The 115,343-nt window shown below is 62.6% G+C and carries 95 protein-coding genes, 1 CRISPR repeat array and 1 riboswitch (1 of these 97 running past the window's edge); of the genes, 52 read left to right on the plus strand and 43 right to left on the minus strand.

Going from position 1 to position 115,343, the window contains the following annotated elements:
• The 6 genes from Q0931_RS10875 to copD all read left to right on the plus strand — a co-directional run.
• Nucleotides 1-591: the 3' portion of a xanthine dehydrogenase family protein subunit M gene (locus Q0931_RS10875; protein WP_299260169.1), read on the plus strand. It extends 414 nt beyond the left edge of the window; the window shows 591 of its 1,005 coding nt (coding positions 415-1,005); its start codon lies beyond the left edge, outside the window; the stop codon is at nt 589-591.
• The gene (locus Q0931_RS10880) at nt 588-2,813 is read left to right on the plus strand and encodes a xanthine dehydrogenase family protein molybdopterin-binding subunit (RefSeq protein WP_299260171.1); all 2,226 of its coding nucleotides are present in this window, start codon (nt 588-590) and stop codon (nt 2,811-2,813) included. The genes Q0931_RS10875 and Q0931_RS10880 overlap by 4 nt, the downstream gene beginning before the upstream one ends.
• 102 nt (nt 2,814-2,915) lie before the next feature.
• Complete coding sequence (locus Q0931_RS10885; protein WP_299260173.1) at nt 2,916-3,812, plus strand: polysaccharide deacetylase family protein; 897 nt, start codon at nt 2,916-2,918, stop codon at nt 3,810-3,812.
• A 16-nt stretch (nt 3,813-3,828) separates the two neighbouring features.
• A complete protein-coding gene (locus Q0931_RS10890) occupies nt 3,829-4,545 on the plus strand; it encodes an SDR family NAD(P)-dependent oxidoreductase (RefSeq protein ID WP_299260175.1) in 717 nt (238 codons plus the stop codon).
• Between the two features lie 122 nt (nt 4,546-4,667).
• Nucleotides 4,668-5,033 carry a copper homeostasis periplasmic binding protein CopC gene (copC, locus tag Q0931_RS10895; RefSeq protein ID WP_299260177.1) on the plus strand — a complete coding sequence of 122 codons (366 nt, stop codon included), beginning with the start codon at nt 4,668-4,670 and terminating at the stop codon, nt 5,031-5,033.
• Nucleotides 5,030-5,920, plus strand: coding sequence for a copper homeostasis membrane protein CopD (gene copD / locus Q0931_RS10900; protein ID WP_299260179.1), 891 nt, complete (start codon nt 5,030-5,032; stop codon nt 5,918-5,920). The genes copC and copD overlap by 4 nt, the downstream gene beginning before the upstream one ends.
• Nucleotides 5,921-5,949: 29 nt before the next feature.
• Here copD and Q0931_RS10905 read toward each other — a convergent pair whose 3' ends face one another.
• Entirely contained in the window at nt 5,950-7,071 is a 1,122-nt protein-coding gene (locus tag Q0931_RS10905) for a GTP-binding protein (protein ID WP_299260181.1), read from the minus strand.
• A gap of 106 nt (nt 7,072-7,177) precedes the next feature.
• Nucleotides 7,178-7,627, minus strand: coding sequence for a PACE efflux transporter (locus Q0931_RS10910; protein ID WP_299260183.1), 450 nt, complete (start codon nt 7,625-7,627; stop codon nt 7,178-7,180).
• Between the two features lie 120 nt (nt 7,628-7,747).
• Between Q0931_RS10910 and Q0931_RS10915 the strand changes: the two genes are divergently transcribed.
• Nucleotides 7,748-8,650 (plus strand): LysR family transcriptional regulator, encoded by a 903-nt coding sequence (locus Q0931_RS10915; RefSeq protein ID WP_299260185.1) that lies wholly within the window; start codon nt 7,748-7,750, stop codon nt 8,648-8,650.
• 5 nt (nt 8,651-8,655) lie between these two features.
• On the opposite strand, the gene Q0931_RS10920 is transcribed toward Q0931_RS10915, so the two are convergent.
• The 7 genes from Q0931_RS10920 to cas1f form a co-directional block, all read right to left on the minus strand.
• The gene (locus Q0931_RS10920; protein ID WP_299260187.1) at nt 8,656-10,380 is read right to left on the minus strand and encodes an HD domain-containing phosphohydrolase; all 1,725 of its coding nucleotides are present in this window, start codon (nt 10,378-10,380) and stop codon (nt 8,656-8,658) included.
• Between the two features lie 119 nt (nt 10,381-10,499).
• Nucleotides 10,500-12,385: direct repeats of the CRISPR family, unit length 28 nt; unit sequence CTTCTGAGCTGCCTGTGCGGCAGCGAAC.
• A gap of 130 nt (nt 12,386-12,515) precedes the next feature.
• Nucleotides 12,516-13,085, minus strand: a complete 570-nt coding sequence (cas6f, locus tag Q0931_RS10925) for a type I-F CRISPR-associated endoribonuclease Cas6/Csy4 (RefSeq protein WP_299260189.1) — start codon at nt 13,083-13,085, stop codon at nt 12,516-12,518.
• 3 nt (nt 13,086-13,088) lie between these two features.
• Entirely contained in the window at nt 13,089-14,123 is a 1,035-nt protein-coding gene (gene csy3 / locus Q0931_RS10930) for a type I-F CRISPR-associated protein Csy3 (protein ID WP_299260191.1), read from the minus strand.
• A 17-nt stretch (nt 14,124-14,140) separates the two neighbouring features.
• Nucleotides 14,141-15,133, minus strand: a complete 993-nt coding sequence (gene csy2, locus Q0931_RS10935) for a type I-F CRISPR-associated protein Csy2 (protein ID WP_299260193.1) — start codon at nt 15,131-15,133, stop codon at nt 14,141-14,143.
• Nucleotides 15,130-16,488: a type I-F CRISPR-associated protein Csy1 gene (gene csy1 / locus Q0931_RS10940; RefSeq protein WP_299260195.1), complete on the minus strand. Its 1,359-nt coding sequence runs from the start codon at nt 16,486-16,488 to the stop codon at nt 15,130-15,132. The genes csy2 and csy1 overlap by 4 nt, the downstream gene beginning before the upstream one ends.
• A gap of 125 nt (nt 16,489-16,613) precedes the next feature.
• Entirely contained in the window at nt 16,614-19,931 is a 3,318-nt protein-coding gene (cas3f, locus tag Q0931_RS10945; RefSeq protein ID WP_299260197.1) for a type I-F CRISPR-associated helicase Cas3f, read from the minus strand.
• Nucleotides 19,928-20,908 (minus strand): type I-F CRISPR-associated endonuclease Cas1f, encoded by a 981-nt coding sequence (gene cas1f / locus Q0931_RS10950; protein WP_299260199.1) that lies wholly within the window; start codon nt 20,906-20,908, stop codon nt 19,928-19,930. The genes cas3f and cas1f overlap by 4 nt, the downstream gene beginning before the upstream one ends.
• A 90-nt stretch (nt 20,909-20,998) precedes the next feature.
• Here cas1f and Q0931_RS10955 point away from each other — a divergent pair, with 90 nt between their 5' ends.
• The gene (locus tag Q0931_RS10955; RefSeq protein ID WP_299260201.1) at nt 20,999-21,223 is read left to right on the plus strand and encodes a hypothetical protein; all 225 of its coding nucleotides are present in this window, start codon (nt 20,999-21,001) and stop codon (nt 21,221-21,223) included.
• An 80-nt stretch (nt 21,224-21,303) separates the two neighbouring features.
• On the opposite strand, the gene sstT is transcribed toward Q0931_RS10955, so the two are convergent.
• From sstT to Q0931_RS10970, 3 genes are all read right to left on the minus strand, one after another.
• On the minus strand, nt 21,304-22,554 hold the full coding sequence (gene sstT, locus Q0931_RS10960) for a serine/threonine transporter SstT (RefSeq protein WP_299260203.1): 1,251 nt from the start codon (nt 22,552-22,554) through the stop codon (nt 21,304-21,306).
• Nucleotides 22,555-22,784: 230 nt separating this feature from the next.
• Nucleotides 22,785-23,213 (minus strand): hypothetical protein, encoded by a 429-nt coding sequence (locus Q0931_RS10965; RefSeq protein WP_299260205.1) that lies wholly within the window; start codon nt 23,211-23,213, stop codon nt 22,785-22,787.
• Between the two features lie 98 nt (nt 23,214-23,311).
• Nucleotides 23,312-23,923 (minus strand): VTT domain-containing protein, encoded by a 612-nt coding sequence (locus tag Q0931_RS10970; RefSeq protein ID WP_299260207.1) that lies wholly within the window; start codon nt 23,921-23,923, stop codon nt 23,312-23,314.
• 152 nt (nt 23,924-24,075) lie between these two features.
• Between Q0931_RS10970 and Q0931_RS10975 the strand changes: the two genes are divergently transcribed.
• From Q0931_RS10975 to Q0931_RS10985, 3 genes are all read left to right on the plus strand, one after another.
• A complete protein-coding gene (locus Q0931_RS10975; RefSeq protein ID WP_299260209.1) occupies nt 24,076-26,274 on the plus strand; it encodes a GNAT family N-acetyltransferase in 2,199 nt (732 codons plus the stop codon).
• 53 nt (nt 26,275-26,327) lie between these two features.
• A complete protein-coding gene (locus Q0931_RS10980) occupies nt 26,328-27,782 on the plus strand; it encodes an aminoacyl-histidine dipeptidase (protein WP_299260211.1) in 1,455 nt (484 codons plus the stop codon).
• A gap of 189 nt (nt 27,783-27,971) precedes the next feature.
• Nucleotides 27,972-29,564 (plus strand): hypothetical protein, encoded by a 1,593-nt coding sequence (locus tag Q0931_RS10985; RefSeq protein ID WP_299260213.1) that lies wholly within the window; start codon nt 27,972-27,974, stop codon nt 29,562-29,564.
• 16 nt (nt 29,565-29,580) lie between these two features.
• Here Q0931_RS10985 and Q0931_RS10990 read toward each other — a convergent pair whose 3' ends face one another.
• Nucleotides 29,581-30,768: an MFS transporter gene (locus Q0931_RS10990; protein WP_299260215.1), complete on the minus strand. Its 1,188-nt coding sequence runs from the start codon at nt 30,766-30,768 to the stop codon at nt 29,581-29,583.
• A gap of 92 nt (nt 30,769-30,860) precedes the next feature.
• Between Q0931_RS10990 and Q0931_RS10995 the strand changes: the two genes are divergently transcribed.
• From Q0931_RS10995 to Q0931_RS11020, 6 genes are all read left to right on the plus strand, one after another.
• Nucleotides 30,861-31,445, plus strand: a complete 585-nt coding sequence (locus Q0931_RS10995) for a TetR/AcrR family transcriptional regulator (RefSeq protein WP_299260217.1) — start codon at nt 30,861-30,863, stop codon at nt 31,443-31,445.
• Between the two features lie 133 nt (nt 31,446-31,578).
• Nucleotides 31,579-33,888 carry a flagellar biosynthesis protein FlhF gene (flhF, locus tag Q0931_RS11000; protein ID WP_299260219.1) on the plus strand — a complete coding sequence of 770 codons (2,310 nt, stop codon included), beginning with the start codon at nt 31,579-31,581 and terminating at the stop codon, nt 33,886-33,888.
• Between the two features lie 45 nt (nt 33,889-33,933).
• Nucleotides 33,934-34,389 carry a hypothetical protein gene (locus Q0931_RS11005; protein ID WP_299260221.1) on the plus strand — a complete coding sequence of 152 codons (456 nt, stop codon included), beginning with the start codon at nt 33,934-33,936 and terminating at the stop codon, nt 34,387-34,389.
• 132 nt (nt 34,390-34,521) lie between these two features.
• On the plus strand, nt 34,522-36,597 hold the full coding sequence (locus Q0931_RS11010; RefSeq protein ID WP_299260223.1) for an FUSC family protein: 2,076 nt from the start codon (nt 34,522-34,524) through the stop codon (nt 36,595-36,597).
• Entirely contained in the window at nt 36,587-36,808 is a 222-nt protein-coding gene (locus tag Q0931_RS11015; protein ID WP_299260225.1) for a DUF1656 domain-containing protein, read from the plus strand. Before Q0931_RS11010 ends, Q0931_RS11015 begins: the two co-directional genes overlap by 11 nt.
• On the plus strand, nt 36,805-37,770 hold the full coding sequence (locus tag Q0931_RS11020; protein ID WP_299260227.1) for an HlyD family secretion protein: 966 nt from the start codon (nt 36,805-36,807) through the stop codon (nt 37,768-37,770). Before Q0931_RS11015 ends, Q0931_RS11020 begins: the two co-directional genes overlap by 4 nt.
• Before the next feature lie 24 nt (nt 37,771-37,794).
• Here the strand turns inward: Q0931_RS11020 and Q0931_RS11025 are convergent, their stop codons facing one another.
• Nucleotides 37,795-38,475, minus strand: a complete 681-nt coding sequence (locus Q0931_RS11025; protein WP_299260229.1) for a hypothetical protein — start codon at nt 38,473-38,475, stop codon at nt 37,795-37,797.
• A 75-nt stretch (nt 38,476-38,550) separates the two neighbouring features.
• Entirely contained in the window at nt 38,551-39,201 is a 651-nt protein-coding gene (locus Q0931_RS11030) for a DNA-3-methyladenine glycosylase (protein ID WP_299260231.1), read from the minus strand.
• A 152-nt stretch (nt 39,202-39,353) separates the two neighbouring features.
• On the opposite strand from Q0931_RS11030, the gene Q0931_RS11035 reads away from it, so the two are divergent.
• The 4 genes from Q0931_RS11035 (at nt 39,354) to cobJ (ending at nt 43,152) form a co-directional block, all read left to right on the plus strand.
• Entirely contained in the window at nt 39,354-40,811 is a 1,458-nt protein-coding gene (locus Q0931_RS11035; RefSeq protein ID WP_299260233.1) for a hypothetical protein, read from the plus strand.
• A gap of 123 nt (nt 40,812-40,934) precedes the next feature.
• Nucleotides 40,935-41,561 (plus strand): precorrin-8X methylmutase, encoded by a 627-nt coding sequence (locus Q0931_RS11040; protein WP_299260503.1) that lies wholly within the window; start codon nt 40,935-40,937, stop codon nt 41,559-41,561.
• The gene (locus Q0931_RS11045; protein WP_299260235.1) at nt 41,561-42,370 is read left to right on the plus strand and encodes a precorrin-2 C(20)-methyltransferase; all 810 of its coding nucleotides are present in this window, start codon (nt 41,561-41,563) and stop codon (nt 42,368-42,370) included. Before Q0931_RS11040 ends, Q0931_RS11045 begins: the two co-directional genes overlap by 1 nt.
• On the plus strand, nt 42,367-43,152 hold the full coding sequence (gene cobJ, locus Q0931_RS11050) for a precorrin-3B C(17)-methyltransferase (protein WP_299260237.1): 786 nt from the start codon (nt 42,367-42,369) through the stop codon (nt 43,150-43,152). The genes Q0931_RS11045 and cobJ overlap by 4 nt, the downstream gene beginning before the upstream one ends.
• Here cobJ and Q0931_RS11055 read toward each other — a convergent pair.
• Nucleotides 43,141-43,914, minus strand: a complete 774-nt coding sequence (locus Q0931_RS11055) for a cobalt-precorrin-6A reductase (RefSeq protein WP_299260239.1) — start codon at nt 43,912-43,914, stop codon at nt 43,141-43,143. The two genes, cobJ and Q0931_RS11055, sit on opposite strands and share 12 nt — an antisense overlap.
• Before the next feature lie 112 nt (nt 43,915-44,026).
• Between Q0931_RS11055 and cbiE the strand changes: the two genes are divergently transcribed.
• Genes cbiE through Q0931_RS11070 form a run of 3 tightly spaced genes read left to right on the plus strand, consistent with a single transcriptional unit; the run spans nt 44,027 to nt 46,654 of the window.
• Nucleotides 44,027-45,316, plus strand: coding sequence for a precorrin-6y C5,15-methyltransferase (decarboxylating) subunit CbiE (gene cbiE, locus Q0931_RS11060; RefSeq protein ID WP_299260241.1), 1,290 nt, complete (start codon nt 44,027-44,029; stop codon nt 45,314-45,316).
• Nucleotides 45,313-46,104, plus strand: a complete 792-nt coding sequence (gene cobM / locus Q0931_RS11065; RefSeq protein WP_299260243.1) for a precorrin-4 C(11)-methyltransferase — start codon at nt 45,313-45,315, stop codon at nt 46,102-46,104. Before cbiE ends, cobM begins: the two co-directional genes overlap by 4 nt.
• Before the next feature lie 10 nt (nt 46,105-46,114).
• Nucleotides 46,115-46,654 (plus strand): hypothetical protein, encoded by a 540-nt coding sequence (locus tag Q0931_RS11070; RefSeq protein ID WP_299260246.1) that lies wholly within the window; start codon nt 46,115-46,117, stop codon nt 46,652-46,654.
• A gap of 23 nt (nt 46,655-46,677) precedes the next feature.
• Here the strand turns inward: Q0931_RS11070 and Q0931_RS11075 are convergent, their stop codons facing one another.
• From Q0931_RS11075 to Q0931_RS11090, 4 genes are all read right to left on the minus strand, one after another.
• The gene (locus Q0931_RS11075) at nt 46,678-47,373 is read right to left on the minus strand and encodes a glutathione S-transferase family protein (protein WP_299260247.1); all 696 of its coding nucleotides are present in this window, start codon (nt 47,371-47,373) and stop codon (nt 46,678-46,680) included.
• A gap of 22 nt (nt 47,374-47,395) precedes the next feature.
• Nucleotides 47,396-48,670 carry an Nramp family divalent metal transporter gene (locus tag Q0931_RS11080; RefSeq protein WP_299260249.1) on the minus strand — a complete coding sequence of 425 codons (1,275 nt, stop codon included), beginning with the start codon at nt 48,668-48,670 and terminating at the stop codon, nt 47,396-47,398.
• 172 nt (nt 48,671-48,842) lie between these two features.
• Nucleotides 48,843-50,510, minus strand: coding sequence for a cation acetate symporter (locus tag Q0931_RS11085; protein WP_299260252.1), 1,668 nt, complete (start codon nt 50,508-50,510; stop codon nt 48,843-48,845).
• Nucleotides 50,507-50,833 (minus strand): DUF485 domain-containing protein, encoded by a 327-nt coding sequence (locus Q0931_RS11090; RefSeq protein WP_299260254.1) that lies wholly within the window; start codon nt 50,831-50,833, stop codon nt 50,507-50,509. Before Q0931_RS11090 ends, Q0931_RS11085 begins: the two co-directional genes overlap by 4 nt.
• Before the next feature lie 233 nt (nt 50,834-51,066).
• Between Q0931_RS11090 and Q0931_RS11095 the strand changes: the two genes are divergently transcribed.
• Both Q0931_RS11095 and Q0931_RS11100 read left to right on the plus strand, forming a co-directional pair.
• Nucleotides 51,067-52,992 carry a putative nucleotidyltransferase substrate binding domain-containing protein gene (locus Q0931_RS11095; RefSeq protein WP_299260256.1) on the plus strand — a complete coding sequence of 642 codons (1,926 nt, stop codon included), beginning with the start codon at nt 51,067-51,069 and terminating at the stop codon, nt 52,990-52,992.
• The gene (locus Q0931_RS11100; RefSeq protein WP_299260258.1) at nt 52,992-53,747 is read left to right on the plus strand and encodes a 3'-5' exonuclease; all 756 of its coding nucleotides are present in this window, start codon (nt 52,992-52,994) and stop codon (nt 53,745-53,747) included. Before Q0931_RS11095 ends, Q0931_RS11100 begins: the two co-directional genes overlap by 1 nt.
• A gap of 100 nt (nt 53,748-53,847) precedes the next feature.
• Here the strand turns inward: Q0931_RS11100 and Q0931_RS11105 are convergent, their stop codons facing one another.
• The 3 genes from Q0931_RS11105 to Q0931_RS11115 form a co-directional block, all read right to left on the minus strand.
• On the minus strand, nt 53,848-55,485 hold the full coding sequence (locus Q0931_RS11105; RefSeq protein ID WP_299260260.1) for a BCCT family transporter: 1,638 nt from the start codon (nt 55,483-55,485) through the stop codon (nt 53,848-53,850).
• A 342-nt stretch (nt 55,486-55,827) separates the two neighbouring features.
• Nucleotides 55,828-57,498: a BCCT family transporter gene (locus tag Q0931_RS11110; protein ID WP_299260262.1), complete on the minus strand. Its 1,671-nt coding sequence runs from the start codon at nt 57,496-57,498 to the stop codon at nt 55,828-55,830.
• A gap of 209 nt (nt 57,499-57,707) precedes the next feature.
• Nucleotides 57,708-58,808 (minus strand): cobalt-precorrin-5B (C(1))-methyltransferase, encoded by a 1,101-nt coding sequence (locus tag Q0931_RS11115; protein WP_299260264.1) that lies wholly within the window; start codon nt 58,806-58,808, stop codon nt 57,708-57,710.
• Nucleotides 58,809-59,068: 260 nt separating this feature from the next.
• Between Q0931_RS11115 and Q0931_RS11120 the strand changes: the two genes are divergently transcribed.
• Nucleotides 59,069-60,112 carry a DUF535 family protein gene (locus tag Q0931_RS11120; protein WP_299260266.1) on the plus strand — a complete coding sequence of 348 codons (1,044 nt, stop codon included), beginning with the start codon at nt 59,069-59,071 and terminating at the stop codon, nt 60,110-60,112.
• On the opposite strand, the gene Q0931_RS11125 is transcribed toward Q0931_RS11120, so the two are convergent.
• Nucleotides 60,098-61,117, minus strand: a complete 1,020-nt coding sequence (locus Q0931_RS11125; RefSeq protein ID WP_299260268.1) for an SMP-30/gluconolactonase/LRE family protein — start codon at nt 61,115-61,117, stop codon at nt 60,098-60,100. The genes Q0931_RS11120 and Q0931_RS11125 overlap by 15 nt on opposite strands.
• Nucleotides 61,118-61,280: 163 nt before the next feature.
• A riboswitch (FMN riboswitch) is annotated at nt 61,281-61,432 on the plus strand.
• Nucleotides 61,433-61,542: 110 nt separating this feature from the next.
• Between Q0931_RS11125 and ribB the strand changes: the two genes are divergently transcribed.
• From ribB to Q0931_RS11180, 11 genes are all read left to right on the plus strand, one after another.
• Nucleotides 61,543-62,232 (plus strand): 3,4-dihydroxy-2-butanone-4-phosphate synthase, encoded by a 690-nt coding sequence (gene ribB / locus Q0931_RS11130; protein WP_299260269.1) that lies wholly within the window; start codon nt 61,543-61,545, stop codon nt 62,230-62,232.
• A gap of 79 nt (nt 62,233-62,311) precedes the next feature.
• Nucleotides 62,312-63,802 (plus strand): carboxypeptidase M32, encoded by a 1,491-nt coding sequence (locus Q0931_RS11135; RefSeq protein WP_299260272.1) that lies wholly within the window; start codon nt 62,312-62,314, stop codon nt 63,800-63,802.
• Nucleotides 63,803-64,097: 295 nt separating this feature from the next.
• Entirely contained in the window at nt 64,098-65,927 is a 1,830-nt protein-coding gene (atzF, locus tag Q0931_RS11140; protein WP_299260274.1) for an allophanate hydrolase, read from the plus strand.
• On the plus strand, nt 65,924-69,595 hold the full coding sequence (gene uca, locus Q0931_RS11145; RefSeq protein WP_299260276.1) for an urea carboxylase: 3,672 nt from the start codon (nt 65,924-65,926) through the stop codon (nt 69,593-69,595). Before atzF ends, uca begins: the two co-directional genes overlap by 4 nt.
• Complete coding sequence (locus tag Q0931_RS11150) at nt 69,592-70,314, plus strand: GntR family transcriptional regulator (protein ID WP_299260278.1); 723 nt, start codon at nt 69,592-69,594, stop codon at nt 70,312-70,314. The genes uca and Q0931_RS11150 overlap by 4 nt, the downstream gene beginning before the upstream one ends.
• Before the next feature lie 121 nt (nt 70,315-70,435).
• Complete coding sequence (gene urtA, locus Q0931_RS11155; protein ID WP_299260505.1) at nt 70,436-71,758, plus strand: urea ABC transporter substrate-binding protein; 1,323 nt, start codon at nt 70,436-70,438, stop codon at nt 71,756-71,758.
• Nucleotides 71,759-71,880: 122 nt separating this feature from the next.
• Nucleotides 71,881-73,494, plus strand: a complete 1,614-nt coding sequence (urtB, locus tag Q0931_RS11160) for an urea ABC transporter permease subunit UrtB (protein ID WP_299260280.1) — start codon at nt 71,881-71,883, stop codon at nt 73,492-73,494.
• Nucleotides 73,495-73,589: 95 nt separating this feature from the next.
• Complete coding sequence (urtC, locus tag Q0931_RS11165; RefSeq protein WP_299260507.1) at nt 73,590-74,573, plus strand: urea ABC transporter permease subunit UrtC; 984 nt, start codon at nt 73,590-73,592, stop codon at nt 74,571-74,573.
• 4 nt (nt 74,574-74,577) lie between these two features.
• A complete protein-coding gene (gene urtD / locus Q0931_RS11170; protein WP_299260509.1) occupies nt 74,578-75,414 on the plus strand; it encodes an urea ABC transporter ATP-binding protein UrtD in 837 nt (278 codons plus the stop codon).
• Nucleotides 75,407-76,102, plus strand: a complete 696-nt coding sequence (gene urtE / locus Q0931_RS11175) for an urea ABC transporter ATP-binding subunit UrtE (protein ID WP_299260282.1) — start codon at nt 75,407-75,409, stop codon at nt 76,100-76,102. The genes urtD and urtE overlap by 8 nt, the downstream gene beginning before the upstream one ends.
• 121 nt (nt 76,103-76,223) lie before the next feature.
• The gene (locus Q0931_RS11180; RefSeq protein ID WP_299260284.1) at nt 76,224-76,979 is read left to right on the plus strand and encodes a Mut7-C RNAse domain-containing protein; all 756 of its coding nucleotides are present in this window, start codon (nt 76,224-76,226) and stop codon (nt 76,977-76,979) included.
• Between the two features lie 43 nt (nt 76,980-77,022).
• On the opposite strand, the gene Q0931_RS11185 is transcribed toward Q0931_RS11180, so the two are convergent.
• Nucleotides 77,023-78,051, minus strand: coding sequence for an alpha/beta hydrolase (locus Q0931_RS11185; protein WP_299260286.1), 1,029 nt, complete (start codon nt 78,049-78,051; stop codon nt 77,023-77,025).
• A gap of 157 nt (nt 78,052-78,208) precedes the next feature.
• Between Q0931_RS11185 and Q0931_RS11190 the strand changes: the two genes are divergently transcribed.
• A complete protein-coding gene (locus Q0931_RS11190; RefSeq protein ID WP_299260288.1) occupies nt 78,209-79,531 on the plus strand; it encodes an Nramp family divalent metal transporter in 1,323 nt (440 codons plus the stop codon).
• A gap of 55 nt (nt 79,532-79,586) precedes the next feature.
• Here the strand turns inward: Q0931_RS11190 and Q0931_RS11195 are convergent, their stop codons facing one another.
• The 3 genes from Q0931_RS11195 to Q0931_RS11205 form a co-directional block, all read right to left on the minus strand.
• Nucleotides 79,587-80,390: a DUF1206 domain-containing protein gene (locus Q0931_RS11195; protein WP_299260290.1), complete on the minus strand. Its 804-nt coding sequence runs from the start codon at nt 80,388-80,390 to the stop codon at nt 79,587-79,589.
• Nucleotides 80,391-80,464: 74 nt separating this feature from the next.
• On the minus strand, nt 80,465-80,944 hold the full coding sequence (locus Q0931_RS11200; RefSeq protein ID WP_299260292.1) for a YchJ family protein: 480 nt from the start codon (nt 80,942-80,944) through the stop codon (nt 80,465-80,467).
• A 151-nt stretch (nt 80,945-81,095) separates the two neighbouring features.
• A complete protein-coding gene (locus tag Q0931_RS11205) occupies nt 81,096-82,694 on the minus strand; it encodes an META domain-containing protein (protein WP_299260294.1) in 1,599 nt (532 codons plus the stop codon).
• Between the two features lie 223 nt (nt 82,695-82,917).
• Between Q0931_RS11205 and Q0931_RS11210 the strand changes: the two genes are divergently transcribed.
• From Q0931_RS11210 to dctP, 3 genes are all read left to right on the plus strand, one after another.
• Nucleotides 82,918-83,226 carry a hypothetical protein gene (locus Q0931_RS11210; protein WP_299260296.1) on the plus strand — a complete coding sequence of 103 codons (309 nt, stop codon included), beginning with the start codon at nt 82,918-82,920 and terminating at the stop codon, nt 83,224-83,226.
• On the plus strand, nt 83,223-84,680 hold the full coding sequence (locus Q0931_RS11215; RefSeq protein ID WP_299260298.1) for a sodium:solute symporter: 1,458 nt from the start codon (nt 83,223-83,225) through the stop codon (nt 84,678-84,680). The genes Q0931_RS11210 and Q0931_RS11215 overlap by 4 nt, the downstream gene beginning before the upstream one ends.
• Before the next feature lie 262 nt (nt 84,681-84,942).
• Complete coding sequence (dctP, locus tag Q0931_RS11220; protein ID WP_299260300.1) at nt 84,943-85,989, plus strand: TRAP transporter substrate-binding protein DctP; 1,047 nt, start codon at nt 84,943-84,945, stop codon at nt 85,987-85,989.
• 165 nt (nt 85,990-86,154) lie between these two features.
• Here dctP and Q0931_RS11225 read toward each other — a convergent pair whose 3' ends face one another.
• The 7 genes from Q0931_RS11225 to Q0931_RS11255 form a co-directional block, all read right to left on the minus strand.
• Nucleotides 86,155-87,438, minus strand: coding sequence for a TRAP transporter large permease (locus tag Q0931_RS11225; protein ID WP_299260302.1), 1,284 nt, complete (start codon nt 87,436-87,438; stop codon nt 86,155-86,157).
• A 58-nt stretch (nt 87,439-87,496) separates the two neighbouring features.
• Nucleotides 87,497-88,120, minus strand: coding sequence for a TRAP transporter small permease (locus Q0931_RS11230; RefSeq protein ID WP_299260304.1), 624 nt, complete (start codon nt 88,118-88,120; stop codon nt 87,497-87,499).
• Between the two features lie 512 nt (nt 88,121-88,632).
• Nucleotides 88,633-90,309: a Na+/H+ antiporter gene (locus Q0931_RS11235; RefSeq protein ID WP_299260306.1), complete on the minus strand. Its 1,677-nt coding sequence runs from the start codon at nt 90,307-90,309 to the stop codon at nt 88,633-88,635.
• 119 nt (nt 90,310-90,428) lie between these two features.
• Nucleotides 90,429-92,090 (minus strand): Na+/H+ antiporter, encoded by a 1,662-nt coding sequence (locus Q0931_RS11240; RefSeq protein ID WP_299260308.1) that lies wholly within the window; start codon nt 92,088-92,090, stop codon nt 90,429-90,431.
• A 243-nt stretch (nt 92,091-92,333) separates the two neighbouring features.
• The gene (locus Q0931_RS11245) at nt 92,334-92,894 is read right to left on the minus strand and encodes a type 1 glutamine amidotransferase domain-containing protein (protein WP_299260310.1); all 561 of its coding nucleotides are present in this window, start codon (nt 92,892-92,894) and stop codon (nt 92,334-92,336) included.
• Nucleotides 92,895-92,944: 50 nt separating this feature from the next.
• Nucleotides 92,945-93,508 (minus strand): type 1 glutamine amidotransferase domain-containing protein, encoded by a 564-nt coding sequence (locus Q0931_RS11250; RefSeq protein WP_299260312.1) that lies wholly within the window; start codon nt 93,506-93,508, stop codon nt 92,945-92,947.
• Between the two features lie 220 nt (nt 93,509-93,728).
• Nucleotides 93,729-94,724: an aldo/keto reductase gene (locus Q0931_RS11255; protein ID WP_299260314.1), complete on the minus strand. Its 996-nt coding sequence runs from the start codon at nt 94,722-94,724 to the stop codon at nt 93,729-93,731.
• A gap of 265 nt (nt 94,725-94,989) precedes the next feature.
• Between Q0931_RS11255 and rmuC the strand changes: the two genes are divergently transcribed.
• Nucleotides 94,990-96,456, plus strand: a complete 1,467-nt coding sequence (gene rmuC, locus Q0931_RS11260; protein ID WP_299260316.1) for a DNA recombination protein RmuC — start codon at nt 94,990-94,992, stop codon at nt 96,454-96,456.
• A gap of 24 nt (nt 96,457-96,480) precedes the next feature.
• Here rmuC and Q0931_RS11265 read toward each other — a convergent pair whose 3' ends face one another.
• Nucleotides 96,481-97,614, minus strand: coding sequence for a glycerate kinase (locus Q0931_RS11265; RefSeq protein WP_299260318.1), 1,134 nt, complete (start codon nt 97,612-97,614; stop codon nt 96,481-96,483).
• 210 nt (nt 97,615-97,824) lie between these two features.
• Here Q0931_RS11265 and Q0931_RS11270 point away from each other — a divergent pair, with 210 nt between their 5' ends.
• Both Q0931_RS11270 and Q0931_RS11275 read left to right on the plus strand, forming a co-directional pair.
• Nucleotides 97,825-98,382: a hypothetical protein gene (locus Q0931_RS11270; protein ID WP_299260320.1), complete on the plus strand. Its 558-nt coding sequence runs from the start codon at nt 97,825-97,827 to the stop codon at nt 98,380-98,382.
• Nucleotides 98,379-98,816: a hypothetical protein gene (locus tag Q0931_RS11275; RefSeq protein ID WP_299260322.1), complete on the plus strand. Its 438-nt coding sequence runs from the start codon at nt 98,379-98,381 to the stop codon at nt 98,814-98,816. Before Q0931_RS11270 ends, Q0931_RS11275 begins: the two co-directional genes overlap by 4 nt.
• An 11-nt stretch (nt 98,817-98,827) precedes the next feature.
• Here the strand turns inward: Q0931_RS11275 and Q0931_RS11280 are convergent, their stop codons facing one another.
• Nucleotides 98,828-99,247: an HIT family protein gene (locus tag Q0931_RS11280; protein WP_299260324.1), complete on the minus strand. Its 420-nt coding sequence runs from the start codon at nt 99,245-99,247 to the stop codon at nt 98,828-98,830.
• Nucleotides 99,248-99,425: 178 nt separating this feature from the next.
• On the opposite strand from Q0931_RS11280, the gene Q0931_RS11285 reads away from it, so the two are divergent.
• Both Q0931_RS11285 and Q0931_RS11290 read left to right on the plus strand, forming a co-directional pair.
• Nucleotides 99,426-99,557 (plus strand): entericidin A/B family lipoprotein, encoded by a 132-nt coding sequence (locus Q0931_RS11285; RefSeq protein ID WP_086621841.1) that lies wholly within the window; start codon nt 99,426-99,428, stop codon nt 99,555-99,557.
• 299 nt (nt 99,558-99,856) lie between these two features.
• Nucleotides 99,857-102,109, plus strand: a complete 2,253-nt coding sequence (locus tag Q0931_RS11290; RefSeq protein WP_299260330.1) for a TonB-dependent siderophore receptor — start codon at nt 99,857-99,859, stop codon at nt 102,107-102,109.
• A gap of 103 nt (nt 102,110-102,212) precedes the next feature.
• On the opposite strand, the gene Q0931_RS11295 is transcribed toward Q0931_RS11290, so the two are convergent.
• From Q0931_RS11295 to Q0931_RS11315, 5 genes are read right to left on the minus strand one after another with little or no spacing between them, the layout of a single operon-like run.
• Nucleotides 102,213-103,001, minus strand: coding sequence for a 2,3-dihydro-2,3-dihydroxybenzoate dehydrogenase (locus Q0931_RS11295; RefSeq protein WP_299260332.1), 789 nt, complete (start codon nt 102,999-103,001; stop codon nt 102,213-102,215).
• Nucleotides 102,998-103,864: a siderophore-interacting protein gene (locus tag Q0931_RS11300; protein WP_299260334.1), complete on the minus strand. Its 867-nt coding sequence runs from the start codon at nt 103,862-103,864 to the stop codon at nt 102,998-103,000. Before Q0931_RS11300 ends, Q0931_RS11295 begins: the two co-directional genes overlap by 4 nt.
• Nucleotides 103,861-104,757, minus strand: coding sequence for an isochorismatase family protein (locus Q0931_RS11305; protein WP_299260336.1), 897 nt, complete (start codon nt 104,755-104,757; stop codon nt 103,861-103,863). The genes Q0931_RS11300 and Q0931_RS11305 overlap by 4 nt, the downstream gene beginning before the upstream one ends.
• 39 nt (nt 104,758-104,796) lie before the next feature.
• The gene (locus Q0931_RS11310; RefSeq protein ID WP_299260338.1) at nt 104,797-106,515 is read right to left on the minus strand and encodes an AMP-binding protein; all 1,719 of its coding nucleotides are present in this window, start codon (nt 106,513-106,515) and stop codon (nt 104,797-104,799) included.
• 2 nt (nt 106,516-106,517) lie between these two features.
• Nucleotides 106,518-107,726, minus strand: a complete 1,209-nt coding sequence (locus Q0931_RS11315; RefSeq protein WP_299260340.1) for an isochorismate synthase — start codon at nt 107,724-107,726, stop codon at nt 106,518-106,520.
• 232 nt (nt 107,727-107,958) lie between these two features.
• On the opposite strand from Q0931_RS11315, the gene Q0931_RS11320 reads away from it, so the two are divergent.
• The 5 genes from Q0931_RS11320 to Q0931_RS11340 all read left to right on the plus strand — a co-directional run bounded on the left by Q0931_RS11320 (nt 107,959) and on the right by Q0931_RS11340 (nt 114,543).
• Nucleotides 107,959-109,737 (plus strand): IucA/IucC family protein, encoded by a 1,779-nt coding sequence (locus Q0931_RS11320; protein WP_299260342.1) that lies wholly within the window; start codon nt 107,959-107,961, stop codon nt 109,735-109,737.
• A 46-nt stretch (nt 109,738-109,783) separates the two neighbouring features.
• A complete protein-coding gene (locus Q0931_RS11325; protein ID WP_299260344.1) occupies nt 109,784-110,638 on the plus strand; it encodes a GNAT family N-acetyltransferase in 855 nt (284 codons plus the stop codon).
• The gene (locus tag Q0931_RS11330; RefSeq protein WP_299260346.1) at nt 110,638-112,560 is read left to right on the plus strand and encodes an IucA/IucC family protein; all 1,923 of its coding nucleotides are present in this window, start codon (nt 110,638-110,640) and stop codon (nt 112,558-112,560) included. Before Q0931_RS11325 ends, Q0931_RS11330 begins: the two co-directional genes overlap by 1 nt.
• Before the next feature lie 21 nt (nt 112,561-112,581).
• On the plus strand, nt 112,582-113,877 hold the full coding sequence (locus Q0931_RS11335; protein ID WP_299260348.1) for a SidA/IucD/PvdA family monooxygenase: 1,296 nt from the start codon (nt 112,582-112,584) through the stop codon (nt 113,875-113,877).
• A gap of 183 nt (nt 113,878-114,060) precedes the next feature.
• Nucleotides 114,061-114,543, plus strand: coding sequence for a hypothetical protein (locus Q0931_RS11340; protein WP_299260350.1), 483 nt, complete (start codon nt 114,061-114,063; stop codon nt 114,541-114,543).
• Here Q0931_RS11340 and fhuF read toward each other — a convergent pair.
• Complete coding sequence (fhuF, locus tag Q0931_RS11345; protein WP_299260352.1) at nt 114,534-115,283, minus strand: siderophore-iron reductase FhuF; 750 nt, start codon at nt 115,281-115,283, stop codon at nt 114,534-114,536. The two genes, Q0931_RS11340 and fhuF, sit on opposite strands and share 10 nt — an antisense overlap.
• Nucleotides 115,284-115,343 lie beyond the last annotated feature (60 nt).

Consider the following 115,343-nt stretch of genomic DNA (forward strand, 5'->3'; position numbering starts at 1 on the left):
GCCGCCATCAAAGGTCACAATCGCAGCGTGCACGCCGTACTCGGCACCAGCGAGCAATGCATTGCTACCCACCCGTCTGACATGTGCGTGGCCATGGCCGCCATCGGCGCGACGGTCACGGTCGAAGGCCCGGACGGCCAGCGCGATATCGGCTTTCTCGACTTTCACCTGCTGCCGGGTGATACCCCCGAGCGCGAGCACGCCCTCAAGCCGGGCGAGCTGATCACCCACGTGACGCTGGACGCGCCGCTTGAAAACAGCCGCTCGGGCTATCTCAAGCTGCGCGACCGCGCCTCCTATCAGTTTGCACTGGCCTCGAGTGCCGTGATCGTCACGCTGGAGGGCGACACCATCACGAACGCTCGCGTGGCGCTGGGCGGGGTGGGGACCAAACCCTGGCGGGCCCTTGAGGCCGAGAAGGCGCTCAAGGGCCAGAAGATCGGTGAGGCGAGCTTTACGCATGCCGCCGGGATCGCGTTCAAGGGCGCCACACCCTACGCCCACAACGCCTTCAAGATTCCGCTGGGTCAGCAGGCCATCGTGCGCAATCTCACCACCCTGACGGCGCAGGAAGACAGGAGAACGTCATGAGTGACAGCATCATTGGCGCAGGTCCGAAACGCATAGACGGCCAGCGCAAGGTCACCGGCGCGGCCCCCTACGCCGCCGATCATCATCCCGACAACATGGCCTATGGCTATGGGGTCTTCAGCACCATTGCTCGCGGCACCGTGACCGGGCTGGATCTGGACGCTGCCCGCCAGTCTCCGGGCGTGATTGATATCTTTCATCACGATCACTTCCCCGAGCTTCACCGTTCGCCGTCCTCGATGGCCCAGGGCAACAAGGTCGAGGAGACCCGCCTGCCGTTCGAGGACAATCAGGTCCACTATGAGGGCCAGTTCGTGGCGCTGGTAGTGGCCGATACGTTTGAAAACGCCCGTGCCGCCGCGCGCAAGGTGGGTGTAAGTTATCAGCGTGATGACAACGCGATTGCCAATCTTGATCAGGGCGTGAAGGCCCACGGCACGCAAAAGGGACAGGGCAACCACGAGCGTGGTGACGCGGCCGGGAATTTCGACGGCGCTGCCCACAGCATCGATGTGACCTACACCACCCCGGTGGAAAACCACAACCCGATGGAGATGCACGCCTCCGTGGCGAGCTGGGAAGGCGATCGTCTGACCATCTTCGAATCCTCCCAGGGGGTGGTGCAGCAGCGCGGGGCGCTGTCAAAAATCTTTGGCATCCCTCAGGAGCATATCCGGGTGGAATCACCGTTTATCGGCTCGGGCTTTGGCTCAAAGCTCTGGATGTGGCCGCATGCGGTGGCGGTTTCCGCTGCCGCGCGCGAGATCGGCCGTCCGGTGCAGCTGGTGGTGCCCCGTCAGCAGATGTTTACCACCACCGGCCATCGCCCCGAGACGCGCCAGCGCATGCGTCTGGCCACCGATGAGCGCGGTCGGCTGGTGTCGCTGCGTCACGAGTCGATCAACACGACGTCGTTTACCGACCAGTATGTCGAGACCTGCGGCAGCGTCACCAAGAGCCTCTATTCGTGCCCCAATCTTTTGGTCAGTCACGAGACCACCCGGGTCAACCGCGGCACGCCCACCTCGATGCGGGCGCCGGGCGCCGCGCCCGGGCTGTTTGCGCTGGAGTCGGCCATCGACGAGATGGCGCTGGCCGCCGGCGTTGATCCGCTCGAGTTTCGCATGAACAACTACGCCACCCGCGACGAGAGTCAGGATCTCGACTTCTCCAGCAACCATATCCGTGAGGCCACCGAAAAGGCGGCCGAGAAGTTCGGCTGGCAGGATCGCAATCCGGAAGTCGGCTCAATGCGCGACGGTCACGAGATCATCGGCTACGGCATGGCCGCCTGTAACTGGGAGGCGATCAAGCGCGAGTGCGAGGCGCGGGTCTCCCTGCGCGCCGATGGTACGGCCTATGTCACCTGCGCCACCCAGGACATCGGTACCGGCACCTACACCATCATTGCCCAGACGGTCAGCGAGCTGACCGGCCTGCCGCTGGAAAAGATCACCGTGCGCCTGGGGGATACCAGCTATCCGAAAGGGCCGATTTCGGGCGGTTCCTGGACCACGGCGACCACACTGCCGGCCATCGCCGCCGCCACTCGCGAGGCGATCAAGGAGCTCAAGGGCTACGCCACCGGTGAGAAGGGCGACTTTGCCGGTGTCGACAGCGATAGCGACAGCCTCACGTTCGAAAATGGACAGCTGACGCATGATGGGCAGAGCGTGGACTACGTTGACGTGCTCAAGGGCCAGAAACTGGCCAGCGCCGACGGCCACGCGCATACCCAAGGTGCCGATGACAAGTACTCCTATCGCTCCTTCGGGGCGCATTTCGTGGAAGTACGCTGGGACCCGGGCATCTCGAATCTGCGCGTTTCCAGAGTCGTCAGCGCCATTGATGTAGGTCGTGTCATCAACTCGATGACCGCGCGCAACCAGGTGGAAGGGGCGATTGTCATGGGGCTGGGCATGGCCCATTTCGAGGCGACCGAGTATGACGCGCGCAATGGCCGGCCGGTGAACAACAACTACGCCGAGTACGTGGTGCCGGTGCATGCCGACCAGCCGCCGGAGGTCGATGTGATTTTGCTCGACTATCCTGATCTGGCGTTCAACGAGTTTGGCGCCCGTGGGATCGGCGAGATCGGGATTACCGGCATGGCCGCGGCGGTGGCCAACGCGGTGTATCACGCCACCGGCAAGCGCATCCGGGATCTGCCGATCTTCAAGGAGAAGCTGATGGAAAACGTCCCCGAAGTGCAGTCGGCGTAAGCCCCTGTTCGGACGATCTTCACGCCGGCGTCCTGTAGAAAGGCGCCGGCGTTTTACATGTCATGACCCTGGTCCACCGGGTCACCTGCACGGAAGCCTGTCATGCCGATCAATCATCTGCGTCACCATGAGCGTTTTGACTACCGCCCGATCACCGACCGGGACGATTTTCGCTGGCCGGGCGATACCCGTCTGGCGGTCTACGTGGGCGTCAATCTGGAACACTTTGCCTTCGGCGAAGGGCGCGGCCCCGGCATTGCACCGCCCGCGCCCGAGGGCGAGCCGGACGTGCTCAACTACGCCTGGCGGGAGTACGGCAACCGCGTGGGCGCCTGGCGCTTTCTGGAAATGCTGGAGGCGCTCTCCCTGCCGGCCGGTGTGATCGCCAACACCTCGATTCTCGATCACTGCCCGGAGCTGCTGGAGGCCTTCGTCGCCCGCGGCCACGAGCTGATCGGCCACGGCCATACCAACGCCGAGCGCCAGGGGCAGATGTCTTCAAGTGATGAGGCCGCGCTGATCGCGCGCAGTCGCGAGCGTCTGGCGGCCCACTTCGGCACGCCTCCCGAGGGCTGGCTCTCGCCGTGGATTTCGGAAAGCGATCGCACCCCGGATCTTTTGCAGGAGGCGGGATTTTCCTACACGCTCAACTGGGCGCACGACGACCGACCCGTTGCCATGCGCACCCGTCACGGCCAGCTGTTGTCGATTCCCTATCCGCAGGAGTTGAACGACATTCCGACCATCTCGACCCACCGGGTCAGCATGAACGAGTTTGCCACCATGATGCGCGATCAGTTCCTCGAGCTGCTCGAGCAGTCCCGTCATCAGCCGCTGGTCATGGGCATTGCCCTGCATCCGTGGCTGACCGGCCAGCCCTTCCGGCTGCGCCTGTTGCGCAAGGTGCTCAGCGACCTGGCCGGGTATCGCGAGGCTGAAGGCGTCTGGTGGACCACACCGGGCGCGATCGCCCGTCATGCGGCCCGACAGATCGTTTAACCGAGGGGAGAGCACCATGAACCATGACCCGCAGATAACGCCTCGTGTGGCGATGATCTCGGGGGCCAGCCGCGGCATTGGTGCCGCGATCGCCCGGCGTCTGAGAGCAGAGGGCTGGCAGCTGAGTCTGGGCGTGCGTCGCCCGGAGGAGATCGACCCGGCACTGATCGGGGAGCACGTGCTGGTGCATCCCTATGACGCCACCACCAATGCCTTTGATCAGGCCTGGGTCGAGGCCACGGTGGCGCGCTTCGGCCGCCTGGATGCCCTGATCAACAACGCCGGCATCATGATTCCCAGGACGGTGATCGAAGCCGAAGATGCCGACATCGACGAGATTTTCGACATCAACGTCAAGGCGCCGCTGCGACTGGCGCGTGCGGCCTGGCCGCATCTGAAAAAAACCGGTGCCGGACGCGTGGTCTCGGTGGTGTCCCTGTCCGGACACCGGGTCAAAAGCCCCGGCTCCGGGCTTTACGCCATGAGCAAGTTTGCAGCACTCGCGCTGTCTCACGCGCTTCGAAAGGAGGGCTGGGAAGACGGCGTACGGGCTACCGCGCTGTGTCCCGGACTGGTCGCCACCGACATGGGCGAGTCGGTCGGCAACATGGCCCCCGAGCAGATGACCCAGCCCGAGGATCTGGCCCGGCTGGTGTCGATGGCATTGAACCTGCCCAATACGGCAAGCCTTGCCGAACTCAACGTTAACGCCTCGCTGGATGACTATTACTGAGGCGCCCGGCTGGGACATCCGGCCGCGGTGTCTTTTCAGCCTGTGTCATCGCGGCGATCATGACACGGCGTGGCCGCTCGCTGGCCTCGCCTTATCGAGACGATCCACCCGTGGAGAACAACATGAACGCCCTGAAACGCTGGATGGCCCCGCTTTTTTTGATCGCTCTGAGCGTCAGCGGTCAGGCACTGGCCCACGCCCATCTGAAAGAGGCCACGCCCGGTGACAAGGCGAGCGTCTCTGCGCCGCACGAGATCAGCCTGACCTTCAGTGAGGCCCTTGAGCTGCCCTTCAGCGGTGTCGATGTTGTCAGCACGCAGGGCGATTCGGTCACCCTGGAGGAGGCCCGACTACAGGATGGCGGCAAGACCCTGGTAACGCCGATCGGTGACGCCCTGAAAAGCGGCAGCTACGACGTGCACTGGCATGTGCTCTCGGTCGACGGTCACAGGACGCAGGGGCAGTACCGCTTCGACGTCGCGCCGTGATCGAGCCGGCCACGGCGCTGCTGGTTGCTCGTATCACCTTCAATCTGGGCGCGCTGCTGCTCTGGGGCGGCAGTGCCTGTCTGCTGCTGATCGTGGACCCATCGCTGCGTGACGTGCTGTGGCAGCGCCTGCGCTTCTGGGGGCTGATCGCGGCCGGGCTTGCCTGGCTTGCCACGCTCACTGCCCTGCCGACACTGACCGCCGCGATCGGCAGCGGCTGGGAAGCGGCATCCTCCCCACGGATGCTGACGCTGGTGGTCACAAAGACAGTGATAGGCCACGCCTGGGGCTGGCAGCTGGGGACCATGCTCGTGCTGACAGCGGTACTTGTCATGCGTGTGCTACGGCGTCCGGCGGGTGTCGGCATTGCTTCGGCGCTGATGCTGGCCACGCTGACCGTTTCAGGCCATACGGCGATGCATGAGGGCATGACCGGCACACTGCATCGGCTCAATGACTGGGGGCACCTGCTGGCCGGTGGCTTCTGGCTGGGCGCGCTGGTGCCGGTCGTGATGCTGCTGGGGCAATTGAGGGAGCCTTCAATGCGCGCCGGCGCCATTCAGGCGCTGATCCGGTTTTCCAGCGTCGGGCATCTGGCGGTGGCGCTGGGGGTACTGACCGGTATGGCCAACACCTGGCTGGTGGTCGGGGGCTGGCCGCTGGAGCCGGGCGCCCTCTATCAGCGGGCGCTATGGCTCAAGGTGGTGCTGGTGGGGCTTTTGATGATCATGGCGCTTTATAATCGCTATCGACTGGTTCCCCGGCTTTCCCGGGAAGCGGAGGCGCTGGAGACGCTGCGCCGAATCTCCATCGCGGAAATCATTGTCCTGATCAGTGTGGTCGCGCTGGTGGGCTGGTTCGGCACGCTCCCGCCGGCTCGGGGCTGATCACTATGGGCCTGTCTGGCCCGGGCGCATCAACCGCCGAGAAAGTCTCCCAGGGTCATTTCAAGTGTCTCCCTCGGGATATCGCGGGTAATAAACACCAGCCGCGAGAAACGCTCGTCGCCCGGCCACGCCTCAAGCTCAACCGGCGGATGAAAAAGATGCTGCACGCCATGAATGACCAGTGGTCTTTCGCGACCCTCGATGTCCAGCATGCCCTTGATGCGCAGCATGTCGTGGCCCATCAGGCTGGTGATCAGCGACAGCCACGCCTCGAGCCGTGCCGCCTTGATCGGGCGTTCAAACACGAAGCAGTGGGCGCGGATATGGTCGTCGTGGCGGTTGGGATCAGGTAGCGGCGCCGCCGGTGACATGCCGGTCTGCACTTCGGCGCTGTCAACGCGGGCGAACAGCGCCCCGGGTGAGAGTGTAGGCGCATGCGGAGTGGCGGTGTGCGTGGCGGCCTCGCCCAGCCAGCGCTGGATATCGGCGCGGCGCGTACTCATGTCATCAATCCCCAGTCCCAGCAGGGCATTGGCCTCGATATGGCCGTAATCCAGCAGCGTTTGCGTGGCGCTCGGGTTGATCGCGGCCAGCCGCTGGCGCAGGGCCTCAAGCTGGTCCGTTGAAGCCACATCCTGCTTGGTGATCAGCAATAGATCCGCCATGGCTGCCTGGCGCAGTGCTTCCTCATGGCGATCAAGGGTGGTACTGCCACTGGCGGCGTCCATGACCGTGACAATGCCATCAAGCGCATAGTGGCGTGCGACCTTCGCCTCGCTCATCAGGGTATGGACGATGGGGGCGGGGTCGGCAAGGCCCGTGGTCTCGATGATCAGGCGATCAAACTGGCGCTGCCCTTCGCGCGAAAAGCGCCACACTGCATCCCTCAGGGTCTGTGCCAGATCGGTGCGAATCGAGCAGCAGATACAGCCGTTGCTGAGCTCGATCTGTTCGCCGTCGGTGCTGGCGGTGAACAGCTGATGATCCAGCCCGATCTCACCGAACTCATTGATGATGACCAGCGCGCGCGACATGCTCGACTGCTGCACCAGTTGGTTGAGCAGGGTGGTCTTGCCGCTGCCCAGAAACCCGGTCAGCAGGGTCACGGGGATGCGTTTCGCATTGGGCGAAGAGGTATCGAAATAGGACATGGCAGTGCCTGCAGGAAAAACGAAGGGCGATCAGCGCCGATGTGCAATAATGTTACTTTATAACACTTCCGTCAATCCTTTGCGGCCGGCCATGGTCGTTGCGCGCTCAGGCCTGCGTGGCCGATGCCTCACCGCGGGCTGCGCTGTCCGGAATCGGAAAGACCACGTCATAGACCCAGTTGAAGACAAAGGCGTAAACCACATAAAACAGCGCCAGCGAGGTGACCAGCGGCGCGGCCTCGGCAAGCGTTTGCCCCAGATACAGGGCAATCAGCGGCAGCAACACGCAGATCAGCCCCAACTCGAAGCAGATGGCATGAAACACGCGCATGATCACGGTCTTGTGGACATGGCCGCGCAGGCGTTTGAGGGCGTGATCCACCCCGAGGTTGTAGACATAGTTCCAGATCGTGGCGACCACGGCGCTGATCACGCCAACCATGCCCATGTGGGTAGTGTCCAGCGAGAAGAGCAGATGGCCCAGTGGAATGACGATCAAAAGGCCAATGATTTCAAACATCAGCGTGTGGCGAATGCGGTCAGGTGTTGTACGCATGGTGTTGAGCTTCCGATAAATGTCGATGCGCACTATCATCCATGAAAGTGCCCAGACAAAGTTGGATACCATCTGTTTTATAGATGGGTCCCTGATTGACTCTTTCGTGCAGAGTTATTGATGACCCCAACTCTTGAACAGCTCAGCGCCCTGGTGGCGACCGCCGACACCGGCTCGTTTTCGGCGGCCGCCCGGCGTCTTGGCAAGGCGCAGTCGCTGATCAGCACTCATGTGGCCAATCTGGAACTGGATCTGGGCCTGACGCTGTTTGATCGCAGCGCCCGCCTGCCGGTGCTGACTGCCAGCGGCGTGCGCATGGTCGAGGAGGCCAGAGGCGTTCTGGCCCGGCGTGAGCGCTTTCTGGGCGTGGCGCGACGCCTTGAAGCGCACATCGAGCCGCGCCTGAGCCTGGCCATCGACGAGTTCTACCCCGAGCATCTGATTGGCGCGCTGATGCAGAATTTCGCCCGCCAATATCCAAGCGTCGAAGTCGAGATGCATTTCCCGCTGCTGGAGGATGTCGGACGCATGCTCGAGTCGGGGCAGGCGGATCTGGGGGTTATCTGCCGACCGCAACCCCTGTTCCCGGCACTTGAGACCCGACCGCTGGGTCGCGTGCCGCTGAGGCTGGTGTGCGGAAAGACCCATCCGCTGGCCGGTGAGGCAAGCGTTACGCCGGAGGATTTGAGACAGCATCGCCAGCTGATCGTGGCCACCCGGGGCCAGCCCGGGTCACGGCTGGCCGAGCGCGTTGGGGCGGACGTGTGGTGGGTCGAGAGTCACTTCGTGATGCTGGAGCTGGTCAAGCACGGGGTCGGCTGGACGCTGATGTCGGATCATGTGATTGCGGCCTCGCCGGCCCGCCCCTCGCTGGTCACGTTGACCGCCCCCGCGCTTGAGCGCTGGGTGGCGCTGGAGCTGGGCTGGCATGCCAGTCGCGGGCTGGGGGTGGCGGGCAGCTGGCTACGGGATCGTTTTCTGGCGCAGCCTCTGACCCCACCGGTGCCGCTCGAGCGTGGCTGAAGGCGTCACCAGGGCGCCAGCCCAAAGCCTTCGGGACGCATCAATCCTTCCAGCTTTCCCAACTGGGCAAAATCGACCCGGCTCAGGATGTCATTCATGGTGCGTCCTTCGCGGTGCAGGTTGCGCACCACGCGCACGCGCCGTGGCTGGCCGCTGTCATCGAGCTCCATGACCCAGGCCAGAAAGCCGCTTGAAAACTTCACCAGACTGCCGATCGGATAGAAGCCGTGGCGCTGAATATAACGGGTCACCCAGTATTTATCGAAGCACCCGGGGCGGTGATAGAGGTAGCGGTAGGCCTCGATGGCCGTTTTGCCTCGCCGGTCACCGCGTGTGCGCATCATGGCGTCCACGGTGTCCACCACGGCCGCCATGCGGGCAATCGGCGAGAGAGCCTCACCCTTGAGCGCTTGCGGATAGCCGCTGCCATCCAGACGCTCATTGATGGACTGGATCACGTCATGATGCATGACCGGTGTCAGCCATTCGGCGCCCTCGAGTGCCTCCAGCAGTACAGGCACGTGGCGACGAAGGTGATCACGCTGACGAGTATCGAGCTGGCCCTCGATCGACGGCAGCGTCTCGTCGACCAGCATCATCTTGCCCATGTCATGCACCAGAGCGGCCACGACCGCATCGCGGGCGTATGAGGCATGCTCGAGTTCGGCCTCGAGCAGATCGCCCAGTCGCACGGCCACATTCAACGAGTGCTGCACCCAGGCAGGTTCCTTGTGCAGACAGTGCAGGGCATAGAAAAGATTCTGGCGCTGCTTTTTCAACAAGGACAACAAGGTGTCCGCGCTATCGAGCAGACAGTTTGCCGGCAGCGGACGCTGATTCTGCAGCGCCAGCAAAAAGATATGCAGCTGGCGGGTTACCTCAAGCAGCGTCGCCACCATGGGTGTCTGACGGGACTTATGAAGGTGGCGCCTGGTGCTGCGTTTGGCGCCGGGCTCACTGGAGGAATAAAGCGGCGATGGAAAGCTCATGCGACCACCTTCACCGCTGCGATAGGCCGTTTCACGCTCGGTTTCGTTGACCAGATATATCAGGCGCTGCTCATGGGCGCGGTCCGTATTGATAAAGATCACACCAATGGCAGCGAAGTGTGACCGTCCGGACGGATGGACGTGACGAATCTGGCCCATGGTGGTGAATTGTTCGCCATTGGGGAAGGACAGTTCGAGCCCGGCGATGAACTCATCTGTTTTCAGGGGGGCGCTGGCCGCCAGAGGAATGTCCAGCAGGGCCCCACCAATGGAGAGATTGCGCAATCGCCCGACAATGGGTGGCTGGTTTTCATACAGGGTGATGCCTGCCCCGACCTTCATGCCCTTTGAAAGAAATACACGCCTGCTGTTGCGCTTGGCGGTGGTATGAAGCGTCTGTGGCAAAGCGCATCGCATTTCGAGCAGATCGTTTTTGCGTACCCCCTCGAGCGCCACCATGGCCTCAAGGCGTAGCGTCTCGCTATCACCTTCGGCCCTGAGTGTCAGCGACTGATTGACAAGCTCGGCGGCATTAAGGCTCTGGGCGTCCAGCAGGGAGAGCGACAGCACCCGGCGCTCGTGATCCAGCTCGCTTAGCGTGACCGGCCAGAACACCGATGACTCGCCCACGCTGACCGACAGTGCGTGGGTATGATAGCTCAGCGCATCGACAACCCCGGCAATATGATCGGCATCGCGAATCTCGATCTGTGGCAGTTCCTCTGCCTCGGTTGTTTCCATCAAGGGCGCCTGCTCAACGAATAAGACGGTCATGTGCCAGCGCGGCACGCGGTAGACACGCTATCGGCAGAATAAGCAGCTTGATTTAGATCAGGGCGGCGATTTTGGTGGGATATTGATGTCTGAGCTGCCTGTGCGGCAGCGAACGCCCTCCTCGCGGTATTGGGTGACACGGTACTCTTCTGAGCTGCCTGTGCGGCAGCGAACGCCGAGCTTCATGGCTTCGGCCTGCAGGTCTGCTTCTGAGCTGCCTGTGCGGCAGCGAACTTCCGATCCCAGACGTACTCATCGATGGAATGCTTCTGAGCTGCCTGTGCGGCAGCGAACGGCGTGCGCTCCCCCGACGAGATGACCGTCGACTTCTGAGCTGCCTGTGCGGCAGCGAACAGAATTAGCAGCCCGACAACTCATGCCAGCAACTTCTGAGCTGCCTGTGCGGCAGCGAACGAAGCCGCCGAGCAAAAGGCCGCCATGCCTGACTTCTGAGCTGCCTGTGCGGCAGCGAACGACGAAACAGAAAGGGCGCTTTCATATCTCATCTTCTGAGCTGCCTGTGCGGCAGCGAACACAGGCTCCCGGCGCTTCTGTTGTTGATTTCACTTCTGAGCTGCCTGTGCGGCAGCGAACCGCTCACCATATGTCTTGCTCATGTAGACGCACTTCTGAGCTGCCTGTGCGGCAGCGAACTGTCCGTGCAGCTGCGTGGCCGCCCGGTCTACCTTCTGAGCTGCCTGTGCGGCAGCGAACATCAACGACCTTGGTGACGCCACCCATTATCACTTCTGAGCTGCCTGTGCGGCAGCGAACGCCAACATGTACAGCCCGCAGAACTATCTGGACTTCTGAGCTGCCTGTGCGGCAGCGAACTGTGCCAGCTTCACCTGACTGGCGTTGGTTGTCTTCTGAGCTGCCTGTGCGGCAGCGAACAATTTGCAGCGCAACCTCTGCACTGGCGTCAACTTCTGAGCTGCCTGTGCGGCAGCGAACTCCATAAACGGGAATGTGCTCCATGTTTTTGTCTTCTGAGCTGCCTGTGCGGCAGCGAACATGGAGTCGCTGCCGCCGAACAATTCCCGAATCTTCTGAGCTGCCTGTGCGGCAGCGAACGGCATGCAAATGTATGAGGCGGGTTAAACAATCTTCTGAGCTGCCTGTGCGGCAGCGAACATCCGAATGCAAAGGGCAACCAGCCGTCTCTTCTTCTGAGCTGCCTGTGCGGCAGCGAACATCCTGCAGGAGGCGTACAAACGCTTCACCGACTTCTGAGCTGCCTGTGCGGCAGCGAACACATCCGCGAAGGCATCGAGAATGCCGGCGTACTTCTGAGCTGCCTGTGCGGCAGCGAACGCGCGCGCGGTACCAACGAGGACTTCCTTGAACTTCTGAGCTGCCTGTGCGGCAGCGAACGCCGAGCAGCTGGCCGCAATCGACGCCGAGCACTTCTGAGCTGCCTGTGCGGCAGCGAACCACCAAAGCGCCGATTATGGTCGAATCGTGGACTTCTGAGCTGCCTGTGCGGCAGCGAACGCTTTCAGAACGGCCATCGGCCTTGGCTCCCTCTTCTGAGCTGCCTGTGCGGCAGCGAACTCGCTTACCTGCTAATCACGCCGAGTTTTTCACTTCTGAGCTGCCTGTGCGGCAGCGAACGACGCTATCCAGATGCCTGATGCCATCACTGACTTCTGAGCTGCCTGTGCGGCAGCGAACACCGATATCTGGCAGCGCTGCACCGAGAGCGACTTCTGAGCTGCCTGTGCGGCAGCGAACATGCCGGAACATCATCGTGCGGCCTTCCTTCTCTTCTGAGCTGCCTGTGCGGCAGCGAACTTTCGACTGCCGTCTCTATCCGTGCTCATACTTCTGAGCTGCCTGTGCGGCAGCGAACAGTTAAGCTGACGCCTCTGGCTGCTCCTTCGTCTTCTGAGCTGCCTGTGCGGCAGCGAACATGCCCGATGCTATCGCCCAGCTTGGCAACATCTTCTGAGCTGCCTGTGCGGCAGCGAACAAGAGTTAAATACGGTTAACGCGTTATTTTTAAAGAGCTTTCGATTTGATCTTGTTGTTAAACCCTTTTTGGGGAAGTCCCTGTAACTCATTGATTTTGCGAGCGCCGCGATGACGCTCGCAAAAAAGGGTCAAAACCAGGGGATGGTGGCGTTCCGGCTCAGCCCATACAGGGTGAAGTGCCCCGAGGCGGGTTGCGACTGCAGTGGACCGTGCTCGATGAACAGCGCAAAGCGTTCGCCCGTGGAGCGGCTGCTGATCTGCACAAACGGCAGTTCGATGCGTCGCTGGGCGGGAGCGTTCATCAGTTGTTGCGCCTCGGTTTCTGACACGTCATGGCGGCGCGCGTAGCGCCGTGCGCGACTGGGGCTACCGGTATTGAACTGGCGTCGCTTTACGATCCGATGGCTCGCGCCTGCAGGCACCGGGGTCACGTCGCTGCACTCGACGAGTTCGCGCAGGCCGGTCAGCCAGGCGCGCGCCATAAGCGCTTTAAGACGACCTTTCTCGCCATGAATCCGAAGCCTGGCGCCGGGCGTGCGCGCCTTCACGCCGGTCCTGTAATCGGGGAAGCTCACGCCGATATCCTCTGCCTCCAGCTCGAACAGCGCGCGATGCAGCCGGGCGTAGAGCGCGCCCATCAGCATGGCCGGAGGAAAGTCCGGATCAGCGCGCAGCCGAATGTCGATATAGTGATCCATGATTTACCCCGCATCGCCGAAGACACCGCCGCGAATCAGGGTCGCCATCACGAAGTGCTGGTTCTCGGTGGAGGGCACCTGATCCTTCAACAGCCAGTTATCCAGCAGGTTGTAGAAATCGACCTTCTGTTTCGGCTGACGATAGGCCGTCCCCTGGGTGGTCACCGAGCCGTAGGGTTCGACCGCGATGGGGCCGAGGTCGCTGCCATCTTCCGGCGCCGGGTACCAGGTGTCGATGGTGCGCAGGGCGTTGCCCAGCTTCTGAGAGTGGATGGCGGCGTTGTGATCGTCACCGATGCTGTAAAGCGTCTTGCTCTTGTCACCGCGTGAGCGATCCAGAATCAGCTCCTGCGAGGGGAAGACTTCCTGACCGGCCCCCACGCGGGCAAAGGCCACTACGTCCAGCAGCAGATACTGCTCGCCTGCCAGCGCTCCGGCGATAAGTTGTCCCAATTCACGCGTTTCATCGGTGCCGGTGAAATCACGTGTCGAGTGATCAAGCGCGTCGAAGGACCATGTCTTCTCTGCCTGTCCGCCTTTCATCTGGCTGACCGTCACCTCGATCTGTTCGGCACCCATGCGGTTGCGCCACAAAAAGCGGGCGTTGGCGAGGTTGCAGGCGTAGCGGTGCGCCAGTTCATCGAAGCCGTGCTCACTGATATAGCTACTGACGGTCTGCTTGAGCTTTTGCTGGTACTCGGCGTTGTTGCAGGCGGAAGGATTGCCGGCGCCTGACAGCACCCGCAGCGTGAAGCGGACTGCCAGCGTGTCGGCCTCATGGGGCAGGGCGGCGACATCGACGGTCTGCAGGTTGGGATTCTCAATTTGAGCATCGAGTTTGGCCGGGTCCTGATCCTTGGCCTTCAGTCGATTGGAGATGGTGCCGCGCACCGACTTTTCGCGAACCGGGATGCCGGGCCACGTCTTGTATTGATTCCGCTCATCCCATGAGCCCGCGCTGAACAGCGCATCGGAAGGGTCGAGCTTGCGCTCGAAAGCGAGGACGGAAGCGGTCTTGAGGGCGTCACTTTTGGCCATGATGGTCTCCTGGAGGATCAATCGTTGTCAGCGTGGGTAAGGGCGTAGTCATTGGTCAGGCGATAGATGCCGCGTTCGAGGTCATTTTCAACAAACCACAGCAGCGCGTCGGGCGAGCGCAGCCGGTGCGGGCTGATCCACTCGCCGATGGAATAAAGGCTCTCGACGAACTGGAACGACACGCTCGGATCGCGGGCATTGGCGACCTCGCCGGGCGCGTATAGATCAGAAATCGCGCCGTAGCCGACCGGAATCGGTACCAGCCAGCCGGGATAAGGGCGGCGGATTGCCCACGTCGCCACCTCCCTTGTCTGGCCGTCCCTGTCCTGCTGCGTCTCGATCCGGCATTCGTGGTTGAGCCGGCAGAGATCAAGCCAGGCCTCCAGCGCCGTGGCGCTGTCGTCTTCGCCCTGCAGCGTCTCGGTGTGCTCGCTCAGATAATCGTCGCGCAACACCAGCGCGAAACCGGGCAGCAGCCGGCGCTTGAGACACCGCCACTGTTTGGCGCGCCGCGCTTCATCGGCATCAAAAGTGATCAGTTCGGGGCGCTGACGTGTCGCGGCACTCAGCGGTGGCATGACGCTGCCGCCGGCAATTCGCATGCCCTGTACCTGTTCAAACAATTGACGGGCGATGGTCTGGCGGCGTTCAAGACTGCCGAGGTCGTCTCCCTCGGATTCGATGCCGATCAGCAGCGTCACGTCCAGATGCGCGCGGCCCTCTTCGACGATGGCTGCCGTATTGCCGGCTTTATCCACCGGATTGCGCGTGAGATGAAACGCGCGAGTGAAGCCACCTTCGGTGACCTGCGGCTCGATGTGGTGGCACACCACGCCGACGCCGTCGAAAACGATCCGGATATCGTCGGGCAGGTGACGCTCCAGTGCCTGGATGGCGCCCACGAAGGCGCTCATGGCGGGAAAGCCCCAGGTCATGGAGCTCGAGATGGCATTGGCGTTCTGAATGCGCAGCCGCGGCAGAACGAGCAGATGGGGAATGGCGTCAATCATGCCGCTGCTCCTTCATCTTCGTCGTCGTCACGCAGCGCGTCCTGCAGGTCGTCGAGCTGGCGGCGGAAACTCTTGAGTACGGCGTCGAAGCGCCCTTTCCAGTGCTCATGCTCGACGTCACCGACATTGAGTGCGCTATCGCGGTTGAGCTCCCGATTGAGCCACTGGGCGGCACGCGCGCTGACCGTCTCATGCCACTCGGATTGGTGCCGCGCCTCGGCAAAATCCGCGTCCTGCTCCGCGCGTCCCGGGTCGAGCCAGTACTGCTCATCAGCCGCCAGCTGACAGTGCTCGTCGGTCGTCCAACCCGAGGAGACCGAGTGAATGTCGAAGGTGAACAGCATCAGCTCGTCGACCAGCATGGCAGTCAGGTCGTCGCGCAGATCGCGCGTATGCCTATTGGCGGAGGGGTCGGATTCGAGAAACCGCTTGAGGTCAGCAAGCGTGCGCCGCACGTCCTGACGCCGGCCGAAGGTTTGAAACGCATCGCGCATGGGCGGATAAACGTCGCGCGACCGCCAGTTCGGCGGCAGCGAGGCGAGCAGGTAGTTCTGGCCGCCGCGTTCGCTGTTGAGTTGAGAGATATTCTGGGGCTTGGTGCCGCCGAACTTCTGAATGGCCAGGTTGGGATAGCTGGTATAGCCGCCCTCGAATGGCGTCTTGTCCTTCAGTGCCTTGCGTGCGGCCTTGTTCTGATCACCGTAAAACCATGTGTTAAGGCTGACATGAGCGTAAACACGGTGCGCCAATGCCGTGGCATAAAGCGGGGCCAGCAGGCGGTAGCTCGCGTCATCGCAAGGGTCATCGCCGACCAGCCAGTACAGCTGCTTGAGTCGGGAATCCGTGGCAGGCTTGGGACTCTTCGCATCTAGGAGGGTGCTATATACGTCTGAAACGTCGTCCGTTTTCGTGCCTGTTGCAAAGGCTGACAGCGCATCCTGATCATTTTTACCGAGCCATTCGCTGAACTTTTTAGCCTCAAACTTTGCTTCGAGAAGCAAGTACAACTCGTAAGCCGCAGAATTGACGGCACCATTGCCTGTAGCGTCTGCAAGGCTTTCTTTAGCTGACAATAAATGCGACCCGACTTCGCTTCGGCGAGGTAATTCCCCGAACTCAACGTTCAGGTTGTTAACCAGTTTCACCTGCAAGTCAGGGTGAGTCGCTTTTGCAATGTGAGTGGCTATAGCCACACCAGAGGCACAACTGGCACCTTTTTTTAAAATGCTATCCAAGCTGTACTTTTCATGAGCCTTCTTGATTTCCGCTTTGGCTTGAGTGTCAGTACGCCCCTCAAACTTGGCAATCCTTTTCTCAAGGCGTTTTTGAACATGAGCATGCATTTCCTGCAGCATTGCTTTACTTCTTGCGGTAAGTACATTTTCTCCACCCACTTAGCCCCCCTTCTTTTCTTCGTATTCAAAAATCATCTTGTTGGTTGATGTCCTGAACGATCGCTTGCAATCTCCGAAGCGGCTTACTATTTCCGCCTCACAAACCCCAGCGCTGGATGGAAGTGCCATCCCTGCGGGGCACGATCGGGTTTCAAACGAATGCGGCCAAAGCGCCTCGCGCAGCGCTCCAGCGTCATCTCCATCGCGTCCGCCTGCTCACTCAGGGCGGCCATGTAGTCCGGTTCGTTCCACGGCGTGACGCGCGGATTCGCCAGCGCCTCATCGGCCAGGCGGTCCAGCTCGGACTCCACCGGCGTGAGCACTTCTTCCCGACCGCTCTGGTCTACCCGCCAGAAGCCGTAATCCTCACCAACCTCATCCGGGTACAGCGCGAATTCAGCCTCCGGTTCGTTGTCCTCGCGAAAGGGCTGCTGCTGAATGGCGACGGCGCTCAGCGACATCGCCGTCGGCCGGTAGAACAGATATGCGCCCAGATGGAGCGGCTTCCGGCGACGGGCTCGCCGCTGCTTTGGCGGTTCGGCGCCTTCCACCATCAACATCCTGAGCCGTGCATGTTCAAGATCGACCAACCGCTGCGTGGGTTCGAGAGCGTCGGCGGCCAGCAGGCGAGGGCGCGAGTCGATGGCGTTGATCTCTTCATCGCGCAGCAGGCTACTCAGCCGATGTTTCGCCAACGGCCAGTTCTGGTCGGTCTCGAACCCCGGCCGGCAGAAAGCCGGAGACTTGCCCGCAAGATGGCGCAGGTTGGTGTCCAACAGGGCGATATTGGGCGCGACCACCGGATCATGACGATGGCGTCGGACGCGCCCGGCGAGCTGAATGATCGAGCGCATCGAGGAAGGCTCGACCACGGCCCAGTCGTAGTCGTGATCGCGTCCCACCTCGGTCACCGGCGAGCCCAGCACGATAAACAGATGGTCGTTATCTTTACCGCTCAGCCGCTGGCGAATATCGGCCAGCTCGAACACCGTATTCGGCTCACGGCGGTCCAGCGTCTGATCCAGCCGGTTTTCCAGTCGCGAGCGCAGCAGCAGCGGAAACTGCGAGTGATAAACGCAGAGGTGAATCCGGGTGCCTTCGGGAATCGCCGTGCGATAGATCGCCTGCGCCACGGCAACCAGCGGCTCGATGTTGGCCATGCGCACCAGCCCGAAGCTGACACGTTGACCGCTGTGCGGGTCGAGTGAGTGATGCTGCTCATGCAGTGCGAAGGCTTGTTTCAGTACGGTCTGCGCCACCGCCTCGTGAATGGCGTCAGGATGTCTGGAAGGCGCCGATACGGGTACGAGAGTGCCGCGCCGTCGCGGCTCAAGCACGGCGAGTCGGGCTGCGCGTTGTCGGGCAAAGGCGTCATGGGTGATATCGAACGCTTCGCCATCGGCGCAGGTCTGATGGGTACAGCCGTGTTCGTCGAACCAGGCGACTACCGGCGCCACCGGAGCGCCGGGCATACCGCGATGGCGCTGGTATTCGGTGCGCCCTTCGCGATAGGCGTCAAAAAGGCCACGTACCAGCGCCGGCGGCAGCGTAGCGGAGGAGAGCAGTACCCGGGCGCCCAGCAGACCGGTCCAGTAGACCAGCCGCGTCAGTCCGGGCAGGTCGTTGATGTCAAAGTCATCGGGTTCGTCGAGTACCAGATCGCCGTTCATGAGCCGCAGCATCGGGGCAATCTGGCTGCCACCGCGCAGGCTCTCGGTCGCCGGCATCAGGTGGTCAATGGTGCAGACCAGCACCGGCGCCTGAATCAGCGCACGCGCATGCGGATCGGCGATGGCCTTGCCCAGCACTCGGTGGGCTTCCAGGTCGCCTTCAAAAACAACGTGGGACTGGTCGTCGAGCAGTTCGGCGCGGGATTCGGAGCCGCCGGCACCCTGCTGATGCTCGAACAGCGCACGGCTGGCACTGCCACCGACGCGGATCGCCAGCTCGTCACTGCCAAGCCCCAGCCGTTCGCGGTAGGCCTGGCCTGTCTGCAGGGTCAATGTGCGAAGGCCCAGCGCAATCGAGAAACGCGCGCCGACATCCGGGTCCGCCAGCGCATACAGGATGCGTCCATTGGCGATGGTCTTGCCGCAGCCGGTCGAGGCCATGTTGATGCCGAAAAAACCGTGCTCGAGACTTTTGTCACGCAGGCCAACTGCGAGGTCGAAGGCCTTGTCCTGCCAGCGAAAGCGGGCATCACGACTTCGTGCCCTGAATCCCTTGTGACGGGCAATGCGCGGCAGCGCTGCTGCCATGTCCGGCAGATGATGGATGATGTCGCCGGTCGCTTGGACGACGCCCAGCAGATGTTCGATCAACGGCTGGCAGAGCTCACGCTTGCCATGGCGTGTGGTGGTATTGGCATACAGCGCTCCATCCCACGACCCGCCCAGCCGCCCGCTATCGACGAGGCTCGAGTAGTGATGGTCTGCCAGCATCAGTGCCAGCCGTGCCAGGTGCATGACATAGGGTGATTCCAGCGGCGGTGTCTCCCGGCGGCACTCGCTCAACTGGCGGGCCAGACGAGCTGCCCGCGCTCGCCAGGCATCATGTGTTACCGGCAGGCCGTGTAGAAACGTCCAGTAGGGGATGTCTTCCCTGTCGCTGATGGGCTGTACGATCTCGTTCCAGCTGGCCGTGATGGCCTGTGGCAGCGTGGGCAGGTTTTCGGCATTGAGGATGGATCGGGCGCCGACGCGTTTTTGCGTACCGTCGTCCTGTTCGGCGGGGAGTGCCGGCAGGCGGTGGTGGCTGACGATCAGCCAGCCGATGGCGGCGGCCAGGGGCGGCAGGTTCTGAAAGGGCGATGGGCCAACCAGGGTATCCAGCCCATCGCGTCGGAGTCGGTCCAACCAGCAGGTGTCGTCATCGATTGAGGGACTTTGCAGTCGGGCCAGCCAGCGGGCATCGTCATCTTCGCCGACAAAGGCTTCCAGAAAACGCAGCGAGACCCATTCATGACGGTAGCGATTACGGCCTTCCAGACGGCCGGTCAGCCGCTGCTGAAAGGCATCGCTTGCCTTGCCCAGATCATGAAAGAGCGCGGCCATCGAGGCGAGCAGATGCATCAGTCGCAGCGAGTGCCAGTCGTTTTCGTCTTCACTGCGCAGTACGTTGCGCCGTGTGGTGTTGGTGGGTGTCGCGCCGCGGGCGTTGAACTGCGAGGCATCACCAACGATCCACAACAGCTCGCTGTGGTCGTGGCCACGAATCCAGTGACAGGCCACGGCGCTGTTCTTTCGCGCCTTCCGGCGCAGCAGTTTTCTCAGCGTATCGAGCCCGGCCTGGGTGATGGCGGTCTGCCAGGTACGTTCGCCGCGGCGCTCGGCGAACTGATCCAGAATGCGCCGGGTCTCCCTGAGTGCATTCTTGTGGCACTGCGAGACGATCAACACATTCATCGACTGGCCTCGTTTCCGAGCCGTTCGGCAACGCTTTTTAACGTATCGATCATGGTGTCGAGCGCCTCGACCTGGGTCAGTCGCTCGATACAGGCCTGACGAAACTCCTGCTCTTCATCGCCACGGCTGGCGGAGATGAACGCCTGGGGCAGGATAACGGCGTCCTTGATCAGGTCGGCGACATCGAACACCAGACCACCGCGGCGGGTCTTGCCGTGCAGCACCGCCAGTCCGTGGGGCAGGCCCAGCACCCAGGTCGCAGTGGCGCCCAGGCCATAAGCCAGATAATTGCCGTGATCGAGAAAACGGTTGGCAGGGTCGGCACCGCTGCCGCGCTTGGCCCGGGTAAAATCGCCGTAGTCGGTGGCAATACCGGCCAGTCGGTACAGCTGTTTGGTCAGTCGCGCCTCTTCGGTGAGCAGGGCCGTCGTATCCGGTGCCTGGGCAATGGCAGTGCGGCTGCGCTCAAGCAGTGCCTTGAGCTCGGCCGTGGAAGGCGTGAAGTCCGTGGCACGCTGAAAACGCGCCTCTCCCCAAAGCCGCTCGACCTGCTTGAGCCGTTCGATCTGAAAGGCACGGGCGGCTTCCAGACGCAGACCGTCATCAAACCAGAAGCGCACCCAGTGCTGCAGATATTCGGTAGGGCGGTATTCGCTTTGGGGATTGAACCAGGCCACCTCGATATCGACCTCGTTGGCCGAAAACAGCGGTGTACCACCGCCACCACAAAAGCCGACCAGCACACCGGCCTTCGACAGTTCGCGCATCGCGGCCTGGGTAATCGAGGTGCCCGTTCCCAGCAACAATGAGGTGGTATTGGCAATGGGAATGTTCCAGTACTTTGAGCGCTTGCCCTCGTCGGTGACGTACTCGACGCGCCCACCGTTGACCAGCACTCGACAATGCTGAAGATAATAAAGATTGGCGCGTTTGGAGTGCAGGATCGTTTTCAGGTCACTGGCAGCAAGATCATCCATGGCGCACTCATGTTTTGACGGTTCAAGACGTTATCGTCGAAGACAGACTAAACATGAGTAATATATGAAAATGGTCGGTCGCGAAAGACAATGGCGCCGGCAAAAGGCAATGATGACAATGCCATCATTGATGCCATCGAGAGGTATGGCGGCGTGCCAACACCATGCGCGTTCGCTGCCGCCCAGGCAGCTCAGAAACTGTCGGTTATATCGATCGACGTGCTGATGTGGTTCGCTGCCGCACAGGCAGCTCAGAAACTTGCCGGCGCTCCCACGCTTGGTAATCACTGGTTCGCTGCCGCACAGGCAGCCTGAGCAGGAAATGAGAGAGCCGCCCGGATAGGCGGCTCAGAGAGGGTACAGGCCATCGGCATTTGCCGTCACAGGCTTTGATGTCAGGCCGTCTCGTCTCGGGGCTCTGCGTCCAGACGCCGTTGGGCCCCCGGAGAGCGACAGGCCGCGGCGGTAAAGAGCACGTCGGTCGAGGAGTTGAGCGCGGTCTCCGTGGAGTCCTGTAGCACGCTGATGACGAAGCCGACGGCGACAATCTGCATCGCGACGTCGGCGGAAATACCGAACAGACTCGCCGCCATCGGAATCAGCAGCAGCGAGCCGCCGGCCACCCCGGAAACGCCGCAGGCCGCGAGGGCCGAGACCACGCAGAGCAGAAACGCGGTGAGGAAATCGACGCCGAGACCAAGCGTGTTCGTCGCGGCCAGCGTCATCACCGTGATGGTGATTGCCGCGCCGGACATGTTGATCGTCGCCCCCAGCGGAATCGAGACCGAGTAGGTATCGCGATGCAGGTCGAGACGTTCGCAGAGCGCCAGATTGACGGGAATGTTGGCCGCACTGCTACGGGTGAAAAAGGCGGTGATGGCGCTGCCGCGCAGGCAGGCGAAGACCAGCGGATAAGGATTTTGGCGCGTGTGGGCGAACACGATGAGCGGATTGGTCACCAGCGCCACGAACGCCATGCAGCCCAGCAGCACGGCCAGCAGGTGAGCATAGTTGGCGAGCTCTCCAAGACCCGTATTGGCGAGCGTGTTGGCCACGAGCCCGAAGATGCCTAGCGGCGCGAAACGAATGATGAAGCGCACCAGCCCCGACACCGCGTCGGACAGATCACCCAGCGCGTTGCGGGTGGTGTCGCCCGCCTGGCGCAGCAGCAGCCCCAGACCCACCGCCCAGGCGAGAATGCCGATGAAATTGGCCTCCACCAGCGCATTGACCGGATTGTCGACGGCGCTCAACGCGAGATTGCGCAGCACCTCGATGATATCGGAAGGCGGCGCGCCATCGGCCGGTGGAGCGTCGATCGCCAGCGTGGTCGGAAAGGCGAAGCTCGCCAGGACCGCCACCAGCGCGGCGACCAGGGTGCCGACCAGATAGAGCCCGAGCACGCCATGGACCTGCGTGGGTCGACCGCGCTGATGGGCGGCGATGGCCGCCATCACCAGTACGAAGACCAGAATCGGCGCGATCGCCTTCAACGCATTGATGAAAAGATCACCGAGAATGGCGAAGGACTGGGCGATGCTCGGCGCCCACACGGCCAGCAGCGTGCCGGCGACGATGCCAATGAGAATCTGTGGAATCAGCCCCGGGCGGGGCAGGGGTGAACGACGATCGGAACGGGCAGACATGGCGCTCTCTTGTAGGCCGAGACGTGTGAGGCACGGGTGTTACCGCGGGCGCCGGAAAAATCTCGATGAACGTCCGCGAAACGGCGCATTCTAGCACCGCCACGCCGGCCATACGCCATCGCTTGTGTCTGTCGCTCAAGGGGTGTGGCCATCAAATGCTCGGCGCGGTCAGAAGGCCGGCATGGGGTTGACGGCGCATGACGCCATGGTTCGCTGCCGCCCAGGCCGCCCTATTGGGTCGACCAGGTGCGCCCGCCCGGCGGGTTGGCGTCGCCGTCCTCGCAGGTCATGCCGGAGCTTGAGTAGCTGCGCGAGCCATCATGATGACGGCAGACATTGGCGTCCCCTTCGCTGACGCCGTCATAGCCGTTGAGCCGGTAGCTGTCGGGCACGTAGTTGCTGCGCCAGTGCTCGAGCTGTTCGGGTGGCAGGATCACGCCAACATCCACATCGCGAACGGGGTCGAACTGCTGCGGATGGCGAATGCCAAACGGTGGGTAGCGATGGGGTGGACGGTAATCCAGGGGCGGGCCGCGGCGGTCAAGAATCACCGATTCGCCGGCCAGCGCCGTATGAGGCGTGCCTGCCAGCGTCGCGGCGGCCACAAGACAAGCCAGAAAACAGCCCGGTACGGCGGGCTTCATTGATCGGCGCGGCATGGCGTCTCTCCCTGTACCTGATCCGCAAAAGAGCGGACCTGAGTGGCTCTATCGGCGCGGCGAGCACGCTCTGAAGCCTTGCTGAAATATAGCGCGTTTCAGGCGCGTCGGCGCAGCAGGCGAAAGAGGATCGGCAGCAGCATGACGACCGCCACGCCCAGAATGATCACTTCCAGATGGTCACGCAGCAGCGGCACGTTGCCCAGGAAATAGCCCAGCGAGACCAGAAGGCCGGTCCAGAGCAGGGCGCCCAGCAGGCTGAAGCCGGTAAAGACGGGCCAGGGCATGTGACTGATGCCGGCCACAAAGGGGGCAAAGGTGCGTACCAGCGGTACAAAGCGTGCCAGCATCACCATCTTGCCGCCGTGATGGGCGTAAAAGGCCTCGGTCCGGGCCAGATGTTCCCGGCGCAGCCAGCGCGAATGCTCGTTGAAAAGCCGGGTGCCGTAGCGCCGCCCGATCCAGTAGTTGAGGTTGTCTCCCAAAAGCGCGGCGGTGGCAATGACGGCGCCTGCGATCCAGGGGTCCAGATGGCCGCTGCCGGCGATGGCGCCGGTGATGAACAGAAGCGAGTCGCCGGGCAGAAAGGGCATGATGATCAGCCCGGTCTCACAGAAGATGACCGCAAACACCAGGCCGTACACCCACACGCCATGATGCTCGACCAGGGTCGTGAGGTGCTGATCCAGATGCAGAACAAAATCGAGCAAGGCCGCTGCCCCTGAGGATGAATGGCGGCCAATACTGCGCCCGGCCCGTGGCAAAAGGCAATGATCGCCTGTGGCGTGCGTCCAGGTCACACTACAGGCCTTTGCGGCACGCCTGGTCGTGAGGCTGTCGATGTTTTGCCCGTGAGGTGGTCTTGTTCGACGACGATGTAGATGCTCTGCGCCAGTGGCGCCAGACCCTGATGACCGTCCGCCATCGTGGACTCCTGTGGCTGTCCGGCCCGGCGGACGTCGTGCGCGCGCGCGCCGACGCCCTGCTTGAGGCGCTTTCCCTGACGGAGGTCCTGTGGGTGGGGGCACCCGTCTCTGATGCGATTCAAACACCGGTCGAGCCCCTGATGATGAAAAAGGCCCGCACCCGACTGGGCACCGAGCAGGGGGCGGTAGTGTTTGACGCCTTTAACGGCTTCGACCCGGATGCCTTCGGCGCGCTGGCCGGTACCGTGCGCGCCGGCGGGTTGTTGATCCTGTTGACGCCTGAACACTGGGGCGCGGCGCCGGACCCCGACTACGCGCGCCTGGCCGATCACCCCGTTGAGTGGCCGTCGCTCACCTCGCGCTATCTGACCCGGCTGGCGCGGCTGCTGGGCAGGGATGCCGGGGTGGCCCGCTGGGCCCACGGACAGCCGTTGATTGTGCCGGCGGGCGGGAGAACGACGCTGGCGGAACCGGTGGCGGTTGAGGATATCGACTGCCTGAGCCCGGATCAGGCGCGAGCAGTTTCGGCCATCACGCGGCTGCGTCGGCGACGCCCGCTGGTGCTCACGGCCGATCGGGGCCGGGGCAAGAGTGCCGCCCTGGGCATCGGCGCGGCGCGGCGTCTCGTGCAGGGGGATACGCGCATCTTGATCACCGCACCGCGCCTGGCCAGTGTGGCACCGGTGTTCGAGCGTCTTGCCGCGCTCCTGCCGGACGGCGTTCTACAGGCGCAGCGTTTTGTCTGGCAGGGCCGCGAGGTGTGCTTCGTCGCCCCGGATCAGCTGGTGGCCAATCTCGATCACTGGGGGGGCGATGGCAGCGTGCTGCTGGTGGATGAGGCCGCAGCTCTGCCGGCGGCGCTGCTGCATGAGGCGCTCGAGCATTTTCCGCGCGTGGTCTTTGCCACCACCGTCCATGGCTATGAGGGCAGCGGCCGCGGTTTTGCCCTGCGCTTTCGCGCCCGACTGGACCGGCATACGCCGCAGTGGAAGGCGATGACGCTGGCGTCGCCCGTGCGCTGGGAGCGGGATGACTCGCTGGAGCAGAGTGTGACCCGGCTGCTGGCGCTGACCGTTGAGCCGCCGGCCGCCGGTGACGCGTTCGACGACGTGTATCACCATCGTCTTGACCGCGACGCCCTGGCCCTTGATGAGCCGCGCCTTGAGGCACTGTTTGCGCTGCTGGTACAGGCGCACTATCGCACCACGCCGGCGGATCTGCGCACCCTGCTGGATGGCCCGAATATCGGCATCGAGACGCTGGAGAGCGCCCCGATCGCGGGTGAGGGCCGGCTGCTGGCGGTGGCGGTAACGGTGGATGAGGGCGGGTTTGATGAGCGGCTTGCCGAGCAGATTGCCCGCGGCGAGCGTCGTCCGCGCGGCCACCTGATGGCGCAGTCGCTGGCACTGCATGCTGGCGTGGTCGAGGCCGCCACTCATCGGCTGCGGCGCATCATGCGTCTGGCCGTGGTGCCGGAGTGCCAGCGCCAGGGGCTGGGTCAGAGACTGGTCGAGAAGGTCATCGAGGGCGCGCGCAGTGAGGGCAGGGCGCTGCTGGGGGCGAGCTTCGGTGCCGAGCTGGGGCTCATGGCCTTCTGGCAGCGCTGCGGACTGGCCTGCGTGCGCCTCGGGCTGCATCCTGAGACCTCCACCGGCGAGTATCCGGTGATGACGAGCCGGCCGCTGAACGGACCGGGCGATGCGTTGCAGCGTCTTTTAAGCGCCGCCCTGCGCGAGCAGCTGCCGGCGCTGCTGGCCCTTGAACTGTCAGGCCTGTCGCCCGAGGTGGTGGCGCAAACGCTGCTGGATCAGGCGGTGCTTGCCCCTGCCTCCCCGGAGCGTGCGCAGGCACAGCTGGAACGTCTGGCGCTGGGGCAGGCGCCCTGGGTGCCGAGCCGACAGGCGCTGGCCTGGCGGATGCATCAACGGCTTCAGGCGTGTCGTGGAGAGACGGTGCCGCCCGAGCTGATCACCCTGTGTGGCCTGTTGTGGCAGGGACGTTCGATGACCTGGCTGGCCCGGCGCGAGGGCCTTGCCGGTCAGGCGCAGGCGATGGACTGGGTGCGCCGCCAGGCGCGTGCGCTGCTGGAGGGTCAGGCGCTGTCCGCGGGGGGCGGGGCTGAAGGGGCGCGGTGAATGGCGTATTCTTGAGGGCAGATATCGAGTCATACGCCATCAGGAGAGTCTGCGTGAACGAACATCTGGACACACTGGAACCGACGCTTTTATGGCGCCACTTTCGCACCTTCTGCGAAGTGCCGCGTCCGTCAGGCAGGGAAGAAGCGCTGGCCAAACGTCTTGAGGCCTGGGCTGCCCACAAGGGCTTTGAATACGAACGCGATGAAGCCGGTAATCTGCTGATTCGAAAGGCCGCCACCCCCGGGTACGAAGACCGCCCCGGCGTGGTGCTGCAGGGCCATCTGGACATGGTCTCTCAGGCCGCCCCCGGCGTGACGCACGATTTCGATCGCGATTCGATCGACACCGAGATCCGCGATGGCTGGCTCTACGCCCGCGGCACGACGCTGGGCGCCGACAACGGCGTGGGCGCCTGCGCCGCACTGGCCATTCTTGAAGACGAGCATCTGACCCACGGACCGCTCGAGGCGCTGATGACGGTCGAGGAGGAAGCCTCGCTGGTCGGTGCGATCAATCTAAAGCGGGGCTGGCTCAAGGGCACCTACCTTTTGAATCTGGACTCCGAGGACGAGGGCCAGGTCTACATCGGCTGTGCCGGCGGCGCCTCGGTGCGCACGAAGGCGACCGTGGTGAATGCCCCTTTTGACGGGCCCATGGAGACGCTCGCCATCAGCGTGCACGGTCTCAAGGGTGGCCATTCGGGGCTGGATATCCATCTGGGCCTGGGCAATGCCAACCGGCTGCTGTCGCGCCTGCTGCATCGTCTCTGCGACTACGGGCTGCGACTGGTCGATTACGACGGCGGCACCATGGGCAACGCCATCACCCGCGAAGCGACGGCCACGGTGGCGCTGCCGAAGCAGCATCACGAGGCCGTGATGGCCGAAATCGAGCGCTACCAGGCGATCTATTGCGAGGAGCTGGCAGGAATTGATGACGGCGTGAGCGTCAGCGTCGAGCCGGCACAGGCCGAGCGGGCGCTCTCCAGTGACGACACCTACCGCCTGATGGGTCTGATGCACGGGCTGCCCTACGGCGTGGCCGGCATGAGCCGCTCGGCGCCGGGTGTGGTCGAGACCTCCAACAATCAGGGCATCGTGAGCCTCAAGAATGGCACCTTCTCGATCCAGCTGATGGTGCGCTCGCTGCGCGATTCGACCCGCGATGAGCTGGTGGCCCGCATCGCCACCCTGATGCGCCTGACCGGCTTCGAGCCGGCCATCAACGAAGGCTATCCGGGCTGGACGCCCGAGCCGGAGTCCGAGCTGCTGGGGCGCTTTGAGCGCGTCCACGAGCGGGTGACCGGCGAGGCGCCCGAGGTGCGTGTCATCCACGCCGGGCTCGAGTGCGGCCTGATCGGCTCGAAAAATCCGGGCATGCAGATGATCTCGTTTGGCCCCACCATTCGCGGAGCGCATACCCCGGATGAACGCGTGGAGCTGAGCGCGGTGGAAAATTTCTACACCGTGCTTCGGGCGATGGTCGAGGATCTGGCGAACGCCTGACGCTTTTGAAAACGCCTGTCAATGGTGACTCGGGAGGGCCTTCGGGCCCTCCCTTTTTGTATCGGCAGCCTGGGCCACCCGGACCCGCCCGGCAGGACAGTCCCTGTCAGGATCGCTAATATGGGACGGGCATCAGGCCGCCATGACGGTCGCTGCCTTTTCCCCATCACAGTCACAAAAGGGCGCGCCATGTTGACCCGTTTTCTCTCCTGCCATCGCCGGTTGACCGTGGTCATGACGCTGGGAGCGGCCGCTGCGCTGATGAGCGCCTCGGTGGAGGCTCGCGACTCGCGCACCGAGCGTGCCGCCGAGGTCATGGCCGAGCTTCGCGATCAGCCGCCGAAGCTGCGGGTGTTCCTGCAGCGCATGCCCAAGGGCGGTGACATACATCATCACCTGTGGGGCGCGCCCTGGCCGGAAACCCTGCTGGCGGAGGCCGGTCGCGCCGGGATGTGCGTGCGCGCCGATGGCTCGGCGATCGCGCCGGCACCCTGCGATGACGATGCACTGGTGCCCGCCGAGGGGCTGGCACAGCGCGACAGTGCGCTCTACGCCGAGCTTTTGAATGCGCTGTCGATGCGCAACACGCCCACCGGGCCCGGCACACCGCCGGTGGACGGTCACGACCAGTTCTTTGCCACCTTCGATCGCTTCGCGCCGGTGGCGGCGGCCTCGCCCGGCGCGCTTTTGAGCGCCTCCCAAAAGCTGGCGGCGCTCGATCGTCAGAGCTATCTGGAAACCATGTCCAACCCGGGGGCACTGCACGGCTTTGGCGCCATGGCGCAGTCCCGCGAGCTTGATAGTGATGATCTCGACGCGGCCTGGCAGGCGCTGTCACCGGAGCTCGAGTCGTCTCTGACCGAGGCGCGGCAGGAAGTGGATGACATGTTTGCGGAGGCCGCCTCGCGCCTGGGTTGTGACCGCGAGGAGGCCGCCCCCGGCTGTGACGTCACGGTGCGCCTGCAGGGCTTTGCCGTGCGCACCCAGCCGCCGATGGCGGTGTTCGGCGAGCTGATGATGGCCTTCGCGCTGGCCGATGCCGACCCGCGCTACGTGGGCGTCAACATCGTGGCGCCGGAGGATGATCCGGTGGCGCTTGAAGATTATGACCGCCACATGCAGATGCTGGCCTTTCTCTCGAAGCGCTATCCCGGGGTGCCGCTGGCGCTGCATGCCGGGGAGCTGACGCTCGGGCTGGTACCGCCGCTTGAGCTGCGCGATCACATCGAAAAGGCGGTCGACGTTGCCGGCGCCCGCCGCATCGGTCACGGCGTGGACATCGCCTTTGAGCAGAACGCGCCGCAGCTTTTGCAGGCCATGGCAGAGCAGAACGTGGCGGTGGAGATCAATCTGACCAGCAACGACGTGATTCTCGGGGTGCGTGGTGAGAAGCACCCGCTCAACCTCTACCGCGATGCGGGCGTGCCGCTGGTGCTGGCCACCGACGATCAGGGCGTGTCGCGCATCGATCTGACCCATGAGTACGAGCGGGCGGTCACCGAGCACGGCCTGGACTATCCGGCGCTCAGGCAGATGGCGCGCAACAGCCTCGAGTACAGCTTTCTGGACGGCGAGAGCCTCTGGGCCGACGGCAGGGCCGGCGAGGCGCGCGTGCCGGCCTGTCGGGGCGCTTCACTTGATGCCGCGCCCGCAGGCGACTGCGCTGACCTTCTGGAACACAGTGATCGTGCCCGGCTGCAGTGGCGGCTCGAGCGGGATCTGATGGCCTTCGAGTCAGAGGTGGCGCAGTGGCCGCAGTGGCTCGGTGGGGCGTCGCGCTGAGCGGACAGCGCAGACGTTACGGCGCCGCCACCGGGCGGCGCAGCACGCTGACCAGTACGCTCAGGGACAGCAGCATCACGAAGACGCCGTAGACGTATACCGTGGCCTCAAGCCCAGAGTGCTGGGTGGCGATGCCGGCCGCCAGCGCCGGCAGGCTGGCGGATAGATAGCTCACCACGTAGAACACCGCCATCAGAGATGAGCGCTCGCCGGCCGGCGCCAGCGGCATGACCGCGCGCAGCGCGCCCATGAAGCCGGAGCCAAAGCCTAGGCCCGCCACGGCGTAGCCGATGATCAGAAGCACAAGGCTTGGTAGATAGACGCTGATCAGCACCAGGACCAGCCCGGCGGGCAGCAGGGTGCTCGAGATCAGCAAAATGGTGCGGGTCGTGAAGCGGCGAAAGCGCCAGACGCTGATGCCGCCCATGACCGACAGGATGCAGGCTAAAAGCCCACCCATCAGGGCGCTGTGAAACCCGGCGACCTGCTCGGCCAGCGCCGGGCCCAGCGACAGGCTGAAACCGCCCAGCGCCCAGGCCGCCACGTTGGCGGGCATGGTGCGCACGAAGGTGGGTAATACGACCGCCGGTACACGGGCGCGGGGTGCCATCGAGGCCAGTGCGCCGGGACGGCGCGTGACGCTTTCTGTCATCCGGCCAAGGCGACAGGCCTGGCAGGCGAAAATCACGATCATCACGACGTACACCAGCCGCATGGGCCAGGGCGCCCCGGCCACCAGCAGGCTGGCGCCCAGCGCGCCCAGTCCCATGCCGATCATCGGCGCGACGCTGGCCATGACCGGGCCGCGCTGGCGGTCGCTGTCCATGAGCGCCGCACTCAGCGCGCTGGTCACGATGCCGGTGGCCATGCCCTGCAGTAGGCGGGCGGCAAACAGCCACTCAAGATCGCCTGCCAGCAGGAAACAGCCCATCGAGGCCAGCTCGATCACAAGGCCCGCGAAGATGACCGGGCGGCGACCGAGATAATCCGACAGGGCGCCGGTGAACAACAGCGTCACCAGCAGCGCAAACAGATAGCTGGCAAATACCAGCGTCAGCATCGACGTGGAGAAGCCCCAGCTTTGCTGGTAAAGCTGATACAGCGGCGTGGGCACGCCCGAGGCGGCCAGAAAGGCCATCAGCACCAGCGTGTAGAACACCAGTTCCCGCGGACGTGACACCACCGGGGCAGTGGCAGAGGACATGAGAGGCACCTTAAGGCAAAGGTTTTGCGTTAAAATGCATGCAGTGTAAGTGATTCAACTGCTAAGGCAAATATTTTGCGTTAAGAGGCGCCATGACCCCCAGACCGACCCTTCGCCCCGGCGGGCGCAGTGCCCGGGTACAGCAGGCCGTTCACACCGCCGTCAGTGCGCTGAATGACACCGTGGGACGCGAGCAGCTGACCATTCCGCTCATCGCCGAGCATGCCGGCGTTACCCCGTCGACGATCTATCGACGCTGGGGGTCGCTGCGCGAACTGCTCGCCGATGTGGCCGCCGAGCGGCTACGCCCGGAAGCCCCGCTGGCCGATACCGGCTCGCTGGAGGGGGATCTGATGGCCTGGGCCGGCGAATTCATGGAGGAGATGGCCTCGCGCCCCGGACAGCAGGTGATGGCCGATGCGCTGGGCAGTGCCGGTCATGAGCCGCGCCGGCGCTGTCACGCCTGGCAGTGCGAGCAGCTCGCCCTGATGCTGTCACGTGCGCGTGATCGCGGCGAATCGGCACTGCCGGAGGTCGATGCGCTGATCGATGGCGTCATGGCGCCCCTGATCTACCGGGTCAGCCATGCCCCCGAGACGCTCTGCGAGACCCGGTTGCGCCACTGGGTGCGCCAGGCACTCGGCAGCGCCGGCGAAAACTTTAGGGCGACCGAATAGGGCATGAATTCATGTTCATTCCTCCTGATTGACCCGGGCGTGCTCATGGCACCCTTGGCGCCATGACATGAAGGCGACAGGCCAGGACAACACCTGCGGCCTGCACCACTGCCGTCGATCAGGAGAGCCAGGCATGGGGGTACACCGTTTTATCGGCACCAGCGCACGCGATGCCATGCGTCAGGTGCGCGAGTCACTGGGCGACGAGGCGCTGATTCTCTCCAATCGCCAGGTCGAGGGGGGCGTCGAGATCGTGGCGATGCTCGACGCCGATCAGGAAAGCCTGACCGGTCATCCGGCCGAGCCCGCACCTGATGCCCCCGAGTCCGTTACACCGGTGCCCGTGACGCCCGAACCTGCCCCCATCCCGCCTTCGGCCCCGGCGACCGCACCGCAGGAGATGCAGGCCTTCAGCGCGCAGCTGATGAATGAATTTGCCGCCATGCGCGATCTGCTCGACAGCCGCCTGAGCGCTGCACCGATGGCCGAGCCGGAACGGACCACGCCGGCCACCCGCCTGCGCCAGCGCATGATCGGCGTGGGGTTCAGCCAGACACTGGTGCGTGAGCTGATTGCGCTGCTGCCGGCCGAGTTTGCCGACACACCTGAAGAGACCATCGACGAGGCGCTCAACGGCTGGATCAGCCGTCAGCTGGCCGCTCGGCTTGAACTGCTGGACGCTGACCGCGACCTGCTGGCCGAGGGCGGCGTGATGGCCCTGATCGGTCCGACCGGCGTCGGCAAGACCACCACCACCGCCAAGCTCGCCTCGCGCTACGTGATGGCCCACGGCAACCGCGACGCCGCCCTGATTACCACCGACAGCTACCGTATCGGCGCCCAGGAGCAGCTGCGCATCTACGCCCGTCTGCTGGGCGTGGAAGTCCATGCACTGGAAGGCGACGGCGATCTGGGGGCGCTGCTGGCGCGCCTCATGACGCCGCGTCGCGCACTGTTACAGATGCAGCGCGCCACCCCCAAACGCACCATCCTGATCGACACTCTCGGCATGAGCCAGCGCGACCCGCGGCTGGCCACCGAAGTGGCACGGCTGGGGGAGGCGGGCGTACCGATCCAGACCCTGCTGGTACTGGACGCGGCCAGCCACGGCGACACCCTCGAACAGGTGGTGGCCGCCTATCAGCAGGCCGCCGAACAGGCCGGCACGCCGATCCGCGGCTGTATCATCACCAAGCTGGATGAATCCGCCCGGCCGGCCACCGTGCTGGACATTCTGGCTCGCCATCGGCTGCAGGTGCTGTTTGTGGCCAACGGCCAGCGGGTGCCGGAGGATCTGGCTGCGGTGGATGTGGCCGCGCTGGTGACTGAGGCGCTCGCGGTCGACAGTGCCTCCCCGTTTGGGTATGACGCCGCCACGCTGGCCGAAATGGCCGGGCAGACGCGTCAGTCGAAGGCGCATGCCCTGTCGCGCGATGTGGTCAGCCACGGTCGTTCGCTGCACGCCATGTTTGACACCCTGGCCCGCCGGGCGCCGGGAACCGCGCTGCTGGAACAGCTCTGGACCCATGGTGTGAATGATGCCGCCGGTGAGAGCTTTGCCGCCCATATGGCGGCCAGGTCGCCACTGACGGTCGCGCCAAGAGAAGAGCACGCCCTGTGGTGGTCGAAAGAGGGCGGCTCGCGCAGGCAGGACTGGAGCATGCCGCTGGTCTCGCTGGATGATCACGGCCTGCCGCTGCCGCAGACCTGGCTGCGCCATCGCCTGCCGGCCTCGGAAGCCGCGCGCATGCGCTGGGCGCGCGAGACCCACCAGAGTGCCTGGCACCTGATGGCCGCTCCGCCGGCCATCGATGAAATGCACCGGCTGGCGGCCGACCGGCAGCTGTGGATGGCGGCGGCCACGGCCGCCCGCCGGGTTCGCCATCAGGGCGAGCGTCAGCGACTGGTCGATCTGGCGGGGCTTGCCGCCGAGATCGATCAGCGCCAGTGCCGCTGGCGCGCCCGCCCGGTCAACATGGTGCTCTCCTGTCTGCCGGCGCTTTACGAGACGCGGGGCAGTGGCGCACCGGTCGAGGTGCTGGTGTGGTTTGCAAGGCTGCATGACGTTGACGACAACCGGGTGCTGGCGCGGCGCTACTGGCTCTCCAATGCCGTGACCGGTCGCGATGTGGCCTCGAGGCTGGCCCGGGCCGTGGCGCTGGAAGGGCTCGAGGGGCTGACCCGTCAGGCCATGCGTCGCTTGGAAGAGAGCGGCGTGGCGCGCAGTGATCGCGAGACCCGGCTGCAGCTGGCCTCCGGGCTGGCGGCACTGGCCACCCGACTGGAGCTGTGCAGTGAGGACTGGGCGATGGATGTGCGCGCCCAGCTGTTCAATCTGTCCGGCGGCACACGGCGGCGCACCGGCACCGTCCTGCTGGAGGCCTTGATGCAGGCCTTCACGGCCCGCGATGCGCTGATGGATGCCCGCGGAGCGCGTGCGTGAGGCGGTGTCATTTAAACGGTGACGTCCATGCAAGGGGGGACGTCCATGTCAGGTGATCAGGCCAGCGGTCTGCGCCAGTGGTCGCAGGCGCACGCCTTAACGCGGGACGTTCAGGGCTCGTCGATCGAGCTGGTGGTCATGACCTGGCATGAAAAAACCGCAACGCAGACGCTGGCCCGGCAGCTGCCTTGCCCCGAGCCGGACACGGTCTGGCAGCCCCGGCCGCTGATGCTGTCCTTGCCGCTGCCGGGGAGTGTCCCGGCTTCTCCCTGGTGGGTGCTCCATCTGAGCCATCTGGAAGCCCGTAGCGCGCCGGCACTGGCCGAGGCGCTGTGCTCACTTCGTCATGCCGGCATGCCACACACCGTATTGCTGGCCGCCCCCGATCATCTGGCGGTGGCCGGGCTGGTCAGCGCCGCGCGCACGCATCTGGGCGTGAGGCTCCTGCAGGATGCGCGCGCCTGGCACCAGGCGGTCATGGCGTCTCCGAGCCCGGGTTAAGGTAGACGTCAGGTCGACGTTAATGAAATACTTTGCACCCTTACGATATTTCCCTTGCGCCTGTCGCCATCCGCTTGTGGGCTTCCATGCCCGCCAGGCGGCATGCGTCGTTCACGATGCCGATCATTGTCGATGAGAATTGTCTCGAGTATTACCGGTGACCACTGGGTGCTGGCGCTGCGCACCGTGCTGGCCGTCTGGCTGGCGCTTTACGTGGCGCTGCGTCTGGATCTGGCCCAGCCGGCCTGGGCGATTCTGGCCGTCATGATCGTGACGCTGCAGCCGGTCATGTTCACCGGCGGCACGCCGCCGCTGGGTATCATCATTCATCGCTGTATCGGCCGGTTGATCGGCACCTTTCTGGGCGCGCTGATGGGGGTGGTGCTGATCGCGCTCTTTGCTCAGCAGCCGATGCTCTATCTGCTGGCCGCCGGTGCCTGGCTGTCGTTTTGTACCTTCTGCGTGATGCTGTTAAACGATGAGCCGGCCAGCTACATCATGATGCTCAGCGGCTATACCGCCACGCTGGTCTCGCTCACCGCGATCGGCACCGGCGTGGACAACATCTTTGATCTGGCGCTGGCGCGTACCACGGAAACGGCGCTGGGCATCGGCGCCGGTTTTTTGATGCATGTGCTCATTGTGCCCCGCTTTGGCAGCTACGCGCTGCCGAGCACCCTTGAGGCGCTGATCGAAGGCGCCGCCGGTGAGGTGCGCGTGGCGCTGGTGGAAAAGCGTTCAAGAGCGGTGCTCAACGAACGGCTGCGTGCGCTGATGGGCAAGCACCAGCAGTTCGAGGCCCAGCACGCGCTGGCGCGCTTCGAGTTCCGCCGCTTTCGACGGCTCTTGCCGGCGCTGGATCGCTTCGCCGGTGACAGTCTGGCACTGATGACCGGGCTTCGGGAGCTCGAAGAGGCCGTCGACCGGCTGTCGCGCTGCGAGGGCGCCGATGAGATCCTCGATGCCCTTCAGGCCGCAACGCTGCCCTTTCTGGACGCGCTGAAAGAACACGGCGATCAGCTGCCGGCTCTGCCGGTTCTGCCTGATATCGACACACTGGTGGCGCCACAGGCGCGCGTGATGCGGGTCAGGGCCACCCTGGTGCGCGAGCGCCTGGCCGAGGTCGTGCGGCTTTTGCATCATGGTCGGGCGCTGAGCCTTGCCATGCGCCGTCATCGCCATGCCCGATTGATACAGCTGACCGGGCGCCGTCCGCGCCGGACTCGCCATCCCGAGTATGGCGTGGCGCGCTACAACGCCTTTCGCGTCTTCATTGCCTTTGAGCTTCTGGGGCTGTTCTGGATTCACAGCGGCTGGCCCTCGGGGTATCTCTCCATGATGCTGCTGGGGGTCTTTATCGTGCTGTTTGCCAAGGCGCCCGACCCGGCGGCGGTGGTACGCCAGTTTCTCACCGGCACGATCTGGGCGGTCATCATTGGCTGTCTGTTTTCCTATGTGGTCTTTCCGGCCATCACCGGGTTTCCGCTGCTGGCGCTGAGTCTCGCGGTGCCGGTGGTCATCGGCACCCTGATGACCCCGCATATGCGCTACGCCGCGGTCGGGCTTGCCGGCGCGGTGACGCTGATGACGCTTTTGAATCTGCACCGGACCTACGTGTTTCATCCGACCCAGTTCATCAACGGCGGTCTGGCCTCGATTCTGGGCACCATCGTGACCATGGTGACCTATTCGCTCTTTCGCCAGCGCACCCCGGCGCAGCGACTGGAGACGCTGGTGGCCGCCTACTGGCGCGGGCTCGAGCGCGTCACCCGTGCGCGGCGGTTGCCGTCGCGGGCCTGGCTTGAAAGCCGACTGTACGACCGGCTGGGCCGTTTGCTGGCGCTGGGCAGCGGTGAGCAGATGCTGCGTGAAGCGGTGGACCTGCATGCCCTGGCCATGTGCCTGTGGCGACTGCGACGGCTGGCTCGCCAGAGCGGGCCCCACCAGCGCGATATCGAGCGCTGGGTGTTTGATCTGGGCCGACAGCTGCCCCGGGCCGGGCGCGATGAAAAGGCCTGGCAGCGTCTGGCGGCGGACAGTGAGGCCCGGGCGGCCGCCCTTTACGAGATTGAGCCACTGCCCATGGCGCTGATCGGGGAGTTCGAGATGCTCTCGCACCTGCTGCGGGATCTGCCCGGCGCCGCGGCGCAGGCCCGCGAGGCGCTGGCGCAGGCCGATGACGAACAAGGAGCCATGGATGCTCGATGAGTGGTCGTTTCTGGGGTTTTTGACACCGCCCCTGTTTGTGCCGGTGTTTCTGGCGCTGCTGTTGTTCTGGGGCGTGCGCCGGGTGATGTCGTATTTCGCGTTGTATCGATTTTTCTGGCAGCCGGTGCTGGCCGATATCGCCATTTTTACGCTGCTGTTGTGGGCGGTACTGATGCTCGGCGGCGCACTGCCGGCAGGAGGAAGGGCATGACGGACAAGGAGTCGGGTATGAAGGGCGTGTCTGCGCTGGCAGGGCGCACCCTGCGCATGGTGTTGACGCTGTTGCTGGTCGTGGCGGCACTGCTGGCAGCGTGGTGGATATGGCATCACTACATGCATGACCCCTGGACGCGCGACGGCCGTATTCGCGCCGATATCGTGCAGGTCGGCGTAGATGTCTCGGGGCTGGTCGATACGCTGGAAGTTCACGACAACGACCTGGTCCAAAAGGGCGATGTGCTTTTCACCATCGACCAGGCCCGCTATCAGCTCGCCCTGGATCAGGCGAAGGCCAGGCTGGCGCAGCTTCAGGAGCAGCGCGACGAGGCAAAGGCGACCAGCAGCCGACGTGATCGGCTCAATAATTATGTCTCCCAGGAGGCGCGCGACAACGCCCGCTTTGAGTATCGATCGGCCCAGGCAGGCGTTCAAAACGCCGAGGTGGCCGTGCGGGCCGCGAGGCTGGATCTTGATCGCTCAACGGTGCGCGCGCCAGTGGATGGCTATGTGACCAACCAGCAGCTGCGGCCCGGGCAGTATGTCAGCGCCGGCACTCAGGCCATGACGCTGGTGGATCAGCACAGCTTCTACGCGCTGGGCTACTTCGAGGAGACCAAGCTCGGGGGCATTCATCCCGGCGACCCGGCGCGCGTACGCCTGCTGGGGCGCGACCGGGAGCTCCAGGGTCATGTGGACTCGATTGCCCGCGGTATCGTCGATAACAGCCTGACCGGACAGTCGAGCGGACTGGCCGCCGTCAATCCTTCCTTTGACTGGGTGCGCCTGTCCCAGCGGATTCCGGTGCGCATCCGGCTGGAAAACGTGCCTGATGATCTGGTGCTCTCCGCCGGTCAGACCGCGACCATCTACGTCGATGCCCCCGGTCATGAACCGGACGAGCGCGGCTGGGGCGCGTCGCTGCGTCGCCAGCTGGAAAGGCTGTTCGATATCTAGGCCCCGGCCCGGAAAGCTCCGGGGCTAGCGGGTGTAGGGCGTGGCCGGTGCCGGTCCGCGCGGGTCCGAATAGAGGTCAACGCCACGGTCGGGATGGCTGAACGCGGGCGGTCGCGACTGGCCGGGCAGCGGGTAGCCATGCGGTGGCAGCGGATAGCTGCCCGAGGGTGGCCGATAGCCGCCTGGCGCCGGATAGGGCGAGGGCTGCCACTGATCAGGACGATGGAACCGGTGTGGGGCGGTGCCGTAAATGGTGGCCTGACGTTCGCGGTCGAACTGACGACGCTGGCCATCGTAGAGACGGTCGTACTGTCGTCTCAGCTGCTCATCGGTGTCGATGCGCTGCGGGCGGTGCCAGCCAAACCCGGGACGCCCGTCGTAGCCCCACTGGCCGTGATACCCCGGCGGTCCGCCATGGCCGGGACGGCCGTCAAAACCCGGGCGGTTGTTGAAACCGGGGCGACCATCGAATCCGGGTCGACCATCAAACCCCGGGCGACCGGCCTGCTGCCAGCCCCGTTCACCAAAGGCGTCGTTCTGGCGAAACTGTGACTGGTTTTGTGAAAAATATGATTGGTGCTGCGAGAAATGCGAGCGGTCCTGAGAAAAATGCGAGCGTACTGGCCCCTGGTCATCGGCCAGCACTGCGCCGCTCAGCACTGAAGCGATCAATCCTGCGACAAACCCTGCCTTTAACGATGTCATGACGGCCCCTCCCGGGAGTCGTTCGGTGCAGCCTTTATTCTAGCCTGGCAGAGTACGGGCCGCGCCATGCCGGGGTTACTCTCCGGTCGTCGCCTTTTTTGCCGCCTGTCGCTCAAGCTGGCGGCGCAGTTGTGGCGTCGCAATGCGTAAACGCCAGGGCGCGTCGCGATGCTCGGGCTCGGCGTAGTCGATGCCGATGCGCGGCCCCAGAACAATATCGTCATCGGTCACCGGTGTGCCCGGCTCGATCCAGATCCCTTCGCCGCTGCAGACATCGCAGTGATTGAAGGCGGCCTTTGTGATGCCCATGGCGCGGGTCAGCTTGCCGGGGCCGTTGAGCATGTCCCGGCCGCGCTTGCCGTTGCGCCGCTCGATCATGGTGTCTTCGCCCTGAATCGGCTCGATGGCACGAACCAGCACCGCGCAGGGGTCACCCACGGCCTCGGTCACCAGATTAAGCATGTCGTAGATGCCGTAGATCAGGTAGACATAGGCATGGCCCGGCGCGCCGAACATGATCTCGGTGCGCTGGGTGCGCCCGTGCGAGGAGTGGCAGGCGGTATCCATGAACCCAAGATAGGCTTCGGTTTCGGTGATCCGGCCGATCAGGCGCTGCTGGCCGTCATCGACAATGAGATGACACCCCAGCAGGTCGCGGGCGACCTCCAGGGTCGGACGGTCATAAAAGCTTCTGGGCAACGGGGCCGGCGCGGGTACAGCGGGCATTGAACCTCCTTGTCGATGCGTCTTGCGCGAAAGCATTCGGTGCCTTCGGAGTCAGGGGATGCGATAGCATGGCCCCCATAATGGACGAGCCCGGCGCGTTTCGCCGTGTCGGGCTGTCCGATTTTTTTCATCTCTTTCGTGGTTGAACGCTCATGCTGCCAGAACCGCACGACTTCAATGAAAGGCGCCTGCCCGGCTGGCAGGGCGCGCGAGGGGCCTGCCCGTCGCTGGCCACGCCCATGGAGACCGGGGATGGCTGGCTGGCGCGCCTGCCGCCGTTGATGGCACCGCTTGAAGGAGACGATGTCATCACGCTGTGCGAGGCGGCCGAGCGCTTTGGCAATGGGCTGATCGAGGTCACGCGGCGCGGCAATCTGCAGCTGCGCGGTCTGGCCGAAGGCGGCCACCGTGAGCTTGCCGATTACCTCACCCGGCGGCTGTCGCGCCACTGGCTGGAAAGCGGCGCGCCGGCGGTATCGATTGATCCGCTGCTGGACGTCGATGAAGCCATTGATGCGCCCACACGACAGCTGGCGCGTCGGCTGCGCGGTCGGATCCTGACCGGTGCGCCGGTAACGCTTGCGCCCAAGTGCGCCGTGGTGATCGACGCCGGTGGCTGGGCCGGGCTGGCCGGGCTCTCCGGTGATGTCCATGTGCGTCTGGACGGTGCCCGCGGCGGGTGGATCGGCCTGGCCGGTGATCACGGCAGCGCCACCTGGCTGGGCTGGATGGTGGCGTCCAAGCTGGCCAGTGCCGTGCTGGGACTTTTAAGCCAGATCGACATGCTCGGCCCCAGAGCCCGTGCGCATCATCTGCTGGCCGAGGTGTCGGTCTATGCGCTTTATGATCTTCTGGGCTGTCGCCCCGGCGCGCCGCCACCGCGCAGCGGTCTGTATCAGGGGCCGGATGCCGGCGCCCGACGCCAGCGTGACGTGCTGGATGTGGTCTGGCCGTTCGGACAGATGCCGGCGCTGGCGCTGCTGCGCTTTACGCGTCAGGCCATGAGTCTGGGGGTGCTGAGCTTTGCCGCCGCGCCCGGGCGGCACTGGCGGCTTCTATGCCAGGAGCATGCCGATATCCGGGCGGTTATCCGGGCCGCGCGCGAGGCCGGTCTGATCGTGGCAGACGATGATGCCCGTCTGGCCATCGTGGCCTGTACCGGCGCACCGGGCTGCGCCAGCGCTTTCATGAGCACTCATCAGACGGCCCGCGCCCTGAGCGAGCGCTGGTCGACGCTCTTTGATGGTTCGGTCCGACTGCACCTGTCCGGCTGCGCCAAGGGTTGCGCCAGCCTGGATCAGGCCACGTTCACGCTGGTCGGGATGGCCCGCGGCATCGGCCTGGTGTTTCAGGGCAATCCGCGCGGGGTGCCCCGGCTGGTGGCCGAGGACACCGCATCGCTGGTGGCGGCGTTTGAATACCTCGCCCGGGCGCTGGCCCGGGAGGGTCATGCGCTGCCGCTGGAGGAGGCGGCCCTGACCCGGGTGGGCGAGGAGCGCCTCGTGGCACTGCTGCGCACGGGCAGCAGTGGTAATGGCAACGACGGTAATGGCAACGACGGTAATGGCGGCAGTGGTAATGACGACAGTCGTCATGGCGGCGGCGTGTAAGGGCGGACGCTGAGGCGGCGCCAGGGTAGAATGGCGCGCCTGACCGCCCTGACACCCATCCTGAAGACGAGGGAACCCATGACCGATCGCCATGGCACCCATGACGCACCTGCCAAACGTTCCCTGCATGAGTACGAACATGATGGGCAGGCCATCTATCGTCAGTCGTTTGCCATTATTCGCTCGGAGGCGGATCTGGTGCGCTTTTCGCCGCTTGAAGCCGAGGTGGCCGTGCGCATGATTCACGCCTGCGGTGTGGTGGCGCTGGCCGAGCAGATTGTTTTTGGCGGTGGCGATATTGTCCGGGCGCGTGAGGCGATTTTTCAGGGTGCCCCGATCCTGTGCGACGCTGGCATGGTCGAGCGGGGCGTCACCCGTGCCCGGCTGCCGGCCGACAACGACGTGGTCTGCACCCTGCATGATGCGCGCACGCCGGCGCTGGCGGCACGGATCGGCAACACCCGCACGGCGGCGGCCATCGAGCTCTGGGGCGATCAGCTTGAGGGTGGGGTAGTCGTCATCGGCAACGCGCCGACGGCGCTCTTTCATCTGCTGGATCTGCTCCATCAGGGCGCGCCGCGCCCGGCCGCCATCATCGGGGTGCCGGTGGGCTTTGTGGGCGCGGTAGAGTCCAAGCAGGCCCTGATTGATGCCGGGCTCGACATTCCCTTCATTACGGTGCGCGGACGCATGGGCGGCAGCGCCATTGCCTCGGCCACCATCAATGCGCTGGCAAGCGACCGACTCTGATGCGATCAACTCCCGAATTCTCCGCGTCTTCCGGCGGCCAGCCGCTCGCCTCCGGGCGTCTTTATGGCGTGGGCACCGGCCCCGGTGACCCGGAGCTTTTGACCCTCAAGGCCGCCCGGGTGCTGGCTGAGGCCGATGTGGTGGCCTGGTTTGCCAAGGCCGGCAATCAAAGCAACGCCCGCCGCGTCATCAGTGAGCATCTGCGTCCCGATCAGCCGGAGCTGGCGCTGTATTATCCGGTGACCACCGAGCTGCATCGCCATTCCAGCGGCTATCGCGACGCCATCGCCGAATTTTATAAAGAGAGCGCCGAGCGGTTGGCGGCAGAGCTTTCCGCCGGGCGCAGCGTGGCCGTGCTGTCGGAAGGCGATCCGCTCTTTTTCGGCTCCTGGATGCATCTGCATGTGCGCCTGCGGGACCGGTTCGAGGTCGAGGTAATTCCGGGTGTCACCGGCATGGCCGGCGGCTGGTCGAGCGCCGGCGTGCCGATCTGTCAGGGTGATGATGTGTTGACCATCCTGCCGGGCACGCTTGCGGAAGATGCCCTGGTGGATCGCCTGTCACGCTGCGAGGCGGCCGTGATCATGAAGGTCGGGCGCAACCTGCCGCGCATTCGCGCCGCGCTGGCCCGGGTGGGGCTATTGGAGCGCGCGCTGTATGTCGAGCGCGCCACCATGGCGGGTGAGCAGATCATGAAGCTCATCGAGCGCGATGACCGCCCGGCCCCGTATTTTTCAATCGTGCTGATTCCCGGCTGGGCCGAGTGTACCCACCCGGTGACACTGGACGCGCTGGCGGTGCGCTCATGAGGGGTCGGCTGATCGTGATCGGGCTGGGGCCGGGCGAGGCCGCCTGCATGACGGCGCAGGCGGTCAAGGCGCTGGCCCGCGCCGACTGGTTTTACGGCTATGGGCCCTACGTGGATCGGGTGATGGCCCATGATGATCCACGCCGCGTGGTGTCGGACAACCGCGAGGAGGGCGCACGTGCCCGCGAGGCGCTGGCACTGGCGGCCCGTGGTGAATGCGTGGCGATGCTTTCCGGCGGTGATCCTGGCGTGTTTGCCATGGCCTCGGCCGTGTGTGAACAGATCGAACGCGGTCCCGAGGCCTGGCGCGCCCTGACGCTCGAGATTGTCCCCGGGGTGAGTGCCATGCTGGCGGCCGCGGCCGCCTGTGGCGCGCCGCTGGGCCATGATTTTGCCGCCATCTCGCTGTCCGACAACCTCAAGCCCTGGGCGCTGATCGAGCGGCGGCTGCTGGCCTGTGCCGGTGCCGGCCTTGTCATGGCCTTTTACAATCCGATCTCGAAGGCGCGCCCCTGGCAGCTGGGCGTGGCGCTTGAGCGACTACGCGAGGTGCTCGCGCCCGAGACGCTGGTGATTTTCGCCCGCGCTGCCGGTCGTCCGGAAGAGCAGATCAATACCACGACCCTGGGTCGGGCCCGCGCCGAGCAGGCCGATATGGCAACGCTTGTGATCATCGGCAGCGAGGAGACTCGCGAGGTCACAAGGCCGGGGCAGGCGTCACTGATCTATACGCCGCGTTTTGCGCCCGGCTTCGACCCCGAGCCTGACGACTCAGCACGCTGAGAGCCAGTCGAGCAGCCGCGCCATACTGTCATCCTCGACCCCTTCTACGGTGGGGGTGTCCGGCATGGCGGGCCGGCGCATCATGATGACGTCAATGCCCTGTTCCCGTGCGGCCACCAGCTTGGGTCGGGTGGCCTCGCCACCGCTGTGCTTGGTCACCAGCACGTCGATGGCGTGTTCCCGCAGCAGACGTCGCTCCTGTTCCAGCGTAAAGGGGCCACGCGCGATCAAGTTATCCACATGGGGCAGCGCCAGCGGCGGGTCGATGGGATCAATGCTGCGAATCACGTAATGATGGTGAGGCGCGGCTTCAAAATGTGCGGCCTGCTGTCGGCCGAAGGTGAGCAGCACCCGACGGGGTGTCTCGCCCAGCAGGGCCATCGCCTGCTGCGGGGTGTCGCATTCCAGCCAGCGGTCGCCCTTCTGGCGCTGCCAGCCGGGGCGGGTGACGCGCACAATGGGCAGCCCAAGATGCGCTGCCGCGTGCTGGGCGTGGTGCGCCATTTGCGCTGCGAAGGGGTGGGTGGCCACGATCACGGCATCGATACGATGGTCCTCAAGCCAGTGCACCAGCCCGGTCACACCGCCAAATCCGCCGCTGCGGGTGGTCACGCCATTGTCGATGGGCATGCGGGTGCGTCCGGCCAGTGACAGGGTGACCGAGACCGCGGGTTCGCCGGCCAGTCGCGCGGCAATCCGGCGGGCTTCCAGCGTACCGCCCAGCAGCAGGAGGCGTTTATGATGAGAAGAGGTTGCAGACATGGCCGGTCAACGTCGTGATCCGTTCAGTAATGATGGAAACGCAAAAAGCCCCGGTCATCGTACACCCAATGGGTATGCCGGCAGGGCACGCAATATAACAGGAGAGTGATGCATGAGCCTCAGTGATGCCCCCTTTGACGCGCCAGCGGCAGGCGATGGCAACCTTCACGGTGCCTGGCTTTCCATCGTCGGCATTCAGGAGTCCGGCCCCGAGGAGCTGTGTGAAAAGGCGCGCGAAGCGATCAGTCGGGCTTCGGTGGTCTTTGGCGGCACCCGGCATCTGGCGCTGACCGCCACGCTGATTCACGGCACGCCGATCGCCTGGCCTTCGCCGCTGAGCGCAGGCATCGATCAACTGCTGGCGCTGCGCGGACAGCCGGTGTGCGTGCTGGCTTCGGGCGATCCCTTTCACTATGGCATCGGCTCGACCCTGTCGGAATACGTGCCGGCCAGCGAAATGGTGGTATTCCCGGCACCGTCGGCCTTTTCGCTGGCCTGTGCCCGCCTGGGCTGGCCACTGCAGAAAAGCCGGCTGCTGTCGCTGCACGGGCGGGCCATGAGCCGTCTCAATGGCCATCTGCATCACGGCGTTCGCATCGTGGCGCTCACCAGCGATGGCGCGGCGCCTGCCCTGATGGCCAGCATGCTCACCGAGCGCAACATGGGCGACAGCCGCATGACCGTGCTTGAAGCGCTGGGCGGACCGCGCGAGACCATCCAGAGCTTTACGGCACAGGCACTGGCGCGCGAGTCACGCGAGTTCGACGCGCTCAACGTGGTGGCACTCGAGATTGTGCAGCAGGGCGACGCGGCGGTGGCCGGTCTGGCCCCCGGACGCAGTGATGTGCTCTTTGAACATGATGGCCAGATTACCCGACGCGACATTCGCGCCATGACGCTGGCCCGGCTGTCGCCGCGCCCGGGTGAGCGGCTGTGGGACATCGGTGCCGGCTCCGGCTCAATCAGCATCGAGTGGCTTCTGCTGGATGACTCGCTGGAGGCCGTGGCCATCGAGCGCGACGAGACGCGCTGTCAGCGTATTCGTCGCAATGCCGAGACGCTGGGTGTGCCGCGCCTGGAGATTGTGCCGGGCCAGGCGCCCGAAGCGCTCGAGGGTCTTGCCACCCCACAGGCCATTTTCGTGGGCGGCGGCGTCAGCAACATGGCGCTGATGGCGCGCTGCTTTGATGCGCTGGCCCCCGGCGGGCGGCTGGTCGCCAATGCGGTCACGCTGGAAAGCGAGCTGGCGCTGGGTGAGTGCCACCGGCTGCTGGGCGGTGAACTGATGCGCCTGAGCCTTGAGCAGACCGCGCCGCTGGGCAGCATGATCGGCTGGACGCCGGCACGCACCATCACCCAGTGGGTCTGGATCAAACCGATGGACTTTCAGGGGGGCTCATGACGGTCCATTTCATTGGCGCAGGCCCGGGTGCTGCCGATCTGATCACCGTGCGCGGCCAGCGTCTGCTCTCGCAGTGCCCGGTCTGTCTCTATGCCGGCTCGACGGTGGCCACCGAGCTGCTGGAATACTGTCCGCCCGGGGCGCGCCTGATCAATACCGCGGCGCTGGATCTTGAGGCCATTGAGCGGGAGTATGTGCGGGCGCATCAGAACAATGAGGCGGTGGCCCGGCTGCATTCGGGCGATCTCTCCGTCTACAGCGCGCTGGCCGAGCAGCTCCGGCGACTGAAACAGCGCGGCATTGACTACACCCTGACGCCCGGCGTGCCGGCCTTTTCCGCCGCCGCCGCCCTGATCGAGCGTGAACTGACGGTGCCGGAGGTGGCCCAGAGCGTGGTGCTGACCCGGCTGTCCGGACGAGCGTCCAGAATGCCCGAGCGCGAACAGCTCGAGCGCTTTGCCGACACCGGTGCGACGCTGGCCATTCATCTGGCGATCCATCGCCTGGAAGAGATCGTCACGCGGCTGACGCCCTTTTACGGCGCGAACTGCCCGGTGGCGGTGGTGTACCGTGCCAGCTGGCCGGAAGAGCGCATGATTCAGGGCGTGCTGGGCGATATGGTTGAGCGTCTAGTGGCGGATCCGATCGAGCGCAGTGCACTGATTCTGGTCGGGCCAGCGCTGGGGGACAGTGCTTTTCGCGACAGTGCGCTCTATGAAACGGGCTATTGCCGGCGCTTTCGCCACGGTGAGGGCCTCGAGGCACTGACACCGTCGGACAAGGGATGAGATAGACGACATGCAAAATGATCTGCCCGGGCAGGGCGCTGATAGTGAGGCGTTTTACGCCTTTCGGGAACACCGGCTGTCGTGGGTGGCCTACGGCGACGCCATTCTCAAGGGCGTCGTGGCCATCGCCATCAGCATCGCGCTGATGCTCTCGCCGCGCTGGATCATGATGACGCCCATCACGGCGCAGATCCTGTTTTACGCCGGCATTGCCTTTGCGATCTGTGCGCTGGGACTTTCGATCTATCGGCTCTGCTATCTTCGTCGCGTGCGTCTTTACACCGATCAGGACGGTGTCTGGTGCTATCGCGGCATTCTGCCCTGGCGGCGTGGCGTTGTGGGGACCAACTGGCGTGATGTGCGCCAGGCCAGCTATGGCACGGGCTTTGTACGCTGGGCCACAAGGGCCTATCCGATCAACGTCGATAACCGCTTTACCGATACCGACCCGATCCGGCTTGCCCATGTGCACCGCGGTCATGAGTTCGTCGGTCACGTGAATGCCTGGCGCAACCGGATGCTGCGCCAGGACGGCGAGACGCTGCGGTAGGGTCGTAAAGAGCTGAGTCGGCCTCAGGTCTCGACAGGTGGGCGGTGCTCCCTGATGACCTCTCGATCGCGAATGCAGTCCTCTTCGTGAGAGGCCTCCCGCCAGGGTTCCTGAATGCCGGCGTTGACCCAGTCCGACACGGATGGATGCGCCAGCAGCCGATCCACATAGGCCATGGCCTGCTCACCGAGCGTGAGCTGATAGTTGTTGAGCCGCACCGCCACCGGCGCAAAAAAGGCATCAACGGCGGTAAAGCGATCCCCTGCCAGCCACGGCCCGCCAAAACGCTCGAGGCCATAACACCAGAGCGCCTCGAGACGCTCGAGATCACGCTTGAGCGCCTCGCTCGGCGTGGTCAGCGCAATGACCAGTCGACAGTTCATCGAACACTCATCGCGCAGGGCGGGAAAGCCCGAGTGCATCTCGGAGGCCGCGCAGCGAGCAAAGGCGCGCGCCACGGGCTCGTGGGGCCATACGGCGGGGCTTGCCTCGGCAAGGTACTCACAGATGGCCAGCGAATCCCATACCGTCAGCGGTCCATCCACCAGACACGGCACCTTGCCGGTGGGCGAGAAGGCGTCAAAAGCGGGCTGGCGCGCGCCGTACTCGAACGGCGTCAGCACTTCGTCAAAGGGAATGTCGAGCGCGTGCATCAGCACCCACGGACGCATCGACCATGACGAATAGTTCTTGTTGGCGATATGAAGACGGTAGCGCATGACACCTCTTGAACATTGGTGGTCAGATCACCCCCAGCATACCCAGGAATACCCGCAGCGCCAGCAGGCAGACAATCAGCATGACCGCGCCATAGACCAGGTTCTGTCTGAATGTGTTGGACAGCGCGCCCAAAAGCGTTTTCTGATTGCACAGTACCCAGATCGACCCCACGATCGCCGGCAGCAGCAGACCGTTGATCGCCTGCGCGGTCAGAATCAGCTCAATGGGCGTACTGCCATACAGCGCCACGATCACCACCGGTGCCAGTGCTGCCAGCAGCATGACGCCACGGTTGCGCGAGCTGCGGGCACTTTCGTTACGCCCGGTGGCCTCGCCCAGCAGCGGCGGCTGCACGGCGATATTGAAAAGCCCCGAGGAGAAGCCGGCCGCCCAGAGCCCCAGCGAGAACAGCACCCCGGCGTATTGACCCAGCACCGGCGTAAGCTGGCCGGCCATGTCGGCCGCGCCCGATACACCGGTGCCCAGCGGATGAAGGGCCGCCGCCGAGCACAGGAGGATGGCGACCATGACCACGCCGGTAATGACCACATTGGTGGTGTGATCAAAGCGTGACAGGGCCAGACGCCTGTCCATCGGTGTGGTGGTGTCGCCTTCATACTTGCGTTTGATGAAGGCCGACAGCCCCAGCACGGTGTTGGGCGGCAGGGTAGTGGCGATCAGAGCGAGAATCAGCCAGTAGTTGCCCTCGGGGATCTGAAAGGAGAACCCGGTGGCTGCCACCTCGCCCGGATCCGGCCCGGCCAGTGCCAGCGTCAGGACAAACGACAGCACGATCAGACCGATGATCACGCGGTTGATGTTCTCCAGCAGCCGGTACACCCCGACCCAGCACATCAGCAGTGCGGCCAGCGCCAGCAGGCCCACCCAGACCAGGATCGGAATCGACGGCAGCAGAAAATTGAGCGCCAGGGCGGCGCCGGTGAAATTGCCGGCCTGAAAGGCCACGGCGCCCAAAAGGAGTGCAACGTAGAGCGTAATGGCCCATTTTCGACCCATACGCTGGCGAATGCCTTCCATCGCCGACATCCGCGTGGCGAGGGTAAATCGGATCACCGGGCGTTGAAAACAAAAGGCGACCACGGAGGCGGCGATCACGGCCCAGAGCAGCGTAAAACCGTATTCGGCCCCGGCGACCGAGAGCGTGGTGATTGAGCCGGGGCCGAGAATGCAGGCAGCGACCATGGCGCCGGGACCCAGTGCACGCAGCCGCTCGGCAATCCCCAGTGACGCCGGCGTCCGCGGGGCGGCGCTTTCGTGAGTGGTCATCGTTTTCATGTTGGGCCTCGTGGCAGATGGGCATACCTTTTATCCATGCAAGAGATGTGCCTGATGGCGCTGTCGGCATGTTTTTATCCCCACGGGGTTCCGGGGCAGGGCAATGGCCAGAAATCGGACCAAAAAAAGCCCCGCTCGAGGCGGGGCAAGGGAGAGAAAGGATAGAGGGTTATTAGTGGGCCACGCTGCCAGAGGCGCCGATGCCGGTCTGGGAGCGTACGAACTGCGCATCGAACAGATCGCGTTCACGTTCGGCAGAGGCCGATTTGTCGGTGACCGAGAACAGCCAGATGCCGATAAAGGCCACGGCCATCGAGAACAGCGCCGGATAGTCATAGGGGTAGATGGGGGTGTCGTGACCCAGTACCTGTACCCAGATGGTCGGACCCAGAATCATCAGTACGATGGCAGTAAGAAGGCCGAGGCCGCCTCCGATGACTGCTCCGCGCGTGGTGAGCCGGCGCCAGTACATGGAGAGCAGCAGCACCGGGAAGTTGCAGCTGGCTGCGATCGAGAAGGCCAGGCCCACCATGAAGGCCACGTTCTGGCTTTCAAAGGCAATGCCCAGCACGATGGCCACGATCCCCAGCACCAGTACGGAAATCTTGGAGATGCGCACTTCCTTTTTCTCATCGGCGTTGTCATTCATGATGACGCCGGCATACAGGTCATGCGAGATCGCCGAGGCACCCGCCAGTGCCAGGCCTGCCACCACGGCAAGAATGGTGGCAAAGGCCACCGCCGAGATGAAGCCCAGAAAAATACTGCCGCCCACGGCGTTGGCCAGATGCACCGCCACCATGTTGGTGCCGCCAATGATCGCCCCGGTACTGTCCTGAAAGGCCGGATTGGTGCTTACCAGAATGATGGCGCCAAAGCCGATGATGAAGGTGAGAATGTAGAAGTAGCCGATGAAGCCGGTCGCCACGAACACGCTCTTGCGCGCTTCCTTGGCATTGCCGACGGTAAAAAAGCGCATCAGGATGTGGGGCAGCCCCGCGGTGCCGAACATCAGTGCCAGCCCCAGCGAAATCGCCGAGATGGGGTCCTTGACCAGTCCGCCCGGACTCATGATCGATGCGCCATTGGCATGCACGGCCACCGCTTCATTGAAAAGCCCTTCGATACTGAAATCTACGTGCATCAGCACCATCAGGGCCATGAAGCTGGCTCCGAACAGCAAAATGGCGGCCTTGATCATCTGCACCCAGGTCGTAGCCAGCATGCCGCCAAAGAGCACATAACAGACCATCAGTACCCCGACCACCACTACGGCAATGTGATAGTTCAGGCCAAACAGCAGCTGAATCAGCTTGCCGGCGCCGACCATCTGGGCGATCAGGTAAAGCGCAACCACGGCCAGTGAGCCAAAGGCGGAGAGAATGCGCACCGGTCGCTTGCTCAGACGGAAGGAGGCCACATCGGCAAAGGTGTAGCGCCCCAGGTTACGCAGCCGCTCGGCGATCAGGAACATGATCATCGGCCAGCCAACCAGAAAGCCCATCGAGTAGATCAGACCGTCATAGCCCGAGGTGAATACCAGTGCCGAGATGCCCAGAAAGGAGGCTGCCGACATGAAGTCACCCGAAATCGCCAGGCCGTTCTGGAAACCGGTGATGTTACCCCCGGCCGCATAGTAGTCTGACGCCGACTGGCTCTTTTTTGAGGCCCACCAGGTAATGTAAAGCGTGATGCCCACGAAGATCAGAAACATGATGATGGCCGGCACGTTGAGCGCCTGTTTTGTCACGGGCCCGGTCAGGGCGTCGGCCATGGCAGTGGCGCCGGTCAGCAGGCTGCCCGCTGCCAACAGTGTCAGCTTCAACAGCACGGTATTCATTGACCGATCTCCTTGAGCACCCGGGCATTGAGACGGTCAAATTCGCCGTTGGCGCGCCGCACGTAGAGTCCGGTCAGCACGATGGCGACCACGATCAGTCCCAGACCGATCAGAATGCCCCAGGTCGTGGTCATGCCCTGGGCAATCGGGGCCCCCAGCACACCGGGGGTAAAGGCGATCAGCAGGATAAAGGCCATGTAAAGCCCCAGCATGATGATGGAAAGCGTCATGGCAAAACGGGAGCGCTTTTGCACCAGCTCCTGGAAGCTGGCATTGCGCTGAATATCGCGCCACTGGGTATCGTTGTGCGTTGGTCCATTCATGGCTCATCCTTGTTATTCCGGCAGATCACCGTTTTTATGTGCGGGGCCACTAATACTTGCCCGGAAACAGGGGGAAAGAGCAGAGCACTTTAGTCGTGATTCGACCAAAGAGTCGTTCAGGGACTCAAATGTTGCTGATCGCAATCGCATCAAATAGCCCCATGAACAGGGTAATCAAAAGCGGCATGTCACCATGATGATATGCAAAGGGCATGACAGGGAGCAGCAAGCGAATGGATATCGAGCAGCTGGAAATTCGCCAGCACATGGCGCAGTACGCGCCCTTTGAATATCTCGAGGATGAGTGGCTGGATCAGGTGGCCACTCGGGTCGAGATCAGCTATTTCCAGGCAGGCACCGACATTCTGGCGCTGGATCAGGAGATCAACGAGCTTTGCTATGTGCGCAGCGGCGCCGTTGAAGTCTCAAGGCGCAGCGGCCAGCTGTTTGACCGCCTGGTGGAAGGCGACATCTTTGGCTATTCGGACATCATGCGTAATCGTCGTGTTCGGTTTCCGGTGCGCGCCATCGAGGACACGCTGATCTACTTCGTACCCGCCGAGCTTTTCGAGTCACTTCGCGCCGAAAACGATGATTTCGCCGACTTTGTCGAAACCGGCGGCGACCGCCTCAAGGCGACGGTCGATCAGCAGCGCAACGACAATCAGATGAGCAGCACCCGGGTACGACGCCTGATCCGGCGCAAGCCGACCATGGTGGATATTCACACCCCGGTGGGCGAGGTGGCGCGGCGCATGCGCGAAGACAATGTGACCTCCGTGCTGGTGCTCAGTGAGGAGGAGGAGGGGATCAACGGCCCACGTCACTTCACCACCCAGGAAGGCCAGGTGCGCCGTCTGGCCGGACTTTTGACCGACCGTGATTGCTGTGTGCGGGTGCTGGCGGAAGGCCTCAGCGTTGATACACCGGTGGGCGAGGTGATGTCGACCAGTCTGATGACGGCCCAATCGGATGCCTCGATCTATGAGGCCATGATGACGATGCTCAATCACAACATTCAGCATCTGCCCATCCTTTATCGGCGTCGACCGATCGGGGTGCTGCAGCTCAGCGATGTCATGCGCTATGAGACCCGCAGCAGCCTCTATCTGGTCAGTTCGATCTTTACCCAGTCCGGGCTTGCCGGACTGGTGCGTCTGAGCGGTGACCTGCCACTGGCCTTTGCGCGCCTGGTGGATGAAGGCGCCGATGCCCAGATGATCGGCCGGACCATGGCCACCATCTGTCGAAGCTTTATTCGCAAGCTGCTGGAACTGGGGGAGACCGAGCTGGGGCCGCCGCCGATCCCTTACTGCTTCATGGTACTGGGGTCGTGCGCGCGCGATGAACAGACGATCTTTGCCGATCAGGACCACGCCATGATCCTGGATAACAGCTTTGTGCCCGAGCAGCACGACGCCTATTTCCAGTCACTGGCCCGCTTTGTCAGCGACGGGCTGGCGGCCTGCAGCTATCCCCTGTGCAAGGGCGATGTCATGGCGACCAATCAGCGCTGGCGTCAGCCGCTGTCGGTCTGGCAGGGCTACTTCCGCGACTGGATTGAAAACCCCGACCCCGAAGCATTGCTGCACAGTGCCATCTTTTTTGATCTGGGCTACGTGCATGGCGAGCTTGACATGGTGGAAGCGCTTCAGGAGCTGATTTCCAGTCTGGCGCCTCAAAATCCCTTCTTTCTGGCCGCCATGGCCCGCAATGCGCTCAACCGCACGCCGCCACTGGGGCTTTTCCGTACCTTCATTCTGGAAAAGGATGGCCAGCACAACGATGCCATCGATCTCAAGCGGCGCGGTACGGCGCCGCTGGTCGATCTGGTGCGCGTCCATGCTCTGGCCTGCGGGTCCGCCTCGCACAATACCATCGACCGGCTCAAGGATATTGCCGAAACGCGTCTGCTGCCCGAGGGGGTCAACGATCGGCTGCGCTACGCCTTTGAATTCATCTCGATGGTGCGCATTCGTCATCAGGCGCTGGCCATTGAAAGCAATGAGTCACCTGATAATCGTCTCAAGCCCAGTAACGTCGAAAGTCACGAGCGTCATAATCTCAAGGATGCCTTTGAAGTGCTCAGCCATGCTCAAAAATTTCTGAAGTTCCGCTACCCGGTACCTTCCAGCTCGAGTCGGAAGAGAGGGCGCTGATGCGCGACTGGCCTCAGCGACTGCAAAAGCACTATCGGCGCTGGCAATGGCATCGACGCGGGCGGCTGGTCTCCGAATGGCCGGCCTATCTGGCGGATCGACACGGCCAAACGCGTGATGATCGGCTGGCCCACTACTTCGGGGCCGGAACACTGGACCCGCAGGCCCCCATCAGCGAGGTGCCGCTGGTGGCGCTGGATATCGAGACGACAGGTCTTGATCCATCGCGTGACAGTATTGTCAGTATCGGTGTGCAGCCCTTTACGCTTGGCCGCATTCCGGTGGCCAAAAGCCGTTACTGGGTGGTGTCACCGCAGCGCGCGCTCAGCAGTCGTTCCGTGGTCTATCACCGCTTGACGCATAGTGATCTGGCCGATGCGCCGCGCTTTGACCAGATTGTCGGCGAGGTGCTCGAACAGCTCGCCGGCCGTCTGGTGGTGGTGCACTACACCCGAATCGAGCGCGAGTTTCTCGATGCGGCGGCGCGCCATTATTTAAAGGAGCCGCTGCTGTTTCCGCTGATCGATACCATGGCGATCGAAGCCTGGCAGCATCGTCGGCTGACATGGTTTCAGCGACTGATCGGTCGGCGGCCGGTGTCACTGCGTCTGCATCCCAGTCGCGAGCGCTATCACCTGCCGCCCTATCAGGCCCACCATGCGCTGATTGACGCCCTGGCCACGGCCGAGCTTCTGCAGGCGCAGATTGCCCGGCACTATGCCCCGGATACACCGGTGGGCGTACTCTGGGAGTAGCGCATCAGCCGGGCCGTATATTCTCCCCCCACGAAAAAGGCGGCCCGAAGGCCGCCTTTTATTTATATGCGCTTAAAAAGCGCTGTCACTTCAGATCACTCTAGTAGCGTGGCTCCGAGCGCAGCCCCTGGATGATGGCGTAACACGCGGCCAGCAGCACGAGAGTGAAAGGCAGCCCGGTGGTGATAACGGCAGCCTGCAGCGCAGTCAGACCTCCGCCCAGCAGCAGGGCAATGGCGATGGCGCCCTCGATCAGTGCCCAGAACACGCGCTGTGGCTTGGGCGCATCGACCTTGCCACCGGCGGTAATGGAGTCAATGACCAGCGAACCGGAGTCCGATGAGGTAATGAAGAACACCATGACCAGCACGATGCCGACAAAGGAGGTGATCGACGACAGCGGCAGCTGACCCAGCATGGTGAAGAGCTGAAGCTCCAGTGCTGCGTCCTTGACCCCGTCGAAACCGTTGGTCAGCTGTGAGATGGCGGTATCACCAAAGGCGGTCATCCAGATTACGGAGACAACGGTCGGAACGAGCAGTACGGCGATCAGGAATTCCCGCACGGTACGGCCACGGCTGACGCGCGCGATGAACATGCCCACAAACGGGGACCAGGAGATCCACCAGGCCCAGTAGAAGGCCGTCCAGCCATGAACGAAGTCACTGTCTTCACGGCCGAAAGGCATCGCCAGCCCAGGCAGGTTCTTGAGATACGAGCCCATGTTCTCGATAAAGCCGGTGGCAATGAGCATCGTGGGACCGACGAAGATGACGAACAGCAGCAGCAGAAAGGCAAGTGCCATATTGATCTGCGACAGGCGCTGTACCCCTTTGTCGACCCCCAGCATGACCGAGAGCAGGGCCACCAGCGTGATCCCGATGATCAGTATCACCATGGTGACATCGGTATTGGGCGTGCCGAATAGATAGTTTAGACCGGCGGAGGCCTGAGAGGCGCCAAGCCCCAGGGACGTCGCAAGGCCAAAGAGTGTTGCAAATACTGCAAGAATATCGATGACATGGCCCGGCCAGCCCCAGATACGCTCACCCAGAATCGGGTAGAAGATCGAGCGCATGGTCAGCGGCAGGCCCTTGTTATAGGAAAACAGGGCCAGCGATAGCGCCACGATGGCGTAGATGCCCCACGGGTGCAGGCCCCAGTGGAAGATGGTCGCGGCCATCGCCAACGACTGCGCACCAGCCTGGTTGCCTTCTGCGCCGCCCAAAGGCGCCCAGGAGTCACCGGTCATGGATGTGCCGAAATGCGTAATCGGCTCCGAGACGCCGTAGAACATCAGGCCGATGCCCATCCCGGCGGCAAACAGCATGGCGAACCAGCCAGCGTAACTGAAATCCGGTTTGGCATGCATACCGCCGATGCGCACTCGGCTCAGCGGCGTAAAGATCAGCACTACCGCAAGGATGACAAAAATGTTGGCTGCAAAGAGAAACAGCCAGCTGAGATTGTCGGTCAGAAAGCTTTTGGCACCGTTGAATATCGGAGCCATTTGCTCCGGCAGTGCGAGCGTGACGATGACGAACAGCAAAATGACCAGCGAGGAGACGGTAAAGACCTTGCCGTGAAGATCAACACTGAAACCGAACTTGTCGGTCTGAATATTGTCTTGACCAATGACATAGTCAGTATCGATCAGATTGGCCTTGCCTGTGGGAGCGGGTATGCCCTCACTGGTTTGGTCTTTCTCGTTATCATTGTTTCCGGGTGTCTGACTCAAGGCATTTCTCCATTGCAGTCGTAAGAAAACGGTCTGGGCAGGCGACGACAGAGCCCAGTGTAGTAAAAATAATGATATGAATTGATAGATTGAACCCCTGATTGCGACAGAGTGTAAGTGAAATACGCAGCATGACAATCCTTCATGCGCGATCTGCTCGTTTGACGTTACCAATTTAGCGTTATGGAAAAGCGCCGATAGTGTACGTTTTATTTTATGTTGTTGTCGGCTCAGCCGGGGTCGCCGCTTGTCGCCACAATCCACTGGCATCGATAAAATCGGCAAAAAAATGGAGCCGCCCATGGGCAGCTCCCTGTTTAATGTCATTGTTTCAAAATGACATTAATCCTGATTACGCGGCTCTGACATCAAGCCCTTGACGATTCCAAAACAGCCCAGCAGCAACACAATGGCAAAAGGCAAACCGGTCGAAATAACCATGGCCTGAAGCGCACCCAGACCACCACCCAGCAGCAGTGCAATGGCGATCACACCGCTGATCAGCGCCCAGAACACACGCTGTGAGGTCGGTGCGTCGATCTTGCCCCCAGCGGTGATGGTGTCAATGACCAGTGAACCGGAATCCGAGGAGGTAATGAAAAACACCATCACCAGCAAGATGCCGATCAGTGAGGTGATCGTGGACAGCGGCAGGTGCGAGAGCATCGCGAACAGTTTGAGCTCCAGCGCAGCGTCAGCAACATCGCTCAGCCCGCTTTCGACCTGGCCAATCGCGGTACCGCCGAACACGGTCATCCACAGCACACAGACCAGCGTCGGTACGATCAGTACGGCAATCAGAAACTCGCGTACTGTTCGCCCGCGGCTGACGCGTGCAATAAACATGCCGACAAATGGTGACCAGCTGATCCACCACGCCCAGTAAAAGGCAGTCCAGCCACGGGTATATTCTACATCTTCACGACCAAAGGGTACGGAAAGCGCTGGCAGATGCGTGGCATAGGAAAGCAGGTTGGTGAAAAAGCCGCTGACCAGATCCATCGTGGGGCCTGCGAAAAAGACAAACAGCAGCAATGAAAACGCCAGACCCATGTTGAGCTCGGAGAGACGTTTTACGCCGCTGTTAACCCCTGCCACGACCGAGCACAGGGCAATCAGCGTGATGCCCGTGATCAGTAGTACGCGTGTCACGTTGGTATCGGGCACATCAAACAGGTAATGCAGACCGGCGGTGGCCTGCTCTGCACCGAAACCCAGTGAAGTGGCCAGTCCGAACAGCGTAGAGAATACGGCCAGAATATCGATGGCATGGCCGGGCCAGCCCCATATGCGCTCACCCAGTATCGGATAGAAAATTGATCGGATGGTGAGCGGCAATCCCTTGTTGTAGGAAAAAAGCGCCAGGGACAGCGCTACGATGGCATAGATGGCCCAGGGGTGCAGGCCCCAGTGCAAAATGGTGGCTGCCATGCCCAGTTCTTTGGCCGCAGCTGCATTGCCGGCAGCAGCGCCCAGCGGCGCCCAGTCGATACGCACGCCGTTTTCCACGGTAATGCCTGCCATGGCGGTGTCATAGTGCGAGATGGGCTCGGAGACCCCATAGAACATCAGGCCAATACCCATGCCGGCGGCAAAGAGCATGGCAAACCAGCCAATATAGGAGTGATCCGGCGTCGCCTCGGCACCACCCAGACGCACCTTGCCCAGTGGTGTAAAAATCAGCCCGACCGCCAGTACTACAAAAATGTTGGCCGCAGTCAGAAAGAACCACGACATATTGGCCATCAGCCATTCACGTACACCGTTGAAAATGGGCGAAACCTCTTCCTGCAGGGCGAGCGTCAACACCACAAACAGCACAATCAGCAGTGCCGAGATGCCAAAGACCTTGCCGTGCAGGTCCACGTTGAAAAGCATTTTGCCCTGAAAGTTGTCCTGACCGATGACGTAGTCAGTATCGATCAGGTTGGCGTCGCCGGTGGGCTCCGGAATCCCCTTTCCGGTGTCACTTGCCTCATTCTTGTCCTTCTTTTTATTTTCCGATTCTTGCACCAGTGTTGTTCTCCTTTTTCACGCCCCAATAACGTCGCAGGACGAAACGGGTCGAATAAGTATCAGATCGGGTTTGTCCCGTATGTTTTTGTGATTTCGGTTAGCAGGGTAGACGCTGTCAAAAAATACTCATGGCTCCTTGAGCTTTTCATCGATGAAATTTGAGAGAAATAATCACGGATACACGACGCCGCGCGCCAAGGGCGTGCCTAGCAGTTACGCGACTTGCTTTGACCGACACAAAGCCCGTTCCGGTCAAATACCATGACATTGAGTTCGATGCCGCTATGGCGCATGACCTGCTCTGCGCGTGCGTGGGCGCTTTCTGCCAGCAGATTCCCCAGCGCAATGCCTGCCCTGTCGGCAAGTTCAAAGGCCTCAAGGCCCGAGTTGGCGCCAATGATGCGATCGGCCAGCACGTCGTCACCTCCTGCCTCGCGCGTCAGGCGCGCCAGCCGTTCAAGATCGATGGCACCACGCTTTGAGTGCACATCCAGCATGCCCTGGCCAAGCTTGGCCATCTTGGCGATGCCGCCGGCAATGGTCACCTGTGGCACTGGATGCTGGCGCAGGTACTTGAGCATGCCGCCGACAAAATCCCCCATCTCGATCAACGCGCTCTCATCGAGTGCGTAATGTGCCTGCACCGCGGCTTCCGACGTTGAGCCGGTTGAACCGGCAATGTGTGGCAGACCACGGGCGCGAGCGACATCGATGCCGCGGTGAATGGAGTGAATCCATGCCGAGCAGGAAAACGGAATCACGATGCCGGTGGTACCCAGCACCGAGAGACCGCCCACGATGCCCAGCCGTCCATTGAGGGTGCCAAGCGCGATGCGCTCTCCCTCGTCGATGGCAATGGTCACTTCCAGATCCACCTGATGATGGCCAGGCGTCTCGTGCGCGACCGCCTTAAGCGCCTGACGAATCATGTGTCGGGGCACCGGGTTGATCGCAGGCTCTCCGGGCGGGATGGGCAAACCCGGTCGAGTGACCGTACCAACGCCCGGGCCTGCCTTGAACACCAGACCGGAGCCGGCCTTCAATGGTCGAACCGTGGCGCGCACCAGCACACCGTGCGTGGCATCCGGATCATCACCGGCATCCTTGATGATGCCTGCCATGGCCCAGTCATTGCCGCGCTCATGAACGGCCAGCGCGAAGGCCGGCGTCTGTCCCTTCGGAAGCGTGATGGTCACCGGGTCGGGAAATTCCCCGCACAGCAGCGCTGCATAGGCCGCCCGGGCAGCGGCGGTCGCGCAGCATCCGGTGGTCCAGCCACGTTTGAGAGGGGCGCGTTCCTGGGTCATGGCGCATCGGTATCTTGATGAGACGACAGCGATTCTAGCATGCACGTCTCAAGGACCCTATCCACTCATTGCCGGGCCGCTGCGCCTGCCTGCGCTGTCACGCTTCGGAAAGGAGCGGGGACAGGTGTCGTGAAAAAGAGCATGAGGACAATAGCGAACACTGTTTGCCATCAGCATTAAGGCTAAATTAATATTGATTTAATATTTCCTTAATTCCCGTGGCGCACCATCCATTGGGCAGACCAATGGAGTAACCCACCATGAATCACGTTACTGCTTCACCACACTGGGAACGGCTCTCTTCCTGGCACGCCGCTCGCCGCGTTTATCCAAAGCGGCGAGAGTGGAAGATGCGCTACAAGATGTTCATGCGCGCAACACTGCACCGAAGCGTTTATCGCGCCCTGTTGATGGGCGTATCCCTCAACCCGCTGCTTGAAAGGGCAGTGACCCATCGTGCCAACCTGCTCAACAAGCCGTTTCGACCCTATATCTCGATTCGCTATGGTCATATCGAGCGCCTGCGTCATCTACTGCTGCACTATCAGTTGCAAAAAAGCCTGCTCGGCGATGACGTCAGTGCCCGGATCACGCAGCGGCCCGGCCTTTGGCTGGGAGAGTGTGTGGTCGGTGGTGAAACGGCCAGTATCCATCTGGGCTATCGCGGAGCACATGACAAGGAGGGCGAGATGATGCTGATGATCATCCGCCCGCCCAGAAAGCGTCTATACAGCGCGGCGCTCTCCTTTATGCGTGATGATCAGGGGCGCCCGGTGCTGTGTCTGGGTACCGTGCAGGGCTCGCGTCAGCAGTCGGACTGGAACCGTCAGTTCACCCGGGATCATTTTGGCCTGCGGCCGCAATCGCTGATGGTCGAGCTCACGCAGATGCTGGCGCGCGCGCTGGGCATGCAAGGCATTCACTGCGTGGACAATGCCCACCACGTCTACCGTGCAAACCCCAATGGCCGCCGTCAGCGCGGGTTTGATCTGGACGCATTGATTCTCGAGCACGGCGGCGAGGCGAAAACGTCAGGCTGGGTCGTGTTGCCCGCCGACCAGCGCCGCAAGACACTCGAGACCATTGTGTCCAAAAAGCGCAGCATGTATCGCAAGCGCTATGCCTGGCTGGACGCGCTGGAAGGGCAGGTCGGCCAGGCCCTGATCGGCATGCCTGAACCGGTATCGCCCGAGGCTGCGGCTCTGGCACAGACGGCCCGAGTCCCGATGACCCATGCGGGCCACGCACCGGCCTCACCCATGGCCGGTGCGCAGGACGGGGCGGTAGCGTCAGCGGCGCTCTGAGCGCGCCTCGCCCACCTTGACCGGGATGCGATAGAGACTTTTGGTGGCGGTCACGAAGAGATAATGCTCACCGTCATGATCGGCAAAGGCCAGATTGGCGGTGCGCTCGGGCAGGTCCACGCGGCCAAGGCGCTGGCCCTCGGGGTTGAAGACCTGCAGGCCGCTGTCGCTGCTGGTCCAGACATTGCCATGCTCGTCGACCTTGAGACCATCGGGCACGCCGGGAGAGACCTCGGCAAAGATGCGCTCGTTGGACAGGGTACCGTCATCCCTCACATCGTAGGCGACAATGTGATGATTGAGGCTGGCATCCTCGCGGTCATGGCCCTGCTCGGAGTCAGCGATATAAAGGGTGGTCTCACCCGGGGAAAAGGCCAGTCCGTTGGGCGTGTTGACCGCGGGCGTTGAAAGCCGGGTCAGCTTGTCACTGTCGGGGTCGAAGCGATAAACGTACTCGCCGCCGGTCATGGGAGTGCCCCCGTAGCCCTCTTCGGGCTGATCGATGCCAAAGGTGGGGTCGGTAAACCAGATGCGCCCGTTGGAATCCACTACCAGATCGTTGGGACTGTTGAGCTTTTGTTCGCCGTCCAGGTCGACCAGTACCTCCCACTTTCCATCCTTGTTCAGGCGCTCCACGGCGCGTTTACCGTGGGACGCGGCCAGTATCCGACCCTCGTGATCCAGCGCATGGCCGTTGTGAAACTGCGCCGGTCGCAGCCATTCGCGCACCTTTTCTCCCTCGCGCCAGATCATCACGCGATTGTTCTTGATGTCGCTCCAGATCACGCTGCCATCGGGCAGTGCCAGCGGGCCTTCGCTCCATATGCCGCCATCAAAGAGCCGTTGGATGTCAGCGCCCTTATCGATCAGCTTGTTAAACTCGGGGGTCTCGGCGACGACCTTCGGGGCATCGCTTCCTGAGGCCAGCGCGCTGCCGGCCCCCATGCCCGCCATCAGCAGGCCGGTGCACAGGGAGTGAGAAAGGTGTTGAAACCAGCGGGCCATGAGCGGCGCTCCTCGTATTGGGACAATGACGCCAGCCTGACGGCTGAAGCGTTTTTCGCCAATATGACCTTTCGCCAATATGACCTTTTGCGATTGACATTGACGCGCAGGGATTGCTCGAGCGTCGCTTGCGAGCTAGTCTGATCCCGATTCGTTTTTCGAGTCAGATCCTCAGGGCGGGGTGAAAGTCCCCACCGGCGGTGATGTCAAAACCGGTTTTTGATCCGGCAGCGAACAAGCCCGCGAGCGCACCACGCGCAGGAATCGGTGAGATCCCGATGCCGACGGTGATAGTCCGGATGGGAGAGGATCGACGTCTGATTGTCCGTTTCGGATGAGGCGTCGCTGTACGTGTCGTACAAGCACTCCTGTCTTGCCCTGTTCCTTGTCCCTCGCCCTTGAAAGGCGATCCTGGAGCAGCCTTTATGTCCCGCAATATCGACAATGATGTCTCCCTTTCCGAAGCCGCACGCTCGCGTGTTCGTCTGGCACTCGACAGCCTGGCCCGCGGCCACGGCGTGGTGGTCACCGATGATCCCGACCGTGAAAACGAAGGCGATCTGATCTTTGCCGCCACCACGCTGGAGGATCATCAGATGGCCCGGATGATTCGTTTTGGCAGCGGCATTGTCTGCCTGTGTCTGACCAATGATCACGCCGACCGGCTGGAACTGCCGCCGATGGTGGTCAACAACGAAAGCCCCTACTCGACCGGCTTTACCGTCACCATCGAAGCCAGAGAAGGCGTCACGACCGGCGTCAGTGCTTATGATCGCACCGTCACCGTCCGGGCCGCGGTCGCTGACAATGCCCGTGCCGATGACCTTGTCCGCCCCGGCCATATTTTTCCCCTGCGCGCCCGCGATGGCGGGGTATTGACGCGTCGTGGCCATACCGAGGCCACCATCGATCTGGTGCGTCTGTCAGGCCATGCCCCTGCCGGTGTGCTCTGTGAACTGATGAACGATGACGGCACCATGATGCGTGGTGAGGCGCTGGAAGCCTTTGCCCACGAGGGTGGTTATCCCATGGTCTCGATTGCCGAGCTGGTGGCCTGGCGAAAGCAGCACGATCAGGACGAATCATTTGATGTGGCGGCGTTTGCCTCGCTGTAGGCCTTTCGATTCAGACGTTATCCCGCGATAACCTTCGCCCCGAGCCCGGCCTGCCATTTTTATCTGCAAGGAGTGTTTCATGACATCCCCCACGGCCTATCAGCAGCTCGAGGCCCGTTTTACGCGGCTGCATCGCTACGGCCATCTGGGCGCCATGGCGGGCTGGGATCAGCTGACCATGATGCCCTGGGGCGGCAACGACGCCCGCGCCGAGGCCATGGCCGAGCTGAGCGTGCTGATGCATGAGACGCTGACCGCGCCGCAGACGCGTGAGCTGCTTGAGGACATTGACTCCTCATCGCTTGAGCCCGGGCAACAGGCCAACCTGCGCGAGATGCAGCGTGAGGTGCGAGACGCCACCGTCATGCCGCCGGCGCTGGTCGAGGCCCAGTCGCTGGCCGGTGCCCGCTGCGAACAGGCCTGGCGCACCTGTCGGCCCAACAACGACTGGCAGGGCTTTTTGCCCACGTTCCGGGAAGTGGTGCGCCTGTCGCGCGAGGAGGCACGCATTCGCGCCGAGGCCGCCGGCTGCAGCCGCTATGAGGCGCTGTTGCAGAAGTTCGAGCCGGGACTGACGCTTGAAGCGCTCGACAGCATCTTCAACGACCTGCGCCAGTGGCTGCCGGGGCTTTTAAGCGAGGCCGTCGAGCGCCAGCGCGGGCAATCGCCCGTTCTGCCCCAGGGGCCCTTTGGTGAGGACGAGCAGCGCCGACTTGGCGAGCGCGTCATGCGCTGGCTCGGGTTTGATTTCGAGCATGGCCGGCTCGATGTGAGCCTGCATCCCTTCTGCGGCGGCGTGCCGGACGACGTGCGCCTGACCACCCGCTATCGCAGTGATGAGTGCCTCACGGCGCTGATGGGCATCATCCACGAGACCGGTCACGCCCGCTACGAACAGAATCTGCCGCCACAGTGGCGCAGCCAGCCGGCCGGACGTGCCCGCTCGATGGCGGTCCATGAATCCCAGAGTTTGAGTTTCGAGATGCAGCTGGGGCGCAGTGCGGCGTTCGTGCGTCAGCTCAGGCCCTGGCTGATCGAGGCGCTGGGTGATCAGCCGGCCTTTGAGGCGGACAATCTGGTGCGCCTGTCACAGCGGGTCCAGCCCGGTCTGATCCGGGTCGATGCCGACGAAGTCAGCTATCCGGCACATATTCTGCTGCGTTACGACATCGAGCGCGCCCTGATTGAAGGCGAGATCGAGGTCGAAGATATTCCGGCGCTGTGGGACGAGGGGATGCAGCGCCTGCTGGGGCTGGATACCCGCGGCAACTACCGCGACGGCTGCCTGCAGGACATTCACTGGACAGACGGCTCGTTTGGCTACTTTCCCACCTATAGCCTGGGTGCCATGCTGGCCGCGCAACTGATGGCGGCTGCGCGTCGCGCCGAGCCGCAGCTTGATGCGCGCATTGCCGAGGGCGACCCGAGCCTGCTGCTTGAGTGGCTCAAGGCCAATATCTGGCAGCAGGGCAGTCTGCTGGAAACGCCTGAGCTGATTCGCCGTGCCACCGGTGAGGCGCTGGATCCCACGTACTATCACCGGCACCTGCGCGAGCGCTATCTGGGTTGAGAAGATCACGCCGCCGGGGCACGTTTCATCTTCTACCCGGACCGCCACTGTGCGGCCCTTGCTGTATTCATGACGCCCGGTCCCGTGACGACGCGTTGTAATGGTGCACCAATACCTTCCATGCCCTGTCAGGAAGCAGCGTCCCTGACCATAACTGGGGTTTTAAAAGATATCTACAGGGTTTTAAAAGGTATCTGTAGGCTCCGCTCACCTAAAGTCAGGCACTTATCTGTCATTGGCACACTTCCTGCAATACCGACTTGTATACAAGCCGATATATCAGCAGGGCGTGATCATGACGCAGACAATCGAAAGCAGGGGCTGGACGCTCTCACAGTGGTGCAGCGCACAGCAGGATGGGCAGGGCCGTGAGCGACTGCAGGCGCTGGCAGCGGCGCTGGTGGATTCGGATACAGCATGGATCGCACGCGCCGATGCGGCGCTGATTGACAGCCAGTGGGCCGAGCTGGAGCGCCAGGCCGACAGCGTCGGTATCCAGGCACTGCCGCTGTACGGCGTGCCGTTTGCGATCAAGGACAATATCGATGCCGTGGGCTGGGAGACCACCGCGGCGTGTCCGGCATTTGCCTATATTGCCGAGCAGGATGCCACCGTGGTGGCGCGTCTCAGAGCGGCCGGCGCGATCCTGGTGGGCAAGACCAATCTGGACCAGTTCGCCACTGGCCTGGTCGGCACCCGCTCTCCCTATGGCGCCGTGTCCAATAGCTTCAATCCCGATTACGTCTCTGGCGGCTCCAGTGCGGGATCCGCCTCGGTAGTGGCGCGCGGGCTGGTGCCCTTTGCGCTCGGGACCGACACCGCGGGTTCGGGTCGGGTGCCGGCGGGGTTCAATAACATCGTGGGGCTCAAGCCCACCCGCGGCTGGCTCTCCATCGGCGGCGTGGTGCCGGCCTGTCGGACGCTGGACTGCGTCTCCGTTTTTGCATTAATGGTAGAAGATGCGCTGGCGGTCACCGAAATTGGCAGCAGTGCACCGGATGAGCGCGATGCCTACAGTCGCCCACACCCCCGCACGGCGCCGGTGGCCATGCCGGATCGGCCGCGGCTGGCGATACCGGAGACGCTTGAATTTCATGGCGATGACGTCATGGCCCGGGCCTTTGATCAGGCCCGCACGCAGCTTGAAAGCGTCGCCGAGCTGGTGCCGATCGATTACACCCCCTTTGCCGAGCTGGCGACGCTGCTTTATCAGGGGCCCTGGGTGGCCGAGCGCACCCACGCGGTAGGGGCGCTGCTGCTCGATGATCTGCAGGCCATTGATCCGACCGTACGCAGCATTATCGAGAAGGGACTGGATTACTCGGCGCTGGACACCTTTGACGCCGAGTACCGCCGCGCCGAGCTGAGTCAGCGCATTGCGCGGGTGTTTGAAGATGTGGACGCGCTGGTCGTGCCCACGTCCTCCACCATCCGCACCATCGCCGAAATGGCTGAACAGCCCGTTCAGTACAACAGTGAATTTGGCACCTATACCAACTTCACCAACCTGGCCGATCTCTGCGCGCTGGCGCTTCCAGCAACCATGCGCGATGACGGCCTGCCGGCCGGGATTACCCTGATCGCACCGGCCTGGCATGACCGGGCGCTGGCAGATTTTGGCCGTCGCTGGCAGACGCTGTGTGATCTGCCACTGGGCGCCACCGAACAGCCACTGCCGGTCGCCGATGAGGGGCCCCGCCCGCCGGCACCTGAGTGCGTGCGCGTCGCGGTGGTCGGAGCCCATCTGCGGGGCATGCCGCTCAACTTTCAGCTCACCACGCGCCGCGCCACCTTCGTGGAGACCACCCATACCGCGTCGAACTACCGTCTTTATGCGCTGGCCAATACCACCCCGCCCAAGCCGGGGCTGGCCAGGGTTGAAACAGACGGTGCCGCCATCGAGGTGGAGCTATGGGACGTGCCGCTGGCACGCTTTGGTGAGTTTGTCGCCGAGATTCCAGCCCCACTGGGGATTGGTTCACTGACGCTGTCCGATGGTCGCGTGGTCAAGGGCTTCATCTGCGAGTCCTGGGCACTGCCTGCAGCACGGGATGTGACCGAATACGGCGGCTGGCGGGGTTTCATGACGGCGCTGAAGGGTGTCGCCACAGGAGGTGAGGCATGAGTGCGCTTTCTCTGACACGAGTGCTGATCGCCAACCGCGGCGAAATCGCCTGTCGCGCCATGCGAACGCTCAAGCGTCTGAACATCGAAAGCGTGGCCATTTACAGCGATGATGACCGCAATGCCCTGCATGTGCGCCATGCCGATCACGCCGTGGCGCTGGAGGGCCAGCGCGCTGATGACACTTATCTGGCGATCGACAAGGTGATCGCCGCCGCTCGTGAAAGTGGCGCACAGGCGATCTATCCGGGCTACGGCTTTCTTTCCGAAAGTGCCGACCTTGCCGAGCGCTGTGAGGCGGCAGGGTTGATCTTTATCGGCCCGACGCCCGCGCAGATTCGCGATTTTGGTCTCAAACACCGGGCGCGGGCGCTGGCAGAACAGGCCAGTGTCCCGCTGACGCCCGGCAGCGACCTGCTCGATGATGTTGATCAGGCGTGCAGCGAAGCCATGCGTATTGGCTATCCGGTGATGTTGAAATCCACCGCCGGCGGTGGCGGTATCGGCATGACCCGCTGCGCCGATGAGGTCGCACTGAAGGCCGCGTTTGACAGCGTCGTACGCCTGGGCCAGCAGTATTTCAGCGATGCCGGTGTTTTTCTGGAGCGCTGCATCGATCACGCCCGCCACATTGAAGTGCAGCTGCTGGGCGATGGTCAGGGACGCGTGGTAGCGCTTGGCGAGCGTGACTGCTCGCTGCAGCGTCGGCACCAGAAAGTGGTGGAGGAGACCCCGGCGCCGCATCTGCCGCCGGCGATTCGCGAGCAGATGTTGGCCGCCGCCGTCAGCCTGGGGGAATCGGTCCACTACCGCAGCGCCGGGACGGTGGAGTTCATTTATGACGCGGGGTCTGGGCGTTTCTATTTTCTGGAGGTCAATACGCGCCTGCAGGTGGAACACCCGGTCACCGAATGTGTCACCGGGCTTGATCTGATCGAGTGGATGCTGCGCGTGGCCGATGGCCAGCCGCTGACCGAGGAGCTGGCGGAGATCACGCTCGAGGGCGCGGCGATCGAGGTACGTCTTTACGCCGAGAATCCACTGAAAAACTTTCAGCCCAGCCCCGGTGAGCTGGATGCGGTGCATTTCCCTGTCGAGCTTCCGGGCGTGCGCGTGGATACAGGTGTTGAGAGCGGCAGTCTGGTGTCGGCGCAGTTTGATCCCATGATCGCCAAACTGATTGTGCATGGCCGTGACCGCGACGAGGCGATCAACCGGCTGGCGGCGGCGCTGGAAGCCACCCGTCTCTACGGCATTCCCACCAATCTGGAGTATCTGCGCGCGGTCATCGGTGATGACGCCTTCAGACGCGGTGAGGTCTCCACCCGGGCGCTGTCACGGTTCACGTTTACCCCCCACTGTCTGGAGGTGGTCTCGCCGGGCACCTGGACCAGCGTGCAGGACGTGCCGGGCCGGCTGGGCTACTGGGATATCGGCGTGCCGCCGTCAGGTCCGATGGATGACATGGCGTTTCGACTGGCCAATCGCATCGTCGGCAACGCGGCCTCCGCGGCAGGGCTTGAATGCACTCTGATGGGACCGGAGCTGGTGTTTCACCAGGATGCTGTCATTGCACTGGCCGGGGCGCCCTCCGAGGCGCGACTTGATGGCGAGGCGGTGGCGTTCTGGCAACCGATTGATGTCCGTGCCGGCCAGCGGCTGGCGGTCGGGCAGGTCAGTGTGGGCTGTCGCTGCTATCTGGCCGTGCGCGGCGGTATTGATGTGCCGGTCTATCTGGGCAGCCGCTCGACCTTTGCTCTGGGTCAGTTCGGCGGCCACGGTGGGCGCGTGCTGCGCAGTGGTGATCTGCTCTCACTGCTCCATGAAGGCGACGCTCTGGAAACCCCGGCTGCCGCTCCCGCGGCGCTGATACCCGACTACGGTCATGAGTGGCGTATCGGCGTGCTCCCGGGGCCTCACGGCGCGCCGGACTTTTTCACTCAGCCGGCGTTTGAGCAGCTGTTGGCCACCGACTGGGAAGTGCACTACAACGCCAATCGCCTCGGCGTACGACTGGTCGGCCCGACGCTTGAATGGGCCCGCAGCGATGGCGGCGAGGCGGGTCTGCACCCGTCCAATGTCCATGACTGCGAGTACGCCATTGGCGCGGTCAACTTTACCGGCGACAGCCCGGTGATTCTGATGCGCGACGGCCCCAGCCTGGGCGGCTTTGTCTGTCCGGTGACCATCGCCCGCGGCGAGCTCTGGAAGGCAGGCCAGGTGCGTCCGGGGGACACGATTCGCTTTGTCCCGATCACCGTTGAACATGCCCTGGCGGTAGAGGCTGAGTGGCTGCAGGCCATCGAGACGCTGAGTGCGCCCGACCCGGAGATCATGGCCCTGCCGGCGCGGATCGACAACACCCTGATCGCCGCGACGGGGAAGGCGCCAAAAGCCGAACATTCGCCCTGTGTGCTGGCCACGCGGGCGGCCAGCGAGGAGCGTCCGGCGGCGGTCTATCGTCAGGCCGGCGATGGCTACATCCTGCTCGAATATGGTGAGAACGTGCTGGAGCTCACTACCCGGGTACGGGTGCATCTTTTGATGACGGCCATTCGTGACGCGGCCATCGAAGGGATTGAGGAGCTCGCCCCCGGGGTGCGCTCGCTGCAGATTCGCTACAACGGTCATGTGATTCCCCAAAAGACGCTCATCACGCAGCTGCTCAGCCTTGATGACGGCCTGGGCGACGTGCGCACGCTCAGGCTGCCCACCCGCGTACTGCATCTGCCCATGGCATTCGAGGACAGTGCCACGCTGGATGCGGTGACGCGCTACAGCGAGACGGTGAAGGCCGACGCGCCGTGGCTGCCCAACAACGTCGATTTCATCGCCCGCATCAATGGCGTGGATCGTGAGACCGTTCGCCAGACCCTGTATGAAGCGCGCTATCTGGTACTGGGACTGGGGGATGTTTATCTGGGCGCCCCCTGCGCCGTGCCGGTGGACCCGCGCCACCGGCTTCTGAGCTCCAAATACAACCCGGCACGCACCCATACCGCCGAGGGCACGGTGGGTATCGGCGGCATGTACATGTGCATCTACGGCATGGATTCGCCCGGCGGCTACCAGCTGGTGGGCCGCACCGTGCCGATCTGGAACACCTGGGGCAATAACGCTCAATTCGCCACGGGCGCGCCGTGGCTGCTGCGCTTTTTCGATCAGGTCTGCTACTACCCGGTCAGCGAAGAAGAGCTGACCCTGCTGCGTGAGGATTTCCGCCACGGACGCTTTGAAGCGCGCGTGGAAGAAGAAACTTTCGATGTCGGCGCCTATCTCGACTTCCTTGAGGAGCATCGCGAGAGTATCGAAGCATTTCAGGTGCGCCAGCGTGAAGCCTTTACCGCAGAGGTCAGCCGCTGGAGTGCGGCGGACATTGCGCCGCCGGCGATTGAAACCGCGCAGACCGCACCGCTGGACAGCGACACCCTTGGCGCCCATCAGTGTCCGGTACAGGCCGATATTGCCGGCAGTGTCTGGAAGTTGGTAGCTGAACCCGGCGCCCGGGTCGAAGCCGGCGATCCACTCCTGATTGTCGAGGCGATGAAGATGGAAGTCGCGATCACCGCGCCGCAGGCGGGCACGCTCAGTGCCTTTCACTGTCAGCCCGGTACGCCGGTGCGTGCCGGTGAGCTGCTGGCGGTGCTCGATACCGGGCCTGTGTCATGAATCGCGCCTCGCCCTTTCGGGAGCGCGACAGCACGCGAAAGCAGAGTCTGGCCGAGCGCGTCTACGAAGCGCTCAAGCAGATGATCTTTGATTTCGAGTTGCTGCCCGGGGACTACTTCAGCGAGGCAGAAGTGGCCGAACGTACCGGCGCCTCGCGTACGCCGGTACGTGAAGCGCTGCATCGGCTGCGTCGCGAAGGGTACGTGGAGGTGCATTTTCGCAGCGGCTGGCAGGTGGTGCCCTTTGATTTCGAGGTCTTCGAGCAGCTCTATGACGTGCGCATCGTGCTGGAGTGTGCCGCCATCGGACGCCTGTGTGCGATGAGCGAGCAGCCGGCGACGCTTCAGGCACTGCGCGATATCTGGTGCGTGCCAATCGAGGAGCGTTCGTTTGCCACTGCGATGGCCGAGCAGGACAAGGCGTTTCATACCGCACTGGTCACGGCGTCGGGCAACCAGGAGATGGCGCGCATTCACCGCGATGTGAGCGAGCGTATTCATATCATTCGCCGGCTGGATTTCACCCAGCCGTCACGTATCGAGGCCACCTATGACGAGCACGCTGCCATTCTTGAGGCACTGGCGCGGCGGCGGGAAGCGCACGCCTGCCAGCTGTTGAGCACCCACATAGCGCTCAGTCGCAACGAGGTGCGCAAGATCACGCTGCACATGCTGCACGAAGCCCGCAGCCGCCATGCGCAGGGCCCGGTCGGAATGTAGGTGCCGGGCGCCAGCGTTATTGATGTCCGTGGTTTGTATCCATGCTGTCCCCGCCCCGAGGCTCAGGCCCGGGGTACCCTCACCAACAATGATAATGAGGTAAGACATGAAAGGATTTTCAATGGGGTCACTATCCCTGTCCCGCCCGCTGCTGATGGGTGCGCTATTGAGCGCAGGCGCCGCCCTTGGTTTGAGTGATGACGCGCGTGCCGAGGCCGACCGCGATCCGATCCGGGTCGGTATCCTGCATTCACTTTCCGGCACCATGGCGATCAGCGAATCCACCCTGAAGGATGAAATGCTGATGCTGATCGAGCAGCAGAATGAGCGCGGCGGTCTGCTGGGGCGCCAGCTCGAACCGGTCGTCGTCGATCCGGCCTCCGACTGGCCACTGTTTGCCGAGCAGGCGCGTGATCTGCTCTCCGGTGATGACCGGGTGGACGTTATCTTCGGCAACTGGACCTCGGCCTCGCGCAAGGCGGTGCTGCCGGTGGTCGAGGAGCTCAACGGGCTGTTGTTCTATCCGGTGCAGTACGAGGGCGAAGAGTCCTCGGACAATATCTTCTATACCGGGGCGGCGCCCAATCAGCAGGCGATTCCGGCCGTCGAGTATCTGCGCGAGCAGGGTGTGGAGCGCTGGGCGCTGGTGGGTACCGATTACGTCTATCCCCGCACCACCAACAAGATTCTGGAAGCCTGGCTCAAGGATCAGGGCGTGAGCGATGACGACATCATGGTCAACTACACGCCGTTTGGGCACAGCGACTGGCAGTCGATCGTTTCCAGCATTGCCTCGTTCGGCGGCCAGGGGAAAAAGACCGCGGTGATCTCCACCATCAACGGTGATGCCAACGTGCCGTTTTATCGTGAGCTGGCCAACCAGGGCATCTCGGCCAGCGATATTCCGGTCATGGCCTTTTCGGTGGGGGAGCAGGAGCTGACCGGCATCGATACCGCACCGCTGGTGGGCCATATGGCGGCGTGGAACTATTTCATGAGCGTCGACAGTGATGCCAACTTCGATTTCATCGACAGCTGGCTGGCGTACAAGGGCGATGACAGTGCGGTCACCAACGATCCGATGGAGGCCCATTACATCGGTTTCAACATGTGGGTGGAAGCGGTCAAAAAGGCTGGTACGCCGGAGGTTGATGCCGTGAGGGACGCCATTATTGGTGTCACCGTACCCAATCTCTCCGGTGGCTCCTCGGCGATGATGCCCAACCACCACATTACCAAGCCGGTCATGATTGGCGAAATCCAGAACGATGGGCAGTTCAGCGTGGTCTGGCAGACCCCTTCCAATATTGCAGGCGATGCCTGGTCGGACTATCTCCCCGACTCGCGCAACCTGATCAGCGACTGGCGCGCGCCGCTCCACTGTGGACGTCTCAATGTCGCCAGCATGACCTGTGAGGATGGCGAGCCGGCCGTATCGCAGTAAGTGCTGATGCGCATGGCCCCGTCGTTGTGAAGTGACGTCATGAAGTGATGTCGTCGTGCAGGGACGCCGGGTTGCTGGCCGCAGGCGAGCAACCCGGACGTTTTGAAAGTGGGGGAGAAAGCATGTCAAGACGCGCAATACGTGATCTGTGGCGGGCCGGAGTCGTGCTGGTACTGGTCATGCTGGCGCTGCCCGGGGTCGTTCATGCCGGCGATCAAATCAGCGATGAGCAGGCCCGTACGCTGCTGGAAGGGCTGGACGCCTCGGGGTTTGAAGCAAAGGGCGAGGCCGTCGAGCGTATCGCGTCCAGCCAGGCCACCCAGCGAGAGCGCTGGCTGCAGGCGCTGCTGGAGGGGCGTCTGGCCCGTGAGCGTCGCGGTGAACATTTCTACATCATTACCGATGATGCCGGTCGGGAATGGCCGATCATCGATGCCATTACGCTGGAAGACGCCGGTACCGGCTCACGGCGTACGATCAACACCATCACCATCAACAACACGCTGCGCACCCGGATTGAGGGGGCGCTGGCGGCGATGTCGCTGACGGCAGGCGATGTCAGTGCAAGGCTTGCGGCGGCTCGGGCGCTGCTCGGAACACTGGATGAGGCCAGTGCGCCGGGCGTGGAGGATACGCTGGCCGACGAGGAAGACCCGGCAGTGCGTGAGCAGCTGGAGACGGCACTGGCGCTGTATCGCGTGCAGCAGGGGGATGTGGCGGCCCTGGAGACGCTGCGCGGCCATCTGGATACCCGGGTGCGTAACGCACTGGTACCGCTGGCCGAAGGCGACGGCGAACTGGCAGGTGAGGCGCGTCGAGTGCTGGCAGGCATTGAGCGCAAGCGCGAATGGCATCAGCGGGTACAGACGCTCTTTTTTGGCCTGAGTGCCGGCTCGATTCTGGTGCTGGCCGCGATTGGTCTGGCGATCACCTTTGGCGTCATGGGGGTGATCAACATGGCCCACGGCGAGCTGATCATGCTGGGCGCCTATAGTGCCTGGTGGCTGCAGCAGCTGTTGCCCGGCCAGCCGGGACTGGCGTTGCTGCTGGCCATTCCCTTCGGTTTTCTGGTCGCGGCAGCCTTTGGCATTGCCATCGAACGCAGCGTGATCCGTTTTCTGAAAGGGCGCCCGCTGGAGACCCTGCTGGCGACCTTCGGGGTGAGCCTGATCCTGCAGCAGCTGGTACGCACCGTGTTCTCACCGCTCAACCGGGCGGTAGCGGCGCCCGAGTGGCTGCGCGGCAGCTGGCAGGTCACCGAGGCGCTCTCGATCAGCTATAGCCGGCTGGCCGTGCTGATCTTTTGTCTGGTGGTGTTTGCCGCGCTCTGGGCCGTGATGCGCTTTACCCGGCTGGGGCTTGAAGTGCGCGCGGTGACGCAAAACCGTGACATGGCGCGCGCCATGGGCGTCAGGGCGGCACGGGTGGACATGCTGACCTTCGGTCTCGGCGCGGGCGTGGCGGGCCTTGCCGGTGTGGCGCTGTCACAGATTACCAACGTGGGGCCCAACCTGGGACAGAACTATATCGTCGACTCCTTTCTGGTCGTGGTCTTTGGCGGTGTGGGCAACCTGTGGGGCACGCTGGTGGCCGGCATGACACTGGGCGTACTCAATCAGGTGCTGCAGCCCTGGGTCGGCGCGGTACTGGCCAAGATCGTGGTGCTGGTCGGCGTGATCCTGTTCATTCAAAAGCGTCCGCAGGGGCTCTTTCCCCCGCGCGGGAGGGTGTCATGAGTCAGGTACGTACGGTGTCCTCCGGCACTGGATCGGTACGGCGCAGCATGGGCCATCTGAGCGATCGCACCACCACGTTCACCTGTGCGGTTTTGATGATGGCTGCCGTGCTGGTGGTGGGGCTCAACCTGTTGCCCTCAGATCATGCCCTGCATGTGGGCGATGCGACGGTCAGCCTGCTGGGCAAGTACTGCTGTTATATGCTGCTGGCCCTCGCCGTGGATCTGATCTGGGGATATCTGGGTATTTTAAGTCTTGGCCATGGCGCCTTTTTTGCCCTGGGCGGCTACGCCATGGGACTTTATCTCAACGCTCAGGGGGCGAATGTCGACGGCTGGCAGGCCTGGCTGGGCCATTTTCCGCTGGCCATGCTGGCGGTGGTACTGGCGCCCGGCCTGCTGGCGCTGGTCTTTGGCTGGCTGGCCTTTCGCTCGCGCGTGACCGGCGTTTATTTCTCGATCATCACCCAGGCAATGACCTTTGCCCTGATGCTGGCGTTCAATCGCAACGAGATGGGCGTGGGCGGCTCGACCGGGCTGACCCGCTTTCGGGAGCTTCTGGGCATGCCGCTCAACAGTCACGCCATGACGGTAGCGCTGTTCGTGGCCTCGTTAATGGCAGTGCTGCTGGCCTTTGTGGTCTGTCGCATGATCACCACCTCACGTCTGGGCCGGGTCTGTATTGCGACTCGTGACGCCGAGGCCCGGACGCGCTTTCTGGGCTATCGGGTCGAACACGTCAAGCTGGCGGTCTTTGTGGTGTCGGCGGTCATGGCAGGCATCGCCGGTGCGCTCTATGTGCCGCAGGTGGGCATTATCAACCCCGGCAGCTTCGCACCGCTGTTTTCCATCGAAGTGGTGGTGTGGGTGGCGCTTGGGGGGCGTGCGACCCTTTTTGGCGCGCTGATTGGTGCACTGGTAGTCAACTGGCTCAAGACAGTACTGACCACCGAGATGCCCGATGCCTGGCTTTTTATTCTGGGTGGTCTTTTCGTGGTGGTGACCATGGCGCTGCCGCAGGGCATTGCAGGCCTGGCGGCCTCTCTGCGCCGCAACAGGGGAGGATCTGCCCATGAGTGAGACCCTGAACCGACTTCGCGATATGGCGCGTCCCGATCGGGTATTTGATTTCATGGTGCCCGACGTCTCGCCGGTGGATGTGCGCCACGGGCCGATTCTCTATATGGAAGATGTCACGGTGAGCTTTGACGGTTTTCGCGCCATTGACCGGCTCAATCTGACCATCGATGACGGTGAGCTGCGCTGCATTATTGGTCCCAACGGCGCCGGCAAGACCACCATGATGGATATCATTACCGGCAAGACCCGGCCCGACAGCGGACAGGTATGGTTTGGCTCGCGCCATAACCTGCTGCGTCTGGCAGAGCCCGAGGTGGCCAGCCTGGGTATCGGCCGCAAGTTTCAAAAGCCTACCGTGTTCGAGGCTCTCACGGTGTTTGAAAATCTGGAGCTGGCGATGGCCGGTGACCGGCGCGTGTGGACCACCTTCATGGCAAGACTCGATCATGAAGGGCGGGCGCGTCTGGATGAGGTGCTGGAGACCATTGGGCTTGAGGCCGAGCGTGACCGATGGGCGGGGGTATTGTCCCACGGCCAGAAGCAGTGGCTGGAGATCGGCATGCTGCTGATGCAGCGTCCGCGCCTGCTGTTGATTGATGAGCCGGTCGCCGGCATGACCGAGCAGGAGATGCACCGGACCGCTGATCTGTTGAATCGTCTGGCCGGTCAGCAGTCGGTGGTGGTGGTCGAGCATGACATGGGCTTTGTCCGTTCGATTGCCCGGCATGTCACCGTGCTGCACCAGGGCAGCGTACTGGCCGAGGGCAGCATGGACGCCGTGGCCGCTGATCCTCGGGTCAGAGAGGTCTATCTGGGTGCCGAGGAGGAGCGTCATGCTTGAGATTGAAGGGCTTGATCAGTATTACGGCCAGAGCCATACCCTGCGTGGGCTGTCACTTTCGGTGCCCACCGGGCAGTGCACCTGTGTGATGGGGCGCAACGGCGTGGGCAAGACCACGCTGATGAAAACGATCATGGGAGAAGAGCCGGTTCGCGGCGGGCGCATCCTGTTTGAGGGTGCCGACATCTCGCGTGCCAGGCGTGAGGCGCGCGCCGGCCTCGGCATTGGCTACGTGCCCCAGGGGCGGCAGATATTTTCGACCCTGACGGTCGAGGAGAACCTGCGCATTGGCCTGCCGGCGCGGCCTGATCGCCGGCGTCGTATTCCCGAACGCATTTATGCGCTCTTTCCGGTGCTTGAGGAAATGAAGCGTCGCCGTGGAGGTGATCTTTCCGGGGGACAGCAGCAGCAGCTGGCCATCGGCCGTGCGCTGGTACTGGCGCCCAGACTGCTGATTCTCGATGAGCCGGGGGAGGGCATTCAGCCCAATATCGTGACCCGGATCGGCGAGGTACTGCGTCAGCTCAATCAGGAAGACGGGCTGACGGTCCTGCTGGTGGAACAGAAGCTGCCCTTCGCGCGGCGCTACGCTGACCGCTTCATGCTGATGGACCGCGGTGCGCCGGTGGCCGAAGGTGATATGGCCACGCTGGATGATCAGCTGGTGCAACGCCATCTGACGGTATGATTTCCGGCTGCCGGAAAGTGTTACAAAAGGACAGCCACAAAGGCGATCTGTTGGTGTGACATTCGTGCCGCCGGCCACCACACTTGGGCGTTCAAACTCCTGAATGTCGAGAGCTCGGGTGATGGGTGTACAGGTACTGTTCCACGGCTGTCTCGATGATTTTCTGCCGCCTGCCGGGCGAGGGCAGCCGGCCACGCCACACACGTCCAGGCGTACGTCTCTCAAGGATCTGGTGGAGTCGTTCGGTGTGCCGCACACGGAAGTCGCCGCGCTGACGCTTAACAACCACCCGGCGGCGTTCGAGACACTGATCGAGCCGCAGGACGATGAACCCTGTCTGATCAGGGCGTGGCCTGCCGGGGTGTCAGGCGGCCTGCCGGGTGGGCCTGCGCTTCAGCCGCCACGCCCGCGGCCGGCGCGGTTTGTGCTCGATGTTCATCTCGGTCGACTGGCGCGCTATCTGCGATTGCTGGGCTTTGACGTGTGCTGGCGCAACGACTTCGAGGATGAGGAGCTTGCCTATATGTCGGCTGCTCAAAAGCGCATTCTGCTCACCCGTGATCGACGCCTGCTGTATCGCCGCCAGATTGTGCACGGCTATTTTGTGCGCGCCACGGACCCGTCACGACAGGTTGAAGAGGTCTGTCGGCGCTTTGAGCTGCATGACGAGATTGCTGCCTTCCGGCGCTGTGCGCGCTGCAACGGCCTTCTGATGAGGGTGGACAAGGCTTCGGTTGATCGACAGCTGGAAGCGCGCACCCTGCGCTATTACAACGATTTCTACCGATGCGCCAGATGCCACCACATTTATTGGCAGGGCAGCCACTTTGCGCGCATGTCGGCCTGGGTCGAGGCACTGAAGCAGCAGGCCGGCTGACCTGCTGCCGTGTTTTATCCACGGTCCCGGACGCTTTGCGTTGTCAGATGGCGGTGTCGCTGACCTCGGCGGTGTCCGGCCCCTGGGCCACACGAGCGATCATGCGGCGTATCTCGTCGGCCACGATATCGGGATGATCCTCGGGATTGAAATGGCGCCCGCCCGGGATGCGTCGCATGGCCGGCGCGGAAAGCCTTGCCGCCAGTCGCTCGGCCGAGGCCAGACTCAGCGGGTCCTGATCGCCCCAGACCAGCTGGACGGGCATGGTCGGCGTCAACGGCAGTCGCGCGGCAATGGCCTCGGTATCGCCTGTGTTCATGCAGCGCGCCTGGTGGGCAAAGCCGGCCGGTCCGGTCGGCTGACTATAGGGCCCCCAGAGCAGCGCGGCCGACTGGGTGTCACGTCGGGTACTGTCATGGCCGAGATTGGCCAGTGCGGTGTGAAAGAGGGGCCTCAACAATGCCGGCGGCAGTTTTTCAATCACGCCTGCCATCTGTGCCGCGGTCCTGACCGCCGGGACCGGCCAGTTGTCAAAGGCCACCGAATCCACCAGCACCAGCCCCGCAATACGCTCGGGATGCAGGGTCAGTAGTGCCTGCAGTACGCCGCCGCCAATGTCGTGACCGACAAGGGTCGCGCGCTCGATCTGCTGATGGTCCAGCCAGGCGATGAGATAGTCCGCCTGAGCAGTCACCGAGATGTCGCGTGTCAGCCCTTCATTGATCGACCAGCCAAAGCCGACCAGCTCCCAGGCCAGGCAGCAGACTCCGGTATCGGCAAGACGCGGGATTACATGGCGCCAGATGCGCGGGTTGGTGGGAATGCCATGCAGCATGACGACCGGCGGCTGATCACTGCGCTCACCGTGTTCTTCCCAGCGCATCAGCATGCCATTGACCACGGCACTGCGTGAGAGCTCCGGTGCCGTATGGAGCTGGTCATGCCGTGACGACTTGAGCGCCTGCCGTTTTTGCCAGCTGGCCCAGGCCATGGAGGCGGCCAGTCCTGCCAGCGCCCAGCGGCCCTTGTGTGAACGTTTGCGTGAACGCGCCTCTGAAAAATCGCGTGCCATGATGGGTTCCTCCCGAATGGTGGCGACCTGCCTGCATTGAAGCGTAGTCCGCCTCCCGTACCGTGCCATCAGAGGAAGGTAATCAGCCCTCTTTTTAACCACGGTATAATTGTATTACCCTAGTGTTCTTAAGGCCTGCTTCAACGAAGGAATCCTCATGAGCGCAAGACCCGAACAGCCAGCGTCGCTGCTGGGTACCGATGTTGTGCCCGGCAGTATCAGCGTGCCCCGGGGCGGCAGTGCCTTTCGACGCTTTCTGGCCTTTCTGGGGCCGGGCGCCATGGTGTCCGTGGGCTATATCGATCCGGGCAACTGGGCGACTTCGCTTGAGGGCGGGTCGCGCTTTGGCTATACGCTGTTGTGCGTCATTTTGCTGTCCAACCTGATGGCCATACTGCTGCAGTCACTGTGCGCGCGCCTGGGAATTGCCAGTGGGCGCGACCTGGCGCAGAGCTGTCGCGAACACTATCCAAAAGTGGTCAATGTCGTGCTCTGGGCGCTGTGCGAGCTGGCCATTATTGCCACGGATCTGGCAGAAGTGATCGGCACCGCCGTGGCACTCAAGCTGTTGTTCGGTATTCCGCTCGCCTGGGGGGCCGCGATCACCATCGTGGATACGGTGGTGCTGTTGATGCTTATGCGTCGCGGATTTCGCTGGCTGGAAGCCTTCGTCATGTCGCTGATGGCGATGATCTTTGGCTGCTTTGCGGTGGAGCTTGCGCTGGCGCAACCTTCGCTGGCCGGCATTGCCGACGGCTTTTTGAGCCCCGATCCCGCCATCGTGACCAATCCGCAAATGCTTTATATCGCCATTGGCATCATCGGGGCCACGGTCATGCCGCATAACCTGTATCTGCACTCGGCGCTGGTCAAAACGCGTGATTTCGAACAGCACGCACAAGGCAAGCGTGAAGCGCTGCGCTTTGCCACGCTCGACAGCACGCTGTCGTTGTCACTGGCGCTTTTCATCAATGCCGGCATTTTGATTCTGGCCGCGGCGGTCTTTCACAGTGCCGGCAAGACGGTCGTGGAGATCGAGGAGGCCTACGGGCTTTTGAGCCCGCTGCTGGGCGCCGGCATTGCCGCTACGCTCTTTGGGGTGGCGCTGCTGGCCTCGGGGCTCAATTCAACCGTCACGGCAACGCTTGCCGGTCAGATCGTGATGGAGGGGTTCTTGCGTTTTCGCATGAAACCCTGGGTTCGGCGGTTGATCACCCGAGGGCTTGCGATTCTGCCGGTGCTGTATGTCACCCAGGTCTACGGTGATCAGGGCGTGGGGCGGCTTCTGGTATTGAGTCAGGTCGTGCTGTCGCTACAGTTGCCCTTTGCGATCATTCCGCTGATGCGTTTTGTGTCCCGCCGTGACTGGATGGGAGAGCTGGCGATCGGCTGGAAAATCAAAACGCTGACCTGGGCCATTACGGCGCTGATTCTGGTGCTCAATGCCCGGCTGGTCATGGAAGTCTTTCACGGTCTCTAGCGTCTCGAGGGGGCTGTCGCGGCACGAACGGCGACTGATACGCCGCTCGGGTTGTTCAGGCATTCACATTGCGAAAGCGGGCGTTGACCAGGCAGTAGCAGCCATAGGCCATCAGCCCCAGCGCGACCAGTCCCAGAAGCCAGGGACCAAAGGGCTGCTCTGCCACCGCGCGCAGGGCACCGCCCAGACCCCGGGCATCACTGGGATCAGTGTTGATGGCAGACAGGCATAGAAACAGGGCAATGATCATGAAGACAATGCCGCGTGCGGTCAGTCCCACGCGTGAGACGTTGGCAGCAATCAGACGCTGACGATGGCTCATCTGCTCAAGGTGCCAGTTCTTTTCATAGCTGTGATGCCAGCCGCGCCAGATTTGCCGTAAACCTACCCCCAGAAAACCCAGTCCCACGAGAAAGATTGCCACGATGCCGCCCGGGTGGGCCATGACGGTACGTGTTTGACTGCTTGTGGAGCTTGAGCTGCCGCCATTATCAAGCAGTAGCTCGATGCAATTGATGGCGATGCCGGCGTAGATCAGTCCGCTGAGGACATAACCCAGTCGGGTCAGAATGCCTTTCCAGTCGCGACCCTTGTGTTCGGCGTCAAAAAACGCCTGCACCAAACGCCAGGCGGTATAGCCAAAAAGCCCGACCGACAGCAGCGTCATCATCACACCGCCGAAGGGTTGGCTGGCCAGCTCCCGGACGGCGTCGGAGGAACCGCCGTTACGACCGCCCATACCCATGGTAGCCATCATTGATAGCCAGCCAATGGTGATATAGACCATGCCCTTTGCGGTGTAGCCGCAGCGGGCTGCAAGGGTCACAAGACGCTGGGTATTGCCGCTGGGATGGTCCAATCCAACTCCACATCATCAGTAATGGGTTTTGAGAAGGGTTCAATTCTGGGAAACAACACCCGCTTTTGCCAGCGTTATTGATCTGCGCAGCACTTCTTGTACTTCTTCCCGCTGCCACACGGGCAGGGATCATTGCGACCGGCACGGGCCATGGCGGGTGGATTGATGACGCCATCGACATACTGCCAGCGGCCTGCGCTGCGTCGAAAGCGTGAGCGCTCGTGCAGCACGTGTTCAAAGCCGTCTTCCAGATACCACGCCCTGAACTCCACCATGCCCTGGGCGCCATGCACGCTCGTCTGGATGATGTCCAGACGCTGCCAGTCCACGGTGCGCACATTGAGCATGACGGCATCCTCAGGCGGTCGTCCCGGAGCGTTGTCGGCCCAGGTCCTGAACAGATACTCACCCAGCCCGCCCAGGGCGAAGGCACTATATCGAGAACGCATGAGGGCTTCAGGCGTGGCGGCGAGCTGTTCGTCGCGGTGAAGCGGGCCGCAGCAGTGGGCGTAGGTATGCCCGCTGCAGCAGGGGCAGATGAAATCGGTGGTCATGGGTCAACCCTGTGGCAGTGCTGCACAACGCCATAAGTCAGGCGTTGTGCGGGTAAAGGTGATGTAGAGCAATGTGGTACAGATAAAAAAAGACCGGCCGACAGTGTAGAGACTGTCGGCCGGATGTCGAGGCGCGGGTCAAACGAAGTGATCAGGCCTGCCAGCGAGCGTTCAGCCAGTTCAGGGCGCGGGAGGTGGTGGCGCGTACGCCGCGCCCCAATGCGCTTTCATCCAGACGCGAGGTCGTGATGATGCTCTTGTCCCTGGTGGCGTCGCGGTCGGTCAGCTCGGGGGCTGCCTTTTTCTGATGCTGCTCGTCGGACAGGACCTTTTCCTGTGGCTGGTCGATCGGCTCACCTGAATACAGCACCCACTGGTTGCTTTCCCGGACCGCATAAGAGTGTATTTCACGTGGTGCGGTCACGGTCATGTCAGGCAGATTATCCGTGGTGTCACCCTTGAGCAGACTGGCAAACCAGGCAAGACGCGAGGTTTCAACGGCCGGCTGCCAGGGGGCGTTCTCCTGAGGGCTATGCTGAGGGGCCAGCTGCCAGCTGTCGGCGCCCATTTGCTGCCACAGGTCCAGGCGAGGCGACTGCTGTGCAAGTGTCGGTGTTTCTACCTGCGACAGCTGAGTGGCCTGCACGGCTTCCTGCGGGGCCAGCGCCATGGTGGTCGCGGCGCGCGGTGCCGGACGGCTCTGGGCCACCTGAACCGGTGCGCTCTGCGCCGGTGCCTGCTGTACTGCCGCCGGAGCAGGCGCTGCTGCTACAACGCTCCCGGTGCGGATCTCGTCATTCAGCGCGACAGGTGCCCGCTCGGACGCAGTATTGATCGGTTCGACAGTGGAGGCCTGAGCAATCGTGCGTGCCGGTGCCGGTGCGACGGTGTTACCGGTACGCAGCTCATTGTGCATGCCGATGGGCGCGCGCTCGGGTACGGTATTGACCGGCTCGACGGCGGGGGCCTGAGCGACCGTGCGTACCGGAGCAGGGGCAACGGTGTCCCCGGTGCGAATCTGACTGTCGAGACCAATGGGCGCACGCTCGGGTGCGGTGTTGATCGGCTCGACGGCAGGCGCCTGAGCGACTGTGCGAACCGGTGCCGGTGCGACGGTGTTACCGGTACGCAGCTCATTGTGCATGCCGATGGGCGCGCGTTCGGGCGCGGCATTGACCGGTTCGGCCGGCGGCTCGACGGCACGGGCGGCAGCGACTTGAGGCTGCTGCACGCTGGCAGGCCGACTGGCGGCCTGCTCACGGGTTTCACGCTCGATGGCGCGATCCATGGCCAGAGCGCTTTCCGTTGCACTGGCATCCGCACTGCGGCCTGCCGGGTTCGGACCAAAGCTGGCATGCGTCAGCTGTGGATCGGAATTGGTATGAACCACCACGGCGTGAACGTTATCGCGCAAAAGCCACATGTCGCCGGTCTTGTCGAGCTTGGGTCCTCGCTTGAGAAATTCGGCAAGAACCTGCTCGCGGCGATCATCGCCGGGCTGGCAGGCCATTCTGGTCGAAGCAATCTCGCCGACTTCAAGTGTGGCGTTTTCCGGTCGGGCGTTGGCGCTCAGATGGTTGCAGCCGACCCAGGCATCAAGCCGGTTGCCGGTCAGATTGACCCTGGCACCGCTGATGTTGGTCAGCGCCGTGGCGTAATAGCCTGAAGATGAAGACCCGGAACTGGCGCATCCTGCCATCAGGGTGGCCAGTGCCAGCGTGGTGAGCGTTGGCCTGAATGCGTGTCGCATTGAAACTCCTGTTGCGTTGATCATGCTACCTGTCCCGGGTAGGCGTTCGGTTTGATGAGAACATCGGCACATAAGGGTTATAGGTCGCAAGCATACCCTGGTGTGAGCGCAAAGATGTGATCGAAGTGATGATTGTTACATGCTGTGGCATAACACTGTTATCCTTCGCCTCTTTTTCGGGTTGACATGGCCCGCACCAGGGGGCGTCACATCAGGACATGACATGACGGATCATACTATCGGCCCGGACGCCAAAAAGTTGCGTTCCCGGGTCATCATGCCTCGCAGTCGTCGCGGGTGCTGGCTGCTGGCGGCGTTCATGCTGCTGCTGGCAGCCGGTTGCTGGCCGGTCATCATGCTGTTTAACCGGCCCGTGGTGGTGGCCGGGCTGCCGCTGATGGCGCTATGGAGCTATGTCATCGTGTTCGCCAGTGTCGCGCTCATGGCGCTGGCCAATCGGCTGCTGGCAGGCCGCAAGAATGCGCCGCCGGCCGGACATTATCCGCCATCAAGGGAGTCCCGGGAACCATGACAGGCATGACGCCGCTGTGGCTGACCCTTCTATATATAGCGCTGGCCTTGTGGCTTGGTCTTCGCGCGCGTCGCGGTCATGCCATGACAGCGCTCGAACAGTGGGGCGTTGCCGGTCGCAGCATGAACGCCATGATGCTTTATCTGCTGATCGGCGCCGGTAGTGTCAGCGCCTACACCTTCATGGGGGCGCCGGGCTGGGCATTCTCGCGAGGCGTGGCGGTCTTTTATGTGGTGATCTATCTCTCTTATCTTGCCGTGGTGGCCTGGTATTTTGGTCCAAAGGTGTGGATGCTGGGCGCGCGTTTTGGCCATGTGACCCAGGCCAGCGCCATTCGCGATCGTTTTGAAAGTACCGCACTCGGGGCGCTGTCGGCGCTGGTCATGGCCATTGGTACGCTGGCCTACGCCGTACTGCAGACCATGGGCGCGGCCTATATCCTGGGGGTCATGAGCAATGGTCTGATCCCGATATGGGCGGGCGTACTGTTGGTGCTTGGTGTCATGGGAACCTATCTCTACACCAGTGGCCAGCGCGCCATTGGCATGACCAACGCCTTTCAGGGGGGGCTCATGCTGTTTGTGGCCTGGCTGGTGGGCCTTTGGGCCGTGCATGATTTCACGGGCAGCTGGACGACCGGCCAGCTTTTTGAGCGCTTGGCCACCGAGCGCCCCGAGTTCATGACCCTGCCGGGGGCCAGCGGCAATATGAGTTTTGCTTTCTGGACGACCTCGATCATCGTGTCGATGCTCTCCTTTCTGCCGCCGGTCTGGACGCAGTGGATGAGCGCCCGCTCGTGCGAGACCATTCGGCGCAGCGCGACCTGGCTGCCGACCTACTACGTGGTCATTCTGCCGATGGTCGTGGTGGGCTTCATTGGCATTTTCACGCTGCCGACCCTGTCGCGGGCCGACACGGTGGCACTGGAAATGGCGATGCAGACCATGCCCGTCTGGCTGACCGGGCTGCTGGGTGCAGGCACGCTGGCGGCGGCAATGTCCTCCTGTGAGCCCTTCATCCATTCGGCGGCGCTGTCGATTACGCGGGATGTCATCCAGCCGGCACTGCGTCTCGAGGACGCCTTCACCGCACGCCTGGCGCGCTGGATGCTCTTTCCCGTTCTGGCACTGGTGGCGGTGCTGGCGATCAGCGAGCCCGGCAATCTGGTGATGATCCTGCTGGTCGGGCTCGGCTTTGCCGCTCAGGTGCTGCCGGCCTTCATCGGCATGTTCTTCTGGTTCGGGGCAACCCGCAGCGGCGTCATGGCGGGGCTTCTGGCCGGTTTTGTCGTGACGTTTGCCTTCACCGTCGTCTGGTCCAACCCGCTGGGTGTGCATGCCGGCTTCTGGGGGCTTTTGCTCAATCTGCCGCTGTTTGTCATGGTCTCCCGGCGCACCCGCCCGGCATCAGCGCAAACGCTGCAGCGCTTTTATGAGGTGGCCCGACAGTTTTGAGACAACACGGCGAACGCAGGCAGAGGCTGCGATGGTGGGGGTAGCTGCTTGTGGCTACCGGCGCTGGCTCGAGCCGGTGTTCGCTGATATGTCTCTTTTATCGGGTATCGCTGGTTTCCGGGCGGTCGACAAAAAGCCGCCAAAGGCTGTGATACAGTGAGTTTCCTTCGACAGATCGGTATCGCACCTTGTTACACGGTTTGACAGGGTGATGCCGCTGTCCTTTTCTGAAATCGGATAAACAACTATTAAAGGTATCCGTATGCAGATTCGCAATGTCATGACCAGCGTGTTCGCCCTCTCGATGATGGGGGCGGCTTCCTCGGCACTCGCTGATACCTGGCGCTTTGGCCTTGAGGAGACCGAAGGCAGCGTCCAGTACGCCTATGCAGAAGCCTTCAAGGATCTGATCGAGAAAAACAGTGATGGTGATGTCACCGTACAGATCCTGCCCTACGGGGTCTGGGGCTCCAACTATGATGCGCTGTATGATGCGCTGCAAAGTGGCGCCATTCCCATCTCCTTCGGTTCGGGCTTTCTGGGGGGCACGGTCCCCGAAAGTCAGCTGATGAGCCTCAACTACGTCATGCCCAATGATCAGCTGGAGACGGCCGAGATTCTCAACTCCGATGCGTTCATGCAAAGCGATGCGTGGCAGCAGTCGTTCCGTGAGCGCGGACTGGTACCGCTGGCCGCTGTCCCTGAAGGTTCCCAGGTGTGGACGGCCAACAAGGAGATTCGCACGCCCGAAGACATGAAGGGCCTGCAGATTCGCGTCATGGATAACAGTCTGCTGCGCGCCACCTATCAGGCCTATGGCGCTGCCCCCATCACCATTGCCTATGGCGAGCTGTACAGTGCGCTGCAGCAGGGCCAGGCCGAAGGCAATATCCAGCCGGTCTTTGCCCACGAGAACATGGGCTTTTATGAAGTGCAGGACGACATGATCTTTGCCGAGCAGGCGCAGTTCATTGGCAACCTGATCGCCAACCAGGACTGGTATGAAGGGCTTCCCGACGATCAGCAGGAGATGCTGCAGTCCACCCTTCACGAGATGGTGCAAAAGGGCCACGACATCCAGACGCAGTTCAACGCCGAGCGCCTTGAAACCATCAAGGAAAAAAGTGATATCAACATCATTCACCTCAGTGAGGAAGAGCGCAGTCGCTTCCGCGAACTCGCCCGTCCGATTCGTCAGGTGTATGTTGATATGGTCGGCGAGCGCGGCCAGAAGGCACTCGATATCCTGCTCAAGCAGGTCGAAGAGAGCAAGTCCGGCTCCAGCGACAGCGACCATCAGAATTCCTGATCTGCTGATCGCATCGAGAGCCACCCGCAGACACGGTCTGCGGGTTTTTTTATGCCGGGCGATTGCAGAGGGCGATCAACGCGTCTGCGTTCGCCTTCCCTTTAAAGGCCATAAAAAAGGCAGGCCAAAAGGCCTGCCCGGTAAAATATCTCGTGTGATCGAGATTCAGTCACCGCCCAGCGATGGCAGCAGTAGCGAAATCTGCGGAAAGACAATCAGAATCAGCGTGGCCAGCAGCAAAATGAGGATAAAGGGCGGTGTGCCTCGAATGACCTCCAGATAGGGGCGGCGAAAGACGGCAATGGCGGTAAAGATATCGCAGCCAAAGGGCGGCGTGGCCGAGCCGATGGCGGCCTGCAGGGTCACGATGACCCCCACGTGTATCGGGTCCAGCCCGGTTGACTGCACCAGCGGTTTGAAGATGGGCACCAGAATCAGGATGACCACGATGGGGTCAACGAACATGCAGCCAATAAAGAAGGCCACCGCAATCAGAAGCAGCGCCAGAAACTGATTGTCGCCGATGCTCTCGATCAATGGTGAGAGGATCTGCTGCGGTACGCCGGCGGTCGCCAGCGCCTGGGAAAACGCCGCGCCAATCGCCACCAGGATAAAGACCACAGCGGTGATCATGCCGGTCGAGAGCGCCAGACTGCCAAGATCACGAATCTTGACCTGACGGTAGATCACCACTTCCAGCAGCAGGGCATAGGCGACCGCCACCGCCGAGGCCTCAACGGCGCTGAAAAAGCCTCCATAGATACCGCCCACGACCAGAATCGGAAAACCCAGCGGCAGAATCACGCGGCGAATGGCACGGCCCCGCTCGCGCCACGAGGCCTTCGGGTCCGGCTCGATCCCCTTCAGGCGCGAGTCGATCCAGCAGTAGAGAGAAAACAACACCAGAATCAGAAGCCCTGGCAGGATGCCGGCCAGGAAGAGATCACCGATCGAGGTCTGCATCGCCACGCCGTAGATGATAAAGCCGATACTGGGCGGAATCAGCAGGGCGACATCGCTGGCGTTGATGATCAGGGCCAGCGTAAAGGCATCGGAGTACCCCTTTTTGAGCAGGCGAGGGCGCATCGGCCCCCCCATGGCCACTACGGTGGCCTGGGTGGAGCCGGATACGGCCCCGAACAGGGCGCAGGAGGCGGCCGTGGTAATCGGCAGACCGCCGCGCAGATGGCGGGTAAAGGCATCCACCACGTCCAAAAGCCGATTGGCCGTATGGCCCTTGGTCAGAATGTCTGCAGCAAAAATGAACATCGGCACGGCTGCCAGCACCCAGCTGCCGACACCGCTGATCATCCAGCTGACCGCCTGATCGGGGCCGAAAAAGGTCATTCCGGTAAACATCATATAGAGCGTGCCGGCTGCCAGGGGGACCATCATGGGAAAACCCAACAGCAGCAGCACGAGCATGATTACGCCCAGGCCCATCAGCATGAGATCTCTCCTTTCATTTTTTGTAATGAATCTCTTGTTATCAACGGCGTGCGCATGATCACTGATCGCGCGGCGCGCTGGCAGTCTCTCCCACGCTGCCTTCCAGCGGCACGTCGTTGTAGCTCTCCTGTTCGGTGAGCGAGCGCCAGATACCGTCACTGGTCAGGTTACGGATAATGGTCAGCACATACTGAATACCGGCCAGTGCAAAGCCGATGGGCAGGGCAAGATAAATGATCCACAGCGGGATCTGTAGTGAGGCGCTGGTACGCCCGCGATCATGAATCGCCATGACGTACTCGACGGACTTGTAGCTGAAATAGAACATCAGCACGGCCGTGCCCAGACAGATCACGATCAGCAGGGCCTTGCGTGCTCGACCACCGAGCTGATCGTAGATCGCCGACATGCTGATATGGCGGGCGTGGCGCGCAGCATAGCCCACGCCCACGAAGGTAATGATCACGATCAGCATTTCGGTGATCTCGTAGGTCCCGGCGATGCCCTGACCGAACACAATGTTGCCGACGACATGGGCACTCATCAAAAACGCCATGGCGAGAATGCTGCCGGCAACGATCAAGCGCTCGATCAGGCCCAGCATGCGGTCAAAAAGCAGCAGTGCCCGCAGCAGCGCATTCGGACGTCCATCACCATCCTGTGAGGAAGAAGTCTGGCTCATGAGATTTTGTCCTTGTTTTTAAGAGCATGTCCTTGCTGTGAAGAGCGCATCACAGACAATACAGGCCTGCCCCTTTATAACAAGGGGCGGGCTGATATCACCAGCATCGCTCTACCTGGCGCTGGAGGCCAGCGCCATTTCGACCAGGGACAGCTCGCGTACCAGCCGACGCAGGTGTCGGCATCGATCGGGTGATTCGAGCGCAGTCGATAATATTCGCGCCGTTCGGCGGTATGGCCGCCGGACGCATTTCGAGGGAAAGGTTCTGGTCATGCTCGTGACGCTCGGAACTCGAGCGCCTGTCATTGAGGGTTATCAGGTTGCGGTAATGACGGGTGATGCGAGGCACTGACCCTGGTCAGTGCCGAGCGTTCAAGGTCCGAGTCGTGGTGCTTTTAAGCGCCGTGACATCAGTCTTCCATGGCCCCTGCGCTGACGGGGCCGGTGCTCGATGATGTGGCGGCGTTCGTGCTTGACACCCCACCCCGTTCGGACGGCGGGCCGGTCAGACCTCAGTGATGGGCTTGGCCGGTATCGCCGGTCAGCGCCGTTTCGGCCAGATCCACTTCCCGCACCAGCTTTCGCAGCACGTCATCGTTGATGTGATGTTTGCCGCGCAGGCGATAGTACTCCCGCCGCTCGGCGCGCAGGGCTTCCACACGTGTTTCCCGCTCCAGCGAACGGATGGCCTCAAGCCTGGGCGTCGGGACAGTCGTGTCTCCCAGCTCAAGGCGCTGGCGGTACCAGCTCATCAGCTGTGAGCTGATGTCATTGAAGGCGATGATGAACGCTTCGCTGTGGTGTTCACGGGTGATGGCTTCCGCTCGCTGATGATGAAAGTCCTCAATGCGTCGAATGGCGGCCTCGGCCGCTGCGATCCGGGCGCGACGCTCCTCTTCGAACTCGTGGGTGTCGCGGGGCAGGTCAAGATTTTTCAATACCAGCGGCAGACCGATACTGCCGGTGATCAGGGTGAACATGATCACGCCGGTGGCCAGAAAAATCAGCAGCTCACGCGCCGGAAAGGGCGTGCCGTCATTCATCAGCTGGGGGAGCGATAGCGCTGCGGCAAGCGTGATGGTGCCGCGAATGCCGGCCAGCGTGGCGGCCAGCACCACCCGCATCGAGATGGCGGCCCTGTGCTCTTTCGAGAAAAGACGCTGAAGCCAGGTAGCGCTCAGAATCCAGACAAAGCGCGACAGCAACAGCGCGATCGAGATGACGGCCACGTAGCCTAGAAGACGCAGGAACTCGTAGTCGCCCACGTCGTGCAGCGAGTGGTCCAGTGCGCCGCCGACGATATCCGGCAGCTGAAAGCCCAGCAGCAGAAAGACCAGCGCGTTGAGGGTGAACTCCAGCATTTCCCAGACGCTTTTGGTCTGCATGCGCATGTTGACCTGGCTCTCACGCTTTAGATCCGTGCGGTTGATGACCATGCCGGCAGCCACTGCGGCCAGAATGCCGGACATGCCGAAATGCTCGGCCAGCAGATAGGCCGCAAAGGGAAGTAACAGCAGCAACAGCAGAATCTGGATGGTCGAGCCTTCGCCCAGATGGCGCTCGATCAGGCGCGTGCGGATCACGTTGAATACGAACGCGATCGCCGCACCTACCAAAAGCCCGCCAATGGAGATCACGAAAAAGCCCAGCGTGGCATCCATCACCGAGAAGGTGCCGGTCAGGGCGGCGGCGACCGCAAACTTGAAGGCAACAAGGCCCGAAGCATCGTTCATGAGCGACTCGCCTTCCAGAATGCGCATCAATCGCGGCGGCACCGGCAATCGCCCCGAGATGGCCGAGACCGCCACGGCATCGGTAGGAGATAGAATCGCGGCCAGGGCAAAGCAGACCGGCAGCGGCAGGGCCGGCAACAGCCAGTGAATGAAGGTGCCCACGCCCAGCACGGTAAAGAGCACCAGTCCCAGCGCCAGCGCCAGTATCGGGCCGCGCAGGACCATGAACTCACGCTGTGGAAAGCGTCTGGCATCGGCAAACAGCAGCGGGGCGATAAACACCAGCAAAAAAAGTTCGGGTTCGAGCTCAACATTCAGATTGATGCCTGGCAAGGCAAGCAAAACGCCAAAGGTGATCTGCACCAGCGGCGTAGGCAGTGCGGGCAAAAAACGGGCAGCCACACCGGTGGCCGAGGCCACCAACAGCAGTATCAGTACGAGAAAGACGGCATCCATGGGGTCAGCTTATCGATTGGCCTGAGAGGACGTCATGAGTGACGGGTCAGGCCAGCATAGCGTATTTCCCGGCACAACAAGGAGTGCCGACAGCTTGTCGCTGTCGGCCGTGGCAGAGTTCAGCGTTTTATTCGTGGGGTCAGTGCCATCTCGACCAGGTCCAGTTCGCGCACCAGCCGCCGCAGGGTGTCGTCATCGATCTGGTGAATCGAGCGCAGTCGATAGTACTCGCGGCGCTCGGCGCGTATGGCCGCCAGACGCATCTCGCGGGAAAAGCGCTGGTCATATTCGTGTCGCTCGGAGCTCGAGCGCCTGTCATTGATGGTCATCAGGTTGCGATAGTAGCTCACCATGCGGGCGCTGGCCTCGGTCAGCACCGATCGTTCAAGCTCCGTGTCATGGCGCTTTTGTGCGTCGCTGTACCAGCTTTCGATGGCCTCGATGGCAGCAAGGGAGGCAGCATGGCGGGCCGAGCGGGCCTCTTCATCGCGCCAGCTGTCATCGGGCTTGTCCATGCGTCTGAGCAGCAGCGGCAGGGCGATACTGCCCAGTAGCAGGGTGAACAGGATGACGCCGGTGGCCAGAAAGATCACCAGCTCGCGGCCGGGAAAAGCTTCGCCGTTGGGTAGCGTGAGCGGCAGCGAAAGTGCTGCGGCAAGCGTGATGGTGCCACGAATGCCGGCCATTGTGCCTACCGCCATGATGCCGCTGGACAGGGGGACATGCGCACTGCGCCGCCGTCGTGAGGAAAGTCTCGAGAGATAGATGGCGCCCATGATCCAGAAAAGGCGCAGCAGCATCAGTGCCAGCGAGATCACGACCACATAAAATCCCAGTTCCGCCAGACTGAAACTGCGGGCATCGTTGAGAGAGACTTCGATGGCCCCGCCAATGATGTCCGGCAGCTGTAGCCCCAGCAGCAAAAACACCATCGCATTGAGCAAAAAGGTCAGAATCTCCCAGAAGTGGTTCATCTGCATACGGGTTCGGGTCTGGGCGTAACGCTTGAGCTCGGTGCGGTTGATGGTAATGCCGGCCGCTACGGCGGCCAGAATGCCGGAGCCTTCCAGATGTTCGGCGATCAGGTAGGCCGCAAAGGGAATCATCAGCATAACCAGCAGAATTTCGGTCGAGGATTCGGTCCCACGCTTGTCAATCAGCTTGCGGCGAATGGTCGAAAAGAGGAAGGCAAGGACGACGCCGACCGACACGCCCACGAAGGTGATCAGGGCAAACTGCAGGCTGACCTGTCCAAGGGAGAAGGCACCGGTCATGGCTGCCGCCACGGCAAACTTGAGCGATACCAGGGCTGATGCGTCGTTCATCAGCGATTCGCCCTCAAGAATGTGCATCAGGCGTGGCGGTACACCGAGCCTGCCGGAAATGGCCGAGACGGCCACGGCATCGGTAGGCGACAAAATGGCGGCCAGCGCAAAACATACGGCCAGTGGCAGGTTGGGTAATAGCCAGTGAATCAGAAACCCTGCACCCACCACGGTAAAGAGTACCAGTCCCACGGCCAGCGCAATGATGGGATGGCGCAGTGAGGTCAGCTCACGCTGAGGAAACTGCCAGGCGTCAGCAAACAAAAGCGGCGGCACAAACAGCAGCATGAAGGTTTCGGGCTCCAGGTTGATATTCAGCGGCGTATTCAACCAGGCCAGCAGTGCGCCTATCGCGATCTGTAAAATGGGCAGGGGCAGGCGGGGCATGAAGCGCGCCAATATGCCGCTGCCGGCGGCTACCAGAATCAGCGATAAGGCCAGTAACACAATATGCATCAATGACTTCCTGTCATGTGTTCCTGTTTTTTGATGAATTCCAGGGGAAATGGTTGCATTTATTTTGGCATGACGCGGGATCATGCGCCCCGGTGTTGTTGAGGTCTGAAACGACAAACAGGTTTTGGCGTTGTCGCTTATAGAGGGTCTCAAACAAAAAACCGGCATCTCGTTTGAGATGCCGGCAGATACTCTTGAACCATGGTCTTTCAATCCGTGCGCAAGGCACTGGATGTCATGGCATCAGGCGTGCTGGTTGCGGTGACGCCCTTCCTTGATCTCTTCAATCAACTTGTTGTTGAAAGCATTGAGATCCTTCGGCGCGCGGCTGGTGACCAGCGCGCTGTCGCAGACAACTTCACTGTCTTCCCACTGTGCGCCGGCATTTTTCAGATCCTGCGCGAGAGTGGGGAACGACGTCATGCGACGGCCATCGACCACTTCAGCGTTGATCAGTATCCAGGGCGCGTGGCAGATCGCCCCCACCGGCTTGCCGGCCTTGAAGAAGTCGCGCACAAAGCTCAGCGCCTTTTCATTGGTGCGCAGTGTGTCCGGGTTAAATTGACCGCCCGGCAGCATCAGCGCGTCATAATCATCGGCACTGACTTCATCAAGGGACTTGTCGACCGGATACTCTTCGCCCCAGTCGGTTTCTGCCCAGGCCTTGATGCCCTGCTTTTTCAGTGACACAACGTGTACGTCAATGCTCTGGGCTTCCAGCGCCTTTTTGGGCGAGGACAGCTCGGATTCTTCAAAACCGTCGGTGGCCAGGATGGCAACCTTTGTGCCTTTCAATTCGCTCATGTCAGAACACTCCTTGCTCTGGACAGTGAAGGGTAGATATCGGGCTTGTCTTACGCGTGCTGCTTGCGATGACGGCCTTCATGGATCTCTTCAATCATCTTGCTGCAAAAGGCATCCAGATCCTTCGGCAGACGGCTGGTGACGAACGCACTGTCGCAGACGACTTCGCTGTCTTCCCATTTGGCGCCGGCATTTTCCAGATCCTTGCGAAGCGACGGAACCGAAGTCATGCGGCGACCCTCGACCACGCCTGCGTTGATCAGCGTCCAGGCCGCATGGCAGATGGCGCCGACCGGCTTGCCTTCCTGGAAGAAGCCACGGGCGAAGGTCAGTGCCTTTTCGTTGGTGCGCAGATTATCGGGGTTGATGACGCCGCCCGGTAGCACCAGCGCGTGATAGTCGTGAGAGCTGACCTCATCAAGGCTCTTGTCGACCGGATAATCGTCGCCCCACTGGGTCTCGGCCCAGGCACGAATCGTGCCACGCTCGGGCGAGACGATGTGCACCTCAATACCCTCGGCGGCAAGCGTTGCCTTGGGTACGGCCAGTTCGGACTCTTCAAAACCGTCGGTGGCCATAATCGCGACGCGAACGCCCATTAGATCCTGACTCATGTGTCTCCCCCAATTCTTTGGTGGTTTCAGTATGTGCTTTCCCATGACCTTTGGCCGACAGGAAGGCATTTCAAGGGTCGTGCAATGATTGCTGGAACCTGACTGGCAGGTTGTGATGATTCGCTGTCACGTTGTGTCGATAGCGAATCATCATGGCGTTTTACGCCTCGTTCCTCGTCGGCGGTGCCATCCTGTCCAGCAAGACCTTCATGGCACCTTTTTACGCCTCGTTCCTCGTCGGCGGCGCCATGAATTCCGGCCCGACCGGGTCGGTGATGCATTCGGCAAGGATAGCGTCGATGTCGCGCATCGCCTTGTCATTCAGCGACCAGCCCATGACGTCGTTGGCCGGGTCGAGCTGGTCCGGACGACGAGCGCCCCAGAGGGCTACCGAGACGCCGGGCTGGTCGAGCAGCCAGCGCAGGGCCAGATGCAGTACGCGCTTGTTGTAATGCTCCTGGGCGTAGGCGTCGAGCTTTTCAACGGCGCTGATGTACTGCTCAAAGCGCGGCGACTGAAACTTGGGATCGCTGTTGCGCAGGTCGTCACCGCCAAAGGTGGTGTCGCGATTCATCTTGCCGGACAGCAGGCCACGGCACAGGGCGCCGTAGGTCAGGGTGCCCACGCCGTCTTCGCGAATGGCCGGCAGGATGTCGCCTTCGATGTCACGCTCGAATAAATTGTAGGGCGGCTGCATGGTCGACAGCGGGCAGATTTTTTCAAACGTACGCATCTGCTCGACCGAGAAGTTGGAAACCCCCACGGCCCGGATCTTGCCGCTGTCCTTCAGTTCACGCAGTACGGTGGCGGCTTCCTCGATATCCACGGTCGGATCCGGCCAGTGCAGCTGATAAAGATCGATGTAGTCGGTCTGCAGTCGCTTGAGGCTGTCGTTGATTTCCTGCTCGATACGCGCCCGGCTGGCATCACGATACGGGCCATCGTCGTTCCAGTTCAGGCCGCACTTGGTGGCCAGCACCGCCTTGTCGCGGATGCCGCCCTCCTTGAGCGCCTTGCCGACCAGACGCTCGGACTCACCGAAGCCATAGACCGCAGCGGTATCAATACAGGTAATGCCCCGCTCGATGGCGCTCTGGACGGTCGCAATCGACTGCTTTTCGTCGGTGCCGCCCCATTTCCAGCCGCCAATGGCCCAGGTGCCCAGCGCAATGCGGGAAGGTTTGAGATCACTGTTGGGGAGTTGAATCGTTTCCATCGAAAAGCTACCTCCTTGGGAGTCGAGTTTCTGAAGCAGGGCCGGATCATGATCAGGCCGCCATGAAAATCGTCACTCAAGCGTAGACGCCGCCCGGGCATCGTGCATGCAGCACCTGCTAATCAAGCCGCCCTGTCACGGGTGCACCGTTTCCGGGGCTCGGTTAAGCTGGGCGCCTGTGATTTCTGCTCCGGCCGGTCGAAAGCTTTCATGACTCGCCGGGGGCTTTTCATGACCCGTTTTTCATGACCCGTTGGAAGTGCCCATGAACAGTGCGCTGCTGATCTCCCTGATGGTGATGACCGTCGCCGTTGTCGTGGCCGTCGGCCTGTGGTGGCGTGGTCGCCATCAGGGCGCGCTGGTGGAAACGCTTGAGGAGGAGCTTGAGCGTCTGCGTGAACAGGTTGGCGATACCGAGCGCATGCTGGCCGAGCGTGAGGCCCTGCTCGAGCGGGAGCAGACCCATACTCAGGAGCTTCGGGCTCAGCTATCACAGCGTGAACATCGGCTGGCCGAGGTCAACGATGCGCTATCGGATTACCGTGAGCGTACGACGCGGCTGGAGGTGGAAAAGCAGCGCGATACGGCCCATTTCGAGGAGCGTCTGAGCCTTCTGGGCAGCGCACGTCAGGAGCTGACCCATGAGTTCGAACGCCTGGCCGGGCGCATCTTTGATGAGCGCCAGCAGCAGTTTTCCCGTCACAGCCAGGAGAGCGTCAGCGCACTGATGGCGCCGGTACGCGAACAGATCGAGCAGTTTCGGGCGCGCCTTGAAACCCTGCATGGTGAGCAGCAACAAGGCCGCACTCAGCTCACGACCCAGCTGGACTATCTGGCCGGACTCAACCGCCAGATGAGCGAGGACGCCAGCAACCTGACCCGAGCGCTCAAGGGCGACAGCAAGTCGCAGGGCCACTGGGGCGAGCTGATCCTGGAGCGGGTGCTGGAGCGTTCCGGGCTGAGACAGGGCATCGAGTACGAGCGCGAGGTCGTGCTGACCCACGATCAGGGCCGGTCACGCCCGGATGCGGTGATCTATCTGCCTGAGTCGCGTCATCTGATCATCGACGCCAAGGTATCGCTCACCGCCTGGAGCGAGGTGGTCGCCGCCGACAGTGACGCGGCCCGCGAGCAGGCGATGCGTCGTCATCTGCGCTCGGTACGAAGCCATATCGAGACGCTCTCCGACAAGGGCTATGCGCGGCTGCCGGGGCTGAATGCCCCGGACATGGTGTTTCTGTTCATGCCCATCGAGCCGGCCTTTGCCGCTGTATTCGAACATGATGATCGACTCTTTCATGAAGCCTTTGATCGCCATATCGTGCTGGTGACGCCTTCCACGCTGCTGGCGAGCCTTCGCACGGTGGCGGGGCTGTGGCGGCTGGAACGCCAGAATGACAACGCTCGGGAAATTGTCGCGCGCGCCGAGAAGCTTCTGGAAAAGTGCCACGGCTTCGTGACCAGCATGGAGGAGGTGGGTACGCAGCTTGAACGCGCGACCAGCAGTCATCGTCAGGCAATGAACCGCCTGCGCGATGGCCAGGGCAGCCTGATCGCTCAGGCCGGACGGCTCAACGCGCTGGGCGTGCGCAACCGCAAACCCTGGCCGGAGAGCGTTAGGGAAAGCGCCCAGAGCGGGCGCGACGCTCAGGAGGCACGGCAGGGCCGGCAGCACGCCCCGTTTGCCGAGTCGGATGAAGCGCCAGGGACGCTGCGCTTTGATGAGGATTGACGCCCCTGATCAGTGATCAAACGTTCAGCGCCCGTGCTGGAACAGCCGAATGATCGACGCACTGCGCGCTGCCAAAAGTTCCGATGTGCGCTCAAGCGCCTCTTCCAGTGCCATCGGGCCATCGGCGAGCGCAAAGGCGGCGGTTACCCCTTCCTCGAGCGCCTTCTCCCAGCCGCTGTCCAGCTTGCCGGCCAGCACCACACAGGGCACGCCCTGACGCCGGGCCGCGCGGGAAACCCCGATGGGCGTCTTGCCGGAAAGGCTCTGGCCATCCAGCCGCCCTTCGCCGGTAATGACCAGATCGGCGCGCTCGAGCGCCTGCTCGAAGCCGACCTGCTCCATGACAAGCTCGATCCCCGGGCGTAATGTGGCCTTCAAAAAGGCCAGTGCGGCAAAACCCATGCCACCGGCGGCACCGGCGCCGGCACTGTAGCGGTGGTCATGGCCGGTAGCCTCTGCAGTGATATCGGCAAGTCTGGCCAGGGCGTGATCCAGCTGGTTGACCTGCTCTTTTGTAGCGCCCTTTTGCGGGCCGAAAATCGCACTGGCGCCCTGATCGCCGCACAGTGGGTTGTTCACATCCACGGCGGCCTCGACCGTGAGTTCTGCAAGACGTGGGTCGATGCCGGAAAGATCGATGCGGGAAAGTCTGGCCAGCGCCGCGCCGCCGGGCTCAAGGGGCTGATCATTGTCGTCCAGAAAGCGCACGCCGAGTGCGCTCATCATGCCGGCACCGCCGTCATTGGTGGCGGTGCCACCCAGGGTCAGCATCAGGTGCCTGGCGCCTTCCTCCAGCGCCGCCGTGATCAGTTCGCCCACGCCCCGGGTGGTGGTGTGCAGAGCATCGCGTTCCTCTAGCGTCAGGTGCTGCAGGCCACTGGCTTCGGCCAGCTCGACAATTGCCGTGTGGCGATCATTGATCCAGCCCCACTGCGCCGTGCGTGGCCGGTTCAGGGCGTCATGGACGTCAAGACTGCGCGCTTCGGCGCCGCTGGCGGTCAGAAGAGCTTCCAGCGTGCCTTCGCCCCCATCGCCCAGCGGACACAGGGTCCAGCTTGCCTCCGGAGAGGCCTGGTGAATGCCCTTGGCGATGGCGTTCGCAGCCTCCGTGGCGCCGAGGGCATCCTTGAAGCTGTCGGGGGCAATCAGAATATGCATGCAGACTCTCCGGCAGGAATGGTGATTCCCGAGCATACCCCGGCAGGCGTGGCCGCCACCATAGGAGTGACAGCATGGCCAACCCGCTAAAGGTCGACATTGCGGGCCTTTCATATTCGCTCTACTGTCTAACAAAGGCCCGGAATTCGGTGCCTTTCTCCCACCGGATCACCCGCGGGTGTCAGGGACATTTCACCGGGGATGCACGCCATGTCATCCATGCAATCGTTTGTGACACTGTCATTGCTCGGTCTCGGGCTGTCAGGCTGTATGTCCCTGTCCTCGACACAGCCGCTGGGTGTTCAGGAACAGTCCCTGCCGGAATCATGCTATGCCTCCCATGGCGGAACACGTCTGGCCCAGATCCGTGCCATCGCTGACGCGCTGGAATCACAGGGGTACGAGGTGCGTGCCAGTGATGTCGAACTGGGGCTGGTCAGCGCCGAGCGTATCCGGCGCCAGCCGGGTCTGGGCGCCACTCGCCAGTGGCGGGGCAGTGGTTTGGGCTGGTCTGGCAATCGTCGCGGCGGGTTCATGCTGGGCGGCGGGTTCAGCGACCCCTTTGATGTCTTTCGCTCTGACCCCTACAGCGTCGAGCGCGTGTCGGTCAGTGCCGATGATCAGCGCTATCTGGCCGTGCGCAGCGTGATGGTGGTGTCATCGGATGGTTTTGTCATCGATGCTCGCCCCGCTTCTCCGGAACCCTTCTGCCAGCAGACGCACGCCGTCATCGATCAGGCGCTGGCGCGCTCGGGAGCCACCCCATGACACTCGTCGGATATACACCCCGATATGAACGCGGCATGCGATGGGTAGTGCGCGGGCTCGTCATGCTATTGATGCTGGGCGGGCTCAGTGCCTGTGCCACAACTACCTCGCTACCCCCGCCTGAGCGCCTTGAGCACTTTAATGCCCCACCCGAGCAGGTGATGCAGGCCACCATGGCGACCCTGGCCGAGCGCGGCTTTGTCATTGTCTATGGCGATCGTGCGCTCGGCGAACTTCGTGCCAGCTACGCCGCACGCCCGGAATGGCGCGTCGAGGCTCATGTGACGCAAGACTCGCGTGGCAGTGAACTCAACCTCAGAGGCTGGCAGGGCAGGGCGGCGCTGGGTGTGGGGGACTTTGATCGGCTGGTGACGGCCATTGCCGAGCGTCTCGGAGAAGGCCCGCTGTCAGGCCCTGCCGTTCTGACGCCCTGAGCTTCGCGGGCTCAGTCGCCTTTCAAATCAGCAGCAAAGCGTTGCAGCAGTGTCAGGCGTGTCTGACGGGTATCGTCTTCCAGCGGCTGCGCCTGGCCTGCGCCCCAGACCGGCCCGGGCCAGGCGGCGTCCTCTTTTGATCGCGCGATCACATGCACGTGCAACTGCGGCACCATGTTGCCCAGTGCGCCGATGTTAATCTTGTCGGCACCGGTGTGGCGCATCATGAACGCGCCCAGCCGGTCGACCTCCTGCCACAGCAGTGCCCGCTCTGATGCCGGCAGTTCAAAGCTTTCACGAACGACGTCTCGTTGCGGTATCAGAAGTGCCCAGACAAAGCGGGCATCGTTCATCAGGCGCAGCTCGCAGAGTTCGAGCGAGGCCACAAACAGGGTGTCAGCGGCAAGTCTTTCGTGCAGCACAAAGGCCATGACAAGGCTCCATGAGCGGATGGCAAAAGGACAGTAGGGTCAGGGCATTGGAGGCGATCGCTGGTGAAAATGCAAACCGGCGCAAAAAATGCCAGGCTCATGTCATGGGAACGCAATAACGAGTCCATCTATTCCGGACGAGGGCACCCATATCACCCGATCTACAAGGAGTTGTGACGTGAAAAAATGGATGAGCATGATGCTGATTGCCCTCTTTTCCGCAGCCGCGCTGTCAGCCTGTAACACCGTCGGTGGTGCAGGTCAGGACATCGAAGAAGGTGGTGAGTCCATTCAGGACGCTGCCAACTGATCATGTTTCCCGGGCAGGGGCGCAATGCTTCCTGCCCGTTGTATTCCCTCCTAAAGTTTACTCCTGCGCTGACTGTTTTCTGCCTCGATAGCCTCTCTGGCTGCCGGTTTCCACTGTCTGATTGAAGCACCGTGACAGCGATGATGTGCTCAAGTTCAAATGATATAAACATACACTTGATAATCCTTATCATTAAACTTAATGTGACGTCGCTCGGATAACGCCTTCGCATGCCTGAGCGCGGGATTTTGCGCCGATCAAAAATGCGGCAGTGATCTATAACAGTCAGGGGAACAGTCATGAATCAAACGGGGAAGTTCTGTCCCGGTGCAGGGGAAGTACGTTATCTGACCTCGTTGCTGGCCGGGGCGGTGTTATTGCCGGTGACCGGCGGTGTATGGGCGGCCGAGCAGCCCGGTGGTGATGCAGCAGAGACCACGACGGTCACCACGACCACCGCCACGGCCTCCGGCGGTGACGGCTCGCGTCTTGATACGATCACCGTGGAAGGCAACCGGCTCTATGACATGCTTCCCTCGGAGCAGACCGGCGGTTATGGTGTGGATGCCGCCACGGTCGGCACCAAAACGCCCGCCGCCCTGCGTGACATTCCCCAGTCGATCAGCGTGGTGACCCGCGAGGCGATCGAGGATCAGAACTTCGATACGCTCGACCAGATGGCCAGGCGCACGCCCGGCGTTCGCGTACTCTCCAATGACGACGGCCGCTCCTCGATCTACTCGCGCGGCTATGAATACGATGAGTACAACATTGATGGCCTGCCGTCGCCGATGTCGAGCATTACCGGCTCGGTGCCTTCCCTGTCTTCAGTGGATCGAGTCGAATTGATGCGAGGGCCGTCGGGGCTTTTCAACAGCACCAGCGAGATGGGCGGTATCGTCAATCTGGTGCGCAAGCGCCCGACCTATGACTTTCAGGGGCATGTGACCGGTCGCTACGGCAGCTGGGATCAGCGCTATATCGAAACCGACCTCTCCGGCCCGATCAATGCCGATGGCAGCGTGCGTGGTCGGCTGGTGATTGATAACAGCGACACCAATGGCTTTGTCGATCACAACGATAACGAGCGCAACAATTTCTATGGGGCGCTGGACATCGATCTGGATGACGCCACCACGCTGTCGCTTGCCTTTTTGCGCCAGAGCAAGGACATCACCGTTAACAACGGTGTGCCCACCGACACCAATGGCAATCTTCTCGATATACGTCGCTCCAAATTCTTTGGTGCCGATTGGAACAGCTTTGATAGTCAGTCCAATGACTGGATTGCCGAGCTGACCCACCGCTTTGATAACGGTGGCTATGGTCGCGTAGCGGCGCGATATTCCAATCGCAATGCCGATTACAACTACATCTTTGGCGGCAGTACCGGTATCAATGCCGACAACGAGATCAGTGTGGCAGGTACTGGCGCCCACATTGATCAGCAGTCGGTATCGGCAGATGCCAGCTATAGCCAGCCGTTCGAACTGATGGGGAATACGAGCGAGTTTGTGGTAGGTACGGACTACAAGCGTTATGAGCTCGAAAATGAAGCTTCTCGTTCCCAGAATGTCTACGGGGAGCAGGGTGCTATCGGTTTTGTCGACGCTGACGGTTTCGCCGGCCTTCCCTATCGTGATCTGTTACAGCAGGGCCGCAACGGCGCTGGCGGTTTCCGCTATAACGACGACCGCACCACCCTTGAGGAGTACGGGCTCTATACCAAATTGACCTTCCGTCCCATTCAGGATCTGGCCCTGATCGGTGGTGGACGTGTCAGTGCCTACAATGCGCGCGCCAATGACCGTGTGGCGGGGGAGACCGACTCGCGCAGCGATGATGCAAAGTTCACGCCCTACGCCGGGCTGGTCTATGACCTCGACAGTCATCATTCGCTTTACGCCAGCTACTCGGAAGTCTTTAATCCCCAGACCTCGCTGGTGGGTGATGCTGGAAACCGGGAACTGCTGAAACCCCGTGAAGGTCAGCAGTATGAAACGGGCATCAAGGGAAGCTATTTCAACGGCGATCTCAATGCCCGTTTGAGTGCCTTTCGGATGTATGACGAAAATCGTGCCGCGAGCACGCCGGATGGCGATACGGTTTCAAGCGGTAAAACCCGCATTCAGGGGGCCGAGCTGGAGCTGACCGGCAGCATTACCGATCAGTGGGATGTGATCGCTGGTTATACCTATCTGGACACCGAGGTAAAGGATGGCGATGAAGAAGCCACTTTCCTTTTGATGCCAAACAACATGGTCAATCTCTGGACCCAGTATGGCTTTGAAGGCGGTGTTCTGGATGGCTTCCGCATCGGTGGCGGTGTGACAGCGATGGATGGCTTTCACTCCAGTCAGGGGGTCGAAGCGCCAGGCTATGCGGTGGTCGATGCCATGGTCGGCTATGACTTTACCCGGAACCTGTCAGGGCAGCTCAATTTCAATAACATCCTCGACAAGAAATACTATGACCGTGTCGGTAGCTTTGGCACGTTCAACATGTATGGCGCACCCTCAAACGTCGTTGCGTCACTACGCTACGATTTCTGAGGCCAGCCGGGCTCCTGCCTGCATGGTAGGTGGCCCCGCATGAAACATTGAAAACCCGGCACATGGCCGGGTTTTTTAATGCTCATGGATCGCCTTTAACCTGTCACCGAATGCCCAGCGTGGCCCCCCCGTCGATGCGCATATCGTGCAGGGTGATATGACGGGCGCGGTCAGAGAGCAAAAAGCGAATCGCCTCGCTAACGTCTTCGGGTTCGGCAATGCGCTGGAGCGGAATGCCCAGCTTCCAGTCTTCCAGTGAGCCGCGAATCACGTTGTCGCGACCGCTGTCATCGACCCACATGCCGCGCTGCATGTCGGTATCCGTGGAGCCGGGCGAGACGATGTTGCAGCGCACGTTGTATTCGGCCATTTCCAGCCCAAGACAGCGCACCAGTTGATGCGTGGCGGCCTTGGAGGCGCAGTAGGCGCCCATGGCCTGACGCGGCGTATCGGCGGCATTGGAGCCGACCACCACGATCGCCCCCTGTCCACGCTCGGCCATGCGCCGGGCCACGGCGCGGGTGACATTGAACACCCCGGTAGTATTCACATTCAGCGCATGCAGCCACTGAGCATCGGTCAGCTCCGTGACGCGGCCCATTTGCAACACACCGGCCACATGCGCCAAGCGCGTGATGGGCGCGTGGGCCTCGATCTCGTCGATGGCGGCGTCTACCGCAGTCGAGTCGCTGACATCCACCACGTGTGCGCTGACCCGTTCGGGGCCGAATTCGTGACTCAGCTGTGCCGCCGTACTCGAGAGCGCGTCTGCGAGACTGTCCAGCAGGGCAACGCTGGCACCTTCCTCAAGAAGATCACGCGCCAGCGTGGCGCCGATCCCGCGGGCCGCGCCGGTAATGACGATGTGGTCGCCCTTGAACTCGCCGCTCATTTGAGTTCATCCATGATGCGATGACGCTCCTGGTGATAGCGTTCCTCGTTCCAGCAGTGGCGCCAGTAGGGCACCGCGTAGAGCTGACGTTTGGTCAGGCCGCGAATGCCCATCAGATGCTCGCGCAGTGACAGGACCGCCGAATTCTCGCCGCCGACCCAGGCCGAGATGCTACCGGCGTCGGGGAAATCCATGGCGCGCACCGCATCAATCTGCACGGTCGACAGACATGACGGGATATCGCCGCGATAGAGCCAGTGCACGTCAACACCCGGCGGATGGCGCAGCGGCTGGCGTTCGGCAGGGCTTTCCACTTCGATCAGCACCATGCCGCGGGCTTGCTCGCTCATGGCTTCCAGCAGGGCGCTGATAGCGGGCAGGGCGGTCATGTCGCCGGCGATCAGTGACCAGTCGGCCGGCGGCAGCAGCGGATCGGGCCCGCCCGGACCGCTAATGCCGATCAGGTCGCCGGGCCGGGCAGCCAGCGCCCAGCGCGAGGCCGGGCCTTCATCGCCGTGGGCGACGAAATCCACGCTCAACTCGCGCCGTTCGACATCGAAATGGCGCACGCTGTAGGTGCGGGTAATCGGCTTTTCCTCGGCCGCCGGCCAGACCACGCCGGTCTCGGTCAGCTGTGGCAGCACCGGTGCGCCTTGATGTTCAAGCGGCAAAAAGACCTTGATATGGCCGCCACCACGGTGGGCGGGAAAGCCTTCCAGCGCCCCTCCGCCGAGCACAATGCGGATCATGTGCTCGGTGATGACTTCACGGCGGACCACTTCCAGCAGCATCGGCGGGCGCTTTTTGCCCTTTGCCGGTGGTGCCTTCGCCACCTGGGCGGCGGTCGTTTCGGCAACACTCATGCACTTGCTCCCTGACGGTTGAGCAGCGCGACCCAGTCGACAATGGTCGGCGCCTCGACCAGATCCATGAAACTGACATCAAAGCCTTCCCGGCGCAGTTCCTCGACAAACGTCATCATGCGCATCGAGTCCAGCCCGTAGAAAAGCAGGTTGTCATCGGCCGGGATCTCCTCGGCGCTGACGCCGGCCAGGGTGGCGACTCGCTCGGTCAGCGCTGCCTGGGTCATGTCACCCGCGGCCTGCTGACCCTTTTGTGCAGATTCCAGCGCCTCAAGGGTCTGGGCGCTGGTGGTCACCACGCCGCAGCGCCCGGCCACGTATTCAAGGGCCATGTCATGACGCGCGCGGGAGAAATCCGCCACACCGTCGGTGAGCATGAAGCACTGCACGTCCTGCATGAAGCCTTCCAGTGCCGTGGCCATGCAGCCGATATGGGCATATACCCCGCCAATGATCAGCTGATCGCGCCCCCAGGTGGACATGCGCTCGCGCAGGTCGCTGCGCTGAAAGGCGCTGTAGCGCCACTTGGTCAGCACCACATCGCCATCCTGTGGGGCAAGCTCATCCACCACCGGATATTGCTCGGGATGGGCCGGCAGGCCCGGGCCCCAGAAATCGTTGAGCAGGGCGCGATCATCATCGGGCTGATCGGTCGGCTGGGCGGTGTAGACCACCGGCACACCCACGGCACGGGCGGCCTTGATCAGTGCCGCCAGATGATGAACCACTTCAGGGATCGGTGCGGCACTCACGTCATACTTGGCCAGAAAATAGCGCTGCATGTCGTGAATCAGCAGTACCGCGCGCGCCGGGTCGACCTGCCAGTTGACCCGGTTGTCGGGCAGATCGGCAGTGCCAGGCAGTGAATAGCTCGCGATGGCGGGAATGGCCATGATACCTCTCCTGTAATCTTTCAGCGCCGCCGGCAGTCGTCACTCACCGGCAGGTGCATCGGCTGCAAACCAGTGCGCCTTGAGCGTCTGGCGAAGCGCCTTTTTGCTGATCTTGCCCACCCCGGTCTGAGGGAAGGCCTCAAGAAATTCAAAGCGCTCGGGCACCTTGTAGTTGGCAAGGCCCCGCTCGCGCAGAAATCGTGCCAGTACCATCGGCTTTGGCGCTTCGCCACGTGGGACCACAAAGGCGCAGACCCGTTCGCCCAGATAGGGATCGGGCATGGCCACAACGGCGACATCATGAACGTTGTCATGGGCCAGCAGCTGGTTTTCGACTTCTTCGGCGGCCACCTTCTCGCCGCCGCGGTTGATCTGATCCTTGTCGCGACCTTCGACGATCAGATAGCCGTCGACCGTCATCTGAACGCGATCACCGGTGCGATAAAAGCCATCGCGCGTGAAGGCGCGCTGGTTGTGAGCGCCTTCAGGCTCATCCCCTTCGGATGGCGCCACGAAATAGCCCGGGATGGTGTAGGGCCCGCGCGTGATCAGATGGCCCACGCCGCCTGGCGGGATCGGCTGATCGTCGTCATCGACCACCAGCACCTCATCAAGCGGTGACATCGGCTGACCCTGGGTGGTGTTGATCAGCTCGATCGGGTCATCAAGGCCGGTGTAGTTGACCAGCCCCTCGGCCATGCCAAAGACCTGCTGCAGTCGACAGCCCAGTGTCGGTGCCACGCGGCGTGCTGCTTCGCTGACCAGCTTGGCCCCGCCGACCTGCAGGATGTCGAGACTTGAAAGATCGGCCTGTGTATGGGCGGCGCTGTCGAGCCACAGCATGGCCAGCGGGGGTACCAGCGAGGTCATGGTGACCCGCTCGCGCTCGATCAGCGTGAAGCACTCATCGGGGCTGGGTCGCGGTGCAATCACCAGCCGGCCGCCGCCGAGCAGCACACCCAGAAAGCCCGGCGAGCTCATGGGGAAATTATGCGCAATCGGTAGTGCGATCAGATAGACCGTATCAGGCGTCACCGCGCAGGCGCGATTGCTCTCGCGCAGGCTGTAATGATAGTCGTCATGTCGACGCGGAATCAGCTTGGGCACGCCCGTGGTGCCGCCGGAGAGCTGGAAAAAGGCCAGATCATGGGCATCTGGCACGTCCTCGACCGGCTCGCCCTCGTGCTCAAGAAGGCTGTTGAAGGCAGTGAACTCCTGGGCCTCGCCGCAGACGATGACCTGCTCGAGCGTGGGGACTGTCTCGCGGACGTCGCGTGCCATGGCGCGATAGTCAAAGCCGGCGTCTTTATCGCAGATCAAAAGCGCACGCGCCGTCGCGGCGCGACAGAAATGCTCGATCTCAAAGCGGCGATGCGCCGGCAGGGCGAACACCGGCAGCGCGCCCAGACGAAAGAGGGCAAAGCAGGCCACCACGAACTCATGGCGGTTGGGCAGCTGGATGACGACCCGGTCACCGCGCTCGATGCCCTGGCGGCGCAGACCGCGGGCAAAGGCATCCACGCGCTGATCAAGTTCGGTGTAGCTCAGGCGCAGGTCACCGTCGACCAGCGCTTCGCGCGGGCCGTGTTCGGCACCCAGGCGGCGCAGCATGGCGCCGAAGGTTTCATCGATCCAGCAGCCCTCGTTACGGTAAAGATGCTGGCGCTCGAGCGGATAGTCCGGGCAGCGTTCGATGATGTCATCAAGCGTGGCGCGCCGGGTCGGCGCTGTTGTCGAGGAAGATATCGGGTTGGTCATGATCAGGCAGCCGCGTTCGTGGCATCGTCTTCGTAATCAAGGCCCATGGCATCCAGCATGGTCCGCATCTTGGCCGCTGTTTCCTCGAGCTCCCCCTGCGGGCTGGAGCCCGGCACGACACCTGCGCCGGCAAACACGCGCACATGGTCGGGAGCCAGCTCGGCGCAGCGTATGGCAATGGCCCATTCGCCATCACCAGTGTCATTACACCAGCCGACCAGGCCGGTGAAATAGCCGCGCTCAAAACCTTCAAGTGATTCGATGGCCTGATGAGCGTCCTGCCAGGGCGCGCCGCAGACCGCCGGGGTGGGGTGCAGTGCGGCCGCCACACTCAGTGAGGTCATGGTGGGGTCCGCCAGTTCCCCTTCAAGCGTGGTGGAAAGATGCCACATGCGATCGGTGGCCATCACTTCCGGGCCTTCCGGAACCTCCAGGGTGCGGCACAGCGGGCGAAGGGCGGTTACAATGGCATCCACGACCAGCGCGTGTTCGCGCAGATCCTTGTCGGAGATGCCAAGCCCCTCGGCGCGGCGCTGGTCTTCCTGCGGATCACTGTGACGAGGGATGGAACCCGCCAGCGGATTGGCGATGACCCGGTTGCCCTCGCGGCGAATCAAAAGCTCGGGGCTTGCACCCACAAGGCTCTCGGTGTCACTGGTCGGCAGGGTAAAGTTATAGCCTCGCGGATTGATGCTTAAAAGCCGTTTCAACAGGGCCTGCACATCCACCGATGCCTGAGTGTGCGCGCGTAGCGACCGGGCCAACACGACCTTGTTGAGCCTGGTGGTCTCAAAAAGTGTCAGCGCACTGTCCACGGCCCGGCAGTAATGCTCGGCTGCCGGCTCCGGCGTGATCGCCAGGGCGCGGGTCTCAAGCGGTGCACTGCCAGGGCACTGCTCAAACGTGCCGGGGGCGGCGCGCAGCAGCTCCCGGGGCATAAAAAGGCGCGCGCTGTCAGCGTGATTAAACGGAATCAGGCCCATGATGACGGGATCCGGATGCCCCTGGGCACGCGCCGTATCGAACAGCTCGCGAGCGGCATCATCGAGTGTATGGGGCCGGGCATCCGGCGTGTGACATTCATGGGCAATGCCACGTCCGAGCAGGGTTGTGGCCGGTGAAGAGAAAAAGGCGTCGCCCGGTTTGAGCCCCTCAAGCAGCCCCCAGGGGGCCTGATCCATGGAAAACCGGGAAGGAAATGGCTGATTCACGTTGACTCCTGACAAGTCGCGTTGTCAGTGGACGGGCACCGGAAGGTGTTATTCGGTGCGGTAACAGAGCGCCACTCTAGCCCAAATGAGAAACATTATCAAAATCATTTGTGTTGGCAAAAGCCTTCTGTTGGCCAGCTTGATGAGCTCGGCGCAGGCCCTTGTACGATCGGCTATGCTTGCCGGGATATGTGAACATGCCGGTCAACGTGACCCATTGCAGGAGCGCTCGATGCAGGACCTTTCTCGCCACTCGACGTCTGACGTCCACATCGAGTGGGCCGACCGGCTGGCGGCAACCAGCTTTTTTAACGCCCTGTTGCGCGAAACCACGCACTGGTGGCTGGAGAGCCTTGGCAGTAACGAGATTGCCGTCATTCCCCTGACCGACGATCGCAACTTCTGTCTGCGTCTGACGCTTGAGCATCGAAGCCTTTCGGGACGCTGTCGCATCCAGCTGCCGGTGATGCGGACAACGGGTGACGCGCTCGAGGCCATCTCTTTCGAGCAGGCTGTGACGGCCCTGCTGGAAAGTCCGTGGCTACGTGAGCATCCGCTGGTTGGCCAACTTGATGACGCGCGGCGCGAGACGTTCTTCAAAAGCGTGATGGGCAGTCGCGACACCATTGCCGCCGCTCTGGCCGGGCGCGATGATCTTGACCATCTCATCCAGGGGCCGCTCGGGTTTCTCGAGGCCGAGCAGGGGTTGCTGGTCGGTCACGACTTTCACCCGGCGCCCAAGTCTCAGGCGCCCTTTGATGCCGGGCAGGCGCATGACCATACCCCCGAGCATCGGGCCTGTTTCGGGCTTGTCTGGTGGGGCGTCTCTCCGGCGCGCGCGATAGGGAACAGCAGTCGTGACACCGCGGCCGCGGCCATGATGCACGATCTTTTGCCCGAAACGCTGGCCGAGTGGCTGCCGGTGGGGTTCAGTGCGCTGCCGATGCATCCCTGGCAGTCCCGTTTTCTGCAAAGCCGCGACGATATCGCGGCCCTGATCGATGCCGGTGAACTGGTCGTGCTGGGCGAGGAGCGTGACGATGCCGCCACCACGCGGCGCTGGTATCCGACCTCATCGCATCGCTCGCTTTACTGTCCGCAGACCGACTGGATGGTCAAGGGCTCGCTGTCGGCGAAGTTGACCAACTCCCTTCGAGTGCTGCACGGCAACGAGGTGATGCGCGGGCTGCGGCTGGATCGCTGGTGGCCGGGAGTGAGCGTTGAGATTCGCGAGCACTTTCATTTGATGCAGGAACCGGCCTGGCTGGGCTGGAAAAACGACGACGGTGAGATCGATGAGGCGAGCCTGGCGCTGTTGCGTGAAAATCGCATCCAGGGGCCTGACGCGCCGAGCGTGGTGCTCGCCACGCTGACCCAGCCGCTGGGCAAGACCGGCCAGACACTGCTGGCCAACGGTGTCAGGCGCCTGGCCGCACTGGACAACCTCGGCGAACGCGAGGCGGCGCTTTCATGGTTTGAAGCCTTCTGCAAGCGGGTGCTGTTGCCGCTGATCCGGTTGGTGGTCGAGGAGGGCATCGTGCTGCTGGCCCATCAGCAAAACATTGTGGTGCGCCTTGAGCGTGAACGTCCGGTGGGCGTGGACTATCGCGACTGCCAGGGCAGCGGGGTCACCGCGCACTTTCTGGCGCGTCATCCCGAGGAAAGCGTCAGTCAGGACCATCGCATCACGGCGGACATGCTCAAGCGCTATTTTCCCTATTATGTCATCGTCAATTCGGCTCTCTCGGTCACGGCTGCGCTTTCCGAGGCGGGGCTTGTCGATGAGTCCGTGCTGGTCGCGCATCTGCGTGATCATCTGGCGGCGCTGCGCCACCACTGCCGTGGCGGCGATACCACGCTGCTCGATCATCTTTTGACATCACCTACGCTGGAGGTCAAAAGCAACTTCTTCTGCTATCTGTCCGGCATCAACGAGTCCACGCTGGATGACCCGGCCAACATCTATCTGGATATGCCCAATCCGCTGTTGACCCCGTCCACTGACGATTGAGGCCTGCACGTTTTGAACCATGACCCTGATACCGCGAGAAATCACCATGTCCAGCCATGACGATCTGTCTGCCAGCGAAAGGCTGGCGCCCTCGCAGGAGCGCTCGCTTCTGGACGCCATCGATCATCATTTCGCGACCCGCCCGGCGTGTCGTCTCCTGATTCTTGATGACGCCTGGCGTGCGGACCCTTACTGGTATCCCCTGTGCCAGGCGCTGGGCGCGCCAAGGGTGCTGCGCGAAAGCTTCTATCAGCGCCCGTGGCAGTGGCTGCAGTCCGACTACGCCGCGCAGCCCTTCCAGATCGAGCTGGGTCGGCCCTGGCGGCCGGCCAGGCCCCACGGCGTGGTGTATGAACGCCTCGACCCGCGGCTGGACAAGCGTCTGACCCTGCGGGTGTGCGACGGCGAGCGCGATCTCGATCGTCTGCATCAGTGGATGCACAGTGAGCGGGTGGCCCGTTTCTGGCAGCAGAACAAGCCGCGTGAGGCATTTGCCGAGTGGCTGTCGCACCGGCTGACCGAGCCGCATCGACTGTCGCTGATCGGCGAGCTGGACGGCGAGGCATTCGGTTATTTCGAACTCTACTGGGCGCCTGAAGACGTACTGGGCGAGTACTACGACTGGCAGGCCTTTGACCGCGGTCTGCATGTGCTGGTCGGCGAAGAAGACTTCCGCGGCACGCAGTTCGTGGATGCCTGGCTGACCGCGCTTCAGCACTACGCTTATCTGAGCGAGCCACGCACCGAGCGCATCGTGCTGGAACCCGATGCCGGCAACGAGCGCATTTTTCGCCATCTCGAACGGCTGGGGCTTTTCAGCCAGCGTGAATTTGATCTGCCCGACAAGCGCGCCATGCTGGTCATGGGCAAGCGCCATCACTTTTTTGGACAGGTGATGTGATGGTGTTTGACTCGACCCGATCGGCACCGGTCTCGATCCTGCCGCCGCCGCTTGCCGCCATCGATCCTGACGAGGCCATCCGCCGTCACTGGTCGCGTGCCAACCGCGCGCTGATCGCCAAAATGATCAGCGAGCTGGCCTGGGAGCAGGTGCTGCTGCCCGAGGGCGGCCCGAAAAGCTGGCGGCTGGATATCGAGGCGGTTGCCTCGGAGGATCGCAGCACGTCGGCCGAGAGCCGAGCCTGCGGCCGCTGGCACTTTCAGGCCGATACCAACCTGTGGGGGCAGCTGCTGATCGAGGTCGACAGCCTGCGCGGGCCGAAAGGTACCAGTGAGATGCCGGAGGCGGCCGAGTTCCTGCTGGCGCTGGCCCCCGGCATGGGCATGAATGACGCCCAGCTGGCCGAGCATCTGGAAGATCTTTACAACACCCTGCGCGGTGACTGCTATCTGATCGAAGTGCATCAGCGCTTGAACGCCGATGAGGCCATTCGGCTTTTTGAGCCGCAGCGTCAGGCCGTGCTCGATGGCCACCCCAAGTTCCTGTTCAACAAGGGGCGGCGCGGCTGGGGCGTAGAATCGCTTGAGCGCTATGCGCCGGAGTACGGCCATCCCTTTCAGGTCGAGTGGCTGATGGTGCGCCGCGCGCGGCTCAAAAGCAGCCGCATGGCCATCGATGACAATGTCCTGCTCGACAGTGTGCTGGAGGAAAGTGACAAGCGTGCCCTGCTGGCCGCGCGCGATGGCAAGTGTGCGGTGCTGGGGGAGAGGGCTGACGCGTATGCGCTGATGCCGGTCCACCCCTGGCAGTGGGCGCGCATGCTCGCCATGCTGCACGTCGGCGATATCGGTCGCGGTGACATGGCCTGGCTGGGCGCCTTTGGCGATCACTTTGTAGCCCAGCAGTCGCTGCGTACGCTGACCAATGCCAGCCGCACCGGGCAGTATGATCTCAAGCTGCCGATTACCATCATGAATACCTCAAGCTATCGCGGCATTCCGGGTCAGTACATGCTCGCAGGCCCTGCCGCCTCACACTGGCTTCAGGCGCGCGCGGCAGATGACGAGGAGTTTCAGCGGGCCGGGCTCGAGATTCTGGCCGAGCCGGCCCCGGCGGTGGTCGAGCATGATCAATATGGCCGGCTGGAGGCGGCGCCCTATCGCTTTCGCGAACTGTGCGGGGTGATCTGGCGTGAAGGGCTTGCACCACGAGTGGGCAAGGGCGAACACGCGCTGTTGATGTCGGAGCTGATGCAGTGCGATGCCCGCGGCCGGGCCTGGCTTGCGGCCTATATCGAGGCATCCGGCATCGAGGCCGAGCAGTGGCTTTCCCGCATGTTCGAGGCGACGCTGATCCCGATGTATCATCTGATCTGCCGATTCGGGGTCATTATTATCGCCCACGGGCAGAATCTGACGTTGATCCTGCGCGATGGCGTACCACACCGACTGGCGCTCAAGGATTTTCAGGGCGACCTGCGCCTGGTCGATGAGGATTTCCCCGAGGCTCATGATCTGCCGCGTGAGCTGGTGGAGGTCACCGTGCGTCTGCCGCCGGAAAAACTGATTCACGATCTCCAGACCGGGCATTTCGTGACGCTTCTGCGCTTTGTGGCGCCGCTGGCCGCGCAGGCCGGTGTCAGCGAGACACGTTTTTACCAGCTCTGTGCCAGGGCGCTGGGCGACTATATGGCCCGTCAGCCCGATCTTCAGGCGCGCTTTGACCTGTTCAGCCTGTTCAAGCCGCGCATTTTGCGACTGGGGCTTAATCGCTCGAAGTTTCTGCATGCCAATGATCACTCGGCGGCGCGCATGCTGCCGGACATGGATCATTTAATCGATAACCCGCTCTATCACTGCCTGAGTGACGACGATCCGCTACGCCAGCAGGGCGAGGCGGCACTGTCGCGTCAGGGCGCGTAACCACCCGAGACATTGCCCAACATGGCTGATACCCCCGAGCTTCTGGATCTGGCCGGCATCGGCGCCGGTCCGTTCAATTTAAGTATTGCCGCACTGGCCGATGGCCTGCCGGCACTTTCGACGCGCTTTTTTGACCGCCAGGAGCGCTACGTCTGGCATGAAGGCATGATGCTGCCGGACACGCACCTGCAGACCGGCTTTCTCAAGGATCTCGTCACGGCGATCGACCCGACCAGCCGCTGGTCGTTTCTCAACTATCTGGTCCAGCATCGCCGCTTTTATCGCTTTTTAAATGCCGAGCTCTCCACGGTGTCACGCGCGGAGTTCTCCGACTATCTGCGCTGGGCTGCCGAGGGGCTCGATAATGTCTGGCTCAACCATGGCGTGCGTGAAATCGACCACGACGGTGAGCATTTTCAGCTCAGAACCGATACCCGCACCTTTCGCGCCCGGCATCTGTGTCTGGGCAGTGGCAAAACGCCCTGGCTACCGGCATTTGCGCGTGACCATCAGGGCGAGCACTGCCTGCACGCTGAATCGATTGCCTGGCACGCGCGTGATTTCACCAATCAGCGCGTGGTGATTGTCGGCGGCGGGCAGAGCGGGGCGGATATCTTCATCAACGCCCTGCGCGGCCACTGGGGGCCGCCCCGATCGCTGCACTGGCTGTCGCGTCGGCGCAACTTTCAGCCGCTCGATGAAACGGCCTTCACCAATGAGTACTTTACGCCCGGCTATACCGCACAGTTTGCCGAGTTGAGCGATGAGGTACGCCGGCGTGAGGTCAGCGCGCAGAAATACGCCAGTGACGGCATTACGCCGGCGGCGCTGACCGGGATCTATCAGACGCTCTATCACCGTTTCGATGTCATGAACGAGCCGCGCTGGGCGCACCTTTTGCCCCATCGCGAGGCGATCGACATGACGCGTGATGGTGAGGTATTCATGCTGCAGGCCCGACATGGCACGACCGGCGTGCTGGAACACTTTGATGCCGACGTGGTGATTTTTGCTACCGGCTTTGAGTCAAAACTGCCCGAGTGCATGGCGCCGCTGGCGGAGCAAATCGGACGGGACGAGCATGGCGCGCCGAGCGTAGGACGCCATTTTCTGCTCGACTGGCAGGGCGGGGGCGACAGTCGCATCTACGCGGTCAACGCCGGGCGCCTGCGCTATGGCATTGCCGAGCCGCAGCTGTCGCTGATGGCCTGGCGCTCGGCGGTGATTCTCAATCACCTGAGCGGTGAGGCGCATTTCGATCTGGAAGACAACCCGGGCCCGGTAGGATGGTCGCCGCTGGGGCGTGAATCATCATAACGGCAAGGTGCTGTTCAGGTGTTCAGGGCATACTGTGGCCCTGAACGCCCGTGAGCGGTGTGCGCTCAAACCGGCATGTATGGCGATGAACCAACCTGTCGGCGCTGTTGTCACACGCAAGACATGACCACCGGGCAGGCCGTGCCGGCCCTTGCACCACCGACCAGACAGGACATGAGGACCATGAACAATCAAGCGTTGCGCAAGCGAGCCATCGTGATGTGGGCAGTGGTGTCACTGCCGATCCTGTGGCTTTTTGCCGTGATTACCAGCCCGGCCTTCGGTATTTTCCAGATCGTCAGCTTTGCGCTTTTACTGGTGTCGGCCGCCGTGACCTTTCATGTGCTGACCGACATGCTCTGGCGTCGGGGCGTGGGCTACAGTCAGAACATGTTCTGGCAGCGCCTTGATAAATCCCTGCGTCGCGCCGTGGGCGGTTACGCCTTCTGTCTGGCGGCTGCGGCGCTGTATGCCCTTTTCCAGAACCCCTTCATGGCGGCCGTGGCCTTCCTGCTGGCCATCTTCGGGGTCTGGTGGATTCTGAGCGGGCTGATGAACGTCATGGAGCAAATGTACGAAGACGAGCTGCGCATCCGCCGCGACGCGAGCATCGCTCGCCGTGAGCACACCGAGGAAACGCCCGATCAGGACAACGCTCAGGCCTGAGCCGGGTGCTCATCCGCTCGGGTGGTTTTCAGCCGTGGGCAGTTGCCGCACAGCCCGAGCGTGTCATCGAGATAGCGCAAACAGCACATGCGACGACAGCGCCAAGGCTCGATCGCGCCGTTGTCGTCGACCACGTCGATATAGTCCACCGGGCGGTAGAAGGGATTGCGCTGGCGGTCCGGCAGCTGGCGTAATTCCATCATGGCACGCGCGCCGTTGATCTCGAAGGCGCTGGCCAGCCCCTGTCTTTCCAGCTCGTTGACGGCAAATTCGAAATAGACCGCGGCGTTGCTCCACAGCACGCGAGGTGAAAAATGCACCTGGCGTGCCAGCGTGTCGATCAGCGGTGTGAGGTGACGGGCGATCAGCGAACAAAAACGCACGCAGCCGTTGTCCAGACTGATGGTCCCTTCATGCGGCAGAACGAATTGCTCGGGCGTGCCGTCGTCTGCCAGCACCATGCCCATTTCATCAAGGCTCAAAGGCAGGTGAATATCCCGGCACAGCTCCACCACCGTGATGGGGATGATCAGCTGGCTTAGATAGTGCTTGGACCACTGCGTGGCGACCGCACGGCGCTCACAGGGGCCGTGATGGTCACTAAAGCGTGTCAGCACCCCTTCAAGCATGTCCTTCTCCAGCAGCCGGCGCACGGGTATAACGTCTTCCATGCCCGAGCGCTGACAGGTCAGGACTGTGCCAAAGCGGGCCAGTCGCTCGTTGAACAGCGCGTCAAACATGACGATGTCCCTCCGGGGTTGCCGACCCCTTTCAGGTCAGGCACTGATGCGTGAATGAGA

This window comes from uncultured Kushneria sp., assembly GCF_947497025.1.
Lineage (GTDB): Bacteria > Pseudomonadota > Gammaproteobacteria > Pseudomonadales > Halomonadaceae > Kushneria.

Bases quoted from the DNA above. Each gene is read 5' to 3' on its own strand.
- Q0931_RS10880 (WP_299260171.1), top strand. From the start codon at position 588: ATGAGTGACAGCATCATTGGCGCAGGTCCGAAACGCATAGACGGCCAG.
- Q0931_RS10885 (WP_299260173.1), top strand. From the start codon at position 2,916: ATGCCGATCAATCATCTGCGTCACCATGAGCGTTTTGACTACCGCCCG.
- Q0931_RS10890 (WP_299260175.1), top strand. From the start codon at position 3,829: ATGAACCATGACCCGCAGATAACGCCTCGTGTGGCGATGATCTCGGGG.
- copC (WP_299260177.1), top strand. From the start codon at position 4,668: ATGAACGCCCTGAAACGCTGGATGGCCCCGCTTTTTTTGATCGCTCTG.
- Q0931_RS10905 (WP_299260181.1), bottom strand. From the start codon at position 7,071: ATGTCCTATTTCGATACCTCTTCGCCCAATGCGAAACGCATCCCCGTG.
- Q0931_RS10910 (WP_299260183.1), bottom strand. From the start codon at position 7,627: ATGCGTACAACACCTGACCGCATTCGCCACACGCTGATGTTTGAAATC.
- Q0931_RS10915 (WP_299260185.1), top strand. From the start codon at position 7,748: ATGACCCCAACTCTTGAACAGCTCAGCGCCCTGGTGGCGACCGCCGAC.
- Q0931_RS10920 (WP_299260187.1), bottom strand. From the start codon at position 10,380: ATGGAAACAACCGAGGCAGAGGAACTGCCACAGATCGAGATTCGCGAT.
- cas6f (WP_299260189.1), bottom strand. From the start codon at position 13,085: ATGGATCACTATATCGACATTCGGCTGCGCGCTGATCCGGACTTTCCT.
- csy3 (WP_299260191.1), bottom strand. From the start codon at position 14,123: ATGGCCAAAAGTGACGCCCTCAAGACCGCTTCCGTCCTCGCTTTCGAG.
- csy2 (WP_299260193.1), bottom strand. From the start codon at position 15,133: ATGATTGACGCCATTCCCCATCTGCTCGTTCTGCCGCGGCTGCGCATT.
- csy1 (WP_299260195.1), bottom strand. From the start codon at position 16,488: ATGCTGCAGGAAATGCATGCTCATGTTCAAAAACGCCTTGAGAAAAGG.
- cas3f (WP_299260197.1), bottom strand. From the start codon at position 19,931: ATGAATGTGTTGATCGTCTCGCAGTGCCACAAGAATGCACTCAGGGAG.
- cas1f (WP_299260199.1), bottom strand. From the start codon at position 20,908: ATGGATGATCTTGCTGCCAGTGACCTGAAAACGATCCTGCACTCCAAA.
- Q0931_RS10955 (WP_299260201.1), top strand. From the start codon at position 20,999: ATGGCGCCGGCAAAAGGCAATGATGACAATGCCATCATTGATGCCATC.
- sstT (WP_299260203.1), bottom strand. From the start codon at position 22,554: ATGTCTGCCCGTTCCGATCGTCGTTCACCCCTGCCCCGCCCGGGGCTG.
- Q0931_RS10965 (WP_299260205.1), bottom strand. From the start codon at position 23,213: ATGCCGCGCCGATCAATGAAGCCCGCCGTACCGGGCTGTTTTCTGGCT.
- Q0931_RS10985 (WP_299260213.1), top strand. From the start codon at position 27,972: ATGTTGACCCGTTTTCTCTCCTGCCATCGCCGGTTGACCGTGGTCATG.
- Q0931_RS10990 (WP_299260215.1), bottom strand. From the start codon at position 30,768: ATGTCCTCTGCCACTGCCCCGGTGGTGTCACGTCCGCGGGAACTGGTG.
- Q0931_RS10995 (WP_299260217.1), top strand. From the start codon at position 30,861: ATGACCCCCAGACCGACCCTTCGCCCCGGCGGGCGCAGTGCCCGGGTA.
- flhF (WP_299260219.1), top strand. From the start codon at position 31,579: ATGGGGGTACACCGTTTTATCGGCACCAGCGCACGCGATGCCATGCGT.
- Q0931_RS11005 (WP_299260221.1), top strand. From the start codon at position 33,934: ATGTCAGGTGATCAGGCCAGCGGTCTGCGCCAGTGGTCGCAGGCGCAC.
- Q0931_RS11010 (WP_299260223.1), top strand. From the start codon at position 34,522: ATGAGAATTGTCTCGAGTATTACCGGTGACCACTGGGTGCTGGCGCTG.
- Q0931_RS11015 (WP_299260225.1), top strand. From the start codon at position 36,587: ATGCTCGATGAGTGGTCGTTTCTGGGGTTTTTGACACCGCCCCTGTTT.
- Q0931_RS11020 (WP_299260227.1), top strand. From the start codon at position 36,805: ATGACGGACAAGGAGTCGGGTATGAAGGGCGTGTCTGCGCTGGCAGGG.
- Q0931_RS11025 (WP_299260229.1), bottom strand. From the start codon at position 38,475: ATGACATCGTTAAAGGCAGGGTTTGTCGCAGGATTGATCGCTTCAGTG.
- Q0931_RS11030 (WP_299260231.1), bottom strand. From the start codon at position 39,201: ATGCCCGCTGTACCCGCGCCGGCCCCGTTGCCCAGAAGCTTTTATGAC.
- Q0931_RS11035 (WP_299260233.1), top strand. From the start codon at position 39,354: ATGCTGCCAGAACCGCACGACTTCAATGAAAGGCGCCTGCCCGGCTGG.
- Q0931_RS11045 (WP_299260235.1), top strand. From the start codon at position 41,561: ATGCGATCAACTCCCGAATTCTCCGCGTCTTCCGGCGGCCAGCCGCTC.
- cobJ (WP_299260237.1), top strand. From the start codon at position 42,367: ATGAGGGGTCGGCTGATCGTGATCGGGCTGGGGCCGGGCGAGGCCGCC.
- Q0931_RS11055 (WP_299260239.1), bottom strand. From the start codon at position 43,914: ATGTCTGCAACCTCTTCTCATCATAAACGCCTCCTGCTGCTGGGCGGT.
- cbiE (WP_299260241.1), top strand. From the start codon at position 44,027: ATGAGCCTCAGTGATGCCCCCTTTGACGCGCCAGCGGCAGGCGATGGC.
- cobM (WP_299260243.1), top strand. From the start codon at position 45,313: ATGACGGTCCATTTCATTGGCGCAGGCCCGGGTGCTGCCGATCTGATC.
- Q0931_RS11070 (WP_299260246.1), top strand. From the start codon at position 46,115: ATGCAAAATGATCTGCCCGGGCAGGGCGCTGATAGTGAGGCGTTTTAC.
- Q0931_RS11075 (WP_299260247.1), bottom strand. From the start codon at position 47,373: ATGCGCTACCGTCTTCATATCGCCAACAAGAACTATTCGTCATGGTCG.
- Q0931_RS11080 (WP_299260249.1), bottom strand. From the start codon at position 48,670: ATGAAAACGATGACCACTCACGAAAGCGCCGCCCCGCGGACGCCGGCG.
- Q0931_RS11085 (WP_299260252.1), bottom strand. From the start codon at position 50,510: ATGAATACCGTGCTGTTGAAGCTGACACTGTTGGCAGCGGGCAGCCTG.
- Q0931_RS11090 (WP_299260254.1), bottom strand. From the start codon at position 50,833: ATGAATGGACCAACGCACAACGATACCCAGTGGCGCGATATTCAGCGC.
- Q0931_RS11095 (WP_299260256.1), top strand. From the start codon at position 51,067: ATGGATATCGAGCAGCTGGAAATTCGCCAGCACATGGCGCAGTACGCG.
- Q0931_RS11100 (WP_299260258.1), top strand. From the start codon at position 52,992: ATGCGCGACTGGCCTCAGCGACTGCAAAAGCACTATCGGCGCTGGCAA.
- Q0931_RS11115 (WP_299260264.1), bottom strand. From the start codon at position 58,808: ATGACCCAGGAACGCGCCCCTCTCAAACGTGGCTGGACCACCGGATGC.
- Q0931_RS11120 (WP_299260266.1), top strand. From the start codon at position 59,069: ATGAATCACGTTACTGCTTCACCACACTGGGAACGGCTCTCTTCCTGG.
- Q0931_RS11125 (WP_299260268.1), bottom strand. From the start codon at position 61,117: ATGGCCCGCTGGTTTCAACACCTTTCTCACTCCCTGTGCACCGGCCTG.
- ribB (WP_299260269.1), top strand. From the start codon at position 61,543: ATGTCCCGCAATATCGACAATGATGTCTCCCTTTCCGAAGCCGCACGC.
- Q0931_RS11135 (WP_299260272.1), top strand. From the start codon at position 62,312: ATGACATCCCCCACGGCCTATCAGCAGCTCGAGGCCCGTTTTACGCGG.
- atzF (WP_299260274.1), top strand. From the start codon at position 64,098: ATGACGCAGACAATCGAAAGCAGGGGCTGGACGCTCTCACAGTGGTGC.
- uca (WP_299260276.1), top strand. From the start codon at position 65,924: ATGAGTGCGCTTTCTCTGACACGAGTGCTGATCGCCAACCGCGGCGAA.
- Q0931_RS11150 (WP_299260278.1), top strand. From the start codon at position 69,592: ATGAATCGCGCCTCGCCCTTTCGGGAGCGCGACAGCACGCGAAAGCAG.
- urtA (WP_299260505.1), top strand. From the start codon at position 70,436: ATGGGGTCACTATCCCTGTCCCGCCCGCTGCTGATGGGTGCGCTATTG.
- urtB (WP_299260280.1), top strand. From the start codon at position 71,881: ATGTCAAGACGCGCAATACGTGATCTGTGGCGGGCCGGAGTCGTGCTG.
- urtC (WP_299260507.1), top strand. From the start codon at position 73,590: ATGATGGCTGCCGTGCTGGTGGTGGGGCTCAACCTGTTGCCCTCAGAT.
- urtE (WP_299260282.1), top strand. From the start codon at position 75,407: ATGCTTGAGATTGAAGGGCTTGATCAGTATTACGGCCAGAGCCATACC.
- Q0931_RS11180 (WP_299260284.1), top strand. From the start codon at position 76,224: ATGGGTGTACAGGTACTGTTCCACGGCTGTCTCGATGATTTTCTGCCG.
- Q0931_RS11185 (WP_299260286.1), bottom strand. From the start codon at position 78,051: ATGGCACGCGATTTTTCAGAGGCGCGTTCACGCAAACGTTCACACAAG.
- Q0931_RS11190 (WP_299260288.1), top strand. From the start codon at position 78,209: ATGAGCGCAAGACCCGAACAGCCAGCGTCGCTGCTGGGTACCGATGTT.
- Q0931_RS11200 (WP_299260292.1), bottom strand. From the start codon at position 80,944: ATGACCACCGATTTCATCTGCCCCTGCTGCAGCGGGCATACCTACGCC.
- Q0931_RS11205 (WP_299260294.1), bottom strand. From the start codon at position 82,694: ATGCGACACGCATTCAGGCCAACGCTCACCACGCTGGCACTGGCCACC.
- Q0931_RS11210 (WP_299260296.1), top strand. From the start codon at position 82,918: ATGACGGATCATACTATCGGCCCGGACGCCAAAAAGTTGCGTTCCCGG.
- Q0931_RS11215 (WP_299260298.1), top strand. From the start codon at position 83,223: ATGACAGGCATGACGCCGCTGTGGCTGACCCTTCTATATATAGCGCTG.
- dctP (WP_299260300.1), top strand. From the start codon at position 84,943: ATGCAGATTCGCAATGTCATGACCAGCGTGTTCGCCCTCTCGATGATG.
- Q0931_RS11225 (WP_299260302.1), bottom strand. From the start codon at position 87,438: ATGCTGATGGGCCTGGGCGTAATCATGCTCGTGCTGCTGCTGTTGGGT.
- Q0931_RS11230 (WP_299260304.1), bottom strand. From the start codon at position 88,120: ATGAGCCAGACTTCTTCCTCACAGGATGGTGATGGACGTCCGAATGCG.
- Q0931_RS11235 (WP_299260306.1), bottom strand. From the start codon at position 90,309: ATGGATGCCGTCTTTCTCGTACTGATACTGCTGTTGGTGGCCTCGGCC.
- Q0931_RS11240 (WP_299260308.1), bottom strand. From the start codon at position 92,090: ATGCATATTGTGTTACTGGCCTTATCGCTGATTCTGGTAGCCGCCGGC.
- Q0931_RS11245 (WP_299260310.1), bottom strand. From the start codon at position 92,894: ATGAGCGAATTGAAAGGCACAAAGGTTGCCATCCTGGCCACCGACGGT.
- Q0931_RS11250 (WP_299260312.1), bottom strand. From the start codon at position 93,508: ATGAGTCAGGATCTAATGGGCGTTCGCGTCGCGATTATGGCCACCGAC.
- Q0931_RS11255 (WP_299260314.1), bottom strand. From the start codon at position 94,724: ATGGAAACGATTCAACTCCCCAACAGTGATCTCAAACCTTCCCGCATT.
- rmuC (WP_299260316.1), top strand. From the start codon at position 94,990: ATGAACAGTGCGCTGCTGATCTCCCTGATGGTGATGACCGTCGCCGTT.
- Q0931_RS11265 (WP_299260318.1), bottom strand. From the start codon at position 97,614: ATGCATATTCTGATTGCCCCCGACAGCTTCAAGGATGCCCTCGGCGCC.
- Q0931_RS11270 (WP_299260320.1), top strand. From the start codon at position 97,825: ATGTCATCCATGCAATCGTTTGTGACACTGTCATTGCTCGGTCTCGGG.
- Q0931_RS11275 (WP_299260322.1), top strand. From the start codon at position 98,379: ATGACACTCGTCGGATATACACCCCGATATGAACGCGGCATGCGATGG.
- Q0931_RS11280 (WP_299260324.1), bottom strand. From the start codon at position 99,247: ATGGCCTTTGTGCTGCACGAAAGACTTGCCGCTGACACCCTGTTTGTG.
- Q0931_RS11290 (WP_299260330.1), top strand. From the start codon at position 99,857: ATGAATCAAACGGGGAAGTTCTGTCCCGGTGCAGGGGAAGTACGTTAT.
- Q0931_RS11295 (WP_299260332.1), bottom strand. From the start codon at position 103,001: ATGAGCGGCGAGTTCAAGGGCGACCACATCGTCATTACCGGCGCGGCC.
- Q0931_RS11300 (WP_299260334.1), bottom strand. From the start codon at position 103,864: ATGAGTGTTGCCGAAACGACCGCCGCCCAGGTGGCGAAGGCACCACCG.
- Q0931_RS11305 (WP_299260336.1), bottom strand. From the start codon at position 104,757: ATGGCCATTCCCGCCATCGCGAGCTATTCACTGCCTGGCACTGCCGAT.
- Q0931_RS11310 (WP_299260338.1), bottom strand. From the start codon at position 106,515: ATGACCAACCCGATATCTTCCTCGACAACAGCGCCGACCCGGCGCGCC.
- Q0931_RS11320 (WP_299260342.1), top strand. From the start codon at position 107,959: ATGCAGGACCTTTCTCGCCACTCGACGTCTGACGTCCACATCGAGTGG.
- Q0931_RS11325 (WP_299260344.1), top strand. From the start codon at position 109,784: ATGTCCAGCCATGACGATCTGTCTGCCAGCGAAAGGCTGGCGCCCTCG.
- Q0931_RS11330 (WP_299260346.1), top strand. From the start codon at position 110,638: ATGGTGTTTGACTCGACCCGATCGGCACCGGTCTCGATCCTGCCGCCG.
- Q0931_RS11335 (WP_299260348.1), top strand. From the start codon at position 112,582: ATGGCTGATACCCCCGAGCTTCTGGATCTGGCCGGCATCGGCGCCGGT.
- Q0931_RS11340 (WP_299260350.1), top strand. From the start codon at position 114,061: ATGAACAATCAAGCGTTGCGCAAGCGAGCCATCGTGATGTGGGCAGTG.
- fhuF (WP_299260352.1), bottom strand. From the start codon at position 115,283: ATGTTTGACGCGCTGTTCAACGAGCGACTGGCCCGCTTTGGCACAGTC.